The following is a 115343-nucleotide window of genomic DNA, read 5'->3' on the forward strand; positions in this document are numbered from 1 at the left end:
GGGGCCTTGCACTGCAAAAATCATAAAAGCTAGCATAAAAAGAGTAGTAATTGCAACTATTGACCCAGATAGTAGAGTTTCAGGCAGAGGCATGAAAGCTCTGAAAGAAGCAGGAATTGAAGTTGAGCAAGGTATTATGCAAAAAGAGGCAAAAGAACTGAATGTCGGTTTTTTCACCACTAAAGAATTACATAGACCATTTATAGCTTGCAAAGTCGCAACAACTCTTGACGGAAAAATCGCAACATTTACAGGCGATAGCAAATGGATAACAAGTGAAAATACGAGAAACTGGGTGCATGAGCTCAGAACGAAATATGATGCAATTATGATTGGCAGCAATACTCTTATTAATGATGATCCACTCTTAACTTGCAGATTACCAGGACTCGGAAGTAGATCGCCAATAAGGCTAATTATAGATAGTCAAGGGAGATTAAAGGAAGAGCATAACATTGCAAAGACTGCAGACAAAGTAATAACTTGGGTCATCACAAATAAAGAAGTAGAGAAAAAAATAAAAAACATTAACTACTTAGTAGTTAATTCAAGCAACGCAGGTAAGGTTTGCCTAAAGGACATGGCATTAAAACTTGTTTCAGAAATTGGTATAACAAGATTATTAGTTGAAGGTGGAGGAGTGTTAATCACAGAACTATTAAAGTGTAATTTAATCGACAGGTTGATAATATGCCGCAGTGGTAAAATTTTAGGCAATGATGCCACTCCTTTTGTAGGAGATTTAGGGATTCAATTCATTAACAACTGTTATCAGTTTAAAAAAACAAAGATAATAGAGTTTAGTGAGGATATAGTTGAGGTTTGGGATAGGTCGTCATAATCCTTACATACTCAAACAGTAAAAAAAAGGTATCCGTTCAGCGGAGCGGTAAAATAAAAAGTAGACAAGGAGTGCTAAAAACATAATATCACAAGTAGTATGTGTGGTAAATATGTCTGATCTACTAGCTAGTCTTCTCAAGCTCTGTGAAAGCTTTAAAATAGAGATAGAGCAACTAAAAGCAGAGATAAAGAGGTTAGAGATAGAAAACGAAAATTTTAGATCTGAGAATAAGGCGCTAAGAATCGAAAATGCTGAATTGAAAGAAAGACTAGGTCTGAATTCACAAAATTCATCGATACCGAGCTCAAAAGAGTTATACAAGCTAAAGAAGAAAAAGAAAAAAAGTGACAGGAAAATAGGGGCACAGATTGGGCATGAAGGAAAGTATCGCCCTAAAATGGAAGCAGATGAAGTGGTGAAAATAGAGTTCTTGCGAGTGCGGAGGAGAAATTGCGATATCGAAAGAGCCATACATTCATCAAAAAGTTGATTTGCCAGCTTATGTTGTGGAATACCAATGGCCGCTGTTGCAAGTGTGGAAAAAGAAAAAGTAGCAGGCTACCAGAAGGTGTTACTGCGGATACATTTGGTCCAAAAGTTAAGTCAACAATTGCGGCGCTGAGCGGATTTTACAAGAACTCGAAAAGAGAAGTAGCAAATATTATAAAAAATATTTTCAACCTGGACATCAGTGTTGGTAGCGTGTCAAATAGCGAGGCTAGAGTTGCAGAAAAATGCCAAGAAGCATATGAGCAAATCGAGCAAGAAGTAAGTAAAAGTGAAGTTCTGCATATCGATGAAACGAGCCATTATAACAAAGGTAAACTTGGTTGGTGCTGGATGTTTGCCAGTAATACAGCAAGTTTTATAAAATTGACAGAGTCAAGAGGAATGAAGGTTTTACAAAATAGTAAGTTCTGCAATCGCAATAGCTTACGACAGGTACGCAGCATACAACTATAGCCTTTCTTATAATAGTCCGAATGCGATAAGATATGTGTTTATGGCTATAGCAGGCCAGTAGCATATTACGGTCTGTTCGGATTATTGTAAAAAGAGCTATACTTTGCCGATAAGAACAGGCAAATCTGTTGGGCACATTTATCAAGAGATTTTGAAAGATTAGCACATAGTTGAAGTTAAAGTTCTGGGCTGTTACTTAAGAAACGTAGCCACTGAATTATTTGCACTAAAAAAGGCCTTGCTAAAAAATGAGATAGATGTTTTTAGATTTACCAGACGTGCCAGAAAATTGCGAAAACGTACAAGGTATTACTTGAAGCCGTTTACCTGAAGCAATTGGAGCTTCTCGAGTTGCAAAAAATATTTTGAAATCTGAAAGAATGATGTGGAAATTTTTAGATGACCCAGAAAATATTCCGCTGACAAATAACCATGCTGAACGGCAAATACGGCATTATGTCGTTTATCGCAAAAATTCATATTTTACCCAATCGAAGCGGGGAACTTGAACGGATAATTTCATTATACTTGACATGGAAACAAATGGGCTTTCCAAAACCTCTTATCTATCATCTCTCACACCGCTTAGCTGAACGGATACAACCCAAGAAAGGTTTTTCTACGTCATACCGCCGCGGTATCTCAGCATAGATTCCGCTAACGAGTAGCGGAATGACGCATTTGTTGTTTTTCAAATTGTAGGTAAACCTAAGCCACTTTAGCTATATAGGGTCACAACAATAGATTTTTAAGATCGTTTACGGCCTTCTTAATATCTTCAGCCTTGAATATCGCCGATCCCGCAACTAAAATATCAGCACCTGCTTTTATTATATCAGCTGCGTTAGAAAAGTTAATTCCACCATCTACTGAAATTTGTGTTTTAAGATTACGCTCCTGTATCATTTTTTTTATAGTAGATATCTTGTTCAACTGTGAATGAATAAATTCCTGCCCTCCAAAGCCAGGGTTGACTGTCATAATCAGCACAATATCTAGCTCATGTATTATATATTCAAGCACACTTGGGGAAGTTGAAGGAACAATTGAAACTCCAACTTGAATCGGTTTTTTTTCGTCGTTTACATTTTTGTATGACTTTATCTTTCTTATCAACCTCTCAAGGTGTATCTCTGCTTCTGCATGTACAGTGATAATATCAGCACCAGCATTTATAAAGCTTTCAATGTGGTTACCAGGAGATTTGACCATTAAATGCACATCAAAAGGAAGATTGCTATATTTACGTATTGCAGAAACAACGCTAGGACCAATTGTAATATTTGGAACGAAATTCCCATCCATAACGTCTATGTGTATGTAATCTACACCTAAATCGCTAATTTTTCTTACTTCTTCCCCTAATTTTGCAAAATCTGCTGAAAGTATAGAAGGTGCAATTTTAATACTCATGAGCTGCCTTTTTTGCTAAAAAATAACTTATTTTTAAAACTCTGTCACCCTAAGCACCATCTGAGTAGCTAGAGACCGATATCGGTATGCCTATTTAACTAGATCTTAAATTAGATAAAAAAAGGTAGTCTTGATAAAACTTATTTACAGCAAGTTTTTTTACATTTGGACTTTCTGTTTGTTCTTTTTTGTACCCTAATTTATAGCTTATTGAATCCTTGTATAAACTGATCGTTTTGTATGCTTTGTTCATCTCTCTAGGAAAGATGCCGTTAGCAATTACGACGCATAACCCTGTAGCTGTTGCAAAAGCTAGAGTGGTAAATGCTAGATTTTGTAAAAAATTCCTTCCACTAACTTTTTTTTCCTGTATATTAGCAGAGTGCGATTTGTTTGACACTTCTTCTAGATATTCATGCCATATGTGATTGCAGTTCGTACATTTTACCTTTCTTCCAGATGCACCTATTTGCTTAGGAGATACTAAGTAAGTTTTAGTACAACTATTACATTGTATTTTCATAGCACTTACATATAAGTAGTAACAAGCCCAAATGATACGAGCTACAAATTTAACATCAATATATATATAACAAATGGAAGGTTTGCAACTAAAAAAAACACAGAGTGAGATAAAAGATATTTGGAAAAATAGAGAAAAATTTAATGACTGTAATCTAAAGAAAACAGCAAGAATAGCAATTAAAGAGGTAATTGAGCTCCTTGATAGTGGCAAAATTAGAGTAGCAGAAAAGCTATCAAGTGGAGAATGGGTAGTACATAAGTGGATAAAGCAAGCAATATTATTACATTTTCTCACTGAAGAAAGCAAAATAATAGACAATACCAATTGCTGGTTTGATAAGATCGGTAACAAGTTTAGTGAATGGAATGAGGAGAAATTTCGCCGGTTAAAAATTAGAGCAGTTCCTGGGTGTTTTGTTCGCCGATCTGCTTATATAGGTACAAATGTTGTTCTAATGCCAAGTTTTATCAACGTTGGTGCATATGTTGATTCAGGAACAATGATAGATACCTGGTCAACGATTGGTAGCTGTGCGCAAATAGGAAAAAACTGTCATATTTCCGGTGGAGTGGGAATAGGTGGAGTTCTTGAGCCTATTCAAGCTTCACCTGTCATTATAGAAGATAATTGCTTTATTGGAGCACGTAGCGAAGTGGCCGAGGGTGTGGTAGTGAGAGAAGGATCAGTCCTTGGCATAGGCGTGTTTATTGGGGCATCAACAAAGATTATTGATAGAGAAACTAGCAAGGTATTTTACGGCGAAGTGCCACCTTATTCTGTAGTGGTACCAGGGTCTATTCCATCTAAAAATAATATTTCAACCTATTGTGCAGTCATAGTAAAAAAAGTGGATGAAAAGACGAGATCGAAAATCTCTATAAATGAAATATTGAGGGATTAAACTATCTTACTCCTTGTCGTCACTTTTTTTATCATTATTACTAACCACAGTAATGGCATACGCGCATAACTCTGAGAAAGAGACTCCATTTTCTTGAGATAGTTTATATAATTTTTGTAGACTTTCTTTTACTTTATTAGGAATATTCCCTCCACGTTCTTTTACAAGCCAGGAATCTTGATGATGAATTGGATGAGCATCACTTTTTGGATTTCCTATATATATTGCAAAAGGTGAACTTTGCCCTTTGAAGTCACATTGTACAGTAAATTTTTTTATAGATTCAGCCATCTAAAGACCTCTACTTTTCTTTTTGGTCGATTTTATAGCAGGTGGAAGAGGTGGTTTCTTTATAAAATCTTGTCTATTGACAACACTTTCTCTACCTTCCAAAGCTCGGCGAACATCAGCTCTGCTTAATTGCGACTCTTTTGCTACCTTCATTCCATGCTTTGCCATAATATTAGCACATGCTAGTACTTTTTTTACCAATTCTAGATCACCATTTAGCATTTGAACTAGCACTTGAAACACTTCCGCTAAAGTTAGCCCATCAGCATTTATAACCTTGTTTTCTATAAAATTGACAGCTTCTTCAAATTTGTATTCAATACTATCATCTTGAGCTATAAGGGCAACATAATCGGTGTTTTTGTCGTCCATAACTGAAGCACTATTACTCACAAACTTAAGTGTATACTATATATATAAATACTCTACTATTTTATATTATGGCACGCTATAGTTAAACATTTATTAATAACATGCTCACTTATATACACGAATTAATTGACAAAAGTCAAGGATCAATATCCATCAGTGATTTCATGAATGCCGTTTTGTACCATGAAAAATACGGCTATTATACAAGTAAATTACCGCTTGGTAAGGATGGTGATTTTACTACCGCACCTGAGATCAGCCAATTATTTGGTGAAGTAATTGCAGTTTGGATAATGCATACATGGGAAAAATTAGGAAAGCCATCAAAATTTTCTCTAGTTGAACTTGGGCCAGGCAAAGGAACACTCATTCACGATATAATAAGAGTCACTAAAAAATACAGCAGCTTTTTTAATTCAATGTTGATCCACTTAGTTGAAATAAGCCCTACTTTACGGAAGATACAAAAGGAAAAATTAAAAAGCTTAGATGTTAATTGGCACAAAAATATTGACAACCTACCAGAACAACCAACCATTTTTTTAGCAAATGAGTTCTTTGACGCTCTTCCGATAGATCAGTTTGTATATCATGATGAGGGGTGGTATGAAAATATGGTGACAAAACAAGATGATGGCAGTCTCTTGGTGTCATGCCAGTGCGTGACACTGGAATCCAGAAAAAAAGAATCATGGATTCCAGTGTCAGCTACTCAGATGACAAATGGAAAATTTTTTAATGGTGCAGTGGTGGAAATATGTTCAGTTGGGGTTGAAATATTAAAAAAACTTGAGAAGAAGATATATAATAATAAAGGAGCTGCTTTGATTGTAGATTACGGTTATGTATACCCCGCATATAAGAGCACTTTGCAATCGATAAAACAACATAAGTATGCTAATTTTCTTGAGAATGTTGGTAGTAGTGATATTACCGCACTTGTAAACTTTCAAGCATTAAAAGATTCATTAAAACACGTAGATTGCGAGATTTTAACTCAAAGGGAATTTTTATATCTTTTTGGCATAAAAGAAAGAACCCAGGCTTTAATGAAAAGCGCAAGTGATGAACAAAAGAATAGGATCTTTAGTGAATTCTTAAGGTTGACTGAAAATATGGGCACTCTTTTTAAAGCAATGCTATTGATATAGCTAACCCAAGAAAGGTTTCCCTACGTCATACCGCCGCGATATCTCAGCATAGATTCCGCTAACGAGTAGCGGAATGACGAGCTTATCGTCATGCTGCCGCGAACCGTCATACCGCCACGAACTGTCATACCACCACGAACCGTCATACCGCGATTCATTCGCGGTATCTCTAGATCCCGCTAATAAGTAGCGGGATAACGGTTGTCTCCTAGCTGTCATCCCAGTACTGGTAGACTCAAATCACAATGCTCGTATAGCTGCAACCCTGGAGGTACTGTTTCTCACCCACTGGAGATATTGCACGGTACTATCTACTTGATCATCGTGTCGAGTTTCAGGAAACATTAAAATCTCATACTCAAAATCGTTCAGCCATACTGCTTGATGTGGCAGAAAAACCTTGCCAGACTCTATAGTCGGAACAATTTGATAAAATCGAGTGAGTTTGTCATCATGTGGCACTATTTCAATAATCGGTAAATCACTGTTTGTCTTTAGCTCTTGTACTAATTGCTGACCACTTGTTTTGGCTTCGATCAAAATCGCGTGTGGTGACCATCTTGCAGCTAGTGATAAAACTTGTTCTTTAAGCTTTGGATACTCAAGCTTTGCGCGATATACATCAAGTAAATAGAATTTATTATCTATTTTTGCCCAGGTGATGCAGACACTAAAGTTGCTCATGTTACTTGTTGAAACCGCAGTATCCCAACTTTGTGTTATATGCGAGAGATTATCAGGAAATTTTTTATAGCGTTTCAACCACTCTGGTTTAATTATACCACTTGAAAGCGGCAGAGGGTTTTGTTGATATTGAGCAGCAAAAGCGTAACTCCCAAGTTCAGCTTTTATTATCTCAACTTCTTCTTTTCCTCCATCGAGGGGATATAACAACTGACCTTCTTCTCTTGAATATAATATCCTTACAGGTGACGCTGGTTTATTATATAATCGCCTGGTCGCACAGTGCTGAGCTACTCGGATGATAGGAACGGGAGGTATTGGCTTTTTGATTGAATAAATAACCTGCTTATTTTCAGAAATCATTGGCAAACAAATATGATGCCATATGTTTTTTGGCTTGGAGAGAAGGTGTCCAGTTAAGTCCTCCTGGTGTAGCCTGTGCATTACAAGAACGATGACTCCTTTTTTTCTATCGTTCAGCCTGGTTACTAAAGTCTGATCAAACCAGTTTGTGGCACGCTTTCTAAGCGTTTCACTCAAAGCTTGAGCAGAACTGAGCGGATCGTCCACAATGATAAAATCACCACCTTCACCAGTTAGTGTTCCACCAACTGATGTTGCGATTCTGTATCCTCTCTGCACTGTTTGAAATTTATATTTTGTATTCTGGTCTTTGGATAGTTCTATCTCTGGAAATAGCGCTCTATACCAACTAGACTGCATCACGCACCTGGTGTCGAGCGAGTGCTTTTCGCTGAGCCGCTGAGAATAACTTGCAACTATTATTCTCGCAGTTGGTTGGTTTCCCAGTATCCATGCGGGCCACGCAACGCTTATGCACATGGACTTCATCGAGCGCGGAGGCATATTGAATATTATTCGTTTCACTTCACCAGCGCTCGCCGCTTCCAGCCTATCTGCTATGACTTTTATATACTGATAATCGTTATACTCACACCCCGGCACTACCGTTTGAAAGCACAGTTCAATGAATTTTAGAAAGTTCATGATATAATGTTGAAACCAACGCGTGACGCTGGGATGACAAAAAAAGGAGCACTGAAGGCTATAGGTGAGACGTCGCGGTATCTCTAGATCCCGCTAACAAGCAGCGGGATGACGAATTACTTAACCATCATTACACCGTCATACCGCGATTCATTCGCGGTATCTCTTAACATAGATCCCCTACTATACCTTAACATAGATCCCGCTAACAAGCAGCGGGATGACGAGCTTATCTTCATGCCGCCACGAACCGTCATGCCGCCGCTAACCGTCATACCGCTGCGGTATCTCAGCCGCTAACAAGTAGCGGAATGACAACAATCCTACGTCATACCACCGCGGCGCTAACAAGAGATCCCGCTAACAAGCAGCGGGATACTTAGGGATGACGGTTGTTGTTTAGCTATAAATATTAAGAAATTTACCAAATGAAAAAAAAGGCAAAAGAAGCCCTGGGGTTATTATCCGCTTTAAAATATTGGCGTTTTTTATGTTTTAAACGCTTGACAAGCAAGATTAAGCTGCTTTTAATTGCAACTAACTTACGCTGCAAATGTTTAAGAAGTTTACTAAGCAGAAAAAAAGACAAAGAATCCCCGAGTTAGCTAGTCTTTTACTATCTCTGTCGAGTATTGGCATTTTTTGATGTCTTGTAACGCTTTATAAGCGCGTTCAGCTTATTTAGATAAAAATCTAGATGTAGATGAAGTTTTGTAAAGACATACAGTATCTATGTACTGCAAAAAATTAAACATAAGACGCCGATACATTAAGTAATCCTTACCTTTTAATCTGCAGATTGGCGAAAGCAAATACAATAGCTTCAGTTTTATGATAAGGGGGCTGGCGAAGGGTGTCAAGTAAGTTTTTTCGTTTCTATTCCCAATAAAAGTTTGTTATATGGTTATGCAAGAAGTTTAATACTCATAGTTTCAAGCATATACTGAAATATCTCATTAGCAATTGCAACATCTTGGCGTGGGGCTTTGCCGTGTTCTATAAACACAGAGATTGCATAGCGCGGGTTATGGTAAGGGCCATAGGCGATAAATAACTTATGACTTTCGCCCTTAGAGTTTATTTCTGGTGTACCGGTTTTGCCAGCAATTTGTATACCGCTTAGCCCTTTCTTATAGGTTCCAGTTTTAGAATTCACCACATCAAACATAGCTTTTCGAACTATGCTAAGATGCTCACAATCCACATCAATATCGGGAAAATCTTGTATCGTTTCATTCATCTTAATGCGGGGAATTACCTCTTTTCCTGTTGCAATCCTCGCTGCAAGAACTGCAAGCTGTAGTGGTGTTGTAAGCATATACCCTTGTCCTATAACTAAGTTGATAGTGTCACCTAAATACCACTGCGAATATAGCTTTCGTGTACGCCAATCTCTATCTGGCAACAACCCTGGAGCTTCTTCTTTAAACGTTCCAATCAGTGGCCCACTTCCAATACCAAATTTTCTGGCCATTTCTACTAGAGAGTCTACACTTATTTTTTTCCCTATATTATAAAAGTAAGTGTTGCATGATAATGCCATTGCTTCATTTAAAGATACATATCCATGGACTTTGCTTTTCAGGCAACGAAATTTCCGCTCACCTATTTTCATATAGCCCTTACACGAGAATTTTTCTTCTGGTGTGATTATTCCGTCTTTTAAACCCGCAAGCGCAACTATTACTTTAAATATTGAACCAGGTGGAATTTGATATGATAACGCACGATTCACGAGCGGCAATGAAGGAGCATTCAAGCTCTCCCAAGTCTCATTTGATAGCCTGCTAGCAAAAAGATTATTATCGTAAGAAGGTGAATTATATAATGCTAAAATTTCTCCATTATTTACATCAATTACCACTGCGGAGCCTTGGTGATCTTTAAATACCTCTGCGGTTTTCTCTTGCAGATTAATATCAATTGTCAGTTGTACATCTTGTCCGTCTTGTTGTGGTATGCTTGATAATTCTTTTATGACGCGTTTTTTAGAATTTATTTCCTGCTCAGATTTTCCTGACTTGCCTTTCAATATATGATCATATGTATATTCAATACCGCTGATTCCTACTTCGCTTATGCCTTGCTGTCTTTTTGTATATCCGATTACATGAGAACACATTGAACCAAACGGGTAATAACGTTTATAAAGAGCAGTTATTTTTTCTGACGATTTTGCTATTTTAGACTCGACTTCTGATAATGTCTGCAAATCAACTTCCTTACCAGAACCATCAAACAAAACAACATACGAAATTTTGTTTACCGCAAGTTCAATGCTATTCCTATCTAAAATTTTGCCCCGCTTAGGCATAATAGTAGCAACTCTTATTCTATTACTATTAGATAGTGCTTCGTACTTTTGTCTGTTTCGTATTTGTAAATTATATAACCTGCAACTAAAAACCGCAGAAATGGTAAGCTGAATACCACCTAATATGAATGCTCTGCGGTTAAAGACTTTGTTTTTTGTCCACATAACATTCCTTCAAAACACACTTTTTTCCCCTCTTTTATTGTTACACTTCTGGCTTTTACCGTATTACAAACCCTTTTTTCCCACTTACTTAAGGTCACAAACTTATAACCTGATTTTTTTAGTATTTTAATAATATGAGGTAAAGCTTCAATTGTGTTTGACCTGTTATTGTGATCATGAAACAGTATAACTGCTCCATTATGTACATTACTTAAAACTCTTTCAACTAAAGTTTCTGGCTTATCACCTTGCCAATCTAGCGAATCAACTGTCCATAATATTGAATACATATTTAATTGATCAGTATTTTCAATCAGATTATCGTCATAACATCCATATGGCGGACGAAACCATTTTACATCTTGTTTTATTGCATTTTTAATTGCTGTATTTGTCTTTTCCAATTCTTGCAATTGTTCCTCACTTGAAAGTGATGTCAACTTCCTATGCGACCAAGAGTGATTGCCTAACTCATGACCTGATTCATGAATTTTCTTTACTATTTCAGACGTTTTTTCATTTATACGTTCACCAAGCACAAAAAATGTTGCTTTTGCTTCATAGCTTTCCAGAACATTAATAATATCGTTTACTCTATTGTTAGACGGTCCATCATCAAACGTAAGCGCAACAAACTTATCGTCGTTATTCAATAATTTTTTTATATTACTTAAATTTCTATATGATAGATCTAGATTACAACTGAGCCCACAGTATGGTAAATTAAAATTACAATCACTACAAAAAGCCGTACTTGAATATAGTAAGAAAAAAGTGATTATCCTTATAAACATTTGTAATCAGCAAAGTGATAGAATACTACACTTTTTTGCTAAGTTAAGCCATCTTTAATTGCTGTAGCCTTTACTTCATCGCTTCTTTAATATATTGTATTAACAATTTTATATAATATATTATGATTGCAAATATAAATACCGTTGCGCTTCAGGGAATTAGCACAGTAAATGTCAATGCACAAATTCATATGGCAAATGGTATTCCAGCTTTTAAAGCAACAAGGACAACATTGCAAATTTAGAGTTCAAAAGGGTTATTCCTCGAGAACTATTGCGTCAGAAAGCTGGCGCTGAATTTGTATATAATGTTGACCTTGGAGGTTTTTATGAATAATAGTGAGAGAAAAGAAAAATTGGAAACTCGTATTCTATCAAGCAGAGGCAGGTCTTTATTGGATCACGAGCTACTAGAACGTACCATACGCGTCAAGTTAAGAGATTGTGAGCAAATTTAGAGAGGTTAAAGTGGATACTCTAGCCCTTCTACGTTTGTCTTTTAATGAAAATCGCGACCAAGTTATAGTGAGTTTTTTAAGAAATGCTTTTAAACTATTAATTTTGGTTAATACTAAAAATAACTCTCTAACCCGCCTTTTTAGCTCAATAAATGCCTTTGTTAAGCTAAGTTCTGTATTCTTTTTCACTTCTGTGCAACCAACTATGCCGTGAAATATAAGAATTGCGCACAATTTAGCATATAGTTCACATAATACTCTGCATGGCTTTCCTTTTAGCTTATCAAGCCTGATATGGCTTTTATACAATTTAAATAATAACTCAATTTGCCACCTTACTCTGTAAATCGTTAATACTTGCTCAGCACTAATTTTATTTTCTGGAACATTAGTTATAAATATTGACCAGTTCAACAATTTTTGATTTCTTTTAGAGGATGTATATCCCTGCGATCTTGCTAATCTATTAGCTTTCCTTCTTCTGGCCATAGACTGTTCTTCAGTTAGTTTCTGACATATAATTCTTACTCTAATTTTTGCTTCTTTTCCTAACAATACCTCGTTTTCTAAAAATAACTTATCCTCTAAACATTCTAATAACTCCATTTTTTGATTTGTTTCTACATCATATATGTTGGTATCGGATTTATAACGACTTATGAAATAAGCTCCTATTTCATTGATTTGTTTAAAAGAACTTGGCACAAAATAACCGAGATCAGATATTAGCAAATCATTGCTTAATATATTACTTAAATGTTTCCTATATCCCTGGTCTGATCTTACCCCCTCCGTTAAATTAAGTTGGTCTATTATCTGATTCATGTAGTCGAAAACTAATTGTAACTTTATTCCAGACTTAGTATTGCTTTCATAGCCACTGTAGCTAGTACCATAACCTTTATACATCTCTTCCATACTGTTAGGTAGAGTAATATAGCTACTGTCCAATAATTTAACACTATTAAATTGCTGTAAGATTTTGCAATCAACTTGCAAGATATTTTTAAAGAGAATCACAGATTCATTATACATCCTTTTCATAAATTCCACTGCTTCTTCAGTAAATCTAAAATCCAAACCTTGTTTTGTTATATCTATCGAGTCCTCGTTTAGTAATTGACACATTGTTTCTACGCTACAATTATCAACTCCTATATTACCCAAGACCATGGCTTTTACGAATGATGAACCTTTTAGCTTTCTCTTTCTTTTTATAAACCTTGTTGTAATTGAGATTTTCTCTGCTTTTTCATTAAAAAATTCTTTGAGCTTTTTTGATAAGCAAGTTATTTTATTCATTGGTTCTCTCACTAAAAGTATATCTGGGAGAACTTATACCTTATTATTCTATCTCTTTCATACCTTTATTTCCTTAACTTGACGCGTATGGTTTTTTACAAAAAAAGACAGTATCAATAAAAAGGATTTTATTCTATTTGAAATATAAAATTATCATGTATTTTTCTGTTATTCCCAAGTGAATTATTATTAACTTAGCAGTATATATTATTAAAAACACAAGCAATACAATCATTTTTAGCAACCAAAACCAGCAAGCGTGAGAAGATTTTTTTTTGGAATGAGTTGGTCATGATGTTTGTAAAACTTAATTTGTACACTTTACTTACCCCCAGTAATTCTGATATAGTTACTTTAGTTAAAGTCTATAAAAGTTTATAAATGGCAACCTTAAGTGTAAGAGAAGCTTTATGCACAGCAATTAGAGAAGAAATGCAAAACGACTCTGATGTGCTTATCATGGGTGAAGAAGTTGCAGAGTATGATGGTGCTTATAAAGTAACGAAAGGATTACTGAAAGAGTTTGGAGAAAACAGAGTAGTTGATACGCCTATTACCGAACATGGATTTGCTGGCCTTGCTGTTGGAGCGGCATTTGCTGGATTAAAGCCAATCGTTGAGTTTATGACTTTTAATTTTTCTATGCAAGCTATTGACCAAATTGTGAATTCCGCAGCAAAAACAAATTATATGTCAGGCGGACAACTTGGATGCCCTATAGTATTTCGTGGACCAAATGGCGCTGCAGCAAGAGTTGCTGCACAACATTCTCAATGCTTTGCAGCTTGGTATTCGCATATACCGGGGTTAAAAGTAATAGCACCCTATTTTGCCTCCGATTGCAGAGGTCTGCTTAAAGCTGCAATTCGTGACCCTAATCCGGTAATATTTCTAGAAAACGAAATAGCTTATGGACATGAGCATGAAGTTTCTGACTCTGAGCTATCAAACAAAGATTATCTACTTGAGATAGGCAAAGCTGCTGTTATACGGGAAGGAAAGGATGTAACTATCACTGCTTTTTCATTAAAATTAATGGATGCCTTAAATGCAGCAGATTTACTTTCGAGTGAAGGTATAGAAGCTGAAGTTATTGACCTCAGAACCTTAAGACCACTTGACACTCAAACTGTTATTAACTCTATTCAGAAGACTAATAGGTTAGTTAGTGTAGAAGAAGGATGGCCATTTGCAGGAATAGGAGCAGAGCTGTCAGCCGTTGTTATGGAACAAGGATTTGACTACCTTGATGCTCCAGTTGTACGTGTAACTGGCAAGGACATCCCCTTACCTTACGCTGCAAATCTAGAAAAAAAAGCATTACCGCAAGTGGAAGATATAGTTGAAGCCGTGCATCAGGTCTGTTTTAGAAAAAAATAGTTCTTTTTTGTGTCTCCTGTTCCGCATTGGTCCATCAAAGAAGTATTTCCAGTGCCGCCTATACCACCCATTACTTTTATGACGATAGTTTTAGCACCGAAAAATACAGCACAAAATATACCGAGTGCAAAAAGAGCTGGCCATGGCATTCTACCAAATATCGCAAGCAAAGCTGCACCTATTATCACTACGGTCATAAGCGGTCCGCCTATTCCCCAAACGTAGCCAATAATGTTACATATTATAGCATTTCTCATAATAGTCCGAACAGGTCATAGGAAGGCAGAATCAACAGCACGACGAAAGGATTCGAATAGAGGAATGTTTTTCCTGGCTCTGTTTTTTATAGCAAACCAATGATGCTCAATTTTGTTGAAATCTGGAGAATAAGGCGGCAGATACAAAATTTCTGCACCAACCCCTTTAGCAAGCTCGATAATCTTATCAGACTTATGAAAAGTAGCATTGTCAAGAATGACCATACGCGTCAAGTTAAGGAAATAAAGGTATGAAAGAGATAGAATAATAAGGTATAAGTTCTCCCAGATATACTTTTAGTGAGAGAACCAATGAATAAAATAACTTGCTTATCAAAAAAGCTCAAAGAATTTTTTAATGAAAAAGCAGAGAAAATCTCAATTACAACAAGGTTTATAAAAAGAAAGAGAAAGCTAAAAGGTTCATCATTCGTAAAAGCCATGGTCTTGGGTAATATAGGAGTTGATAATTGTAGCGTAGAAACAATGTGTCAATTACTAAACGAGGACTCGATAGATATAACAAAACAAGGTTTGGATTTTAGATTTACTGAAGAAGCAGTGGAATTTATGAAAAGGATGTATAATGAATCTGTGATTCTCTTTAAAAATATCTTGCAAGTTGATTGCAAAATCTTACAGCAATTTAATAGTGTTAAATTATTGGACAGTAGCTATATTACTCTACCTAACAGTATGGAAGAGATGTATAAAGGTTATGGTACTAGCTACAGTGGCTATGAAAGCAATACTAAGTCTGGAATAAAGTTACAATTAGTTTTCGACTACATGAATCAGATAATAGACCAACTTAATTTAACGGAGGGGGTAAGATCAGACCAGGGATATAGGAAACATTTAAGTAATATATTAAGCAATGATTTGCTAATATCTGATCTCGGTTATTTTGTGCCAAGTTCTTTTAAACAAATCAATGAAATAGGAGCTTATTTCATAAGTCGTTATAAATCCGATACCAACATATATGATGTAGAAACAAATCAAAAAATGGAGTTATTAGAATGTTTAGAGGATAAGTTATTTTTAGAAAACGAGGTATTGTTAGGAAAAGAAGCAAAAATTAGAGTAAGAATTATATGTCAGAAACTAACTGAAGAACAGTCTATGGCCAGAAGAAGGAAAGCTAATAGATTAGCAAGATCGCAGGGATATACATCCTCTAAAAGAAATCAAAAATTGTTGAACTGGTCAATATTTATAACTAATGTTCCAGAAAATAAAATTAGTGCTGAGCAAGTATTAACGATTTACAGAGTAAGGTGGCAAATTGAGTTATTATTTAAATTGTATAAAAGCCATATCAGGCTTGATAAGCTAAAAGGAAAGCCATGCAGAGTATTATGTGAACTATATGCTAAATTGTGCGCAATTCTTATATTTCACGGCATAGTTGGTTGCACAGAAGTGAAAAAGAATACAGAACTTAGCTTAACAAAGGCATTTATTGAGCTAAAAAGGCGGGTTAGAGAGTTATTTTTAGTATTAACCAAAATTAATAGTTTAAAAGCATTTCTTAAAAAACTCACTATAACTTGGTCGCGATTTTCATTAAAAGACAAACGTAGAAGGGCTAGAGTATCCACTTTAACCTCTCTAAATTTGCTCACAATCTCTTAACTTGACGCGTATGGTCAAGAATGACAGTCTGTCCAGGTTCCAAGATCGGTGTCAAAAATTGCTCAAACCATCCATTAAAAACATCCATATTACAGTGGCCTTCAAAGGTTAACGGAACAACTATCTTTCTTCCACTTAAGGCTGCAACCATACTGATTCGTTGAGTTTTCTTTCCAGATTTTAAGGCATAAAACCGCTGTCCTTTCTGGCAATATCCGTAGGGGTAGTCTTCGGTGTTATCAATGCCAGACTCATCTATATACACTAAGTTTTTAGGTTCTTTTGTCGCTATAATTTTCAAAAATTCAGCACGTTTTTCTTCGTTTCTTTCCTTGTATCCATATGTCTTTTTTTGCGCGTAAATCCAATTTTTTTAAGGGCTCGATAGATCGTTTGGATACTAACGTTGTTCCAAAGTTTAGCCATTTCCGATAGAGTCTTTCCTCCGTGTTCTCTGGCAAATTTGGCAAAGGTATCCCAGTCGGTAATTTTGTGATTGTAACCCCCATTTCCAAGTTTTTTTGATTGAAAGTCTCCTGTTTCTTTTCTTCTTTGCTGCCACTCCCATAAAGTAGTTCTTCCAATCTTAAATCTTGCTGCCACTGTTTCTCTGCTTTCTCCTTCGTCTAGCGCTTCCATTGCTTTTTTTCTTAAATCATAACTATATGCTGCTGGCATTCAACCTCCTTATCATCATCTACCCTTATCCTATCACATCCGGACTTTTATGGAAAGAGCTATACTTGAGCAGTTGTATCAGTATTAGTGCCAGCGGCAGCACTCCCAACATGAGAAAAAGAAATAAATAATACTATAAAAAGAATATTAAAAACTTTCCTAGGGTTCATCTCTATACCTTAAATTTAGATATTGCAATTATACCTAAAATACTATAATTTTTAGTAAAACTAGCATAAAGATTGAATAACAAACAGTGCCACAAAAGTAGTTGACGCACAACTGCACAAATATTGTAATATAGACATAGTAAACGATATTATTCCAGTGCTTGACGCTGGAATCCAGACTTTAATTGTTATATTTATAAATAAGTCTGGTAAGAATAAACGTTCATCTCAAATGCAGTATTTTTGTTGAAATAGCTCAACTGGATCCCAGTGGGCTTTGTTGCATAGCAACTGAAAAAATCTGGTGGCTACTGACAAAATTCATTATAAAATAGCCATTTAACCTTGAAAGAAAAAATATGCCACAAAAAATGAGGGTCAGTAACCATAGCGAATATAACAAATTTCTAGAAAAAAGAGGAAATATTTTTCATTATATCAACGAAGCCATAGAAAAGTGGTACGAGAATGGTCCAAAAATACCAGGTGGCAACAATATTTATAGCGATAAAGTTGTAATTTTGGTGCACATAATAACTTGTTTATTTAGAATAGGCCTGAGGCAAACAGTTGGGTTTATAGCAGGATACCTTGAGCAAATTGGGAAAAATTTGCAAGTTATCAGCTATTCACAATCATCAAGAAGGTTTAAGAAACTCAATATTAAGATCAATGATTGCAGAAAATAATATGGAAGATATCGAAATTGCTATAGACAGTACAGGAATTAGTATATACAACAACACTCCTGGTCATAGCAAAGAAAATAGCGAAGATAGAAAGTATCGCAGCTATGAGCAGACAAGAAAATTGCATGTAATGTTGAATACAAACAGCAAAAAAGCCATAGCTGTAAAATACAGTAACGGCTGATCACTATGGAGCTTGTGATTTGCTAAAAGAAGTCGATTTTCAGTATGTCATAAAAGTACTATATGCAGATAGGGCATATGACAGAGAAAAGCTCTATAAGCTGTGTAATCAATATGGTATAAAAACGAAAATTCCTCCGAAAAACAACGCAGCAGAGCATCCAAAGTTAGACTATATGGCTGAGAGAAATTCTGCAGTCAAGCTCATAAAGTCATATGATGAAGATGGTATAAAGAAGTGGAAAAAAGAGATGAGTTATGGAAAAAGATCTTATATAGAAAGTTTTTTCTCGCGACTGAAACAAACATTCGGGTTTAGTTTTAGGAATAAATCTGAGACAAATAGAGAGAAGGAACTACTTGTTAAATGCTATTTGCTCAATAAGTTCACTGATATTGGTATGGCTAAATTTGAGATAGCTTCATAAATTTATTGTGCGTTACCTACTATCCGAAGAGCGATGCAACAAAGCCATCCCAGTGTCAAGCACTGGGATGACAGCAGTCCTACGTCATACCGCCGCGGTATCTCAGCCGCTAACAAGTAGCGGGATGACGGTTGTCGTTTAGCCATAAACATTAAGAAATTTACCAAATGAAAAAAAGGCAAAAGAAGCCCCGTGGTGGTTGGCTATTTACTATGTACTAAAATATCGGCGTTTTTTTATTCTAAAACGCTTGATTAAGAGCGATTTAGCTGCTTTTAACTTGCAACTAACCTACACCGCAAGTGTTTAAGAAATTTACTAAGCAGGAAAAAAGGCAAAGAAACCCCGTAGTAGCTAGCATTCAAATTCTCCCTTGTCAATTTGACGTTTTTTGCTGTCTTAAACGCTTTGTAAGCGCGTTTCGGCTTATATAGGTAAAAACCTAAAAATTTTTAAAGACATGCGATGCACGTAGTGCGAAAAATTAAACATGAGACGCCAAATACCCTAAGTTTTTTGTCATTAACCTGCACAGATTGCGAAGATAAATAAATAGCTTCAGTTTCATGATAAGGGAGCTGGCGGAGTTTGTCAAGTAAGTTTTTTCGTTTCTAACGGTTGTTGCCAAAAACTATACAAGAAGTCTTTTAAGATCAATCACTTATCTTCAAGGCTTGAATAAAAGCATTCTGTGGAATATTTACGTTCCCTATAGAATGTAACCTTTTTTTACCCTTCTTTTGCTTTTCAAGTAGTTTCATTCTTCGCGTTACATCTCCACCATAGAGTTTAGCTGTTACATCTTTTCTGTATGGGTTAATCGTTTCTCTGGCAATAATTTTTCCGCCCACTGCCGCTTGAATCGCGATTTTATATTGCTGACGTGGTATTAGATCCTTCAAGCGTGCGCATATTTCACGCCCTCTTTTTTCTGCCCTACTTTTGTGAACGATACAAGCCAGTGCATCTACGGGCTCTCCATTAATTAAAAAGCTTAATTTATCTATTTGGCTTACCAGATAGCTGGAAATTTCCCAATCCAAACTTGCATATCCTTTGGAAATTGATTTTAATCGATCATAAAAGTCAAAAACAACTTCAGACAGTGGTAATTTATATCTTAACAATGCTGTTGTTGTGTTACCAATGTAAGATAAATCCTCCTGTTCTCCCCTCCTTTCTTCACATAGAGATAGAATCTCTCCCAAGTATTGGTCAGGGACCATTATGGTTGCGGTAATCCATGGTTCTTCCACAATTTCAATTTTCGTTGGATCTGGCATATCACTTGGGTTATGAATATTCAAAATTTCACCACTTCGTGTTGTAACCCTATATATAACACTCGGTGCAGTTGCTGTTAGGTCTAAATCAAATTCTCTCTCGAGCCTTTCTTGAATAACTTCAAGATGCAACATTCCCAAAAAACCACAACGAAATCCATAGCCTAGTGCATTTGAAGTTTCAGCTTCGAAGGTAAAACTTGCATCATTTAAATGTAACTTCTCTAGAGCTTCCCTTAGATATTTAAAATCATCCGTTTTGTGAGGGAAAATGCTACAAAATACCACAGGATGCACTTCTTTAAATCCAGGAAGTGCTTCACTACAAGGTCTCTTTTCCTCAGTGATAGTGTCTCCTACCTTGCAGTCTGCTACTTCCTTCATTGAAGCAGTTATAAAACCAACTTCACCCGCTGAAAGCTCACTCGTCATAACTTTTTTAGGGGTGAAAATACCAATATTGTCCACTTGATATGTAGCATTATTAGACATCATAACAATTCTCATGCCTTTTTTTAGCACTCCATTTTTAACTCGCACTAAAATTACTACTCCTAAGTAAGTGTCATACCAACTATCAACCAAAATTGCTTGCAATGGAGCATTTACATCACCTTGAGGAGCTGGAAGTTTTGCTACTATTGCTTCCAGTACATCTTTTATTCCAAGTCCAGTTTTTGCTGATATTAAAACTGACTCACTTGCATCAATACCGATTATTTCCTCAACCTGGAGTTTTACCCCTTCTGGATCTGCAGCAGGAAGATCAACTTTATTGAGCACAACTATTATTTCATGGTTGTTGTCAATAGCTTTATATACATTTGCAAGGGTTTGTGCTTCAACGCCCTGGCTACTATCTACCACTAAAAGTGAACCTTCACATGCGGCTAAGCTTCGGCTTACCTCGTAAGAAAAGTCAACGTGACCTGGGGTGTCCATGAGATTTAGGCAATATTGATTACCGTCGTTTGCCGTATAATTGAGTTTTACCGTCTGTGCCTTAATTGTAATCCCACGTTCGCGTTCTATATCCATTGAATCGAGTATTTGATTGGTCATTTCTCTTGCTTCAAGGCCGTTACATTCCTCTATTAAACGGTCAGCAAGCGTTGACTTACCGTGGTCTATATGCGCTATTATTGCAAAATTTCTTATGTTGTTCATTTATGGCTATTTTACTTAAGTAGAACCATTTTACATTTTAAGTGTTGTGAGGGCAATCCTTTATTAAGAGACTATTTACTCCTTCAACATAGACGACACTTTTTTCGAGCAGGAAATCACTTTATTAACCATATAGTTTTCATGATTATTATCTATTTTAGGCAACTCATATAGATAATTTACCATCATCCCGGCTGACTGACTAATACCCTTTTCAGAAGTATCCGCCATCCAGTTTAATTGTTTTATTGATGCGCCATTGCTTAAATGAAAATGCGCCACCGGGTCATAAGTATTTCCATTACTATTATTCACTTTTAGTAAATAATATGCACATAGTTTAAGCATGTATTGTTTAGTTTCATTTGTACATTCAACATTAGTTTTTAATTGCTCTGCACTTTCTAAAATTTCTGCACTAGATTGTTTTATATTTAGTTTGCCCAATAAAGTGACATCTTGGTTTAGATTGTTTTTTAGCCATTTCGTAAAGCCAGGTATTGGAGAAAGAGTTGCATATGTTTTTATACTTTTAAACTCCTGTGATAGCTTTTCTACAACCCTTTTGATCAAAAAATTACCAAGGCTGATTCCAGATAACCCTGCTTGAGTATTTGATATTGAATAGAATATAGCAGTGCTCGCATTACTCGGATCATTTGAAGGTACTGACTCATCTAAAAGGTGTTGAATGCTATCTGCAATCTTATCCACCAATGCAACCTCTACAAAAATTAGAGGTTCGTTTGGTATCTTGTAATGAAAAAAAGCAAAACAGAGACGATCAGAATCTAGTCTGTTTTTTAGGTCGCCCCAAGAGGAAATTTTATGCACAGCTTCATATTTTATAAGTTTTTCTAGCAATGATGCAGGTGAATCCCAAGTGATTTGACGAAGATCGAGTAGATCGACATCAACCCAAGTATAGAGTATATTTTTTAATTCGTTCTCTAGTGGATTCAAGCTTCTATGTTGGTTTTTTAGCTTAAGCACATCAGAACGCATATCAACAATAAACTTAAGGCCTTCTGGTAAAGAAATAAATTGCTTTAATATTTTAGAACGCGGTGATTCAAGAATTTTTATTAAATCCTGTTCAAATTTATAGTTTAACTCGGGATCTTGGTTTTTCTTATACTCTCTAATTTTCTCATCTATTTCCGCTTTATTCGGATTAAATTTTTCTGCCAGGGTTTGTAGAAATTTTATTTTACCTTTCTCTGATAAGCTTAAGTACAAGTTACCAAGAGATACAGCGTTTTTACGTGCTGAAACCTCCCCTCCCTTTGGATTTAAGCACTCGTTCATCTTCAAGACTAAACTATCGATATCGCGACTGTTGCTTAAATCAGGACTGATGTTACCAATCCACGATCTTACAGCATCTGCCACTCCACCTAGTATTTTAAAAAAGCTTCTTACCGCCTTTTTGTCTTCAACTTTCACTATATCAGTTTTTACCAATGATTCTTTTGTCATAGATTCCCTTTATTATACATAGCTAATGCAAGTCAGGGTCATACCGCCGCGATATCTCTAGATCCCGCTAACAAGCAGCGGGATGACGGTTGTCGGTAAACCCAAGTTATTTTAGCTACATATAGCTTAAGTTAAAGGAAAATTTTAGCTACATAGCAGGCACTATTACTAGATTATTAATAATTCAGTAATACAATAGACTTCTTGCACTACCTCCCAAGCCACAACTGTCATTCAGTAGAAACGAAAAAACTTGCTTGACAAACTCCGCCAGCCCCCCTATCATGAAACTGAAGCTATTGTATTTGCTTTCGCCAATCTGCAGATTAAAAGGTAAGGATTACTTAATGTATCGGCGTCTTATGTTCAATTTTTTGCAGTATATAGATACTGTATGTCTTTACAAAACTTCATCTACATCTAGATTTTTATCTAAATAAGCTGAACGCGCTTATAAAGCGTTACAAGACATCAAAAAATGCCAATACTCGACAGAGATAGTAAAAGACTAGCTAACTCGGGGATTCTTTGTCTTTTTTTCTGCTTAGTAAATTTCTTAAACATTTGCAGCGTAGGTTAGTTGCAATTAAAAGTGGCTGAATCTCGCTTGTCAAGCGTTTAAAACATAAAAAACGCCAATATTTTAAAGCGGATAATAACCTCAGGGCTTCTTTTGCCTTTTTTTCATTTGGTAAATTTCTTAATGTTTATGGCTAAACGACAACCGTCATCCCGCTACTTGTTAGCGGCTGAGATACCGCGGCGGTATGACGTAGGACTGCTGTCATCCCAGTGCTTGACACTGGGATGGCTTTGTTGCATCGCTCTTCGGATAGTAGGTAACGCACAATAAATTTATGAAGCTATCTCAAATTTAGCCATACCAATATCAGTGAACTTATTGAGCAAATAGCATTTAACAAGTAGTTCCTTCTCTCTATTTGTCTCAGATTTATTCCTAAAACTAAACCCGAATGTTTGTTTCAGTCGCGAGAAAAAACTTTCTATATAAGATCTTTTTCCATAACTCATCTCTTTTTTCCACTTCTTTATACCATCTTCATCATATGACTTTATGAGCTTGACTGCAGAATTTCTCTCAGCCATATAGTCTAACTTTGGATGCTCTGCTGCGTTGTTTTTCGGAGGAATTTTCGTTTTTATACCATATTGATTACACAGCTTATAGAGCTTTTCTCTGTCATATGCCCTATCTGCATATAGTACTTTTATGACATACTGAAAATCGACTTCTTTTAGCAAATCACAAGCTCCATAGTGATCAGCCGTTACTGTATTTTACAGCTATGGCTTTTTTGCTGTTTGTATTCAACATTACATGCAATTTTCTTGTCTGTTCATAGCTGCGATACTTTCTATCTTCGCTATTTTCTTTGCTATGACCAGGAGTGTTGTTGTATATACTAATTCCTGTACTGTCTATAGCAATTTCGATATCTTCCATATTATTTTCTGCAATCATTGATCTTAATATTGAGTTTCTTAAACCTTCTTGATGATTGTGAATAGCTGATAACTTGCAAATTTTTCCCAATTTGCTCAAGGTATCCTGCTATAAACCCAACTGTTTGCCTCAGGCCTATTCTAAATAAACAAGTTATTATGTGCACCAAAATTACAACTTTATCGCTATAAATATTGTTGCCACCTGGTATTTTTGGACCATTCTCGTACCACTTTTCTATGGCTTCGTTGATATAATGAAAAATATTTCCTCTTTTTTCTAGAAATTTGTTATATTCGCTATGGTTACTGACCCTCATTTTTTGTGGCATATTTTTTCTTTCAAGGTTAAATGGCTATTTTATAATGAATTTTGTCAGTAGCCACCAGATTTTTTCAGTTGCTATGCAACAAAGCCCACTGGGATCCAGCCTTTCACGCAATCCCATCAAGAACGTTATATTTTACATAACACTTTTATGCTTACCAACTTAATAAAATTCCTGGATCCCAGTGTCTGGGCACTGGGATGACAGGCTAGCCTGACAACCGTCATTCCTGTAAAGATCAAGTATCCCACTACGTGTTAGCGGATGAGATACCGCGGCGGTATGACGGTTCGTGGCGGTATGACGGTTAAGCAATTCGTCATACCGCTGCTTGTTAGCGGCTAAGAGATACCGCGGCGGTATGACGTAGGACTGCTGTCATTCAAGTAGCTGAAACTGGAATGACACGTCATAAAGGAACCAGTGTCAGCTACTTGGATGATACCTTTTTTCTACTTAGTTTGGGTTATGCAAGAAGTCTATTTACTTCTTAACTTGACGCACATGATGTCTTGCAGCATCATCTACTGTCTCTAAATAAATCATTGCTAGACATATACCACTGTGTACTTCTACGGATACCTTATTGCCTAAACTTCGATTAAAGCAAGAATTTTTTCCCGGAAAAGCAAGATTACTAAGGTGCAGTTCCCATTTTAATCCTTTGGTTGATATTTGAGCTCTCGGTATGCCAAGTAAAGATATTTTAGTATTTTTTGGCAAAGAAAAAAAATGGGTAATACCTTTTTGTAAAGTGTAACCTACCATGGGAGGTGAAGGTGTGTAAAAGATACTATCTGTACTTAGAAAAACGTTAATATTTTGTAGTATATGATCAATTGCTCCTCCAGTAATACCTGTTATTATCGATGGCAGTAACTTCATTGTCTTTAAATGGGCTATGGCTTTAGAAAAGTCACAATAATCTTGATCAGGTAGATATATCGTATTCAAATTAGCACGTAAATCCAGATTTACGCTATCCAAATCTCCTACTACAAGATCAGGTTTTACGCCAATTGATAGAAGCTTGTTTGCTCCTCCATCTACAGCAATAATAGGTATATCTCGTTTAAAAAACGATGAATCAGGTATTTCCCCATTTAGCACAACAATAGAACGATATTGTTGTTGTATGCTACAATGTAGTACATGATTATGAAATGCTTCACGCAGCTTTTGCATCGTAATAACATTTTTGAATAACCGATATTAGCAATTATACTAATTATTATCCAAACTAATCGTTGGTTGTGCATCTTGCTCAGAGATTAGGGCAACCAACAAATTATTTATCAATTGAACCTTTTGCTTGCCATCTAATTGTAAGCTTTTGTTTTTTTCAAAATGAGCTATTACTTCCTCGACAATTCCTATTGCATTTTGCACTATAAGCTTTCTTGCAGAAGTGATAGCATGTGCTTGTTGACGCCTTAACATTGCTTGTGCAATCTCGGACGAATACGCCAAATGCGATATTCTCGCTTCTGTAATCTCAATTCCTGCAATATCTAATCTTTGTTGTAACATTGACTGCAATTCACTCGAAATTTTATCAGAATTTTTACGTAAAGATTCCTCATCGCTTTCGCTGTCATACGGATAGTTACTAGCTAATTCTCTTATTACTGAGTCACTTTGTACAAAAACAAATTCGTGATAGTTGTTAACATTATAATACGCCTTTGCAGGACTGCTCACTCTCCAAACAATTACTGCTGAAATCTCTATTGGACTTCCATTGGCATCATTAACTTTTATTTTTTCTGTGTTAATATTCTGAAATTTTAGGGAAACTATATATTTGCTTGAAAAGGGAAGCGTTACACATATTCCAGACTTAAAATAAGTTCCAATATAATGACCAAAAAATTCTATCACTCTTGCTTCATTAGGGTCATTAATAAAAAATCCTTGAAGAAAAGTCAAAATTGAAACGGCAGCAACTCCAAGTGCAATTGTGCTGTCATATGCCAAAAAAAGCAGCGATAAAATTAATCCTAGCGCTATTAGTACAGGAAAAGCCCGAATTTGACTCAAATTTCTATCGTTTATCGTATTCTTATCCATATTGTCTTTAAACTTCTTTTTCACTTGAACTCTCTCTGTTGATCGTTTTGTTTATCTTATTTACAAATAGTTTAAACTCTCTTAATTCATGATCAGGCAATTTTACTTCAGTTTTATGTGCTATCGTAAGCGGATCAATGTGTTTGCCATTATATATAACTTCGTAATGTAAATGGGGTCCTGTTGCAACACCAGTGCTACCAACATAAGCGATGATCTGCCCCTGCTTTACTTTAGAGCCTAACTTTATATCGCCACTAAATCTACTTATATGCGCGTAACAGGTTGAATATTCATTTTTGTGTTTTATTTTGATGTAATTTCCATAGCCACCATTCTTTCCTATATATTCTATCACACCCTCTGCAGCAGCGTATATGGGAGTGCCAAGTTTAGCTGCATAATCCACTCCTTTGTGAAAAGCAATTTTACCGCGAACAGGATGCTTTCTATTGCCAAATTTTGAGGATATGCGATAATCTCCATTTAAAGGATTTGCAAAAATTTCGCCATTTTTTAAGCTTATTCCTTCTTTATTAAAATACCTTTCTTTGCCGTCTTGCGATTTATAATGATATAAACTAATAGCTTTCTTGTTTATTGTCAGTGAAGCATATAAAATTTTTTCTTCAGTCTTCTGATTATTAGGCAATCTCTCAAAAAGAACCTCCAATTTACTCTTCGGCACAATGTCTTTTTTAAAATCAACACCGAAATCTTTATATATGTTGATCAATTTCACCACTGTATTTGGCGCCAACCCTTCCGTGGCAAAAAAGGAAGATTTTATGGTACTGGATATGAATAACAACTTTCTATCACTTTCTGTCGTCAAAGTAGCTTTTTTTTTTCTGATTCCATGCTGGAATGGCTGTGCAAGATCTGTTGATGTTTCAGTAGCATATGCTGGTAAAATACAAAGCAATACAAATATTACCAGCCTCATAGCTTATCAACAAAAGTAAAATTACCTTCCACATACTGTACATCATCATTATCTTCCAGCTCTTCAACCAATGCAGATAATTTATCAATCAACTCTTTATCGCTAATTTCAATCAGATCTTTTGGCTGCCATGAAAGACGAGCAAGTTCTGGTTCTCCGAATTTTGCATAAAAGGCATCGCGTACTTTACCAAAATCTTTTATTTCACAAGTTATAACGTGTAATCCTTCTTTGTCATTTTCCTCAACATTCAATACTTCTAATTCGATTCCATGACTGAATAAATCGTCAAAATTCATACCTTCTGCTTTATAGACGATTAAGCCTACATGATCGAAAAGGTAACTAACACTTCCTGTTTCTCCTAAATTTCCACCTTTACGAGAAAAGATATAACGTACCTCAGAAGCAGTACGGTTGCGGTTATTAGTCAAGGCATGGACAATGAGTGCAGTGCCAGAAGGCCCATGACCTTCATATTGTATTTCCTCGTAATTTTCTCCAGCAACGTTACCAGTTGCATTTTTTATTGCTGTTTCTATTTTATCTTTTGGTAGATTTTCCTTGCGTGCAGCAAATATAGCAGAGCGAAGGCGCGGGTTGAGTTCGGGTAGCCCTTGCTTTGCAGCAACTGCTATTTCTCTAATCAGCTTCGTAAATTTTTGAGAGCGCTTTGCATCCTGAGCACCTTTCCGGTGTTTTATATTTGAAAATTGTGAATGACCAGCCATATTCAAATAGTTAAAAACCTAATTATATATCAAAGCATAGAAAAAGCTAAAGCAAATTTTCAAGCCTCTGGCTTGGCATCTTGCAGGTTTTCTGCTAATAACATACTTTCATACTGCTCAGCTTCTAAGTCAAGGCCAAGGGCTGAATGGGCTGCTACTAAATAGTTAATAGACTTAGAAAAATATTTAGAATCCTTATAGCTTGCCATATTCTGGAAACGCTTAATTGCTGCTAAATATTCACCACGCCTCAGGTAAAATTTACCGATAGAATACTCTTTTGTTGATATATGTTCTGTGATTAATTTTGCTCTTTCCTTTATCTCGTCTACATATTCGCTGCCTGGAAAGAGATTAATGTACTCAGTGGCTAGCTCTAAAGTTTTATATGCAGTTTGCTGTCCAAGTTGCACTTTATTAATTTGCATGTAATAAGATAATACCCTTAAGTAGTATACATATGGTAAATCTTCACCATTTGAATAAACATATATATAATCAGCCATATCACTTGCAGCACTGCTATAGTTACCCATATTATAGTGAGAGACCCCAGATAATAATTTTGCTTTCATTGCCCAATAAGAAAAAGGATACAAATCCTCTATCTTATGAAATGCCCTAATAGCTTGTTTATATTTTTTCTGGTCAAAAAGTTCAACTGCTTCTTCATATAGTTCAGTTTCAGTTTTTTCAAGATCATCCGCATACGATTGTGTAAAGGAGCAAATTAGGAAAATAAAGCACGTGATTAAAGTCTTATACATAAGATTTTTTTCGATCAAAATAAAGTATAGACCTAAATATTACTTAAATAAATAAATTTCTTAGGCAATAGCCGGTCCTTCTTCTTTATAACTACGGTCAGAACTACCTGCATTTCTTGATTCACCTCGTCCTTCCACTTTTGGATCTTTCAGCGTCTTACTGTAGGAATGTATAGTTAAGACCTGTACAGCCATAAAAATTGCAATACCTATCAAGCCTAAAGTAGGTCCAACAGCAGGATTTAAGGACGATGCTAATGCTATTAACATTATCCTTCTTATTAAAAATACAGAAGAACCAGCAAGCGCCAATCCGGCTACAGATATATTGCTAGTTTTCTTGCTAGATTTCTCATCAAGATCAGACTTTTCTGTTTACTTTTTCTTATTTTTTTCATGCTTATCAATATAAGAAACAAGAGTTGCAAGAAAAGCAATTGCATTGGCAAGAAATAAAATTGCATCCTCTGCTGCTTCAAGTGAAGATGTTTCACCCATTATCATACCTACAATAACCAGTGCAGTTGTTATAGCCTCAATATAGATCAAACACTGACCTATATCAGAAATATTGTGCTCTTTTTCCTTTACTTCCTCTCCATTTTCAATAATCTCCAACTCTCGTTCTTTTTGTGCTATCTTCCTATTATTGTAAATTAAATATAGCGTACAAATAAGAGATAAGACTGTAAAAGGTAATATAGTGTGGCTTAGCGCGCCACTTATCACGCCAAGTAATACCTGATCGCTATATGTTTTTTCCAGTTCAATCGCCATCAGCAATGTAAATGGGACCATTGTTGCCAATGATGCACATTTTCTATATAGCTCTCTTTTTTTTAGTGCTAATAGTTCTTGTTCTAGCCTTTCTCTTTTGACTTCTTTATCAACTGTTGGCCAAAAATCCCAAAAAAACTCTTCTAATGGTTCAAAATCTCTTTTTTTCTTATTCTTTCCTGGAACCTTTTTAGTAGAAGAAAATTTGCCACTAGGTATTTTCATAATATTAACCTAATTAGTTGTAAGTTAATACAATTATACACCTTTTTGCTTTCTGAGTCAATATCACTAAGATATTAACTACTCTTGTCTATTAACTATTTCCTAGGAGATTTAATCAATCTGTTTGATGCCGGCTAGGATATAATTATAGCCTGACCACATAGTTATAATAGCTGCAACCCATAAACAAATCGCACCTGTATATTGAATCATATAATAATCGTTCATTATTAGCGCTACTACAGCAACCATCTGTAGAAATGTTTTAATTTTTCCAGCTTTGCTTACAGGTAGACTAACATTTGTAGCTATCAAAAACTCCCGCAAACCCGAGACTAATATCTCCCTACAGATGATGATAATCGATGGTACTATTGTAAAATCATTTATCTTCTGCTTATAAACTAGCATAATTATCGTTGAAACCACTATTAATTTATCAGCAATTGGATCAAATAGCTTGCCAAATTTTGATTGGACTTTCCACGCACGCGCCAAGTAACCATCAAAAAAATCCGTAATGCACGCAAACACAAAGATTGATATTGTTATCAGGCCTGCATATTTATTTTCTATATAAAAACTTAATATTATTGCTGGTACTGCAAGCGCACGAGAAATTGTAAGCAAATTAGGCACGTTTTTCTTAAGCATGTAATACCATTCTACGTAGTAGGTAAACTTATACAGAAGTACACCAGAGTTCACAAGCTAATAGTTTACAATTGAACATTTATAAAAACTCCATATACTTAAAAAATACAAGCTTAAAATATAAGGATGTAATGATGAACGATGATTTAGATAGTACCACAAAACAAGAGGCACTTAATTATCACAGTAGAGGTGGTAAACCTGGTAAAATTTCAATCATGCCAACAAAACCTTTATCTACCCAGTATGATTTGTCACTTGCTTATTCCCCTGGCGTTGCAGCTCCGTGCCTTGAAATAGCTAAAAATCCTGAGGTTGTTTATGATTATACGGCAAAAAGCAACTGTGTTGCTGTCATTTCAAATGGCACTGCAGTGCTTGGACTTGGTAATATCGGTCCTCTTGCTGCAAAACCTGTCATGGAAGGCAAAGCTGTTTTATTTAAGCGTTTTGCTGATATTGATGCAGTTGATATAGAAGTTGGTACAGAAAATATAGAAGATTTTATCAATGCAGTAAGGTACCTTGGGCCAAGTTGGGGGGGGATAAATTTAGAGGATATAAGATCTCCCGATTGTTTTATAATAGAGAAACGTCTGAATGAACTGATGGATATTCCAGTGTTCCATGATGACCAGCATGGAACTGCAGTGGTTGTTGCAGCTGGTATAGAAAATGCTCTTGATATTGTCGGAAAGAAATTAGAGGACGTTAAGATCATTATGAATGGTGCTGGAGCAGCCGGTATTGCATGTTTAGAAATACTAAAGTCCATGGGCGCTAAAAATATAGTGCTGTGTGATAAGCAAGGAGTAATATACAAAGGTAGAAACGAGGACATGAATGAGTGGAAGGAAAAATATGCAATTGATACTTCCGAACGTTCTCTACTTGATACAATAAAAGGCGCTGATGTATTCATCGGACTATCTGCAAAAGATGTGTTAAATGAAGAGATGTTAAAGAGTATGGGCAAAGACCCGATTATTTTTGCTCTTGCCAATCCCGATCCAGAAGTAAGGCCTGAGTTTGCAAAATCTGTGAGGCCAGATGCAATAATTGCAACTGGTAGGTCAGATTACAACAACCAAGTCAACAACGTAATGGGTTTTCCTTATATATTTAGAGGGGCACTTGATGTACATGCAACAACAATAAATGATGAAATGAAAATTGCAGCTGCAGATGCAATAGCAAAGCTTGCCCGTGAGCCAGTACCAGGTGAGATATCTGCAGTCTATGGCGGTCGTAAAATGGGCTATGGACGTGAATATATAATACCTACTCCATTTGACCCAAGATTAATTTCTATAGTAGCTCCTGCTGTTGCAAAAGCCGCAGTTGATTCAGGTGTTGCAAGAAAGGCAATACAAGATTGGAGTAAATATGAAAATCAATTAAAATCTCGTCTTTCTAATGTTCTCAGCACGCTGAATTTACTATCTTCACATATGTAATTTATTGGATAAAGTTAAAAGTGATAAACCAACCCAAACTCTAAGCCATATATGCCAAACCTATTGGTAATGGTTGCAGTTGTTGATTCAACACGTGCAGTTTCATCAACCTTACTTCCTCCACCGGCAGGAATATATCCTTCACCAGCTAGTATCTTTATTCCTGGTACAATATCTTTAAATTGGTTATCAAGGATACCAAAATAGCGTAAACCAGCAAATGCTTGAGTTTGTGCTGTAAGTTGGTGATTGATACCAAGTTTTGCTTGGTAAGCCAAGGCATATCTGGTTTTTCCTAGAAATTTAACCCTAGTTACACCTGCACCAATACCAACATATGGGGTGAATGGCATTTTTGCTATATTAAAATCACGATATACATTGACCATTCCAGCTAAGTTATTAAAACCTTCATTTTTCATCTTAAATGCAGCTCTGAACTCTGCTTCAACACTACAATTTTCTTGAATGTGAATATCAACCTTTCCACTTCTCCAAGGTGAATTGCATTCCGCTCCAGTAGACGCATCATTGTGACGACGAAGTTCAATATATCTTGCTTTTTTCTTATCTGAATAATCTTCATCATACAAGTTAGTCTGAGAATATAAGCCTTCAAACTCAACTCTCATATTTTTGAATAAATACCCTATTGCAGCACTACCGGCAAACCCTGGAACATATTTAGGACTGTATCCAGCTTCAATTCGCTCCTTCTTATTAAAACTAAAAACCCCCTCTGTTATATTGTCACCTGCATCTTCTTTTCCTTCTAGAGAACCTATTGCATTGAAGAATGCTCCAAAATAGTTAGCTTTGATGTAAACATTCTCTAAGTTATTTATTTTATCATCGTAAGATAAGCACCTAAATGAAAAAGTTAGCAAAACCAAAGATATGTGAATTTAAATCTTTCGCCCACCACAAAGCCTCCCTGCATAACTTGTCATTCCATTATTATAGTATGCTTCTATTTTTTATGATAGCAACTTTTTATTGCGCTCAATCGTTTTAGATTTATAATGAAAGTATTGTAATTTAAAGCAAATCAATGACTATTGCAATTCACGAATTAGAGAGGATCATCAAACAATCGTTCCCCGACGCTGATATAAAGATTCATGATCTTGCTGGAGATGATGACCATTATCATTTAAAAATAAACTCCAAGTGTTTTCTTGGAAAGACAAAAATAGAACAGCATAAAATGGTATATAAAGCTCTGGAAGGTCAGTCTATACACGCCTTGCAACTGGAAACTAATACTTAAAAATAAGGTGAATTTATGAGCAATTTTGAACAAATAAAAAAAGATATAACAGAAAATGATGTGGTATTGTATATGAAAGGCACTTCTGATTTTCCTCAATGCGGATTCTCTGGACTCGTCGTGTCAATCCTAAAAAAATTGAACGTGAAGTTTAAGTATATTAACGTGTTGGAGAATGATGAAATACGTGAATCTATAAAAAAGTTTTCTGATTGGCCAACAATTCCACAATTATATATAAAGGAAGAGTTTATTGGTGGTTGCGACATCACTCGCGAGATGTACGAAAAAGGCGAACTGCAAAGTTTATTGAAGGAAAAAAAAATTATTGCGGAATAAGTACCAAGAAACCAGTGCCCAGACGCTGGATAACGTAGTATTGCTATGAAAAAGGATCTTATGTCTTAAACCGTATCCGTTCAGGGGAGCGGCAAAATAAGGTAGACAAAGCAAGATAATAATGTTGATGTTAACACTATTGTCAAGTTTACTGGCCTTTCTATTAGTGAGATTGAAGAATTAAGTGTGAGCGGTTACAAATAATTTACCATTTCTTCTGGTTTCACTATCCTTTCAAACTCTTCCTCAGTGAGCAGTTGAAGTTTTGCTGCTGCTTCTTTTAGAGTGATATTTTCTTTATAAGCAAGCTTCGCTATTTTTGCTGCATTGTCGTACCCTATATGCGTATTTAATATAGTGACCAACATCAACGACTGATTCAGTAAATCTTTTATCCTCTCTTCATTTGCTTTAATACCAACTACACATTTTTCTGTAAAATTTAAACTTGCGTCAGCTAAAAGTCTTATAGACTGCAAAACATTGTAAATTATCACTGGCTTAAACACATTCAATTCAAAATGACCGTTTGAACCACTAATGGTTACAGCAACATGATTTCCCATAACTTGAGTGCATACCATAGTCACCGCTTCACACTGAGTTGGATTCACTTTACCTGGCATAATTGAAGAACCAGGCTCATTTTCCGGTAGCATTATTTCCCCAATTCCGCATCTTGGACCAGAACCAAGCAACCTTATATCATTTGCAATTTTCATTAAACTGACTGCTACTGTATTGAGTGTTCCACTGAGCTCAACTAAAGCATCATTTGCTGCTAGCGCTTCAAATTTATTGCCTGCTGAAGTAAATGGAAGGTTAGTAATTTCTGCAACTTGGCTTGAAAAATCTTCAGCAAAACCCTTTTTAGTATTGAGTCCCGTGCCAACTGCAGTGCCACCTTGTGCAAGCTCATATATATCACTTAAAGTTGATTTTACTCTCTCTATCCCCTTTTTAATCTGGACTGCATAGCCAGAGAACTCCTGTCCTAGTGTTAGGGGCGTTGCATCTTGCAGATGAGTACGTCCTACTTTTATTATATCTTTAAATTCCTGAACCTTATTATCCAGCACCTTATGCAATTTTTCAAGATTTGGAATAAGCAAGCAGTTTATTTGCTCTGCTGCTGCTATATGCATTGCTGTTGGAAAGGTGTCATTTGACGACTGACCATAATTCACATGATCATTTGGATGTATCGGAGATTTACTACCCAAATTACCACCTAAAATCTCTATTGCGCGATTGCTGATCACTTCATTCATATTCATATTAGTCTGCGTTCCGGATCCGGTTTGCCAAACAACAAGCGGAAATTCATTATTAAATTTGCCATCTATTACTTCTTTTGCGGCTGCGCAGATTGCGTCCCCTACCTTATTATCTATGCTACCCTGCTTCATGTTAACATGTGCTGCTGCAAGTTTTACTATTGCTAATGCTTTAATCAGAGGCTCTGGCATTTTTTCTGTGCCAATCTTAAAATTTTCTAAAGAACGCTGAGTCTGCGCTCCCCAGTAATGTTCACTTGGTACTTTTACTTCCCCTAAGCTGTCTGATTCTATTCTCGTCTTTCTATCCATATTTTCCTCCTGGTGTTATGCAAACTGGTTCACTACATAATTTTTTCATGCCTACTTCTTGGTTAATTAAATCATACTAGATCCAAGTAGTCAAGTGTACGAACATTGCAATTTTCAGGTAACTTGCATGGTAGATGTACAACTGTACGAACATTGTCTAGCAGGAGGGTGTCATCCCAGCGCCCCTATGATGTCATCACAGTGCTTGACACTTGGATCCAGAAATTTTATTAAGTTGGTAAGCATAAAAGTAGCCGTTTTATGTTAAAATACAACGTTTTGATGATTATGAAAAGGCTGGATCCCAGTGTCTGGGCACTGGGATGACACCATCTGCCACGCAAATTGCCTGCAAATTGCAATGTTCGTACAGTTGTGTGGTAGATGCAAGTAGCTGACACTGGGATTTGTTGTGTTTAACAAAAACAAATGTTCGTACAAATATATTCTAGTTATATGATAAAATAAATGAAATTCACATCTTAAAAGGATCATATACATCGATTTCCTTAGAATTACTCTTTTTCAATTTTTCACTTAATAATCTTAAAATAGGCTGTAAATCACCATTAATTGATAAGCACAGCACTTCTTTATTGAGATAATTAGCTAGGTGATTCTTCTTTTCCAGAATTTCTGCTTCCCTCAATAAGTCGCATTTGTTTAATACTACAATCTCTTCTTTTTCAACAAGATCACTATTGTAAAGTTCCAATTCATTATGGATACAACTATAAGCCGAAACAACGTCATCGTGAGTTACATCGATTAAATGAAGTAAAATTTGACACCTTTCTATGTGCTTTAAAAATTTATGCCCGAGCCCAACTCCAAGGTGAGCATCAGTAATTATTCCAGGAATATCTGCTATTACAACTTCGCTATCATCCACTTTTACCATGCCTAAATGAGGTCTTACGGTGGTAAATGGATAATCGCCTACTTTTGTATCGGAATTTGAGCAGCGAGTCAAAAATTTTGATTTACCTGCGTTTGGCATGCCAATAATTCCAACATCTGATAAAACTTTTAGTTTTAATAATACATGTTTTTCTTCGCCAGGCTGACCGTAAGTAAAATGTCTTGGTGCCTTATTAGTAGAAGATTTAAAATTAGTATTTCCAAGTCCACCTTTTCCACCCTGTGCTACTTGAAATTCCATACCAGGCTTGTCAAGGTCTACTATTATCTCTTCACTTTCTTCATCAATTATTTGTGCACCGACTGGAACTTTAAGTATAACGTCTTTCCCTGCTGTGCCAGATCTATCCCTGCCTGCACCATTTTTTCCACTATCTGCTTTAATGTGTCTTCTATAACGAAAATGAAGCAAAGTGTTGAGATTAGCGTCGCTGATGAAAACTATGTTTCCACCCTTTCCTCCATTACCACCATTTGGACCACCAAATTCAACGAACTTTTCTCGACGAAAACTTGCACAGCCATCACCACCGTCACCGGCTTTTAAACACAATTTTACTTCGTCTATAAAACCCATGCTAACCCACGATAATATTTAGCATCCTTTCCTAACGTGCTTTCTATTCTCATTAGCTCATTATACTTCGCGAGTCTATCAGAACGCGATAGCGACCCGGTTTTTATTTGCCCGCAATTTGACGCAACTGCTATATGAGATATTGTTGTGTCTTCTGTTTCACCTGAGCGATGAGAAACAACAGCTTTATAGCCATTTGATTTTGCCATTTCAATAGCAGCAAAAGTTTCTGTTAACGTCCCTATTTGATTTGGCTTGATCAGTACAGCATTTGCCATTTTTTCCTCTATTCCTTTGCATATCAGTTCACAATTTGTAACAAACAAATCATCCCCAACCAATTGAATTTTACTCCCCAATTTTGCAGTAAGTAATTTCCAACCTTCATAGTCGTCTTCACTCATTGCATCTTCTATAGAAATTATTGGATATCTTTTCACAAGATTACAATAATATTCAGTCAACTCTTCTGAAGTAAGCCCCTTACTTTCAAATTCGTAAATTCCATCTTCATAAAAAGTAGATGAAGCAACATCAAGGCCCAGTGCAAAATCACTTTGCGCTGAATAACCTGCTGATTCTATAGCGTATATGATCAAGTCAAGTGCTTCTTCAGTGCTTTCAATATTTGGTGCAAAACCACCTTCATCTCCTACGTTTGTGCTATAACCTTTTTTCTTAAGAATGCTACGTAAGTTGTGGAACACCTCCGCAGATATTCTGATAGCTTCACTGAAAGTCTCAGCACCGACCGGAAGAATCATGAATTCTTGGAAATCGAGCTTATTGTCTGCATGTACTCCACCATTAATTATGTTAATGAGTGGAACCGGCATAACACTCATCTGCTCTCCTCCCAAATATCTGTAGAGCGGCATATTGAAGCTGTTTGCTGCTGCTTTTGCAACCGCAAGAGACACACCCAAAGTTGCATTTGCTCCAAGTTTAGATTTATTTTTTGTTCCATCCAGTTCAATTAATGCTTTATCAATTGCATTTTGGTCCGCTGCATTCATTCCAATGATTTCATCTGCTATTATCCCATTTACAGCTTGAACAGCTTTCAGCACTCCCTTACCACAATACCTTTTCTCATCTTGGTCCCTGAGTTCCAAGGCTTCTAATTTACCGGTTGAAGCTCCAGAAGGTACAGATGCCCTGCCTATTGCACCATCACAGAGCTCAATTTCTACCTCAATAGTGGGGTAACCCCTGCTATCTAAAATTTCTCTTGCAAATACGTTATTGATTATCTTATTCATTACATTAAACCTTAACTTCCGCAATAAGTGCTGCAGTTTCCTTTGCCAATTTAGCTATATTACTACCAGCACCAATAAATAATACTATATCACTTGGACTTGTCGAATCACTAATAAAATGTGAAATGAGCAAAGCATCATTCATAATTTTTGTGTTATTAAATCCATTACTGATTAAAGCTTTTTGTATATCATCAATCCCACAACCAGGAATAGGCTTGTCTTCTGGGGGATGAACAGGAGTGAGGATGACATAATCAAACATCATGAAAATTCGTATGAATTCATCAAAAAAATTACGAATGCGGGCAAAACGAAGTGGTTCGATAATTCCTATTACTTTTCCTTTAGTAATCGAACGTGCAGCCGTTAAAGTTGCATATATTTCATTTGGATGATGGGCATAATCCTCAATTAACTTAACACCTTTAATATCGGCAATCAAAGAGAATCTTCTTGCTACTCCTTGAAATTCCAAAAGGCCTTTTTTAATATCTGCATCGCTAATTCCGAGCTTTATCGCAACTGATATTGCAGCTAGGGCGTTGCTTACTTTGTGAATTCCAATTGCATTTGATAGTACTATGTTTTTTAAAGGGCTGGATCCCAGTGTCACGCACTGGGATGACATCTCTGTACACTTTCCTTTTGTCATTCCAGCACGTAATGCTGGAATCCAGTTGTTCAACACATCAAATTCTATGCTGTTAGCATGCTGTTTAATGTTGCTGGCTCTTATGCTACCATTCTCAAACCCAAACGTTATAGAATTACCCGCATCATAATCGATGTCTACAGAATCAGGTAAAACTGCAGAACCTGCATTATTCACGAATTGGGAAAATGCATTTTTGATATTATCAAATGTGCCGTAATAATCTATGTGGTCATTGTTAATACTTGTTATGACAGCAATCTTTGCAGGGATTTTTAGCATAGTTCCATCAGACTCATCAGCCTCGATCAGAAAAGTGTCACTCCCTCCAAGTTTGAAGTTGCTCTTATAGGAATTTAATATCCCTCCTACAGTTACAGTCGCATCAATGCCAGAATGATCAAAAATGGAAGCAATCATAGCGGTTGTTGTTGTCTTTCCGCTCGAACCTGAAACCGCTATCACATATTTATCTCTTAAAAGTTCAGCAAGTATGTCTGATCTATGCAAAATGGTTTTATTGTTATTTTTTGCCGCAATTAACTCCACATTATCAGATTCTATCGCAGAAGAATGTACAACTATTTGAGCTTGGCTTATATTATCAGCATTGTGACCAATATAAACCTCTATACCCAGCTTTTGTAACCTATTTATATTGTCGTTTGATTGTGCATCACTACCTTGAACTTTGTAATTGGAATTGTGAAGAATTTCAGCAATGGCACTCATTCCAATTCCACCTATACCAATAATATGTATTATTCCTTTTTGAGTTTTGTTAATATTTAGCAGTAGATGTTTACTCATTACTAAATTTATTATAGTATAATTTAAAATCCTCATAGTATCGAACCCTCTTACCGAATACAATGATAAAAAACCTAACCTTTCTATGTCTAATATTTGTTTTGATAAGTAGCTGCAGTTTTAGCAACAGGTTTAACTGCACTGCAGGTCATTATAAAATTGGCAGCAGCTACACAATAAATGGTATAACTTATTATCCAAAAAACTGTAAACACTATGAAGAGATAGGGATAGCATCGTGGTATGGAATAGAAGATCATGGCACACTTACAGCAAATGGTGAAGCGTTTAACCGTCACTTGATCTCTGCAGCGCATAAGACTTTGCCCTTACCCTGCTTTGTTCTTGTCACTAATTTAGAAAATGGAAGAAAGCTTGTTACAAGGGTTAACGATAGAGGGCCTTTTATTGAAGGCAGAATAATAGACTTATCAGAAAAAGCAGCTCAAGTCTTAGGATTTCATAAATCTGGGCTTGCAAAAGTAAAAGTTCAATACCTAAGAAAGATGTCAGAACAATTGATACAAAATACTCCTCATTACAGAAAGCAATATGAAAAAGAAATGCAGAAACGTCATCCGAAACAAGACAGTGCAGAAAGTAAGGGATATGTTGCATTTTTTAAAAGTGCTCAGGCTGCTAAATCAGCTGCATCAAAGCTTCGCAATCAAGGAATAAAAAATGTTAGATTGCTTTTTAAGAACGATCAATATTGCGTGAAAGTGAGTTATAGGTAGTGGTGAGTGCAGAATTTGAAAGATTTGGTTAATGTAAGGAACGCTGGCTAACTATTGTAAGTTAAAAATGTGATATAAAAAAGATATCAACAATTTATAGCTATACCACCGCGATATCTCTTAGCCGCTAACACGTAGCGGAATGACGAGCTTATCGTCACGCCACCGCTAACCGTCATACCGCGATTTATTCGCGGTATCTCAGCCGCTAACAAGTAGCGGGATGACGAGCTTATCGTCATGCCACCGCGAACCGTCATGCCGCGATTCATTCGCGGTATCTCAGCCGCTAACAAGTAGCAGAATGACAGCAATCCTACGTCATACCGTCACGGTATCTCTAGATCCCGCTAACAAGTAGCGGGATACTTGACCTTCACAGGAATGACAGTTGTCGTTTAGCTATAAATGTTAAGAAATTTACCAAATAAAAAAAAAGGCAAAGAAACCCTAGGGTAGCTAGTATTCAAATTCTCCCTTGTCTATTTGACGTCTTTTACTGTCTTAAACACTTTATAAGCGCGTTTCGGCTTGTATAGGTAGAAACCTAAAAGTTTTATAAAGACATGAGGTGCACATAGTGCAAAAAATTAAGCATGATTTACGCCAAATACATTAAGTTTTTTGTCATTAATCCACTGCAGAGATTGCGAAGATAAATAAATAGCTTCAGTTTCATGATAAGAGGGCTGGCGGAGTTTGTCAAGTAAGTTTTTCGTTTCATCCAATGCGCTGCCAAAAGTTTGTTATGCAAGAATGCACTAGCCATTTCTCACAGATTCATTTAAACTTAATCAAGTAGGAGTATTATTAACGCGAAAAGAGTTTAATTAGAGATTTAAGTGATATGGCGCGTGAGGAAGATATAAACCAATTAGTAGAAAATGGATTTGATATTAACTCAAAAGATGCAAGTGGAATCACTCTCTTGCATAAGTTCACAAAAGAAGGCGATTTAGTTGGAGTAAAGTCATTACTAGAGCACGAAGCTGATTTCAATGTCCTAGACAACGAAAATAGAAACCCTCTGCATTACGCCATTATGCATGGACACAAGAAAGTTGCTAAACTTTTTGTTAACCAACTGACAATTAATTCCAAGGATAAAAATGGATTCACTCCACTGCACCTTGCTGCACTACAAGATGACACGGAATTAATAGATTTTTTGATAACAAAAGGCGCAAAAATTAATGAAAAAGATGCCAAAGAGGGCTATACTCCTCTTCATATAGCTTCACTATACGGTTCTAAAAAAAGCGTCCAAATTTTAATTGATAGCGGAGCAAATCTCGAATGTGAAGATAACAATTTTCGTACTCCTTTGTTTTTAACCATTTATCAATGCACCGCACATTATGACAGCAGAGCAGAAATTATAGAATATCTGATAAAGAAAGGTGCAAATATAGAAGCCAAAGATGCAGAAAATAACACTACGCTTTTCCTAGCAGCGTATAACAACAAAATGCAAATAGTAAAACTTATTGCAAAAAAACAGCAAGCAAGTAACGATAAAATTAAACTTAAAGAGTTTTTTTGCACAAAAAACAACCATGGTTTTGATGCGTTAGATTGCGCTATTGAGCATAATAATAGAAAAATGGTAACATTTCTTGTTTCAAAGGGAATAGAAGCAAACGATCAAGATTTTAATGGTAACGCTAGGCTGCATAAAGCTAGCCATAATGGTAACACTAAAACAGTTAAGCTCTTATTGAAGCTTAAGGTAAACGTTAATGCTGTTACTAAATGTAACAGAACTCCCTTGCTACTCGCAGTTAAAAAAGGCCATACACAAATTGTGAAAATGTTATTGGAAGTTAGAGCCAATATGAACATTTGTGAGCAACAAGGTTTTGCACCTCTACATCTTGCTGTTCAAAAGGATTATTTTGATATAGCTCAGTTGTTAACAGAAAAAGGTGCAGACCTTAACATTAAGTGCAATAACGGTCATACCGCAATAGATATGTTCATTAGCAAGGCTCATAGCAAAAAAAACATCGAAGAAAATTACAAAAAATTTTGTAGATTTTTGATGCTTTACCTGAAAGAGCTACATAGTAAACACAAAGCCTGTTATATACTTTCAACCCTAGCTCTAAGCTTAACAATTATAGGCTTACCATTTATTTTCAAGCCTATTATTAAATACAGAGAAAGAAGTAAAATATATAAAAAAATTAGGGCTATGCTGGTCTACATTTAAGTACAAGAAGAGTATACAAAAAATACATAGCCAAAGCTAATACACGACAATTATCTGCTCGATGAAAATGAGATTAAATACATTTTTAATATTTTTATAGAAATCTATTAGTATAGATTTTGTATGCTGTTCTAATGGCTATTTTTAAATGCTTAATACTCCTCTTCATTATTTCTTGCACACATCTACCTACCAAGCAATATCCTATTAACATAGACAATTATAAGCACGATTATCCGTTGCAACAATATAACACCTCTTTGGAGATTAATGAACCGGCAATACCAGAAATTATGCCTTTACCAATAGAGTTTCCCGATCTCACAATCAGTAATCAGCTTATTTCTATTAATGTTAGTGAAGAAGTATCAGTAAAGGATTTGCTGATTGAGATAGGAAAACTTTCTGACGTTAACTTGGATATGGACCCAAAAATATCAGGTAATATTATTTTAAAGCTAAAAGATAAGGATATAAACGAAGTAATTCAGAGTATAGCAAATAGCGCCAAACTGCGTTACTCAACAAGTAATGGTGTAATTAGAATTGAGCAGGACTTGCCATACGCACAAAATTATTACGTAGACTTCATCAATATTCAACATTCTGCTCAAAGCAGTTTCGTCATTAATAACAATATTACTAACAATGATGGAAGTAACGTTGATAGGGACTATAACAATGTTATGAAGTCTCAATACAGTAGTGACTTATGGAATTCATTAGAAAAAGGCTTGAATGCAATAATGGATGTTAACGGGGTGGATGATGGCGAATTCCTTTCATCCAACAGAGAAGCTGGTGTTATTATTTTGAATGCTAGAAAAGATATCCACAAAGCTGTTGAAGAATATATTAATAAGGTTAAGAAGTTAGCGTCTTCTCAAGTAATGATAGAGGCAAAAATAGTTGAAGTTGTGCTAGATGACAAATACCTTTCTGGTATGAACTTAAATGACTTACAAGATGGAACTAAGTCTATAATAAATCAAGATAACTCCATTATTAACCTAGCAATGAACTTTGGTGCAAATGATCTAGGAGATTTAGTAAAAAATTTAGACAAATTTGGCACTTCAACTGTAATTTCAAGCCCCAGAGTACATGCTATAAATAATCAGCAAGCGATGATTTCATTTACTAAAAACCATATTTATTTTACCTCCGATATACAAAAAGATACTAGAAACTCTAATCAGACCTTAATTACCAAGATGAATAGCGTCCCAATAGGTGTTGTGCTAATAATCCACCCAAGCATTAACATTGATACTAGTGAAATATTCATGGATATACATCCAACTTTATCAAGAATTAACGGCTACACTAAAGATCCAGATATAGAGTACGTCGCACAGCAGAGTAAAATGAAATTAAATAGCGACATTCCAATTGTTGAAATCAGAGAAATGAACTCTATGTTAAAAATTAAGAGCGGTGAAATTATGGTAATCGGCGGGCTTATAGAACATAGAGAAGATAAGCAAAGCTTATTGCATCAGAAATCAAAAAGGCTAGCGAATAATATTAGAACAGTAGAAACTGTCATTTTTTTAAAAGCAACAATCGTACCAACATTTGGTTTGTTAGATAGAAAAGATAAGAATTTATATATATATTAAATTATCACTAAAAATTAAATATCAAACCAACTTCAATATTGTGAGTAGATATGTCATCTGCAACAGGTATCGGAACGCTAAAGTAACGATAGCCGAGAAAGGTTTTGATTTCTGGGATTATTGAATAATCAACACCAAGTTTTATTTGATAAGCAAACCAAGGAACATTCAGTGGCATTGAATTTTGGGGTGACCCATTAATCCTTTTTAATCTAAAAACTGTTGGTCCTATACCAAGACCGATGTACGGAGCAAATTGTGTATCCTGAACGCTGGGATTATAATAGAAGTTTAACAAAAACGCAAATATACTTGCTGATTTATCAAATACCGGAGGAGAATTACTATCTTCAATATTGGCTATAGAATACGCGGCTTCAAAATCAATTTTACCATTTTCTCCAGCATAGTAACCTAAAGACATGCTGCTAAACCACTGGAAATCAATTTTACCATCAAATTGCTGTATACTTTTAATTTCATCTGCCACTATATTTTTTATTATAAAACCATAATGACTTTCAACTAAAGTTAGGACTCTTTTTCCTATTTCTTGTATACCCTTTACAAATATTTCTGAATTATCATGGTATACCTTACCACCGTTAGCGCTAACATAAAAATCAAGTTTTTTTGATTTTTCTTTTGTAGGCTCAGCTTGATCTGCAATACGTGACCACATATTTTTCTGATCAGCTACTTGGAAAACAGAAGGTGGACTACTTTCAAGTTCTTGATATTTTATTGGTATTTCTTTTGCAGTAACCTCCTCAGAACGTATCACACTTTTATTATTGTCTGTTTCTAATTTTAAGGGTTGTACTTGCTCAATGTGTGTATCATTACTAATATAAGTAATAAAAAAATAGACACATGAAATGAAAATCAAAAATAAAGTAATAGATATTCTAGTTATCATAAATGAATTCACAATTATCATTTACAGTATAATTACTATATCGTATATTTCTTCAATGTACAAAAATTAAGAAAAAATATTTCCAATTAGATAATTATTTTCCACTCCTTTAACATTAACTTTCACAATACTCTTGGCTTGAGCTTTTGATTCAAGCTTTATTAATGCAAAATTTTCTGCTCTACCGACATTATTTTGCTCAACCAGAACACTTTGCTTAGTTTTGATCAAGGATTGACAAAAACTGCTCATAATTTCTTTATTTACTTCTCTTAAATTTTTTACTCGTTCTTTACGCACATTCTCTGGTACTTGTGGCATTCGTGCAGCAGGTGTATTTTTCCGCTCTGAATATGGAAAAGCATGTAGGTAAACTATATTTGTTTTTTTCAGTAAATCAACTGTATCCTGAAACATTTCATCAGTTTCTGTTGGAAATCCAGCAATAATATCAGCGCCAAATGCTATATTAGGCCTCAAGCTCTTCATTTTATGACAAAATTCTATCACTTGTTCTCTGTTGTGACGACGCTTCATTCTCTTTAGTATTAAATTATTACCAGATTGTAGACTCAAATGTAAATGAGGCATAAGTCTTGACTCATTAGCTATTAAATCCATTAATTCGTCGTCAACTTCAGCAACATCGATAGAGGAAAGTCTTAGCCTCTTCAACTCTGGTATATCCTTTAAAACTCTCCTAATCATTGAACCAAGTGATGGCTTACCCAACAAATCTGTACCAAAGTCAGTAATATCAACCCCTGTAAACACTACTTCTTGATATCCATTTTCTACAAAGATCCTGATTTGCTCTATAATACTGTTTATTGGCACAGATCGATTATTCCCTCTTGCCTCAGTAATTGAACAAAATGTGCAGCTATGATTACAACCATTTTGAATTTCAATAAATGCCCTTGACTTATCTTCAAATCCATTAATTAGAACAGGTTCTACTTGGTTATCACTGACCAAGATTTTATCGTCATTTAGTAAGTAATTTTCAGCTTTTAGCTTATCTTGATTACCGAGCACTTTACTTACACCAGGAATGCTACTGTAAACTTCTGGATCCAACTGAACAGCACAACCAACTACGATAATTTCTTTATTTGGATCATTTTTGTAAATCTTACGTATCTTTTGCTTTACCTGACGTTCTGCTTCGTTTGTCACTGCACAGCTATGCACCACAACAACATTTTCTCTCTTTGCTTTTTTTAATGCTTCTTTGATTAACTCGCTCTCGTAAAAATTTAGACGACAACCAAATGTTATCACTTCATTCATGTTAGTATTTTTTGCTTTAATAGACCTAAATTATATCAAATATCCAAGCAAAGTCTCTTGCATGACTATTTTTTTGTAAATAAATGCTATGCAAGCAGCAGACACTGGGATCTCAACGATTTTCACTCAGACACAGTATCACTCCTTCGCTTATTATAGTCTTTTGACCTTTTTAAGATACAATCCGGATTGGATACTGAGTTGGTGAGTATAAAAGTATAGCTTCTACGTCATACCGCTGCGGTATCTCTTAGCCGCTAACAAGTAGCGGGATGACGATTGTCGGTGAATCTAAGTTACCTTAGCTACATTTCTAGCTGTAACTATAAATGTATGGATTTTTTATCGTGCCATGTTATAATTAACGTCTTGCTAAAAATTAAATATTGATGAATGAACTAAGAAAGTTAAGTATTACACAAATGCATGACGGGCTCAAAAAAAAGAGTTTTTCTGCCGTTGAACTCGTAGAGGCGCACATCAGTGCGGTTGAAAATGAGAAATTAAATGCATTTATAACAAAAACCCCAGAGATAGCAATGAAAGCTGCTAAAGCTGCAGATGAACATTTCTCTAGGCAAAAGGATGATTTAATCTCGCCGCTCATGGGTGTACCAGTTGGCATCAAAGATCTATTCTGTACAAAAGGAATAAAAACAACAGCATGCTCAAAAATGCTGGAAAATTTCGTTCCGACTTACGAATCTACGGTGTCTGACTTGCTTTTAAAAAGTGGAGCAGCCATGCTCGGTAAGCTTAATATGGATGAATTTGCTATGGGTTCTGCGAACACAAATAGCTATTTTGGCCCTGTTGAAAATGTGTGGATTAGAAAAAGCGATGGGGAAAAAGTTGTTCCTGGTGGATCATCTGGTGGATCTGCAGCATCGGTGGCTGGATTTTTATGCGCTGGAGCACTAGGGAGTGACACCGGTGGATCTGTGCGCCAACCAGCAGCTTATTGTGGAGTGGTTGGAATAAAGCCAACTTATGGAAGATGCTCGCGTTTTGGTATGATTGCATTTGCGAGTTCTCTAGATCAAGCAGGAGTCATTACTCGTTCTGTCTCTGATTCAGCATTAATGCTGGAAGCAATCTGTGGCTATGATACAAAAGATTCAATATCAAGCGAAAAGCCAGTGCCTAAATTTTCTAGCTTTATAAATGGTGATGTCAAGGGTAAGCGTATTGGTATACCAAAAGAATATAGGATGGATGGAATTTCAGAGGAAATAGTCCATAATTGGGAGAAAGTTGCTTCCTATTTAAAAGAAAATGGCGCTGAAGTTGTTGACGTTACTCTGCCACATACTAAATATGCAATACCAGTCTATTATTTAATTTGTTCTGCTGAAACTTCATCCAATCTTGCTCGTTATGACGGTGTGCGTTATGGGTTCAGGGTTGATGCTGATACCCTTGAAGAAATGTATTCACTAACAAGAGCAGAAGGTTTCGGTAAAGAGGTGAAAAGAAGAATTTTAATTGGCGCTTATGCGCTTTCCTCAGGTCATTACAATGAATATTACGAAAAAGCACAGTGTATCAGGGCATTAATCAGAAATGATTTTATAAAAGCGTTTGAAAAAATAGATTACATACTTGTGCCATCTGCTCCAACAGAAGCTTTTGGCTTAAATGAAAAGCCAGATCCGCTAATTATGTGCATCAATGATGTGTTTACTGTGCCGGCAAGTCTGGCAGGATTGCCTGCTATTTCTGTTCCTGTTGGGCTCTCCAATGAGGGTTTACCACTTGCCTTGCAAGTGATTGGAAATTATTATGATGAAGCTGGAATATTAAATGTGGCAAGTGTGATAGAGCAAAATTGCGGCAGAATAATTAGACCTCTTGCATAATCTATTTTTTGATAGTAATTTTTGCATTAAAATTTGCTTACGCTCCTCAACGTACTCTATGGTTCCATTTTTAGATGAATAGCAAAAACAGGGTATATTAATCTGTTTACAAAATTTTCGTGTAACAGTTCACACTTAATTAAACCATACGCGTCAAGTTAAGGAAATAAAGGTATGAAAGAGATAGAATAATAAGGTATAAGTTCTCCCAGATATACTTTTAGTGAGAGAACCAATGAATAAAATAACTTGCTTATCAAAAAAGCTCAAAGAATTTTTTAATGAAAAAGCAGAGAAAATCTCAATTACAACAAGGTTTATAAAAAGAAAGAGAAAGCTAAAAGGTTCATCATTCGTAAAAGCCATGGTCTTGGGTAATATAGGAGTTGATAATTGTAGCGTAGAAACAATGTGTCAATTACTAAACGAGGACTCGATAGATATAACAAAACAAGGTTTGGATTTTAGATTTACTGAAGAAGCAGTGGAATTTATGAAAAGGATGTATAATGAATCTGTGATTCTCTTTAAAAATATCTTGCAAGTTGATTGCAAAATCTTACAGCAATTTAATAGTGTTAAATTATTGGACAGTAGCTATATTACTCTACCTAACAGTATGGAAGAGATGTATAAAGGTTATGGTACTAGCTACAGTGGCTATGAAAGCAATACTAAGTCTGGAATAAAGTTACAATTAGTTTTCGACTACATGAATCAGATAATAGACCAACTTAATTTAACGGAGGGGGTAAGATCAGACCAGGGATATAGGAAACATTTAAGTAATATATTAAGCAATGATTTGCTAATATCTGATCTCGGTTATTTTGTACCAAGTTCTTTTAAACAAATCAATGAAATAGGAGCTTATTTCATAAGTCGTTATAAATCCGATACCAACATATATGATGTAGAAACAAATCAAAAAATGGAGTTATTAGAATGTTTAGAGGATAAGTTATTTTTAGAAAACGAGGTATTGTTAGGAAAAGAAGCAAAAATTAGAGTAAGAATTATATGTCAGAAACTAACTGAAGAACAGTCTATGGCCAGAAGAAGGAAAGCTAATAGATTAGCAAGATCGCAGGGATATACATCCTCTAAAAGAAATCAAAAATTGTTGAACTGGTCAATATTTATAACTAATGTTCCAGAAAATAAAATTAGTGCTGAGCAAGTATTAACGATTTACAGAGTAAGGTGGCAAATTGAGTTATTATTTAAATTGTATAAAAGCCATATCAGGCTTGATAAGCTAAAAGGAAAGCCATGCAGAGTATTATGTGAACTATATGCTAAATTGTGCGCAATTCTTATATTTCACGGCATAGTTGGTTGCACAGAAGTGAAAAAGAATACAGAACTTAGCTTAACAAAGGCATTTATTGAGCTAAAAAGGCGGGTTAGAGAGTTATTTTTAGTATTAACCAAAATTAATAGTTTAAAAGCATTTCTTAAAAAACTCACTATAACTTGGTCGCGATTTTCATTAAAAGACAAACGTAGAAGGGCTAGAGTATCCACTTTAACCTCTCTAAATTTGCTCACAATCTCTTAACTTGACGCGTATGCTTAATTAAACAGACTGAATTCTGTAATTTTGGGATGTTGAAAAATTTACCTCACGTTGTCATTCCAGCGCATAACGCTGAAATCCAGATTTATAGAAACGAAAAAACTTGCTTGACACATTTTGCCAACCCCCTTATTACGATGTGTAGTACAATGATACAAATTAAGAATTCCCCCATCCTGTGCTGGTTCTTCGATCTGAAATCCTACTTCTACCTGATCACAACCAATGTTAATTTGTCCTATTAATGCTTTAATAATGCCGCGCTTAGTTTGCCAATCTAGCTGTTCCAGGTTCGATTTTACACTAGAATAAAAATTCTTTATGCTATTTATAATAAGACTTATTCCTTTTTCTACTGCCTTCTGATCAACTACCTTTTTTTTCTCTTCTTCTATCCCTTGTAAGCGTTCTTTCATTTTTCTCATTGTCTGTTTAAATTCTTCCTCGCTTATATATCCTTTCTCTCCTGCATTTTCTTGACTATAATAATCTTCCATTAATTTTTCGATACCTTCTTTTATTTGATTTTCTCTTCTTGCAAACTTTTTCTCTGATGATTCATCATTTTTATTTTCTAATACTCTACGTTGGTATTCCTTTTTTATCATCTCTGGGTTTTTTAGTACATCTTTCACCTTTTCCCATACTGACCTTACCCAGAAAAAGTGGAGAGAAAGAAAGGAGTTTTTTCGGGTAAAATAAAATTTTGGAGGATTAGAAATGGCAAGAGAATATACGGCAGAATTCAAATTGGAAGCTGTTAAGCTGGCAAATGAACAAAGAAAGGTAGGTCAACCAGTTGCAAAAGTAGCAAGAGATCTAGGAATAAGGGATAGTGTATTAGGAAAATGGATGAAGAAATATAACGAAAAAAAGTCAGCGGCAAATGCATTTCCAGGTAGAGGTAACATGGCTCCTTACGACAAAGAGAGGTTTGATTTACAAAGCAAGAGTAACAAGGGAAAGAGACATTTAAAAAAAAGCCCTGGCCAGTCAAAAAGAGTAAAATATTTTTTTATATAGTAACTGCTATAAAGTACAGGAATTATGTAGGATTTTCTGCTAGTGGCTACTATAAGTGGACCACAAGAAAAATAAGCAGTAGAGAATCAGCAAATAAAGAGCTACTCGCAGCTATTCAAAAAATATATCAAGTTTCTAAATGTAGATATGGAGCTCCTAAAATTCATGCTGAATTGAAGGCTTTGGGTAAAAGTTGCAACTTAAAAACAGTGCAAAGTATTATGCAGAAAAATGGTATTCAGGCTATATTGAGAAGAAAATTTAAAATTAAGAAACAACAAACGGACAGTAGCTCCCAATATATTAGACCAAAACTTTATTGTCGATCAACCAAATAAAGTATGGGATTACTTATATAAAAACCAAAGAAGGATGGCTATATTTGGCAACAATAATCGATCTATATTCACGCATGGTAGTTAATGAGCAGTTCAATAAATAAACAATTGGTTATGGACTCTTTATTAATGGCCGTTAACAAGCGTAAACCTGCCAAAAATCTACTATTACATAGTGATCAAGGTTCACAATATACTTCGCAAGGTTATCAATATCTCTTATCCATAAAAAACATAGATGAGTCATAAAGGTTGTTGTTACGACAATTCTGTTGTGGAAAGCTTCTTTAGCTCATTGAAAAGAGAAATACTTATTGATACTTCACAACACTCTGCTCAACAAACTAGAACTGCAATATTTGAATACATAGAAATTTTTTATAACAAACAACGTCACTATTAACTATTGCATTCCTGAGCATTTTGATTCATCATTCTCTTTGTGAAAAACATTCCAAACTTTCTCTCCACTTTTTCTGGGTAAGGTCAGTTTCCATTTGGTTCAAACTCGGATACAATTTCTCCAGAGCTGGGTAATCTCATACCAGAACCATCTGCTGCAATAAGTCTATAGCCTCTCCAACTCAGGTTCATCCTGATAGGCTGTTTGGATGCTTAAATTCTTGAAAGCCTGTATGGCAAATCTTATACCTTGCTTTAGAAAAAGCTTGCTTTGAGGGTACATGTCAATGGCTCCATAAGTTTACATTCTATTCCCAAACTTTTTTTAACTAACTTTAAAATCATAGAAAATACTGTCGAAAAAGCTTGTTCGTGTAAAACTCAACACAATGGATTTTCTGAAAAGTTTTCGAGTATATTGCATTTTTAATTTGTAAGATAAGATCTTTTCCTTTTTGCATGCCTCACCTAAAAAAGACACATTTTAAACTTTTTTGTTGCAATAAAATAGAAACAAAAGTGCTGTCCCTTGCACTCTTTGGATAATTTAATGATAAAAAATTTGGAGAGAAATTTTATACACTATCGCTGATATTTTTCCTTAAGTTGACGCCATTGCCTGAACGGATACATGACAAATCTATCGTTTATCAAATCGTCGGTAAGCCTAAAGCTATAGCCATTAAGCACGATAAAGAAAATCATTCATAATCGCTATAGCAACTAGTGTAGACACTTGACGTTCCTTGTGATTTGATAAATAGAGGTTTTTATCTGACTTCACAACAAGGGCTTCTGGATGACTTTGAAAGTGAACATTACCATGCTTATCTTCAATAGCCTCTATTACCCCCTCACTGGAAAATGCTGCAACTTTATATCCAAGTGACTCCAATTTTCTTCTATTTTCTGGTGTATTACCTACTGCTCCTGAATGAGCATCTGGAAAATATGTTGAAAACCAGCCATTTTCATTAGGTATTAGGAATTTGGCTACTACTTCTGCTAAACGACTATTTGGAACGATCTTTATCTGCTGGAGAGGTACATCCTCTTTCTGTGGATTAGGTGCTGATTTTAAATGAGATCTTTGCTTCTCTTCATCACTCACAACACTCACTACTTCAATTCCCTTTGCATTCATTATGCCTTCACATATGCCAAGTAAATGAATTGCAGGGTTATCATCAACTATTTTTACAATTGCTTCAGTAACAAGCTGGCGATAAGGAGTGGGTGCTGAATGTAAATTATCCGGAATAAATATCCTATTTATTTTGTGCTCTTTAATGAATTGTGCAACTTCAACTTTTATTCGGTCTAATGTTAGCTTTTTTGCCAATGTTTTATCTTGTTTTGCGAGATTAAGTGACTCTGTCTGAATTTTTTTAAGGCTAATTATCTTATTATAATCAATCAGTACAGTCTTAACCACAAAGTTATTAAACATCTCATAGATATTTTGAGATAGCCCAAGTTCATGTGCTTCTTCCGTTTTCAACAAACCAACAACTACGTCATTATTTACTGTATTTTCTGCCGTCAAGACAGTTGACGCTGGTTCTTCTTTTCTGGTTACATGTTGAGATGCCGGTTTTTCACTAACGCCAGCATAAGTAATATTGCTTAATAATAGAACTATAATTAATAAGATATTAAATATTCTGCTATAATATCTATACATATAGTTTACCCTCTCAACACTTATATCAATATCATAACATATTATAGAACGTTTTACAACAAAAAGGTAAATTTGGTAAGAAAGAGAAGGTGGCCTGAGCAGGAATCGAACCAGCGACACAAGGATTTTCAGTCCTTTGCTCTACCAACTGAGCTATCAGGCCAACTGTATACTTTTATTTTTAGATAAAAAATGTTATTATGTCTATCAAAAGTTTTTAAAGTAGTTTATAAAAATAAAGGATGAACATTAATGACAAAATAGGAATCTACCCTGGCACATTTGACCCTATAACTTTTGGGCATATTGACATAATCAAAAGAGCGTGTAAACTAGTCGATAAATTAATAATAGGAGTTGCAGAAAACGTTAATAAGCATACTGCCTTTGACACAAAGCTACGCACAAGCATGGCTGAAAATGAAATCAAAGGACTAGGAATTGATGCAGATGTTATATCTTTTAATGGGTTGCTAGTGAAGTTTGCCAAAGAGCAGAATGCTTCTGTTATTATTAGAGGATTAAGAGCAGTGTCGGATTTTGATTACGAGTTTCAAATGAGTTGGGTAAATTATAAACTTCTTCCTGAAATCGAAACCATATTTCTTCCCGCTTCTGAAGATACTCAATTTATCTCATCAAGCTTTGTAAAGGAAATAGCAAGATTAGGAGAAGATGTTAGCAAATTTGTATCAAAAGGTGTTCAAAACGAATTGATTAACCTGAATAGGATAAAAAATGGAGAATAGTGCTTGTTGTTTTTTATTTCTGAATGGGTATATTCAATATATAAAATGTTATAAGCTAAAGGAGCAGCATGTCAAAAGTGAGGGTTAATAATAGAAAAGTTTGTTGTCATGGTGATGAGAATGATGAGGGTTCCGGCCATCCATTAATATATTTAGATATGGGAGAAGAAGAGGAAATAGCCTGCCCTTATTGTGAAAAGACGTTTGTCCATGACTGCACTGTAGAAGCGGTTGGGGAGCTGACTAGGGATGAGCTCTAATGGCACTTCTGCAGACTTAGCTTATGTAAATAGCAATAAGAGGGGCAGTAAAAATGAAACTGTCCATACGGTCGAGCACTCCCCCATGGCCAGGTATCATATTTCCACTATCTTTAACACCGTAAGCTCTTTTAACAAGCGACTCAGTGAAATCGCCAAGTTGTGCTAGAATAGCAATTGCAAGGCCAATGATTGGAGAATAAAAAATTGAAAATAGACCAAAAAATATTGATCCAAAAATTGTGCACACTACTCCAGCTAAAATCGCACCAAGAAGTCCTGTCCAAGTTTTTCCAGGGCTAAGAATTGGGCAAATTTTAGCTCCACCAAAATTCTTGCCAAATAGGTAGGCAGTAACGTCAATTCCCCAAATGGTTAAGACGAACCATACTAATGCGTATTTTCCCTGTGGTAGATTATATAAATATATTAATGAGGCGCTTGGTAGTGCAATCAATAATAATGCAAAAACGTATAAAATTTTATTTCCTTGGGTTAGATTATACCATTCAAAAGAAGATAAAACTGCTATTGAAAAAATCAATAGGTAAAACGATAAATCACTAAAATATGTAGCAAAGGAAAATATGAATAATATTACTATTGAGGACAACATTCTAATTATAAAATTATTATCTACCATATTTTTTCTCTCTTTTTATATAATCTTCTAATGCTTTACTCAAATCTTGACAAGAAAAATCAGGCCATAAAGTATCACAAAAATACAATTCAGCATAAGCTGCTTGCCATAATAAAAAGTTGCTTAACCTTTTTTCGCCGCCAGTGCGAATTAATAAATCCAATTTTGGCAAATCTTTAGTATACAGAAATTTTTCAAATTCCTCTTCTGATACATAAGCAATATTTTCTTTTATAATATTGCTTATAGCTTGTGTAATTTCTTGCTTTGCTCCGTAACTGACTGCCACAGTGAGTAATAAACCATCGTTCTTATGTGTCATTTCTTCTGCTTTTTTAATTTGATCCAATATTTTACTGGATAACAGACTTAAATTGCCAATAAAATTCAACTTAATGTTACAGTTGCAAATGAAATTGACTTTATCTTCATTAGTTAAAACGGAGTAAAATAAATCAAATAGACAGTCAGTTTCGTTTTTGGGTCTAAGCCAATTCTCCATAGAGAATGCATACAAAGTTAAGTAGGGTATGGTTAGGTCCGTACAATACTTGGCAATATCGTATGCAACTTCACTGCCCTTTTTATAACCATCAATTTTTACTCTTCCTTGATTGTTTGCCCATCTACCATTACCATCCATAATAATTGCTAAATGTTTCGGTAAAGATTCTTGATTCAACATTTAAATTTAACCTAATTTTGACTTGAGTGAAATTTTTTGGATTTCAATGGACACCTGGAAGGTGTCAGCTACTTGCATGACAGGAAGAGAGTTACTGTAGTGACACCAATAGTTGATACTTGAATGCAAAATTGGTGTCATCCCAGTGCTCCGACACTGGGATCCAGGAAATTTGATTTCAAACAAGTGCATCAGATAGTTGTATAGTAAAGACTGGATTCCAGTGTCAAGCACTGGAATGACATCATTTGCTATGTAAGCTTTCTCCATATCATTTAGTGATTCAGTATATCCTTTTCTTTGATGGACAATTCACCATCAATTTTTTTTATATTATTATCAGTAATATTTTGTATTTCCTTTTTAGCACCATGAAAATCATCTTTTGAGATTTCTTTATTTTCCTTCATTTTTTCTGTTTCTTCCATAATATCTCTACGTATATTTCTAATGGCAATCCGTGCATTTTCAGCAAACTGATGCAATAATTTCACTAATTTTTCACGGGTTTCTTGTGTCAAGTCCGGAAGAGCTATACGTATGGTGCTACCCTCGACAACAGGATTTAAATTCAGGTTAGCATTTAATATAGCGTTTTTCACTTCACCTACAACACTAATGTCCCAAACTTTAATTGATAGGGTTTTGTTATCTATAACCGAAACACCTGCAACCTGATTTAACTTTTGATGTCCACCATAGATATTTACAACTATACCATCAAGCAACGATGCGCTAGCTCTACCAGTGCGTACGCCTTTAATATCATCATGAAAGGACTGAATAGTTTTTAGCATTCTTTCTTTTGTTTTAGCTTTTATTTCATTTAACATAAATTACCTAATGTTTACAATCTGAAACTATAGTATAAGTACCTTGACCCTTAATAATATTGACTATTTTTTCTCCCTTCAAAGAAAAAACTATAATTGGAATAGAATTCTCACGAGCAAGTGAAATTGCTGATGCATCCATAACTTTTAAATCACGAGTCAATAAATCCGTGTAAGAAAGCCTATCATACATTACAGCATCCTCATTTTTTTTCGGATCAGCGGAGTATACACCATTTACTTGCGTACCCTTTAGAATAACATCACAATTCATTTCAACAGCACGTAAGGCTGCAGCTGTATCTGTAGTAAAAAATGGGTTGCCTGTGCCTGCTGCAAAAATTACCACTCTACCTTTTTCTAAATGACGAATAGCTTTCCTTCTGATGTAAGGTTCGCATACAGTGGCCATGGGTATTGCAGATAATACCCTAGAAGCTACTAAATTTTTTTCTAAAAAGTTTTGTAAAATTAAAGCATTGATTATAGTTGCAAGCATTCCAATATAATCACTGCTTGCTCTTTCACAACCACTTAAAGACGCAGATGTGCCACGAAAGATATTACCACCACCAACAACAATACATACCTGAACTCCAAGATTACAAACTTCAACTATGCCTTTAGATAACTCACCTATAGTCTCCATATCGTGACCAAATTGCTTTGATCCCATCAAAGCCTCACCAGAGATTTTAAATAACACCCTGGAATATTTTATTTCGCTTTTTTCATTTGTTGAAATAAACATTTTTTGCTATTTAATCTGCATCACCCAAAACAAGTAACTTGTAATTAGAGAGTTTAACAGCACTCAACTCGCTTGATTTTATAAAATCAGAAATCTTCATCTTATCATCCTTTATAAATTTTTGCTCCAGTAAAACAACTTCTTCATAGTACTTAGCCATTCGTCCATCTACTATTTTTTTTGCTACTTCTTCAGGTTTATTTAAGCTCCTCACTTGCTCTTCAATTATAGAACGTTCGTTGTTCAACTTCATTTGATCTAAATCATCTATAGACAAGGCTTCAGGCTTCATAGCAACTACATGCATAGCTATTTGTTTCCCAATCTCTTGTAGCTTCGCCTTATCACCAGATGATTGCAATGCAATTAAAGCACCAATCTTACCTAAGCCATGCGCATCACCATGTACGTAGCCAGCAATAACTCCATCCTTAGCTTCTAAGTAACAAAGCTTGCTTAACTCTAGCTTCTCACCAAGAACTGACGTACCATTCATAATAGCTTCCTGCACTGTGCCAATGCTTTCATACTTGGCATTTTTTAACTCATCAACGCTAGTACAGCGTTCTTGATGAGCAATTGATGCTAAATTTAAAACTAACTCTATAAATTTCTCATTCCTTGCGACAAAATCGGTTTCGCAATTGAGTTCAATCAATACACCACAATTTTCAGTCAAACACATAGCAACGAGCCCATCTGAAGCTACTCTATCAGATTTTTTGTCAGCTTTAGCAAGACCTATTGTACGTAACTTATCAACGGCTTTCTTAATGTCACCATTACATTCTTCTAATGCTTTTTTACAGTCACTTAAGCCAAGCCCTGTTCTATCACGTAATTCTCTTATATCATCTGGATTCATCTTCATTTGTTACTACCTCCCTTTCTTCTTCTTTGTAAACTTTACTACGTCTCCTTTTAGTTTGCACAATACCATCTTCTTTTTCTTGAATAAACTCATCACCCCTTATATCATCAACCTTAACTCCAGATTTTGCTAGACTAGACTCTATTCCAGCTAATATAGAGTCGGTAGCTAATTTACAATAGAGCTCTATTGATTTTCTTGAGTCATCATTTCCAGGTATTAGATAAGTAATACCATCTGGATCAGAATTAGTATCAAGTATTGCAACTATTGGAATTCCTAACTTCTTAGCCTCCTTAACCGCTATATGCTCTTTATTAGTATCAATGATGAATAAGATATCAGGAATTGCTCCCATTTCTCTAATACCGCCAAGCGCCTTATCAAGCTTTTGCTTTTTCTTTTCAATGTTTCCCAATTCTTTCTTTGTTAAAATGCTATCCTCGTCATTTAATATTTTCTCATATTGCACCAAGGTTTTTATCGAAGAAGAAACAGTGCCCCAATTAGTAAGCATACCACCAAGCCAACGATGATTCACATAATATTGACCACAACGAATCGCTTCACTTGCAATAATATCAAAAGCTTGAAACTTTGTACCAACAAATAGAATGCGACCACCTTGAAATGCAACGTCATATAAAGCCTTCATGGCCACCTGTAGCAATGGTAGTGTTTTTCGCAAATCAATTATATGTATACGATTTTCTTGATGCACTCCATATATGTATGGAGCCATTTTTGCGTTCCAGCGACTAATTTTGTGACCAAAATGTACACCAGATTCAGCTAAATCACGCACAGTGACTTTAGGCAAATTTGTCATATATCATTCCTCCAAATAGTTTATCTTCCATGGCATAACCCTAATGGGACTACTTGTACAAGCCATGTGTGAAATTAAATTATTTACATAGTAATAGAAAAGACAGCAAAGCGCAAACAAAAAATATTGACAAAGGGCAACATGTTTATTAGCTTTAAAGTTGAAGCCCGAAAACGCTAAAAAGAAATTAGGGGGGTGTAGCTCAGTTGGTTAGAGCGCATGCCTGTCACGCATGAGGTCGTGAGTTCAAGTCTCATCACTCCCGCCATATTAGTTTTAGCATAACTTAGAATTCGCAGTATTATTGCCGGTATTGAGAAACGCCTTCACCAAACTTGACATGGCATGGTATTGTAATTAATACTTAAATAGGTTTGTTTTTATCATTAACAATTAGGATTAAATATGCTCATTTCTGAAGTTTTTGCAGCAGATGCAACTAGCAATACATCAAGTATCGGCGCATCTTTTGCTAGTTTTACTCCATTGATTTTAATATTTGTGGTATTTTATTTTCTCATTATTCGCCCGCAACAAAAAAAACTAAAAGAACATAGAAAGATGATAGATCAAATAAAACGTGGTGATACAGTCATTACTTCTGGTGGAATAATAGGTGAAGTTAATAAAGTTGATGAGGCAAATGCACAATTTATAATAGAAATAGCACCAAAAGTTGAGATAAAAGTTCTAAAGTCCGCTATATCTGAGGTTTTAAGCAAAGAAACTCAAAAAGTAGCAGCTAAACCAATTAAAAAGGTAAAATCGAAAGAATGATAAAAAGAATATAAATCAACCAGTAATAAAGGCAAAAATGCTTAACATGTTTAGAAAAAAGTTTGTTTGGTGATCCATTTGTGTGCGGAATATTTGGTGTAGTAAGTAGCGGTGATTCAGTAATACCAACTTTACTAACTGGGTTGCAAAAATTGGAATATAGGGGATATGACTCTTCAGGTATAGCAATCATAAATAATGAAGGCGAGATAGAAGTCAAAAAATCAGAAGGTAAAGTCAAAAGGTTATGTGAAGTTGTTGATGACAGCAAGATGTCTCACAGTACAGTTGGTATAGCACATACTCGCTGGGCTACACATGGAGTCCCAGGCCTTAAAAATGCTCACCCCATTCGTACAAATAACGTTGTTGTTGCTCATAACGGCATAATTGAGAATTACAATCTGCTAAAAAAGGGCCTAGAAGAAAGGGGCATGTCATTCCATACTGACACTGACACAGAGATCATACCAAACATGCTAAACTTATATCTTGATGAAGGATTGTCGCCAGTTGATTCTCTATTTAAGTGTTTAAACAACCTACACGGCTCATTTGCCTTGGTCTTATTATTTGCAGAATATCCAGACGCCTTATTTGTTGCGAAGAGAAATTTGCCTTTAGCAATAGGCTATAACTGTAACACAGTGTTTGCTGCATCTGACTCTAATGCTTTAAGTGCATTTGTGGAAAGAATATCGCATTTGGAAGATGATGACATTGCAGTGATAAAATCTAGTGGAGTTAGTATATACAACAATGGTACACAAGTTAAACGCAGTATAGAAAATAGTAGTCCAAGTGATTTTCTAATTAGCAAAAATGGTTACCCTAGCTTCATGTTAAAAGAGATTTTTGAGCAACCTTGTGCATTAAACAAAACAATAAACCAATTTTACAAGCAACATAAAGAGGTCAACAAAAAATTATTCTCTGAACTGAATCACATTACTATAGTTGGATGCGGATCATCTTATTTTGCTGGGCTAATAGCGAAGTATTGGCTGGAAAGTGTCGCTCAAGTTCGAGTATATCTAGAAATCTCGTCAGAATTTAGGTATAGCAACGTCAAGCTAGAAGAAGGCAGCATTGGGTTATTCATCTCTCAATCTGGCGAAACTGCAGATACCATAGAAGCGCTGCGTTATGCGAAATCACAGAAGCAAACAATCATTAGTATAACTAATACATTTAGCAGCAGCATTGAAAAGATCTCAGATATTGTGTTACATACTCTTGCTGGGCCAGAAATTGGTGTTGCTTCAACAAAAACCTTTTCTGCGCAACTTGCAACTTTAGCATGCTTTGCCGTGGAGCTTGGAAAAATAAAAGGTATACTGGGTGGAGAGAGAATAAAACAGCTAAGCAACGCTATTAACTCTATTCCCGAGTATGTTGAGCACGTTTTGAATGTGATGAAAATACAACATATATCGGGCAGTATATTAGAACACAATAACGTTATTTTAATCGGCAGAGGAAGTTCATACGGAGTTGCAATGGAAGGCGCATTGAAAATAAAAGAGCTTTCATATATCAATACAACTGGTATTGCAGCGGGAGAAATGAAGCATGGTTCTATTGCTTTAATAGACTCTACTGTGCTTGTTATAGCAATTATCCCTTATGATGATTTATTCTTTAAAACGCTATCTAATATACAAGAGATTATTGCAAGAAAAGGCAAAGTAATTGCCTTCAGTGATAAACAAGGAGCGCCATTCCTAAGGGGAGTTTGCGCAGATGTGGTGCAACTTCCAGACACTGATAATTTTATCTCTCCAATCATCTACAGTGTTGCTATGCAATTCCTTGCTTACTTTACTGCAGCAAAAAAAGGGTTAGATGCAGATTGTCCAAGAAATTTAGCTAAGTCTGTCACGGTTGAGTAGTCCATTTAAAGTTAAAGCTAAACTTCTAATAAGGTAACCAGACTGCATTCTGTGATTTTTAGCAAAACACGATACACAATCGTCATTCCGCTACTAATTAGCGGAATCTATGCCGAGATACCGCGGCGGTATGACGGTTCGCGGTGGTATGACGGTTAAGTAATTCGTCATCCCGCTGCTTGTTAGCGGGATCTAGAGATACCGCGGCGGTATGACGGTTCGCGGCGGCATAGCTATCTTCAAAAATATGGTTGAATAATTGTTAATAATAGTGTATAACTATTAATATTTTTAAGCACTTTGGCTATGGCTTTATCTAAGTTTCTCGACCCTAAGCTGGATTTAACCTTTAAAAGAATCTTTGGCACTGAAAAAAATAAGAATATTCTCATACATTTTTTGAATGATATTTTAGGGTTTACCGAGATAAATACTATACAAGAAGTGGAATTCCTCAGTACTATAATGGATCCTGAAATTGCCTCTGATAAGCAAAGTATAGTTGATGTTCTTTGCAGGGACTCTAGTGGGGCTAGGTATGTGATTGAAATGCAGCTCACTCGCGATAAAGGCTTCGAAAAACGAGCTCAACTATATGCTGCTAAGGCTTACTCAAGGCAAGCTGATAAATCTGGTAAGTACATTGATTTAAAGAAGGTTTTCTTTATTGCTATCTCTAATTGTAATTTATTTCCTGATAAGCTTGATTATATATCCAGCCACACTATAAGAGATGAGAAAACCAATGAGCATGACTTAAAAGATTTTCAATTTGTATTTATTGAACTACCTAAATTTCCTAAGAATAAGGAAGAACAGCTAGAAAGCATAGTGGATCGTTGGTTATTTTTCTTCAAATATGCAGATGAAACTACGGAAGAAGACTTAAGGAAAATAGCAGAAAAAGCACCAATAATAAAGTTAGCCTACGATGAATTAGACAGGTTTAGCTGGAATGAAAAAGATTTAGTAGCTTATGAAGAAAGAATAATGGATCTACGGAAAGAAGAAGCCATTCTTGAATACAGACTTGACCTTGCTACTGAAAAAGGCATCCAAATTGGCGAAGAAAGAGGCATCAAAATCGGTAAAGAGGAAGGGAAAATTGAAGGAAAAATCGAAGGAAAAATCGAAGTCGCAAAAGCAATGCTGGCTAACAATGTTGATGTCAACACTATTGTCAAATTTACTGGCCTTTCTATTAGTGAGATTGAAGAATTAAGTGTGAACGGTTACTAATTAAGAACTTTAATTATCAATCATAAATCACTGAATTTCGCTAGTAAATTTGTTGCCATTGTCCATATTGCACAATTGTATATAAGATATAGTATAACAATAGTGTCCGTTCAGCTAATACCAATTCCCACTGCACAATAAACGGATAGATAACAATGGAAAAAAAGCCATACTATTGCCTTTCTTTCTCACTCCACAATTAAATATAGCATTTCTCATAATAGTCCGAACAGGTCATAGGAAGGCAGAATCAACAGCACGACGAAAGGATTCGAATAGAGGAATGTTTTTCCTGGCTCTGTTTTTTATAGCAAACCAATGATGCTCAATTTTGTTGAAATCTGGAGAATAAGGCGGCAGATACAAAATTTCTGCACCAACCCCTTTAGCAAGCTCGATAATCTTATCAGACTTATGAAAAGTAGCATTGTCAAGAATGACAGTCTGTCCAGGTTCCAAGATCGGTGTCAAAAATTGCTCAAACCATCCATTAAAAACATCCATATTACAGTGGCCTTCAAAGGTTAACGGAACAACTATCTTTCTTCCACTTAAGGCTGCAACCATACTGATTCGTTGAGTTTTCTTTCCAGATTTTAAGGCATAAAACCGCTGTCCTTTCTGGCAATATCCGTAGGGGTAGTCTTCGGTGTTATCAATGCCAGACTCATCTATATACACTAAGTTTTTAGGTTCTTTTGTCGCTATAATTTTCAAAAATTCAGCACGTTTTTCTTCGTTTCTTTCCTTGTATCCATATGTCTTTTTTTGCGCGTAAATCCAATTTTTTTAAGGGCTCGATAGATCGTTTGGATACTAACGTTGTTCCAAAGTTTAGCCATTTCCGATAGAGTCTTTCCTCCGTGTTCTCTGGCAAATTTGGCAAAGGTATCCCAGTCGGTAATTTTGTGATTGTAACCCCCATTTCCAAGTTTTTTTGATTGAAAGTCTCCTGTTTCTTTTCTTCTTTGCTGCCACTCCCATAAAGTAGTTCTTCCAATCTTAAATCTTGCTGCCACTGTTTCTCTGCTTTCTCCTTCGTCTAGCGCTTCCATTGCTTTTTTTCTTAAATCATAACTATATGCTGCTGGCATTCAACCTCCTTATCATCATCTACCCTTATCCTATCACATCCGGACTTTTATGGAAAGAGCTATAACTCTACAATATCGCTTATTTGATTCACTAATAATGAGAATTGGTATAACTTTGCTATTTTTCTCTCTAGATTCTTGCAAAGTTCTACAAGATTAACCACATTACCTCACGGTTTCTCTATGATTATTTTTTTAGATTACTTGTTTACCTTATTTGCCGTTCTCCTGAACGAATATACATAAGCTATAAAAACTATCTAATAGCTACCCAAAACCCTTATTTCCCACTCAAGTTCAACATTAAATTTATCCTTTACTGCATCTTTTACTTTGTTGCCAAGGTTTTCCAAGTCAGATGCAGTTGCATTATCGTAATTGAGCAAGAAGTTACAATGTTTCTGAGAGATTCTAGCTCCACCAATATTTAACCCTAGGCAGCCAGATTTATCAATTAACTCCCATGCTCGGTAGTTTTTTGGATTTTTGAATATGCACCCAGCAGTTTTTCCTCTTATTGGCTGGCTTTTATTTTTCCTCTCAATAACTTCCTTTAACCTTTGCAGTATAAGCTCATACTCTGAGTTTACTCCTTTAAACTCAGCTTCAACAAAAATCCAATTTCCTTTTAGGCTATGTCCACGGTAAAAATACCCCATTTCTTCGCTGGAGAACTCATATAGGTTTCCATCCTCTAGATTCACTGCTTTTATGGATTGTACAACACTTGCGATATCACTACCATATGCACCTGCATTCATTTCTATTCCGCCACCAACTGTTCCTGGAATTCCAACTAGAAACTCCAACCCACTAATCTGCTGATTTCCCGCAAAGTGAGCAAGGTTGCTGAGCAGCACAGCTCCCCCAGCTACAATAGAGTTGTTACCCTTACTTTTAATATATGCAAACTCCTTACCTAATTTTACTGTTATTCCTCGAATGCCACTATCTCGCACTATTATGTTGGATGTTGCACCAATAACGCTAACTGGCAGTTCAGTATTTTTAATCAAGTATGTTAAATCTTCAATATCACATGGTTTAAATAATACATCAGCTCGTCCACCAACATTTAACCACGTCGCTTTAGACATTAAGACATCATAACGATAGATTCCACGTACTTTAGGTAAGCTTATAAGCATTTTGATTTCAACTCTAATCCTGCATCCATACCCATTTTCTCCGCATCTTCTATAAATGAAGTGCGCTCAGTGAAGTATATATTTTTTCCACTTGCTAACATACAACGAAGGTGTAGCATATTTTCGCTCACATATTCAGCCAAAGCTGCAAGTGGTGTAAAACATGAACCATTCACTGTCTTCATAAAACTGCGCTCTGATTTCACTCCTATAAAAGACATATTATTATTAATTTTCTCTAAAAGATCGATAATTTTTACATCATTCCTTCTACATTGAATACAAACCGCCCCCTGCCCCACTGCACTTAACATAACTTTTGGTGGCAATACCTCTGTAATCAAGTGATGTTTTTCTAATCTTATGAGTCCTGCTTCAGCTAGAATTATTCCATCAAAACTTTGATTTTGCAATCTGGTTGTTACATTTCCACGTAGCGGTACTATATTTAAATCTGGTCTAACATTTAACAACTGAACTTTTCTTCTTATTGAAGAAGTGGCAATAGTAGCCTGCTGTGGCAAAGACTCAAGGCTATTGTGTTTATGAGAAATAAACGCATCGCATGAACTTAGCCTTTCTAAAACACAAGGAATTGTTAAACCCCCTGAGAAAAACGCAGGCATATCTTTTAGCGAATGAACTGCCATGTCTATATTATTTTCGAGCAATTCAGTCTCAATTTCTTTAATGAATAATCCTTTGCCTCCTATTTCAGCAAGATTTGCGTTTGCATACTTATCTCCAGAAGTTTTTATTTTAACAATTTCAATAGATAAGTTAGGAAAAGAATCCAGCAACTTTTGTTTTGCTTCCAAAGCCTGGGCAACTGCAAGCTTGCTTCCTCTGGTACCTATTTTGACTAGCATGTGTACGATTGTTTGTCTGATGTCATTCAAGTAGCTGACTACTTGGATCCAGTTTATATAAACCTTTGCATTTATTGTACTTTAACTTAAAACCAAAAGCAACTTTGACTTTACAAAATAATAACCTTTTATATGCATAAATAAGCTTACTGTATTCTAGTACTTGCATGACAAGGTATAAACCTTATCGTCATACCACCGCGAACCGTCATACCGTCACGGTATCTCTAGATCCCGCTAACACGTAGCGGGATGACGAATTATTTAACCGTCATACCGCGATTCATTCGCGGTATCTCTAGATCCCGCTAACAAGCAGCGGGATGACGGTTGTCGTTTAGCTATAAATATTAAAAAATTTACCAAGCGAAAAAAAAGGCAAAAGAAGCCCCGTGGTGGTTGGCTATTTACTATGTACTAAAATATCGGCGTTTTTTTTATTCTAAAACGCTTGATTAAGAGCGATTTAGCTGCTTTTAACTTGCAACTAACCTACACCGCAAGTGTTTAAGAAATTTACTAAGCAGGAAAAAAGGCAAAGAAACCCCGTAGTAGCTAGCATTCAAATTCTCCCTTGTCAATTTGACGTTTTTTGCTGTCTTAAACGCTTTGTAAGCGCGTTTCGGCTTATATAGGTAAAAACCTAAAAATTTTTAAAGACATGCGATGCACGTAGTGCGAAAAATTAAACATGAGACGCCAAATACCCTAAGTTTTTTGTCATTAACCTGCACAGATTGCGAAGATAAATAAATAGCTTCAGTACCATGATAGGGGGGCTGACAAAGCTTGTCAAGGAATTTTTATGGCCTAGCGTCACGTGCTGGAATGACATTTGGGAATATGTTATCCGTTTGTCACTTCTAAATGATAAGAGCCTCAATGAATTTATTAGTTTATTACATGTCTCTTTTCATGTATAAATCTATAGAAAGTTTTATACGGAAGTTGTTTTATGAGCAAAATTATAGAAATCAGAGCACCAAAAACTCTTGGTGGTGAATCAGTTACAGAAGGTATAGTAAAAATAAAGAAGGGTATTGGAGAAGCAGTAAAAGTAGATGACTTGATCTTTGAAATTGAAACTGACAAAACAGCACTCGAATTAACTGCAGAAGCTTCAGGGCAAATAACTGAATTTCTTATAAAAGAAGATGATGTAATAAGTCCTGATCAATTGTTAGCGAAGCTTTCCATGGGAGAAGTAAAAGAGGAAGCGAGAAAAGAAGATAAAAGCGAAAGTGCTGCTAAAAAAGATGCTCCATCAGCTCGTAAAATTATGGAAGAAAATGCAATCAGTGCAGAAAGCGTCAAAGGAACTGGCATGGGAGGCAGAATAACAAAAGCAGATGTAATAGGCCATATAAACAAAACAGAACAGCCTGCAATAAAACAATACGAATTGCCAAAAAGTGTAGTAAATGGAGAGCAAAGAGAGGAACGAGTAAAAATGAGCAAAATAAGGCAAGTAATTGCCGCTCGTTTGAAAGCATCGCAAAATACTGCTGCAATACTGACCACGTTCAATGAAATTGACATGAAGAATGTCATGGATCTAAGAGCAAAATATAAGGACGCCTTTGAAAAAAAATATGGAATAAAACTTGGTTTTATGTCGTTTTTTATAAAGGCAGCGGTGGAAGCATTGAAAGAAATTGCTGAAATTAACGCTGAAATCTCAGGCGATGAAATCATATATAAACATTACTATGACGTAGGTGTTGCTGTTGGCACCGATAAAGGTCTTGTTGTACCAGTTATTCGGGGTGCCGATCAGATGTCATTTGCAGAAATTGAGTTGACTTTAGTTGCTCTTGGCAAAAAAGCTCGTGAGGGTAAATTACAAGTATCAGAAATGGAAGGTGCAACATTTACCATCTCAAACGGTGGAGTATACGGTTCACTTCTTTCCACTCCGATAATAAACCCTCCGCAATCTGGAATACTTGGAATGCATTCAATACAAAACAGGCCAGTTGCTGTTGGTAATGCAGTAGAAATCAGACCTATGATGTACATTGCTCTCTCTTACGATCACAGAATAGTTGACGGCAAAGGAGCAGTAACTTTCCTCGTTAAAATAAAAAATTATATAGAAGATCCAAACAGGTTAGTTTTGGAAGTGTGATTATAAAATAAGTGATTATTAATCTAGTGTTGCTAAAAGCCTAAATGTCATCTAGCTCTGCCAGCAGTTTAGCAACTTCCGGATGATCAGGGCCATAATGTTTCTTAAAGATGGATGAAGCCCGTGCAAACAACTCCTTTTGTTTCTTATGGTTACCTAGAGCACCATAGGCGTCGCTTAGGTTTATCAGTAGTGTAGCAACTTCCGGGTGATCAGGGCCATAATGTTTTTCAAGAATAGGCAAGGCCTGTTCAAACAGCTCCTTTTGTTTCTCGTGGTCACCTAAGTCCCCATGAGAGATGCCGAGGCTTATTAGTATAATAGCAATTTCTGGATGATCAGGGCCATAATGTTTCTTAAAAACAGGTAAAGCCCGTTTAAGCAACTCTTGATTTTTCTTATGTTTACCTAAAATGCCATAAGTAATGCCAAGGGTTACCAGTAGTTTAGCAACTTCCGGGTGATCAGGGCCATAGTGTTTTTCAAAAATAGGTAAAGCACGTTCAAGCAACTCTCTTGCTTTCTGAGAACTACCTAAAGCATTATGAGCAATACCAAGATTTACCAGCAGTATAGCAACTTCGAAATGGTCAGACCTGTAATGTTTCCTTTTGATTGCTAAAGCCCGTTCAAGTAACCTCTTTCTTTTCTTATGATAACCTAGACCCCCATAAATGACACCTAAGTTTGACAACAGTTTAGCAAATTCAAGATGGTCAGGACCGTAATGTTTCTCAAAAATAGGTAAAGCCCGTTCAGACAGCTCCTTTGCTTTCTGAAGATCACCCAAAGCATAACAAACAAGACCGAGGTTTGCCCGTAGTTTAGCAACTTCGAAATGATCAAGTCCATAATGTTTCTCTTGAATTGCTAAAGCTTGCTCAAACAACTTTTTTGCTCTCCGGGGATTATCTAAATTCTCATAAGCGTGGCCAAGGTTTGTCAGTATGACAGCAACTTTAGGATGATCAGAGCCATAATGTTTCTCAAAAATAGGTAAAGCCCATTCAAACAACTTTTTTGCTTTATGAGGATTACCCGAATCCTCATAAGCGTTACCAAGGTTTGTCAGTGCAACAGCAACTTTAGGACAATCAGAACCATAATATTTCTCAAGAATAGGTAAAGCCCATTCAAACAACTCTTTTGCGTTCCGAGGATTGTCTAAAGCATTATAAGCAATACCAAGACTTACCAGCAGTGTAGCAATTTCATAATCAGGGATAAAATGCCTCTGAAGAATAGGTAAAATCCATTCGATCAACTCCTTTTGTCTTTTAGGGTTACCTAAATCAGAGTATCCATCATTAATCCACATTAACAAATCTAAAAGATAATCCTTTTCTATTGTTTGCTTTTCTGAAGAATTTTTTTCTAGCAAATTATCCATGTGTGATAAAAATGCTTCTAAATGTGGTAATAATTGTCGTTTCTTAGCATAATCTTCTAGTTTATCACTGTGGTAAGGAAAACCCTTTTGTAATAGTTGAAAAACAGTCTTTATGTCTTCTTTAGTTTTTCCACTTTTCTCTGACTTTAGCCTTATAACTTCTTGAACCAAGCTGTGTATTAACATACTATGATCTTTTTTGGTAGTTAACATGGAGTAACTTATTAATATTCCAAACGCTTCATGGAAAGTTTCTAAGGAAGGATTATTTTCTTGATTATCAGCAAAGATTTCTAGTAAAGATTGAGGAATAGGACTACCATCTAAGTAAGCACAAGCAGTAAGCCAGTTAGCTGCCAATAAGGATTCTTTTTTTATTGCTTCTACTGTGATGTCCCATGTAACATACACTATTGCTGCAGTCTCTCTATTAGCGTCGGCTGGAAATGTTTCAAGCAATGTTTCATCAGATAATAAAGCTCGTTTTCTATCGTTATATAATTTCAAATAGTCTGAAATATTTATACCTGTTTTCTTTATATAAGCGCTTGCTTGGGCTAAAGCTAAAGGTAAATGACCTAATGTCTTTGCTAATGCATCCACTTGAATTATATCTAGCTTTGTTCCTTCCACTTCTAGTATCTTACAAATGTAGCTCCTTGATTCTCCAGGTTCAAAAACATCAACAGAAATAGTGTTCTGTGGTTGTGGCCAGCCAAATGTATAACGAGAAGTTAATAATATCTTTCCTCCTTCTATAGGAAGTAAATCTGCTATATCTTTGTAGTTAGGAGCGTTATCGCATATCAGTAGCCACCCAGCACGTTCAGGGTGTTCTAGCCAATACTTAACATGCTTGGCGTGATCTTCTTCACGAACGTTTTCTCTGTAACCATGAATAACGTTTAGTCCACGTCCTAACTTGATGTACTCGTTAATTAAAGTATTTCTATCTCGTGTATCAAGCCAAATTATCCATCTATATTTTTGGAGCTTACTCCAAATAAATTCTAATGCTAATTGTGTTTTACCTATTCCACCTATTCCATGATAAGCAACTAGTGTTGCTGTATCATTAGCTTTCAGGCATTCTTCTATTTTATCTAGCAGCGCTTCTCTGCCGACAAAGTTATAATTTCGAAGAGGGACTTGCCAAAATTCAGGTAGATCTTCCTTAAGTTTGAGACTATAAAGATGTTCTATGGCTTCCTTAAAATAATTGTCTTTTCTTGTTAGATAAGAAACTTCGCTACCCTGTTGTTCCCACCATTTTTCTACCTTCCCGCGTGCAAAGTCAAAAACCATGTCAATGTTTTTCTTGCCTGATATTTTGTATATACTCCCTATTTCTTTCTTAATAATATCATCTAATTTTGAATGATTAGGTTGATTAACTACAAACCTTATTCTAAGTAAAAAATCTTCTATTTCATCTTCACTGCCGCAACTGAAGTATTTTTTCAGTTCAATATGATTTTTTATTTTGTAGCACGTTCCTCTGTGACCTTCATAAATACTTAAAATGTTATCATCTGTTAACTTTGACTCTTCCAGATACTCCTCTAATGTTTCTACTTTGCCTTGCTTTTCTGTACCTTTTTTTAAGTTCACATTAACATTAGCATGAATGACAAGTGTAATATCACTGTTCTTATACTCAGGGTTTTGCTTAATCTCAGGATGAGATTCAAAATATTTGTTTAACCCGAAATCCTCTTTCTGTCGCTTTCTATTGTTTCCATCAATAAACAAATCTTCAAAAGTAATATTCGCTGATGAACTAGGGTCGTTACGGTGTTTAGCTTGAACCAAGATAATTCTCGATTTGTTCTTCTGATCTTTATACTCAAAAAAATATCATCAAAGGCTCCAAAACCTTCTATGTTTGATGCTAACCAAAAGTCAATTTTACTACTTAACCCATAAAGTAGATACAGCATTAATAATTTTACTTCATACTTGCAACCATGATCACCTGTTGATGTGCCATCTCTCTTCTTAAATATACGATTACTAAGTATTTCAGACTGTTTATTTTCTACATTCATACCCTACTAAACCTACGAATAACTTCTTTCTATAAAAAATTAAAGTCACCAAGTGCCTAAGATAATGCAACAGATTCTTTAATATTTCAATAACAGTGCCTGCAAGAACAGGGTTGGAAGTGTTCCTTTGTTTATTACCTTAGTATATGAATAAGGATTCCCCGAATCTAATATGTAATTGCTGTAGGCTGCATTTAGTAATATAATCTCATATTAAATAAGACGTTACTTAAGTTTATGCTAGATTCTCCGCTAATTTTGACAGCCATTCTTATATTTTTCATTTTTACGTTGTCATTCTTTTTTATAAGAAAGATATTTGGTTCCACAAACAAGAAGATAATAAAATCCTTTAGGAAAATTGTTCAGCAAATAAATGCATTAGAAACAGAAATGCAGAGTTTATCTGATGAGGAGCTTGCTGGTAAAACTGAAGAATTCAAACAAGAATTGAAAAATGGGAAAACGTTAAATGATCTTCTCGTACCTGCATTTGCAGTTGTGCGTGAAGCCTCTCGAAGGTTTCTTAACATGAGGCACTTTGATGTTCAACTGATTGGTGGAATGGTGCTCCACAATGGTATGATATCAGAAATGAAAACAGGAGAGGGAAAGACACTCGTTGCAACTTTAGCAGCATATCTAAATTCCTTAGAAGGGAAAGGCGTACACGTCGTAACTGTTAATGACTACCTTGCAAAACGAGACACAGAGTGGATGAGCAAATTATATAATTCTCTTGGGGTTTCTGTTGCGTTTATTACGAATAACTTGACAGACGAAGAGAGGAAAGAGGCTTACAGTGCAGATATCGTGTATTCCACAAATAACGAGCTTGCCTTTGATTACCTGCGAGACAATATGAAATTTTCTCAAGAAGACATGGTTCAGAGAGGCTTTCACTACGGAATAGTTGATGAAGTGGACTCAATACTCATTGATGAAGCTCGCACTCCGCTTATTATTTCTGGCCCGGTTGAGGAAAACAATCAGATATATAAGCATATCAATAAAATAGTAACCAAATTAGTTGACTCTGATTATGAAGTAGATGAAAAAGGTAGAACGGTATTCTTGACTGAAGATGGTATTTCACGAGTGGAGGAACTACTAAGATCATACAATCTCATTCCTGAAAATTCCTCGCTCTATGATACTGACAGCATGATAATGACTCATTATATGGACCAAGCATTACGTGCACATAAGCTGTTCACTGCTGATAAAGATTATATAGTGAAAGATGGAAAGGTAGTGATTATTGATGAATTTACTGGGCGTATGATGGAGGGCAGGAGATATTCCGATGGTCTTCATCAGGCACTTGAAGCGAAGGAGAATCTTGAAATTCAGCATGAAAACCAAACTTTAGCATCGGTCACATTTCAGAATTACTTTCGTATGTACAATAAACTTTCCGGAATGACTGGAACAGCAGCAACAGAGGCAGAAGAGTTTCGTGATATATACAGATTAAATGTAGTAAAAATTCCAACCAATGTATCTGTAAAAAGAGTTGATATTGATGATGAAATTTACGGTACAGAAAAGGAAAAATTTAATGCTGTATTGAAGTTTATAGAAGAATGCCACAAACGCCTTCAACCGGTCCTTGTTGGCACGGTGAGCATCGAAAACTCTGAGAAGCTTTCTGCGCTTTTGCAAAGCCATTCTCTTAAGCATTCAGTATTGAATGCTCGTTATCATGAACAAGAGGCGTACATAATAGCGCAAGCTGGGGTGCCAGGTAGTGTCACTATAGCAACTAACATGGCAGGACGTGGAACTGATATTCAGCTTGGTGGAAATGCTGAAATGATCGCAAAGGTGGAGCTAAAGAAGATAAAAAATGCTGATGAAAGAGAAAAAAAATATCAAGAAATAGTTGAAAGAGTAAAAAAAGATAAGGAAATTGCTATAAAAGCTGGTGGTTTATGTGTGGTTGGAACCGAAAGACATGAAAGCAGGAGAATAGATGATCAATTACGTGGCCGTTCTGGCCGTCAGGGTGATCCTGGACTTTCTAAGTTCTTTTTATCGCTCGAAGATGACCTAATGAGAATATTTGGTTCTGATAGAATGAGAAGCTTTTTACAAAAAGTAGGGTTAAAGAATAACGAAGCTATTCATCATCCATGGATCAATAAGGCACTTGAGAAAGCGCAAAAGAAAGTTGAAGCTAGAAACTATGACGTGCGGAAATCTCTACTTAAGTTTGATGACGTAATCAATAACCAACGTAAAGTTATTTTTAAGCAGAGAAACAATATCTTAGGCAACGAAATTAATGATTTACTTGAAGTATATAGCGAAGTAAATGAGAGCGTAATAGAAGGTATAGTCCAAAGTGGCTATTATGAGGATTATATTGAAGATATAGTCAAAGAATTCCATACAAGGTATGGAATAACGCTTGATAAAGAAGATTTAGCAAAGTTTTTAAACAAACAAGAAGCTTTGGATTATATAAATGATAAGATACAAGAATTTTTTACTGAGAAAGAAAAATATTTCAACAGTCAGCACACTACAGATTTGTGGAATACGATCGTGAAGCAAATGATGATAATGACACTTGATCATTTATGGAGGGAACACCTTTCAGTTCTAGAGAGCCTAAGACAAAGCATAAGCCTACGTGCCATGGGGCAGAAAGATCCACTGAATGAATTTAAACGCGAAGCTTTCTTGATGTTTGAGTCAATGCTTGAAAAATGGAAGGAACTCACCATTCACCGCCTAGCGCACTTTAAGTTGGCAGATAACCAAGAGATAGGCAATAGGTTACATTCTGCTAGAAATAGCAGACTTCCCAAAGTCTCAAGAAACGACAAGTGCCCTTGTAATTCTGGAAAGAAGTACAAACACTGCCACGGCGCGGTTACTGTGGTGAATTAATAATTATGGTTGTACAGTTTGTTTATTTCCATCAACATTACTGCAGCTAACCTCACTTAGCTTACTGTTTAATGAATGCTCTGATGACTTATATGCAACCCCATAGGAAATTCCACCAACGATCAGTGCAGATGCCACAGTAATTACAACTATTGCTAGTGCAGGTAATGCAGTAGCATAAATGAGTGCTAATGGAGCAACAATGGCAGCTAATATACCTACAGTAATTCCTGCTGTTATAGCTTTAGGTCTATGAATAAATGATGGATCTGCACCATAATTTAGCAGAAGTTTCGCTACTTTTGGATGTTGATAATTTAGTCTTGGATGTTCACCATGAGTGTAATAAACAGCATAATATAAAGGAGTTCTTCCGTCTTTATCTTGTGCATTAACGTCTGCTCCCTCTTCTAGCAAAACTTCTACTACTTGTGTGTATCCATTCTCAGCAGCATAATGTAAAGGACTTCTTCCATATCTGTCCACTACATTAACATCTGCCTCTTTTTTTATAAGATGTTTTACTACTTCTATATGACCACTATAAGCAGCATAATGCAAAGGAGTCCCTTTATCTTCATTTTGTGCATTAACGTCTGCTCCTTCTTCTAGCAAAACTTCTACTACTTGTGCATGCCCATGCTGAGCAGAATAATGTAAGGAGGTTTTTTCCCATTCATCTTGTACATTAACATTAGCTCCGTTTTTTGTTAAGTATCTTACTACTTTTTCATAGCCATTTTCAGCTGCTATAAGTAATAAATTGCACTTGAGCACTATAAACGTGTAATTTATATCAAATTCGTTTTTTTTCCACTCATCATATATAAGTTGATTTTCCTGCTGCAGCTTATCTTTAATTCTATCAATTAAATTTTCCTTACTCAGATCTGGACTACTGTTGACTTCTTGTAGTATTAACCTTAATGTCATTTCCTTCTCCAAGATATAAAATTTTATTATGGCATATGGAGTGGATTATGTCAATGAAAAACTAAGAAACTGGTTCTTCTTTTTTTCTATAGCTTTAGGTTTACCTACAATTTGAAAAACAACAAATTCGTCATTCCGCTACTCGTTAGCGCCTCGGCGGTATGATGTAGGGAAACCTTTCTTGGGTTAGCTATAAAGTTAAAATTCGACCAGGGCAGCCGCAATAAGGTAGCAAACGCCATCATGTCTTTAGGAGAGTTTGCTAATGAAGGCTCTTAAGTTGACGCCATTGCCTGAACGGATACGCCAATTTTTATGTTCATTTGTAACCGTTTATTATTTTACACCCCAGTCTTTTTCAAATATTGCTAGTCCTTGGTCAGTAAGTGGGTGATTAATTAATTGTCTAAGTACTTTTGCTGGCACAGTAATTGAATCAGCACCAAGCCTTGCAGCTTCTATTACATGCGCTGGGCTTCTCACTGATGCAACAAGAACTTTAGTATCAAAACCGTAATTAGAATATATAGTACATATATCTTCTATTAGCGATAAGCCATCATAGCTTATATCATCAAGGCGACCAACAAAGGGGGAAATAAAACAAGCACCGACCTTAGCGGCAAGCAGTGCTTGTCCAGGAGAAAAACATAATGTGATGTTAACAGGTATTTTATGCTCTGTCCATAACTTTTTACAAGAAATTAATCCTTCATGTGTAAGAGGTAATTTTATCACAACATTATCAGCAATTTTTGCTAAATTCAGACCTTCTGTGATCATCTCTTCATGGCTATCTGCAACAACTTCAACACTAACAGGCCCTTTTATAATAGAGCATATTTCACGCACTAAATCCTCGTATTTATCTTTACGCCCGGACTTTGCTATTAAAGAAGGATTAGTTGTTATGCCGTCAATGAACTCCTTTAGTCCTTTAATTTCATTTAAATCAACGCTATCAAGAAAAATTTCCATATTAATCTCCTATAAAAAAAATACCCTTGCAAAATCTTGTCATCCTACCGCTTGACTTACAACCGTATGAACTTCCTGCGTTGTAAACATCAAACAGCCGATAACACAACTGTACAAATATTGAGACATAAGAGTAATTTGTACCAAGAAAAAAGATGTCATCCCAGTGCCCAGACCCCTTAGACAATGTACCATCTTTTGATTTTGTCCATTCTGGGCGGGGTTTTCAAGTTCTTTGATCTTAAATACTACATCTACTTTATCAAGATCAATGTTGACTTCTTTTACTAATGTTCTAATAAGACTACGTTTGGCTTGCCAATCTAGGTCCGATTTAACACTAGAATAAAAGCCCTTTATGCTATTTGTAATAAGATTCATTTTCTGCCGTATTCCCTTTTACCTTTTTCTTCTCTCCTTCAATCTCTTTTAAACGTTACTTCATTTTTTTTATTGCCTGCTTAAAGTCTTCCTTACTTATAGTTAGTGCATACTTTGTTGCCGTAAAAACTTCTGGTACCCAAACAATTGTAATAAGTATACACAATCTTTGTCAACTATTTTCGGCACTGGTATATTGACCTTACCCAGAAAAAGTGGAGAGAAAGAAAGGAGTTTTTTCGGGTAAAATAAAATTTTGGAGGATTAGAAATGGTAAGAGAATATACGGCAGAATTCAAATTGGAAGCTGTTAAGCTGGCAAATGAACAAAGAAAGGTAGGTCAACCAGTTGCAAAAGTAGCAAGAGATCTAGGAATAAGGGATAGTGTATTAGGAAAATGGATGAAGAAATATAACGAAAAAAAGTCAGCGGCAAATGCATTTCCAGGTAGAGGTAACATGGCTCCTTACGACAAAGAGAGGTTTGATTTACAAAGCAAGAGTAACAAGGGAAAGAGACATTTAAAAAAAAGCCCTGGCCAGTCAAAAAGAGTAAAATATTTTTTTATATAGTAACTGCTATAAAGTACAGGAATTATGTAGGATTTTCTGCTAGTGGCTACTATAAGTGGACCACAAGAAAAATAAGCAGTAGAGAATCAGCAAATAAAGAGCTACTCGCAGCTATTCAAAAAATATATCAAGTTTCTAAATGTAGATATGGAACTCCTAAAATTCATGCTGAATTGAAGGCTTTGGGTAAAAGTTGCAACTTAAAAACAGTGCAAAGTATTATGCAGAAAAATGGTATTCAGGCTATATTGAGAAGAAAATTTAAAATTAAGAAACAACAAACGGACAGTAGCTCCCAATATATTAGACCAAAACTTTATTGTCGATCAACCAAATAAAGTATGGGATTACTTATATAAAAACCAAAGAAGGATGGCTATATTTGGCAACAATAATCGATCTATATTCACGCATGGTAGTTAATGAGCAGTTCAATAAATAAACAATTGGTTATGGACTCTTTATTAATGGCCGTTAACAAGCGTAAACCTGCCAAAAATCTACTATTACATAGTGATCAAGGTTCACAATATACTTCGCAAGGTTATCAATATCTCTTATCCATAAAAAACATAGATGAGTTATAAAGGTTGTTGTTACGACAATTCTGTTGTGGAAAGCTTCTTCAGTTCTCTAAAAAGGGAGTTACCAATAGACACCTCTCGGCACTCTAAACAGCATATCAAAACTGCTATATTTGAATATATAGAAATTTTTTATAACAAACAACGTCACTATTAACTATTGCATTCCTGAGCATTTTGATTCATCATTCTCTTTGTGAAAAACATTCCAAACTTTCTCTCCACTTTTTCTGGGTAAGGTCAGATACTATAAACTATAAAAAAATTTCTCCGATAGTTCATATAGCAAGTAAATTCACAAAATGAAGACTATTATTTTTATTACAGGTGTATCTACGGTTGGAAAATCAAGTTTGGCTCATATATTAGGTTCAAAGCTTTTTATGCCTAGAAACTTTGCAATTCCACTAACTATAGCTAACCCAAGAAAGGTTTCCCTACGTCATATCGCCGCGGTATCTCAGCATAGATTCCGCTAACGAGTAGCGGAATGACGAATTTGTTGTTTTTCAAATTGTAGGTAAACCTAAGCCACTTTAGCTATACTTGTAGAGAAAAAAGAATAGATGATGATCCTAAATATTTAATAAATTTGACTACTGAGGAATTTCAAAAATCTCAATTTTTTATTAATTGTGATATGGTACATTCTATCTTCATATAGCTTTCCTCTTCATACCTCAACTAATGAAATCAGAAGCATCAACTCCCTTTTGCAAGCAAGCAGCAATAACAGTGTTCATCATTAGAAATGCAATGGTCATTGGGCCAACGCCCCCGGGTACTGGGGTCATAGCTTTGGCTTTCCCTTTTATTCCTTCAAAGTCAACATCACCTACAAGCTTTCCTACGTTAACGCTATTTATGCCAACATCGATCACTATTGCACCTTTCTTTATCCAGTCTGCTTGAACAAAATTTGGCTTTCCGACTGCTGCAACTACTATATCCGCTTTAGAGCAATATTCAGCTAAATCCTTGCTTTGTGAATGCAAGATGGTGACAGTGCAGTTTTCTTGCAATAGCAGGTAAAACATTGGCTTGCCCACGATATTTGACCTACCAATTACCACTGCGTTTTTACCGGAAAGGTTCTCTTCAATTGACTTAATTAAATGCAAAGAACCTTTAGGAGTGCAAGGTATAAGGCAGTTTTTTTCACCTTTAACTAATTTGCCAACGTTTTCATCATGAAAGCCATCTACATCTTTTTCAACACTTACTGTGTTAATTACTCTGCTTGCACTAATATGATTTGGTAAAGGCAATTGCACTAAAATGCCATGCACAGATGGATCTTCATTTAATTCATTGATTTTTTCAATTAATTCATCTTCTGAAATATTATCAGGCAAAACAATGGTCTCAGAACTTATGCCTATTGATTCTGCTTTTTTCTGTTTGTTGCGAACATAAACCTGACTTGCTGGATTGCTGCCCACGAGAATTACTTTCAGGCAAGGAAAAATGTTATACTCTCTCTTTAAAATATCAATTTTTTGTGATAGCCTCTCACATAGGTCGTTTGCTATTTTTTTACCATCAATAATAATTGTCACTTCCTTGCCACTCCTTAAAGTCGGGTAATTTGATATCAAATAAATCCAATACTTTGCCAACAGAATGATTAATAATATCATCCAACGATTTCGGTTTAATATAAAAAGCAGGCACTGGTGGAGCAATAATTGCTCCCATCTCCGTTAATTTTAACATATTTTGTAAATGCCCAAGATGCAGTGGTGACTCTCGCACCATAAGAACTAACTTTCTTCTTTCTTTTAGCGTTACATCTGCAGCCCTTGTCAATAGATTGGAAGTAACACCTGATGCGATTTCAGACATTGTCTTCATAGAGCATGGTGCTACAATCATCCCTGAGGTTTTAAATGAGCCGCTTGCTATTTTTTCTCCAATCTTTTCTTCAGAATAGTAAAAATCTGCAAGTGATGTAATATCTTCAAGTTTTTCTTTAATCTCGTGAGCTAAAGTTATTTTCCCAGCACGACTTATCACTAAATGAGTTTCATAATCGACGTCTTTCAACGCTTCTAAAATACGCACACCGTAAATAGAACCAGATGCTCCACTTATTCCAATTACAATTCTGCTATTCACTTAACTCTTCTTCGTAGCTCATTCCCAATGCACGTTTATAGGTATCAAGCAATATTTCTTGTTCCTCTCTGTCATCATCATCCATCTTCCTCAGCCTAATAATTTGTTTCATCACTTTTATATCCCAACCTTCATCTGCGGCTTTTGCATATACATCACGAATGTGATCTTGCACATCCCTCTTTTCTTGTTCAAGTTTTTCGATTCTCTCTATGTAACCCTTCAACTCTTCAGCCGTTATTTTTACTGTATCTTCCATGAAACTCCACTAATTAATTGCTGCCACTAATATTACCAGTTTTTACTTGCACTTCAACAACAGTAATAATATTTTTATCTTTTTTTAAAATCTTAAAGCGAAAACCATACATGGAAAACTCCTCGCCTTCGTCAGGAATGCGCTCTATTTCATTCACAATCATACCTGCTAGAGTTGTAGCTTCTTCATCAGGGAGATTCCAGTATAACTGCCTGTTAATGTCCCTAATAGTAGATTTTCCTTCTATGTGATACATATTATCAGATATTTTCTTTATAAAATTCTCCGTAATCAAATCATGTTCATCCGAAATTTCTCCAACTATTTCTTCCAGTATATCCTCAAGAGTTACAATTCCCTGCAGTGCTCCATACTCATCAATAACAAATGCAAGGTGTTTCCTGTTCTTACGGAAGTTGTGAAGTTGCACGCTGAGCGGTGTACTTTCTGGTATGAACCAAGGCCTTGACATAACTTGGGTAATGTCAACTTCTTCCGCTTTATTATTCTTTTCACGCAAAGCATTTATTAGAGCTTTCACGTGAATTACACCTACAATGTTATCTGGTTCCTTCTGCCATAAAGGTACTCTACTGTGACTGCTGGTTAAAATCTCTCTTATTAACTCTTCTTTATTCCGATCTATATCAAGAGAAAATAGGTTTCTTCTATGGGTCATAATTTGTGATATCTCTGTCTCAGCCAAATCAAGTATGCTGCTTAGCATATCTAAATCCTGTTGCAACATAGTTCCTTCACTGCGGTGAAGAGTAATCATATTACGCATTGCATCCGCTGCAGATATCACTTCCTTATCTTTATGCAGCCCACATAATTTTAGGATGAGGTTAACAATAAATTGAATACCTAGTGTCAATGGAGAAAAAATCTTTACAAAAAACAATACAAAATAAGCAGAAAATGATGCAAATTTTTCAGGATTTTGAATAGCATAAGTTTTTGGTAGAACTTCGCAGAACAATAAAATACAAAATGTCATTATAATTGTTGATAGGAGAATGCCCTCATTTCCAAAAAGATTGATAAATATTGCTGTAAATAAAGCAGAGCAAGTAATATTAATAATTGTATTGCCGAGCAATACCGTTCCTATTGTCAATTCTTTCCTATTTAATAAGCGATCTATTACCCTGGCTTTTTTGTTACCGTCTAGCTTTAGCTTATTAACTCGAGAACGGCTAATTGAGGTTAAGCCTATTTCTGCTCCTGAGAACAAAAACGATAAAACTAACAAAACAAAAATTGCTGATGATACTAAAACCAATAACCAATCCATTAAAGTACGATGTTATTGTGATAAAAAATGAAATTAATTTTACATGTTATGAGAGGCATTTGCAAGCCTGAATTTATATTGCCGAATTTTATATACCTTTAATCTTAAAAAACAAATCATAAAGCATATTACACGCTGCGTTCACATGCTCATCCTCAATGATAAGTGGTGGGGTTACCCTTACTACTTTGTTGTTTAAAACCCTAGTTATTATTAAACCTTTATCAAGAGATCGACTAATAATTTTATCAGCTACAAGAGTTGCTAGTTCTATTCCCATTAGTAACCCTTCTCCACGAACTTCTAAAATCATCTCAGGAAATTCTTTAGCTAAAAGCAACAGCTTTTCTTTTAAATATTTACTAATTCTTTTAACATGATCAAAAAAGTCTTCTTTTAGCATTATATCGAGCACTGCATTACCAACAGTCATGGCAAGTGGATTGCCACCATAGGTTGATCCATGAGTTCCTGGAGTAATTGCTTCTGCTATATAATCTTTCACTAAACATGCAGCTACAGGAAAACCGTTACCCATAGCCTTCGCACAGGTTAGCATATCAGGTTCAATGCCGACATTTTGATAATGAAATAAAGAACCGATGCGTCCATATCCGCACTGCACTTCATCAAAGCACAAAATTATTCCTTGAGCTTTTGTTATTTCCCTTACTTTTTGAAGATATTCTACGTCTAGTGGATATACTCCACCTTCGCTTTGTATGGGCTCTAAAAATACAGCAGCTATTTCATTGTTGATTTTTTCTTCTAATGCTTTAATGTCATTTCTTGGCACTTTATCAAAACCAGAAAGGAGCGGAGCAAAACCTTCGCGTGATTTTTCATTGCCTCCAGCAGAAATTGCAGCAATACTGCGGCCATGAAAGCCTCCTTCAATTGTAATAATACGATTACGTTTTGCTTGCCCTTTTGAATAAAAGTAACGACGAATAAACTTAATTGCAGCTTCTGTTGCTTCAAGCCCACTTGAGCAGAAAAAAACTTTATCTGCAAAAGTCAGGGTTGTTAAACGCTCGGCAAGCCTTTCTTGCTCGGGAATAGTGAAAATGTTAGAGCAGTGCCATAATGAGCTCGATTGCTCTTTCAGCTTATCTGTAATGTATGGATGACAATGCCCTAAAGAAGTTGTAGAAATACCTGCAGCAAAATCTAAATATTTTTTACCATCTTTATCAAAAAGATATGCCCCTTCTCCCCTGACTATAGGAGTGTCAAGTCTATTATACGCATTAACAACATGATCCATTTTATAAGTATTGTGGTATTATCTATACTATACCTGAAATGAATCCATTAACACAAAGCTTTTCCTTTAACCTCTTATGCTACTTCAACTAAAAATTTGGCTAATGCAAACCTTTTTTGTCATTCTATAGCTAAAGTGACTTGGTTTTACCAACACTTATTAGCCATTGTAAAAGTTTTTGTTTCTATTGAATGATAGTTGTAGCCTATGCAAGAAGTTTATTGACTTTGAGCGCACTTTAGCCTATACAATTTTAATATCTTAAACTACTGGACATGCCCGATCTAAAGACAATGATGTTAAATTTTGGACCTCAGCACCCAGCTGCACATGGAGTGTTGCGTCTTGTTTTAGAGATGGATGGTGAAGTGATCGAGAGGGCAGATCCCCATATTGGGCTTTTGCACCGCGGTACTGAAAAATTAATAGAACATAAAACGTATCTTCAAGCTTTGCCTTATTTTGATCGCCTTGATTACGTATCACCAATGTCACAAGAGCATGCATATTCACTTTGTGTGGAGAAATTGTTGCAATGTGAAGTGCCAATTAGGGCAAAGTATTTACGTGTCTTGTTTTGTGAACTGACGAGAATACTAAATCATTTACTGAACGTTTCTTCTCAAGCACTTGATGTTGGAGCAATGACCCCTCTTTTATGGCTCTTTGAAGAAAGAGAAAAAATACTGGAATTTTACGAAAGAGCTTCAGGTGCAAGGTTTCACGCAGCTTACATCAGGCCAGGTGGAATTGCAGCAGATGTTCCAGAAGATTTGATTGAGGATATTGCAAAGTTTATAGAGCAATTTCCAAAATATATAGACGATGTTGATGAACTTTTAACAGAAAATAGGATATGGAAGCAACGCACTGTAGGAATTAGTGAAATATCAATTAAACAGGCACTTGATTGGGGCTTTAGTGGCCCAATGTTGCGCGCTGCTGGGCTTGCTTGGGATTTGCGAAAAAGCCAGCCATATGAGATATATGATCAACTAGATTTTGATATACCGATCGGCCAAAATGGCGACTGTTATGACCGTTATCTAGTTAGAATGGCAGAGATTAGGCAATCTATCAGTTTGGTGAAGCAGTGCATAGAGAAAATGCCTGAAGGGCAAATAAAAACTGAAGATAGAAAAATTTCTCCACCGTCAAGAGTAGAGATGAAAAAATCTATGGAAGCTCTGATTCACCATTTTAAGCTCTATTCAGAAGGATATCACGTACCAGAAGGTGAGGCTTACGCAGTTGTTGAGGCACCAAAAGGTGAGTTTGGAGTGTATATAGTTTCAGATGGTACCAATAGACCTTATAGGTGCCGAATAAGAGCACCTGGCTTTGCGCATTTACAAGCCTTAGACTTTATGGCAAAAGGACACATGCTTGCTGACGTTGCAGCAATTATTGGCTCACTCGATATAGTTTTTGGTGAGATTGATAGGTAATCATTGGTACCCGTTCAGGCAATGGCGTCATGCAAGTAGCTGACACATAACTGTACGAACATTTGTTTGCAAAGGCAGTATGTTAAGTGTTATAGCCGATTTTGCCTCAAACACAAAGGCAGTGCCTTGACTACTTGGATCCAGAAAAATTGATTGTGTACTATATAACATTTTTGATCAAAAGCGTAACCGTTCACTGTTAGACTGCATTCTGTGATTTTTAGCAAAACATGATCTTTCATTTGAGCTTCCTTCAATTTAAAATAAATACAGAAAATTGCTGCCTATAGCTAAACTGACTTAGATTTACCAACAATCGTCATCCCGCTACTTGTTAGCGGCTAAGAGATACCGCGGCGGCATAGCTATCTTCAAAAATATGGTTGAATAATTGTGTGTATAATTATTAATATTTTTAAACACTTTGGCTATGGCTTTATCTAAGTTTCTCGACCCTAAGCTGGATTTAACCTTCAAAAAAATATGTAGGGTCAAGAACTGGCGCGCCTACTTCAGGGTTTGGTGGCTGATCCATTGTTTTCACAATAGGCCTCAATCCAAATTCCCATGTTAACGTTTCCAGCTCCCGCCTCGTCAAACGCAGCATCCGCACTACGCTTTCCTAGCAGATTCTTTACCAAAGTTTATAACATATTGTGCTGGTGATGCTTTCGGTTTGTAATACCTTATTCTGTAGTCTGAATATAGACCCAGCGTTTTGTATATCCATTCGCTACTCCACTTCTTCCAACCAAACCCTCTCTTCACTTTCAGCTAATAAGTGATTTTCTATTTCACCTTCCAAACTTGCCTCCAGCAGCTTTTTTATAAATGGTGTAAATGCTCCATCCCTTCCTGTTAATGGTCTGCCTTCCCTTATTGATGACAGTATATTTGCTTCCAGTTCTTTGTAATCTACCAAACCGGTAGTTCTGTTTACTACTTTCTGACTCATTGTCAAACCTCCATTTTTTTTATATCAATTTATTACTTTTTTTTTGGTTTGACACACTTTTTTGAACCATACGCGTCAAGTTAAGGAAAAGTGTAAGTAAAGTTGATAGAGTGAAGGAAAATAATAAGGTATAAATTCTCTTGGATATATGAATGAGAGAACTTACAATGGACAGAATAGCTTGCTTATCAAAAGACCTCAATGAATTCTTTAATGAAAAAGCAGACGAAATATCAATTGCAGTAGGTTTTATAAAAAGAAAGAGAAAACTTAATGGCTCATCATTCATAAAAGCTATGGTTTTTGGTAACATAGGAGTTGATGATTGCAGCATAGAAACAATGTGCCAATTGCTAAATGAAGACTCGATAGAAATTACAAAACAGGGTTTAGATTTTAGGTTTAGTGAAGAAGCAGTTGAGTTCATGAAAAAAATGTATAACGAAGCTTTGTGTTTATTTAAAAAAAGTCTACAGATTGATTGCAAAATTTTACAGCAATTTGGAAGCGTTAAATTATTGGATAGCAGCTACATTAGCCTGCCCAGTAGCATGGAAGATATGTACAAAGGATATGGCAGTAGCTATAGAGATTGTGAGAATAATACCAAATCAGGAATAAAGCTACAGTTAGTCTTTGATTACCTGAATCAAGCGCTAGATAAGTTAAATTTTATGGAAGGAATAAGGTCGGATCAAGGTTATAGGGATTATCTGAACGGTTTATCAGCCAATGATTTGCTAATATTTGACTTGGGCTACTTTGTGCCTAGTTCTTTTAAACAGATTGATGAAGCAGGTGCATATTTTGTTAGTCGTTATAAGTCTGATACCAATATATATGATATAGAAACAAATCAAAAAATAGAGCTATTGGAGTATTTAGAAGGTCAATTATCTTCAGAAAAAGAAGTATTATTAGGAAAGGAAGTAAAAATTAAGGTAAGAATTATATGTCAAAAGCTAACTGAAGAACAGTCTATGGCTAGAAGAAGAAAGGCTAATAAATTAGCAAAGTCACATGGATATACATCTTCTCAAAAGAATCAAAAGTTATTAGATTGGTCAATATTTATAACTAATGTTCCAGAGAGTAAAATTAATGCTGAACAAATATTGACGGTTTATAGAGTAAGATGGCAAATCGAATTACTATTTAAACTATATAAAAGTCATATCAATCTTGATAAACTAAAAGGAAAGACAAATCCATTTAGAGTATTGTGCGAGCTATACGCAAAATTATGTGCTATTCTCGTATTTCACGAAATGGTTGGCTGTGTAAAACTAAAAAAGAACACGGAGCTCAGTTTAACAAAGGCATTTATTGAATTGAAAAGGCGGGTTAGAGAGCTCTTTTTGATATTAAACAATATTGTCAATAATTTAAAAATTTTTCTAAAAAAGCTTACTATAATCTGGTCAAAGTTTTCTTTGAAAGACAGATATAGGAAGACCAGGGTATCTACTTTAAGCTCTCTACATTCCTTAACTTGACGCGTATGGTTTATTTAACACTCCCTGTTAAGATGCCTAATCTACTTTCAGCTCCTCAGTATGTAAACTGCGTGGTAAAGACTCTAATTCCTTTGCAGCACTTAAACTTTTATTTTTTGCATGTATACCAAGCTTATTGAATTCTCGAGCAGCAGGAAACACCCTTGCTTCAAGAGAGCCAGCAGTTTTATTATAATGATCAACAGCACTTTTTAAGCTCCTGCGCAAATTATCAAAGTTTTCACCCATTGTGCAAATGCGCTCATATAAAATATGACCTAGTTCACTGATTTTCTTTGCGTTTTCAGCTATCATCTCTTGCTTCCATCCATACGCTATTGCTCTCAGCAACGCAATTAGAGTGATCGGTGTTGCAATGATCACTTTTTTTTCCACTCCAATCTCTATCAAAGCAGGCTCATATTCCAGTGCTGCGCTAAAAACCCCCTCCCCTGTTAAGAAAAGCACCACAAGTTCTGGCGTATTTTCAAATTGATTCCAATACTCTTTTTTACCCAAATCATTTATGTGTTTTTTTATTGCCAGGGAATGGTTCTTTAATTTCTCCTTTTGTATTTGCAAATCATTTTGTGATATAGCATCCATGTAAGAATCAAGCGGCACTTTAGCATCTATTATTATTTGCTTTCCAGATGGCATTTTGATTATTAAATCAGGACGCAATAAATTATCCTCGTTTTTATCAATCACTGACGGCTGAGTAAAAAAATCGCAATACTCAATCATTCCTGCCATTTCTACCACTCTTTTGAGTTGCATTTCACCCCATTTGCCCCTAATGTGAGGTTTCCTCAGGGCATTAGCAAGGTTGGAAGTTTGGTTCATCAGCGCTCCAATTTGCTCCTTTAAACCTTCATAGGCCCCTACCCTCTCCTTTTCTAGCTCACGTATTTCATTATCGAATTTTTCTAATTTTTCTTTTATTGGAGTTACAACTTCGTTGATCGTTGCTTGTCTTTTTTTGAAATCGCTTTCCGTTTCTTTTAATTTACTATCGATTACTTCCTTTGCTAAGTTCAGAAAATTATTGTTATTTGTTTGCAAAGCATCAAGAGAGAGCGCTTTAAAAGTGTTTGTTAATCTCTCCTCTGCTTTTGTTAGTAATTCTATTTCCTTTTTCTTTTCCTCACGTTCTTTTTGCAGAGTTACTTCAAGTTCTGCTTTTTTGACCCTTAAATCAACTATTTCTTCATTCTTCGTAAGCAAAGTTTGCTTTGTTTCTTGAAGTTCTTGCTCTAATTTACATAAATTACCCTCAAGGTTTGCTTTCTTTTCGCTCAGTTTTTTTACGATAATGTAGAAAAATAGTAATAGAGAGACAACCAGAGCTATAGAATTGAAAAGCATCAGAATAAAAAAGCTGTATTTACAATTCTATATGATTTTTGTGTGTATAAGAAAGAAAAAAGGAGCACCTAAAGAGGTGACCTTACCCAGAAAAAGTAGAGAGAAAGTTAAGACGTTTTTATCATGAGAATAAATTGTGCAGGAATGCAATAGTTAATAGTAGAATGTCTACGTTATTTGTTATAAAAGATTTCTATGTATTCAAATATGGCAGTTCTGGTTTGTTGAGCGAGAAGTATCAATAAGCAGCTCCCTTTTAAGTGAACTTTTCTGCAACAGAGTTATCGTAACAACAGCCCTTATGGCTCATGCTGGAAATGATGTTTTTTGTATTCAATAGAAATTGGTAATTTTGAGAGGTATACTGTGACCCTTGATCGCTATGTAACAGCAGATTTTTATCGGGTTTGCGTTTATCAACGGCCATCAATAAAGAATCTATAACTAATTATCATGTTACTCATTAACCACCATGCGTGAATATAGGTCAATTATTGCCGCCAACAACCTTCTTTAGTTTTTATGTAGGTAATCCCAAACTTTATTTGGCTGATCAGTAGTAAAATTTTGATCCAATGTGTTCGGAGCCACAACTCGGTTGCTTATTTGCTGTTTTTTATTTTTGAACCTTCGTCTAAGCTTGGCTTTAATGCCATTTTCTTGCATAACACTTTGTACTGTTTTAATTTTTGCCTAAAGCTTTTAATTCAGCGTGAATTTTAGGGGCTCCATATCTGCATTTAGAAGCTTGATGTATTTTTTGAATATCTGCTAGAAGCCCTTCTTTTGCTAATTCTTTACTGCTTTTTTCCTTAGCAACCAATACCACCAGTACAAAACCCTACATAGTTCCTGTGTTTTATAGCAATTTCTATATAAAAGAATACTTTACTCTTTTTCTTTGCCCAGGGCTTTTTTTAAAATGTCTCTTTCTCTTGTTAGTTCTTTTTTTAGATCAAATCTTTCTTTGTCATAAGGAGCCTTTGCCTGGAAATGCGTATGCTCCAGACATTTTTCCATCATATTTTCTTACTTAACATACTGCCATCTATACCTAGATCTTTTGCTATTTTTGTACTTGCTTGACCTGTTTCTTTAACCAGCTTAACAGCTTCTAATTTGAATTCTGCTGTATATTCTCTTCTATTTGTCATATTTTGAAAAAACGTTTTATTTTACTCCAAAAACGTTTTAACTTTCTCTCTACTTTTTCTGGGTAAGGTCAATTTACCGCCGCGGCGCTAACTAGTAGCGGGATGACGGGTTACCAAATTGTAGAAGTTGCTTTAGCTATAAATTCAAGTTTTATCAATGTCTTGTGTTGTTACCCAAATAATGGTTGTGCAAGCGCTTAATTTTTTGATCAAAAAGGAACAAGTTTAGTAAAAAATAATGATATTATTAGTGGAACATAAAACAGTCCCACTGCAGTACTGATTAGAAGCAACAGAGTAGCTTTATCTGGTTGATAATTCAAAATATTAGCAAGTATTATACTGGACCCAGAAACTGGAATAATAGCCAGCAACATCAGTGCTTTATATATGCTCTCATCGTATATACCTATAACATGCTTGTCTAAAAGGACAATTCCTAAAACAAACAGTGGCCAGAATACGTACTTTGCTGTAATAGTGATCAAAGCAAGCTTCCAATCTATTTTAAAGCTTGCAATATTCGCAATGCTCACTCCAAGTAGCACCATTCCTAATGTGACAAAAGTACTTCTAATGTTCATCATAACATCTGTTAAAAAAGTAGGTATTTGTATATCGTATATACTTAAAAAGAAGCCCAGAACCATCGCATAAAGCGAAGGAAGTTTGAACAACTTTAATATGCATTCTTTTGCGGTATAAATACCATTTGCAGCTATGTAAAATCCTAAGCTGTTTTCAAATAGCGCCATTCCTATATAACAAACAACATATACAGATACTGAATCTTCATCAAATAAAGCCATGGCAATCGGCAGGCCAAAATAACCCATACTTGTGCTACCCGAGCTAAATGCTAATATGTTTCTCGTGTTATCCTTAAATAAAAAAGAAGAAAGATAATACACTGATAAGGACATAGTGCTACCTATAAACCATATCAAAATCGGCAGAGAAATTACTTTTAAATTAACTTCTGTATGAGAAACTCCATATAAAATCACTATTGGATTAGCTATATAAAAGAGTATTTGAGATATAGTGTTTCTATCAATTTTAAGACATTTTCCTGCTAAATAACCAATAAATATCGTAATATAAATAGGTAATATTTTTAGGAAAAGAGTAAAGAACATACTAGCCTATTGTGATACTTTTGACTGATAAAGTAATATTAGATCTTAAGGTATTGTAAAAGTAAACAAAATTTATTTTCCAATTTATCCAGCTCATAGTTAATTAAATTAGTGCCAAAATTTGTTTTTACATAGGACTTAAGAATGACATTTTTATGATAAAATTATGTTAAGTTTCTATAAAGCTTCTTGCATATTTTTAAATAATGACATATTTACTAAAAATTAAACTGCTTGTAGTAATTTAGACGAACTGTTGAAAAAGTAAGAGGAAATAAGTAAAGTTAGGACAGAGAGTAAGAGCTTTAACATAGTTGTCATATTTTTCTCAATTAACTCTGGTGTCCAATTTATCCACCACCTCTTTACGTGAGGTGTTTCTAACCATTTTAATAACAGTAAAAAATGTTCTTCTTTCAACGCTTTAAATGTGATATTTTTATTCATTAATTGAAAATCTCAAATGTTACTACCATTTCTATTAATCCTGTCTCTAATTGCCAAGTTCATTGAAATTGACATTTCCGTACCTAGTTTTCCTGATATGGTGCGCTATTTTAACGTATCAGAAGGAACAATTCAATTAACTATTGCTTATAATTTTTTAGGCTTTTGCATAGGAGGGTTGTTTTTCGGTCCATTGTCTGAATGCTACGGCAGAAGGAGAATTATGATCATAGGTAACACTTTGTTATTAATCGGCGCTGTTGGTTGTGTTTTTGCACCGTCGATTTTTTGGCTTTTAATCTCTCGCTTTGTTCAGGGCATTGGTGTCAGCACATCTGTAGTTGTGTTTGCAATCGTTGCAGACAGCTATAAAGGTGACGAAGCGGTGAAATTTATTGGAATCATGAATTCTGTTCTTACAGTTGTCATGGCAATTGCGCCAGTGTTAGGCAGTTTCATCAATGAAATTGTAGGATGGCGTGGTAATTATGCAACTGTTGCAATACTTTGTTTGATCTCTTGGGTTTTGCTGCTTTTAGCGTTACCAGAAACAAAAAAGGACCGCGATATTTTCAGTTTGAAAAAAACGATGAAAGATTACAGAAAACTACTATCTAATCCGAGGTTTGTTACGTTGTCTTTGATGTCAAGCCTCTTTTCTGCTGCTTATATGTCATTCATCACTTGTGGACCTTTTCTGTATATGAAGACTTTTGGTTTATCTAGCACTATTTATGCACTACATCAAGGTGCAATAGTTGGGTGCTTCTCACTCATCAGTCTATTTGCTGGCAAAATCTTGCAGAAACTTGGAGCAATAAAGTGTGTAATTTCTGGTACGAGCGTGGGTGCTATTGGGTCTCTATTGCTTGTAATATTCAGTATAATTGTACCCCACTCTTTCTACTTAGTAACACTGTCTATGATTATTTTTTCTATCGGTTGTGCAATTTTCCAGCCAGTGATTTTTAATGCATCAATAAATGTTTTCCCTGAAATTAAAGGCACAGCTTCTTCTGCAGTCTCGTTCATTAGAGCTTTTATCATGGCTATTTTTATCGGCTTAACAAGCTACATTTACAATGGTCAAACAATTAGTGTAGCTGTTCTTGTTTTATCCGCGATAGTACTAGAACTTGTTTTTACTGTCTATCTATTGCGTTTAAAAGATCCTATGTAATTAATAAAGATATTCCATTGTAGGCTGCTAACTTTCCCCTGCCAATCTTTCTGCTTCATTACGTGAGATTAATGCCTCAATAAATTCATCTAGTTCGCCTTCTTTGATAATCTGCTCTAGCCGATGTGAAGTTAGATTAATTCTGTGGTCTGTTATTCTTGATTGTGGGAAATTATATGTTCTTATGCGCTCGGAACGATCACCAGAGCCAATCTGACTTTTCCTCATTGTTGACCTTTCCATTTCTTTTTTTTGTCTTTCAATTTCGTATAGCCTTGCCCTCAATACTTTGAGCGCTTTAGCTTTATTTTTATGCTGCGATTTTTCATCTTGCTGTATCACAACTATCCCTGTTGGCAAGTGGGTGACCCTTACTGCGCTGTCAGTTGTATTCACTGATTGCCCTCCAGGACCACTGGATCTATAAACATCTATTCGTAAGTCTTTTTCTTCTATTTTAAAGTCAACTTCTTCTACTTCAGGTAATATCGCAACAGTAGCGGCAGAGGTATGCAACCTTCCTGAGGATTCAGTTTCTGGCACTCTCTGTACTCTGTGCACCCCTGATTCAAATTTCAACCTTGCAAAAACTTCTGTTCCATTAATGAGTGCAGAAGCTTCCTTATAGCCACCTATACCTGTATTAGAAATGCTTATTGGCTCGAACTTCCAATTTCTTCTTTCTGCATATTTTTGATACATACGAAATAACATTGCTGCAAATAATGCTGCTTCTTCTCCGCCTGTACCTGCTCTAATTTCTAATATTGCATTTCTTGAGTCATCTTCATCTTTGGGCAATAATGCTAACTTTAATTTTGCTTTTATTTTTGGTAATAATACCTTGTGCTTTTCGAAAAATTCTTCTTTTGCTAACTCTTTTATATCACCTTCGCTGTTTTCATCTTTCATTATTTCTTCTAAGTCTGAAATTTCCTCTTTCAGCGTGTTATATTCATCAATTATCTTGATTATTGGCCTGAGCTCAGAGTATTCCTTTGAAAGGGTAATGAATTCTTTTTGACTTAAATTGGTAGGATTTTCCAAATTCCTCTCTATATCATTAAATTTTTTCTTTAAGTCTTGTAAATTATTTTCCATATCCATATAGCACAGATCTAGCTAAGTAATATATACTGAAATAAAAAATTTCTTATATCAAGCAATAACACTATAATATACCTACTACCTTCTAGTTGAATATAATGGCAAAACAGATAACATCAAACTGCAATTTCATATTTGGAGCTTCGGACATAAAATCATTACCAAATGAGTCGGCTCCAGAGATTGCGTTTGCTGGTAGATCAAATGTAGGAAAATCCAGTCTGATTAACTTACTGATAAACAGCAAAAAAGCTGCCAGAGTTTCCTCTAAACCTGGATGCACTAGACAAATAAATTTTTACTCTATGTACAATGATAAGTTCAGGCTTGTTGACCTACCAGGGTATGGTTATTCTCATGCAGGTAAGGAGGAAATTATACAATATTTAAACTTAATTGAGTATTATCTAATTCAAAGAAGAAATCTAAGAAGAGTGTTTGTGTTGATAGATAGCAAGGTAGGATTAAAAGAAATAGACAAAGACTTCATTTATTGGTTAATATATAATAACATTAACTTTAACGTTGTGCTAACAAAAATAGATAAAGTAAGTCAAAAAAGCTTAGGTGCTATTATAGAAGATATTCAAAGATGGATTAATAATGAGAATGTGTCAATTCATCAAATGAGCATCCGTGTTAAGCATAAAATAACCAAGGTAAGAGATGAGTTTTTCAAGTTTACAAGATAAAAAAATGAAGAGTAGTGAATTCTTAAAGGGTGAGGTATCATTTGAACAAAAAGCAGAAATATTATTTGAAGTGCTATCTAATATACCTAGCTTTGTAGGCGAGACTTTTGTCATTAAATGCGGTGGTACAATAATCTTAGATGAAACACTATTTAACACTTTTGTGCATAATGTTGTCTTGTTGAAGCAGCTTGGTATAAATCCGGTAATAATTCATGACGGAGAATATGAAATTAACTCGGTGTTAAAAGTGCTGGGTATGGACAGTAAATTTGTGAATGGTATCAGACTTACAGACAGAGACACTATGAAAATCATTGAAATGGCACTGTGTGGCTCAGTTAATAAAAAAATTGTTCAGCATATAAATTCTGCTGGTGGTTCAGCTATTGGATTATGTGGAAAAGATGGTAACTTAATTAAAGCCGAAAAAATAACCGCTACGCTTAGAGAAGATAGATCAAATAATATCGAAAAGATATTAGACATGGGGTTCATCGGTAGACCCACTGAAATCAATCCTGATATATTATTTTTTATTGAAGAATCAGATTTTATACCAGTTATTGCACCAATTGGTCATGGAAAAGATGGGGAAACATATCATATTGATGCCGATAGCACTGCAAGCGCAATCGCAATCGCAGTTTCTGCATCTAAAATGATAATCTTGAGTGACACAGATGAAGAAATAAATAAAATTGGTGGCAGGAAGATATCTGTTAAAAATTTAAATGCATCGATTGATTGTGGGAAAATTAAAGGGGAAAAATTTATTGAAAGGCTTATGGCATACGTTAAAATGGCGGAGGAATGTGCTGGAGTTGTTCACGTAGTTGATGGTAGAATACCTAACATTATGCTTGATTTATTTACTGAGAGTAATTCAAGCATATCGATTGTGAGTGATTTATAGCTATACTGCTTGCAACTACACGAATACCAAGAGGGTGTCATTCAAGTAGCTGACACTGGAATGACAGCAATCTACGTCATACCGCGATTCATTCGCGGTATCTCTAGATCCCGCTAACAAGTAGCGGGATGACGGTTGTCAGGGTGTCATCCCAGCGCCCTTATGATGTCATCCCAGTGCCCAGACACTGGGATCCAGAAGACTTAATTTCAACCAAGTGGCTGCATAATAAGGACTAGATTCCAGACTGGAATGACATCATAGAGGCACTGGGATGACAAAAAAAGGAGCACTGAACTTGTCAAGGAATTTTATGGCCTAGCGTCACGCGCTGGAATGACATCATTTACATTTATCACTTTTGCAGATACAATTTACATGCTATAATTGAGTCTTCATAGATGGTAAATTGGAGTGCAAAGAAGTAAAATTAAAGTAGAAATAAAAAGATTATCACACGGAGAAGACTTGTCTCTTCCATGTTATGCAACTACGCAGAGTGCTGGCATGGATCTTTATGCTGCATTGAATGATTCTGCTGTTTTAAATCCACTTGAAAGATTACTTGTTCCAACTGGAATTGTGATTGCAATACCAAACGGTTTTGAGGGGCAAATCCGCCCACGTTCTGGTCTTGCTGCAAAACATGGAATCACTGTCTTAAATTCTCCGGGTACTATAGACTCTGATTATCGAGGTGAAGTTAAAATTTGTCTAATTAATCTAAGTAATCAGCCATACGAAATAAAAAGAGGAGATAGAATCGCACAAATCCTTATTTCTCCTGTATCTCAGGTAATTTGGGATGACAGAGAAGAATTCTGCGCAGAAGAAACCGGTCGCAATGCAGGGGGCTTTGGCTCAAGCGGCAGGTAGCTTACGAAAAAGCTTAACTATGACAGTTCTTTTATACACAATTTAAGCATATTAATATTTTATTAAATGAAGTCGTTTATGCTAACTTTCAAAAATCATTGTGGCCAGCTCCACAAAGCAAACACTGTATTTGTTGCATTTACTGCTATATACGTTATAGGTGGATTAGCAATACTTTCAACACCGCTTTGGAGGCCTTCAACTTGCAAGCTAGCAGCTTTTGCAGCTACACCACTTGGAATGGGCGTTTTAGCATTTGTTGCTGCTGCGCTGACTTATTTAGCAATATATGCTATCAGCAAAAATAACGAAATATCTGAGTTGAAAGCTCTGAAGGTTATTAAGGATGGGTTGCTAGTAACAAAAGACGCATTTAGGGAAATTGCAAGGAATAACCAAGTTAAAGATGAAGAAGGTAAGGTAGAAAAGGATAAATATTATATAGACTTCAGCTTAGAAGGCAAGAACTACCGTATTATTGTTGATATTAATCAGCTTACCAGTATACTAGGCAATACTTTACTCTTCAAGATAGGTTCACTAAAAGAGAAAAACGATGAAGGTAAGTTCGAGGCAGTAAATGAAACAAAGTGGAATAAAACATTAGGTTTAGACAAAGATGGTGCTAAAGAGGTTAACACTTATTTAGGCTCACCTATTGTTGAACAAGCTGCTAAAGGAAAAGTACCAGACTAGACAGCTAAGTATAAAAGAGGTAGATTAAGTCTGCCTCTTTGTTTTTTTGATTTTCAGTGTTACGCGCATAACTGCATGGATGTTGCGATTCTCAAGGCAACGTATCTGTTTAGATGCATGGCTAATGCTGAAACAAAAATTCCAGTGTTCCCTTTCTTGTCATCCAAGTAGCTGACACTGGGATGGCTTTGTTGCATCACACTTTATGAGATGGTGATTTATGGTAAATTCATGTAACTATCTCAAATTTAGCCATACCAATATCAGTGAATTTATTAAGCAAATAGCATTTAGTTCTTTTTCTCGATTTATCTCAGATTTATTCCTAAAACTAAATCCGAATATTTGCTTTAATCTTGAGAAAAACCCTTCAATATAAGATCTTTTCCCATAATTTACTTCTTTTTTCCATTCTTTCATGCCATCTTCACCGTATAATTTTATTAACCTAATAGCAGCATTCCTGTTAGACATATAATCTATTTCTGGATGTTCTGCCGCATTGTTTATTGGTGGAATTTTTGTCTTTATATCATATTCGTTACACAACTTATAAAACTTGTGCCTATCACATGCTCTATCTGCATATAGTGCTTTTATGGCATGCTGAAAATCAACTTCTTTTAGCAAATCACAAGCTCCATAGTGATCAGCCGTTACTGTATTTTACAGCTATGGCTTTTTTGTTGTTTATATTCAACATTACGTGCAATTTTCTCGTTTGCTCATAGCCACGATATTTTCTGTCAGTGCTATTTTCCTTGCTGTGTGTTGTTGTATATACTAATTCCTGTACTGTCTATAGCAATTTCGATATCTTCCATATTATTTTCTGCAATCATTTATCTTAATATTAAGTTTCTTAAACCTTCTTGATGCTTGTGAATAGCTGATAACTGCCAAATCTCTTCCTATTTGTTACAAATACCCTTTTATAAACCCGACTGTTTGTCTTAAACCAATTCTAAAGAAACTGACGATTATATGCACCAAAATCACAACTTTATCACTATAAATATAGTTGCCGCCCTGCATTTTTGGACAATTCTCGTACCAATTTTCTATGGCGTCATTGATATAACAAAAAATGCTTCCTCTTTCTTGGAGAAATTTGTTATATTCATGGCAGTTACTGACTCTCATTTTTTGTGGCATATTTTTTCTTCAACAGTTAAATGGCTATTTATAATGAATTTTGTCAGTAACTGCCAGTTCTTTTCACTTGAGCGATGCAACAAAGCCCACTGGGATCCAGTTTCACCTTGTGATGGTGTCATGAAAGTAGCTGACACTGGTTTCCATCCAAGACGGTGTCATTCCTTACTATTACCCACAAATATAAATGGACTAAAAAGTAAAATATTACAATATTAAAGTTTGCAAATATTGAGGGTGTAAAATGGCAAGTAAAAGTAGTGAATGGGCTAAAAATGAATTTGGAGATAAAAGATTAACTGACCGATTAGTAAAGATTGCTGATAGTTTGATAAGTTTACCTGAAAGCTCAATTAATGAGGCATGCGGAAGTTGGTCAGAAGCAAAAGCAGCATACCGTTTTTTTCAAAATGAGAATGTAAAAGAAAGTGATATTTTAGCTACACATATTAATAAGACGGTTGAGAGAACAAAAGCTCACAAGAGGGTTCTTGTCATTCAAGATACCAGTTACATTGTATATAATAACCATAAAAAAACAAGCGGATTAGCAAATTTGTCCAGTTATGATACTGCAAAAGGTATTATAATGCATACAGCTCTTGCCGTTAGTATAGAAGGTTTGGTACTAGGGATACTAGATCAAAAAGTTTATTCAAGACCTGAAGAAACTGAGAACCTTAAAAAAAAGAGCGATCGCATTGAAGATAAAGAAAGCGTAAAGTGGTTGGAAACTTTAAGAAAAACAAATAATATTATTGATCCAACTCAAACTGAGACTATAACTGTATGCGATAGAGAAGCAGATATATATGACTTTTTTGAGCTTGCACATAATCTTAATTCGGCAGTGCTAGTTAGAGCATGCAGAGATAGAGCAGTAAATAGAAAATCTCGATATCCTGAAAAAGGTGAGCAGAAGTTATGGGCATTTATTAAATCCTCTCATTGTACAGGTACGGTAGAAGTTGAAGTTCCTGTAAAAGATAATAAGCCAAAAAGAACAGCACGTTTGGAAGTTAGATTTGGAAAGTTTATGATGAATCCATCTAAGAATAATATTAGGCATAAGACGGAAGAACTACCTAAATTACCACTTTATGCAGTTTATGTTGTTGAGAAAACTCCCCTTCCCTTAAAAAAAAACCGCTAGAATGGATGCTATTAACGAATCTTTCAGTTAATACTTTCGATGAAGCTGTTGAAAAAATTAGTTGGTATCAACTATGTTTTTTAAAAATTTTTTTATTTGTGTAATTTTGCAAATTATATGGGCAATAAAAACCCGTTTGTCATAGAAATAGAATTTTATATCAAACAGCTACCACAGCAATTTCTGCTTAAGCTAATGAATATGTGCTTTAAGTCTGTGTGGACGCACATATTCATTAGCCAATTTCAGTTACCGTTGTGAAGATTTTTAAGTATGCAAATTAATTGCTTCTTTAAGTCTTGTATTAGCAATTACTATAATTTTACGCATTAGGGCTGTTATAGCCACCATCTTCTTCTTACCACTTTCAACAAGCTTAGAATAAAAGGCGCCAAGTATAGATTTTGACCTTGTAGCAGCCATAGCGGCTGTAAAGAGCTTTGAACGAACGTTACTTCTACCACCTGTAATCCTTCGGTAACCAACAGCTTTACCACTTTCTTTTGGATGCGGTGCAACTCCGGCAAGACTTGCTACTTCTTTTCTATTTAAGTAACCAAGCTCTGGCATTAAACACAAAAAATCTTGTGATAACTTTTTACCTATTCCAGGAACTGTTTTAAGAATTTTTTGGCGTTGTTGTAATTCGCGGCTTTCATCAATAATCTTTTGTATAGTATCATTGAGTTCGTTTATTTGACTATCGAAAAACTCAATGGTCTTTTGACAGCTTTCTTTTATATGATCATTTTCCGGTGCTTCAAGTCTGCATTTTTCTTGAGTTCTCATTTGCGTAATATCATCACGACGTTGACAAAGTGCAGCCAAAGTTGATTGTTCTGTAGAGGTAGGTACAAATAGAGAGATAGTTCTATGGCGTTCAAATCCATATTGAGCAAGAGCTCTTGCATCTGATCTATCAGACTTTGCTAAAGTTCCGTGAGATAAAATAAAGCTTTTTACTTTACGAGTATTAGCTCGATGCACGGCAATATTTTTGTCGGTAAGAAAATGTGATAAGCCAAGCTCATATTTCCCTGTATTTTCTAAAGTCACTAAAGCATTAGGTAGAATATCTGAAAACTCTTGAAATAATTGTTGCCAACCAGAAGCATTATTATCAAATTCGACAGCATTCTTCTGTTTGTGAATTGCAACGACATTTTTAAATTTTCCGATGTCAATGCCAATAAAATTTTGATAAGATGTAACCATAATAAACCTCGATAGTTTTAGTTAATTTAAGATTGTAAACGGGTGCATATATATGTCCCAAGCAACTATTCAAACGTATCGAGAGATAGGGCTAGCGTACCTTGATACCAACGGTTGTAATACCAATTTCCTTTCGGTCGCGCACGCCCGCTATTCCTAGTGAACAGGGTTATCTTTCTCTCTTATCTCTTTTATATCACGTTTTTAACTTACAATTGCCTTAGATGGAAAATAGAGATATTACATAAAATTTTAAATTCGGTCTCAAAGTTGAAGAATGTAGGCTTGGAATAGCAGAAAGACTAATGAGATATCTAACAGTTATGAGTATTATTGCTTGGAGGATCTTCTTTATTACATCAATTGCAAGAGCTAACCCAACATTACCATGTACTACCTTATTAGCTGAAGAGGAATGGAAAGTTTTATACGTTAAAATACACAGAAAACCATGTCCAAGTGTAGTTCCCAACATAAAAGAAGCTGTTTCATGAACTTGGAGGCCATTTAGCAAGAAAAAATGACCCAGAACCAGGACCTTATGTTCTTTGGAAAGGATATAAACGTCTCTTTGATTTAGCAGAAGGATGGCGACTTGCTCACGAACCTCATATTTGTGGGTAATAGTAAGTTGTTAGCGGGATCTGGAGATACCGCGGCGGTATGACGTAGGGAATCTTACTTATTATAGCTATAGTTCTACATGAATTACAAAAGTAATATTTACTAGATCTTAATATTTTAGATCTATATTTTAATAAATAATGAGCTGTAATTAGTATGAATAATCCATTTAAAAGTGAGAACTATAAAAAAAATCTCGATTCTCTGATCAAAGCTGTAAAGCTAGGAAATGCAGAGAAACAATATAACAAAACGTTAAGGGATTTATCTCATGCATTAGAAGGTTTTACAGGTGAGGCAAAAGGTATAGCTGAGTTTGTTATATATACTGACTTGAACAATTATGTAGAACAGCCATTAGGTCTTTTTAAAACATTAATGAATAGAATTTTGGGAAAAAATTTTCCAACCAAGAACAGTAGTATAAGTAATTTTGTAAATGATGAGTTGTCAAGTTTCACTTTAGAAACAGCAGCTAAGTATACAAGAATTTTAAAAAAAATTGATCTCTTGGAACAATTAGAAAAAGATTTCAGAAAAAAATAATATTTTAAAAGATTCTTTAAATTTAGAACAAAGTGAAAAGAGTCAAGGAAAAGATAGATCACACGAAGTGAGTTTGGAAGGTAGAAAGCAAAAGGAAGGTACTTTTGAGCTGCGAAAAGAAGAACAGCCGAAAGAAAAATTAGGTGGTAATCGCATGAGGCAAATAAAGCGACCAACAACAGCACCTCCGGCTGCTCCAGATTCGAGGAAGGTACGCTTTAAATCAGAAATATCCTCAGATGGAGAAAGCAAGGCAAAGTCTACATCTTCTTTACTAAAAGGAGCTAATAGTTTTAGTATGCCTGATGCTAAGGAAAATCCTTCTGAGGATTCAGGCTATGAAAGTTCATTAGATCAGGGGTCTGAATATGAAGACATATCAAATTATCAAGAGAAAAAGCAAAAGGAAAATCCTTTATAGCATTTCTCATAATAGTCCGAACAGGTCATAGGAAGGCAGAATCAACAGCACGACGAAAGGATTCGAATAGAGGAATGTTTTTCCTGGCTCTGTTTTTTATAGCAAACCAATGATGCTCAATTTTGTTGAAATCTGGAGAATAAGGCGGCAGATACAAAATTTCTGCACCAACCCCTTTAGCAAGCTCGATAATCTTATCAGACTTATGAAAAGTAGCATTGTCAAGAATGACAGTCTGTCCAGGTTCCAAGATCGGTGTCAAAAATTGCTCAAACCATCCATTAAAAACATCCATATTACAGTGGCCTTCAAAGGTTAACGGAACAACTATCTTTCTTCCACTTAAGGCTGCAACCATACTGATTCGTTGAGTTTTCTTTCCAGATTTTAAGGCATAAAACCGCTGTCCTTTCTGGCAATATCCGTAGGGGTAGTCTTCGGTGTTATCAATGCCAGACTCATCTATATACACTAAGTTTTTAGGTTCTTTTGTCGCTATAATTTTCAAAAATTCAGCACGTTTTTCTTCGTTTCTTTCCTTGTATCCATATGTCTTTTTTTGCGCGTAAATCCAATTTTTTTAAGGGCTCGATAGATCGTTTGGATACTAACGTTGTTCCAAAGTTTAGCCATTTCCGATAGAGTCTTTCCTCCGTGTTCTCTGGCAAATTTGGCAAAGGTATCCCAGTCGGTAATTTTGTGATTGTAACCCCCATTTCCAAGTTTTTTTGATTGAAAGTCTCCTGTTTCTTTTCTTCTTTGCTGCCACTCCCATAAAGTAGTTCTTCCAATCTTAAATCTTGCTGCCACTGTTTCTCTGCTTTCTCCTTCGTCTAGCGCTTCCATTGCTTTTTTTCTTAAATCATAACTATATGCTGCTGGCATTCAACCTCCTTATCATCATCTACCCTTATCCTATCACATCCGGACTTTTATGGAAAGAGCTATATATGAGCAGAGAGAAGATTCAGGCTATGGAAGTTCATTAAATGAAGAGTCTGTATACAAAGAGATATCAAATTATCAAGAGAAGAAGAGTAAAATTTTAATAGAAAATTCGCAGAGTTCAAAATCGCCCAAAGAAGAGCCAATTTATGCAACCATACGCGTCAAGTTAAGAGATTGTGAGCAAATTTAGAGAGGTTAAAGTGGATACTCTAGCCCTTCTACGTTTGTCTTTTAATGAAAATCGCGACCAAGTTATAGTGAGTTTTTTAAGAAATGCTTTTAAACTATTAATTTTGGTTAATACTAAAAATAACTCTCTAACCCGCCTTTTTAGCTCAATAAATGCCTTTGTTAAGCTAAGTTCTGTATTCTTTTTCACTTCTGTGCAACCAACTATGCCGTGAAATATAAGAATTGCGCACAATTTAGCATATAGTTCACATAATACTCTGCATGGCTTTCCTTTTAGCTTATCAAGCCTGATATGGCTTTTATACAATTTAAATAATAACTCAATTTGCCACCTTACTCTGTAAATCGTTAATACTTGCTCAGCACTAATTTTATTTTCTGGAACATTAGTTATAAATATTGACCAGTTCAACAATTTTTGATTTCTTTTAGAGGATGTATATCCCTGCGATCTTGCTAATCTATTAGCTTTCCTTCTTCTGGCCATAGACTGTTCTTCAGTTAGTTTCTGACATATAATTCTTACTCTAATTTTTGCTTCTTTTCCTAACAATACCTCGTTTTCTAAAAATAACTTATCCTCTAAACATTCTAATAACTCCATTTTTTGATTTGTTTCTACATCATATATGTTGGTATCGGATTTATAACGACTTATGAAATAAGCTCCTATTTCATTGATTTGTTTAAAAGAACTTGGCACAAAATAACCGAGATCAGATATTAGCAAATCATTGCTTAATATATTACTTAAATGTTTCCTATATCCCTGGTCTGATCTTACCCCCTCCGTTAAATTAAGTTGGTCTATTATCTGATTCATGTAGTCGAAAACTAATTGTAACTTTATTCCAGACTTAGTATTGCTTTCATAGCCACTGTAGCTAGTACCATAACCTTTATACATCTCTTCCATACTGTTAGGTAGAGTAATATAGCTACTGTCCAATAATTTAACACTATTAAATTGCTGTAAGATTTTGCAATCAACTTGCAAGATATTTTTAAAGAGAATCACAGATTCATTATACATCCTTTTCATAAATTCCACTGCTTCTTCAGTAAATCTAAAATCCAAACCTTGTTTTGTTATATCTATCGAGTCCTCGTTTAGTAATTGACACATTGTTTCTACGCTACAATTATCAACTCCTATATTACCCAAGACCATGGCTTTTACGAATGATGAACCTTTTAGCTTTCTCTTTCTTTTTATAAACCTTGTTGTAATTGAGATTTTCTCTGCTTTTTCATTAAAAAATTCTTTGAGCTTTTTTGATAAGCAAGTTATTTTATTCATTGGTTCTCTCACTAAAAGTATATCTGGGAGAACTTATACCTTATTATTCTATCTCTTTCATACCTTTATTTCCTTAACTTGACGCGTATGGTAATATAAACGAACCAAGAAAAGTATTCTAAATGAAATAAAGGATACTTTTAAGCAAAAAAATCCTCACCATTTACTTAAATTTAATCAAAATGGTAGCTAATCCAGCATTAAATAGAAATTATCGGAGGCATAATGAAAAATTTTCTTCTACTTGTGGCATTAATTCTCTCCTTTGCATTTGATGCAAATGCTCCTCCTACTACTTTTGTTGATACAAATGATACAACATCATCGGTGATATGCAAGATAATAGGCTATACTCACGGCATAGGTGGCCCAATGATCACAATAGTGATAATTGGTGCAGCGTTGCTTGCAATATTCGGCAGAATGCCGTGGCCAGCGCTTTTTGCACTCGGTGCATTTACTGCTGTGTTTTTTGGCGCTCCTGTAGTCGTTTCAAAAATAACACCAGGAGGTGTGATTTGTAAAGACGGTGCAGTAGCGAAGAATCCATAGAAATTATAGGAGGCATAATGAAAAATTTTCTTCTACTAGTGGCGTTATAGCTCTTTTTACAATAATCCGAACAGACCGTAATATGCTACTGGCCTGCTATAGCCATAAACACATATCTTATCGCATTCGGACTATTATAAGAAAGGCTATAATTCTCTTCTTTGCATTTGATAATGTTTTTGCTAGCAGTGTTACTGATGACGCAACGTCAAACACAATATGCAAAATAGTAGGCTATACTCACGGCATAGGTGGACCGATGATCACAATAGTAATAATTGGTGCAGCATTGCTTGCAATATTTGGCAGAATGCCGTGGCCAGCGCTTTTTGCACTCGGTGCATTTACTGCTGTGTTTTTTGGTGCACCTGTAGTTGTTTCAAAAATAGTACCAGGCGGTGTGATTTGTAAAAATGGTGCAACTGCTTGCCCTGATGGTACCAACTGGGATACAAGTACAGGAGCGTGTAAAAAATAGGCGCTGCAGATTTAGAAAAGCATTAGCTAAACGGTGCTTCTTAAAGGAGCACCATTATTCCACAATTGTATAAATGTTGTCCAAGTGAATAACACTGAGATCCGGGAATTTTTATAAACTGATAGGATGACAAATTTACTAGAACCCTCACCATTTACTTAAATTTAATCAAAGCGATAGATAATCAAACATGAAACAGAAATTATAGGAGGCGTAATGAAAAATTTTCTTCTACTTGTGGCGTTAATTCTCTCCTTTGCGTTTGATGCAAATGCTAATACTAGTGGTGGCACCACCAACACCGTTTTTGTTGATGAAAGTGATACAACATCATCAGTGATATGCAAGATAATAGGCTATACTCACGGCATAGGTGGGCCAATGATCACAATAGTGATAATTGGTGCAGCGTTGCTTGCAATATTCGGTAGAATGCCGTGGCCAGCGCTTTTTGCACTCGGTGCATTTACTGCTGTGTTTTTTGGCGCTCCTGTAGTCGTTTCAAAAATAACACCAGGAGGTGTGATTTGTGAAGACGGTGCAGTAAAGAATCATCCATAGAAATTATTGGAGGCATAAACGTAGTTTTCTTTACTTGAAAGTGGTCAAGCTGACCACTTTCAGTGTCTATGAATACCTAATAAATTCTCTTTCTGTAATCATATCAGTTAAAGTCTGGATTCCAGCGCCACGCGCTAGAATGACAAGGCTTATCGTCATGTCACCGCGAACCGTCATACCGCGATTCATTCGCGGTATCTCAGCCGCTAACAAGTAGCGGAATAACGGTTGTCGTTTAGCTATGAATATTAAGAAATTTACCAAATGAAAAAAAAGGCAAAAGAAGCCCTGGTCATTGTCTATTTTCAGTATTGGCGTTTTTTAAGTCTTAAACACTGCAATTTAGCTGCTTTTGAATGCAACTCACCTTAGTTTGAATGTTTAAGAAATTTACTAAGCAGAAAAAAAGGCAAAAGAAACCCCGTGTTAGCTAGTTGTCACTCTCTAATCCTGCAAAATCGGCGTACTATACTGTCTTAAACGACTTATAAGCGCGTTTCAGCTTATATAGGCAAAAACCCAGAAATGTTGTGAAGACATAAGGCGCACATAGTGTAAAAAATTAAAAATAAGACGCCAACTACGTTGTTTTCTTGCTGTTTAATCTGCACAGATGAAGATAACTGAATACCTTCAGTATCATGATAAGGGGGCTGGCGAGGTTTGTCAAGGAAGTTTTGCATTTAATTCATTTGATAATTCAAAAAACTTGAAAGAATAAAGATAGTTATTAAAATTATCTTGATTTACATCAGTTATCCAAGTTTGACATTGAATACTTAACATTTCCTCTATTAACGCCTTTCTGTAATGTTTATCCAGATGAGACATTATATCGTCAAGCAGAAGAAGTGGTGCCTTATTGTAATGAATACACCTTGCTTTTACACTGGATAAAATAATAGAAAGCAGTAATAACTTTTGTTCTCCAGTGGAGCACAGATTTATTGGTACGTTTCTTTTTTGACAAAAAACCCGAAAATTATCGTTATGCACACCAAAGGTTACTCTACCAGTCAATGAATCTTTTTCTCTGTTTTCCTTTAGACGATTCTGAAAATATTCTGCAGTATCGTCCAAAGTTAGCTGGCTGCTGAATTTCAAACTTGCCTTCGGAAAAAACTCACTGGAATGGTTATCAATTGTGTCTTGTAGTGTCTTTAAAACAGACGATCGCATACGTAAAATACTAACTGCATTAACGGCCATTATGTTTTCAAGACTAGAGAGCCAATTTTCGTCCAAGGTGTTCTCTCTCAACAGTTTACTTCGCTCACGTTTAGCTTTTCTGTGTTTCATGTAGCAGCAAGTGTAATTTTCCTCAAACAGTGAGACTATACGGTCTAAAAATTTTAATCTGTCACTTGGAGAATTAAGAAGAACATAGTCCATTTGTGGAATCAGCCATATTACATTGGATATCTTATACAGAGATGAATAACTTGATTGCGTTTTTCCATCAATTTGTATTAGTTTCTTATCAAAACTCTTTGCGATACCAATTGAATTAAAATCCATTCCATTAAAAAAATCATAGTGCACTGCCCAATCTTCATTACTGAATCTATTTTGTATCTCACTGGCTTTTGCTTTTTTCATTCCATTGCCTTTAGCAAGCAACGAGATTGCTTCAAGTATATTAGTTTTACCAATACCGTTTTTCCCAGTTATTACAACTGAGCTATCATCTGAATCCAGTTCAAAGTTTGAGTGGCTACGAAAATTATGTAATTTCAGCTTTTTTATGTAGCAATGGGTAGCCATTAACCTATTCTTTAGTTTATATTCTCTTTACTTCTTCCAGAACCTCATCAACATGTCCACTAACTTTTACATTTTTCCAGATCTTCACTATTTTACCTTTTTTATCTATTAAAAAAGTAGTGCGTTCTATTCCCATATACTTTTTGCCAAACATACTTTTCTCTACCCAAACACCATATTTTCCCAACATTTCAGCATTCTCATCAGAAACTAAAGAAAACGGCAGAGAATATTTTGCTTTGAAGTTAGTGTGACATCTAACACTATCTTTTGATACACCAATTATCACTGTGTCAAGGAAAGAAAAATCATCTATTTTATCTCTAAAGCCTTTTGCCTCCATTGTACAACCCGGAGTATCGTCTTTAGGATAAAAATAAAGAACTACATTTTTTTTATCAAAAAATTCACTCAGTGATAAATTTTCACCAGAATCTGTTAGTAAGCTAAAATCGGGTGCATTATTTCCTACTGCTAATTCCATACCTTGCTCCATTAATAACACTTCTATCTATAGTAGTATATTGTAGCCAGAGTATCAAATTTTATATATAGCTAACAGATAAGATTCTTGATGGGGGCTTATTGATGAATTTCTGCCTACCTTCTCGGCTTGCCGCTTTTGATAAAGTGTGGTTTTCGTCTGATGTAAGGCCATATCAAATAGATCCTATTAAAAATCAATCGAATCTTCACATGTTTGTTCTTCATAAAAGAAGTTCAATGTTATCGTAGTACCAAGTTTTGCTTCACTTTTAATGTCAAAAGTTCCACCCATTAACTCTACTAATTTCTTGCTTAGCGGCAATCCGATGCCCGTACCTTCGTTTCTATACCCCGAATCTGCTTGGCCAAAAACAGACATAACTTTATATATGTCCTGCTGCATTATTCCTATTCCATTGTCATGAAACTCAATAGTTAATAAGTTTTTTTCTATATTTTCTTTTATCACCATTCTTATTAAACCATCTTTGGGAGTAAACTTGATTGAGTTTGATAATAAATTTATTATAACTTGTTTCATTCTCTTGGGATCTGCAATGACTAATAATTGTTTATTAGTCATCTCTTTTTTTAAATTAATCCCGGCTTCTTTTAATTTAGGTAATAGCATATTTACGCATGAATCCATTATTTTGTTCAGGTTAAACTTCACTTTTTCTACTGTTAAACTACTTGATTCAGCTTTAGAAAAATCGAGCACATCATTAATTAAGGTAAGTAAGTGTGTTCCTGCATTATATATATCGTCTGCATACTCCTTGTATTGAGAATTATCCATTGAACCTAAAGTTTTATTTTTGATCAACTCCGCAAATCCAATAATAGCATTAAGAGGTGTGCGTAATTCATGTGTAACGCTTGCAAAAAACTTTAGCTTGTTTGCATTTTCTTGCTCTAATGTCTCTTTTATCTGCTGTAATTCAATGTTAGTTTTATGTTGCTTGGCTAGCATTTGGGTATTAGAAAAGTGCAAATAGAACATTATTAATATTAAGATTATTAATAATAGGCCCAAAAATGTTAAAAACAGGCCATATGCTATAACATAAGAATTATTGTAGTTTCGAAGAATCTTCAAAAAAAACGACGGTTTAACGCTATTTTCATGGAATATAGGGAAAATAGAAGTTAATGTATTTCCTGTAGTATAAAATATTTCTTGGTTACTTAATAGTTTATCAATTTCATCGTTTGTAAGTAACTGTTCATAATCATAATCTTGAGTGTTAAAATTACTGAATATTATTCTGCCGTTTTGATCATACAGTATTAAGCTGAAATCCTTTACTTTGCTCACTGATTGTAATAATTCAGCACGTAGTTTTACTAGTTGGTTTATGTAGTCAAAATTTTTGTATTTAATGTGATGCTTTTCTATTAGTAAATAATGGTATTTTTTTATTATGCCATTTTCCAGTACGCTTTTTAAGTTTACACTTGAATCACGGTAAGAAGAAAGGAAATTACTCCTTAGTAAATAATTACAATATATCACACTGAATAAAATCATAAAAATTGATGAGAATAATGCGATAACTTTTGTGTATTTGTTTTTCCCCAGTGCAGAAAACATTAATTTACCTATCTTATACATATCCTTACTCATTGCGAAACAACGGCTTTTATGTTATTAATAATAAAATTTAGCATATAATATTTTATGACAATTTCTCCTATTTTGCCAGTTTATTCTCCTGTTAATATAAATTTTTCTCATGGCAAAGGTATCTACCTATATGATGTTGATGGTGAGCGCTACGTAGATTTTCACTCCGGAATAGCCGTTAGTAGCTTAGGTCACACCAATTCACGATTAATTAGTGCTCTTAAATTGCAAGGAGAAAAATTATGGCATATATCAAATACCTATAATATACCTGCTGCCAATAATTTTGCAGAAAAATTAATAAACAATAGTTTCGCTGACACTGTATTTTTCTCAAATTCTGGATCAGAGGCAGTAGAATGTGGACTTAAGATTGCTAGGATCTATCAAAATGGAAAAGACAATAAAAATCGTCACAGAATTTTAACATTTCATGGTGCATTTCATGGAAGAACCTTTTTAACTTGTGCTACAAACGATAAACAGAAATTTTCTGAATTACTAAATCCCTACATTGATTGGTGTGATAACATCGAGCCCAATATTGAGAGCGTAAAGAAAGCAATTTCAAGTGGTATAGGCGTTATATTAATAGAACCAATACAAGGGCAAGGTGGTATCAAAGTAATGAATGAAGTCTTTATGAAAGAACTAAGAAGGCTGTGTGATGAAAATGACATATTGTTATTTTTTGATTGCGTACAATGCGGTGCTGGTAGGACAGGAAAATTATTCGCATACGAACATATAGGAGTGGAACCTGATATATGTGCTCTTGCAAAGGGAATAGGCGGGGGGTTTCCGCTGGGGGCTTGTCTTGCAACTGAAAAGGCTGCTAAATATATGGCAGTTGGTATGCACGGTTCCACTTTTGGTGGCAATCCGCTTGCAACCTCAGTAGGTAATGCTGTGCTCGAAGAATTGCTCAGCCCCGGCTTTTTGAAAAATGTTGAAATTAGAGGTAAATACTTAAAAAATAAACTAGAAAACTTAGCAAGTAAATTTTCAATAATAGAAGAAGTGAGAGGGAAAGGGTTAATGCTTGGAATAAAAGTGAAAGCAGACAATCAAAAGTTTGCAGAAGAGTTAAGTCATCGTGGTTTACTCACTGTTGGAGTAACATCAGATAACGTTGTGAGAATTTTACCTCCACTAATTATCACTGAAAAAGAGATTGATGAAGGAATTGAGATTCTGGCTCAATATTTATCTGAGAAATCTTCTGATTAGATGCTTGATATTAATATGAACGACAATCTGGTATGCTTAGGAATTATTACCTCTCCTCACGGAATTAAAGGAGCTGTTAAATTAAAAACTTTTACCGAAAAACCTGAAAATATATCCTTATATGGTGAGCTAATAAATGGTGATGAGAATTATAAAATAGACTCAGTATCTGTCATAGGTGATAATTTAGTAATAGCTACAATGAGCGGAGTAAATTCCCGTAATGAAGCAGAGCTTTTAAGGAATAAGAAGCTATATATAGAAAGAAGCAAGTTACCAGAGCTAAATGATGAGGATGAATTTTATCAAAGTGACCTTGTAGATATGGAAGTAAGGCTGAAAAGTAATGAATTATATGGCTATGTAAAATCTGTGTATAATTTCGGCTCAGGGGATATATTAGAAATTTTAGTTATCAGCACAAAAAAACGTATTATGCTATCTTTCACTAAAGAGATATTTTCACATATAAATATAAAGGGGAAGTATATAGTATTAAATATGCCAGAATTTATTGACTAATAAAGACTTTGATATTTATATAAAGCTATTTATAATTGTAAGATCAAACTGAAAATGTAATTATGGCAGAAAGAGCTAACGATATCAGACCAGGTCAGGTGTTGGAACATAACGGCGGATTATTTTTGGTTGTAGGTATTATGCATACTCAACCTGGTAAAGGTGGTGCATACATACAAGCTGAAATGAAAAATATCAAGACCGGAGCAAAACACTATGAAAGATTTCGCTCTGATGCAACAATCAGAAGGGCAATTTTAGATGAAGAGGAGTATGTTTACCTTTTCACTGAAGGAAACATTGTAAATCTTATGCATCCAAGTAATTACGAGCAAATCACTATAAATTTGGATTTATTGGGAGAAAAAAAGATTTATCTACAGGATAACATGAAAATTAAAGTTGTAGCTTATCAAGACAAAATAATTTCTGCGCATGTGCCTGATTATGTTACACTTGCTGTGAAAGAAACAGAGTCTGTTATTAAAGGACAAACTGCTACTGCTTCTTATAAGCCTGCAATTTTGGAAAACGGAATGCGCGTTAACGTGCCTCAGTTTATAAAAGAAGAGGATAAAATTGTAGTATATACTCCAGATGACAGCTATTATGAAAGAGTGAAAGAGTAAAAAGAAGAATGTCCATCTCATCACCACGAATTAATGTGATGCTTGATTCTGTGCGTAGTGCTTCCAGGCAGCTTATGCGCGATTTTAATGAATTACAAATCTCTAATGTTAAATCAGCAGACTTTATCAATAAAACTTATTCAAAATCCAAGCAAACCATATACGATTGCTTGCACGATTACAAACGAGACTATGATTTTATTTTTGAAGATGATACTGATCAAGAAGTAAAAGATGACACTTATACCTGGTTTATTATGCCTATAGAGGGCAGGGAGAATTTTTCTAGTTGCATGGTTTATTTTGCAGTATCAGTCTGTCTCATTCATAAAAATAAAGTTGTGGCAGCTGTAATTGATGCTCCGGCTCTTAGAGAAACTTTTTGGGCAGAAGAAAAGAAAGGTGCTTTTCTTGAGGATTTTAGATCTCGTCATATAAAAATGCGGGTGAAAAGCCGTGAAGGGGGTCTAATAGATGTAAGTGGTAATTTGTTAAATAAATTGCTGCCTGGCAATAGTAGTGTACGCTCCATCGGTTCAACAATTTTAGGCTTTGCATACCTTGCGGCAGGAAGGCACAGAGGAACAGTTTATTCTGGAGTTAACAAATATAAAACCTTGCTCGGTAGACTTTTTCTGCAAGAAAGCGGTGGAAGGCTAACAGAAGACAACGGATTGATTATTGCTGGAGATATAAAACTATAGCTAAAGTAATTTATGTTTACCTACAATTTGATAAGCGTAAAACTCGTCATTCCGCTACTTGTTAGCGGAATCCATGCTGAGATACCGCGAATAAATCGCGGTATGACGTAGGGCTGTACTAGCTATAGCATAAACAGGCTAAAGAGATAGACAACTTCTCAAAAACTTTTACAAGAGATTCTGTTAAATGCTCTATCATTTCATCTGTATGATAAGGTGTAGGGGTAATACGGAAACGCTCAGTTCCTCTTGGAACTGTCGGGTAATTTATATGTTGAACGTATATTCCATACTCATCAAATAATAATTTTGATGCTTTTTTGGATAACTCTGGGTCGCCAATTATTATTGGAATTATATGAGTTTCTGTTAAAATGAAGTTAATTCCTGCATTTCTCAGTGAGTTTTTTACTTTTTCAACGACTTGCTTTTGCTTTTCCCTTTCAATGTTGCTTGATTTTAGGTGTTCAACGCTTGCCTTTGCTGCCGCTGCTAAAACAGGCGACATAGCAGTGGTAAAAATAAATCCTGGAGCGGAACTTCTTATTACATCTACCAAGCTCTTTGAAGACGCTATATACCCACCCATCACTCCAAAAGCCTTTGATAGTGTACCTTGAATAACGGTTATTCTATCCATCAGGCCTTCTCTTTCTGCAATTCCGCCACCATGTGAACCATACATGCCAACTGCGTGCACCTCATCCAAATAGGTAATTGCATTATGTTGATCTGCAAGATCGCATATTGCTTTAAGCGGCGCTATATCGCCATCCATTGAATATACGGATTCAAGTGCTATTATCTTTGGTGTTTTTGTGTCTACGGACTTTAACAACTGCTCTAAGCGATCAACATCATTATGTCTAAATATATGTTTTGGCCTTTTTCCTGATTTTATGCCTTCTATCATCGAAGAATGGTTCTTCTCGTCTGAAAAAATTACTACGCCAGGAATAACAGACGATAAAGTGCTAAGTGTTGTCTGGTTAGCGAGGTAGCCACAAGCAAAAGTTAAAGCAGCCTCTTTTTTATGCAAACAAGCTAAGGATTTTTCCAGTTCGACAACCTCTTTTGTTGTACCAGATATATTTCTTGTTCCCCCCGCACCAATTGATGAATTTTGAATAGCAGCAATAACTTTCTCGTTCTGCGACATTCCCAGATAATTATTACTGCACCAGACGATTACTTCCCTATTTCTTTCATAGTCCATAATGTGGGGGAGCCTACCTGGCAATGACGCAAAGTGCGTAAATTCACGGTAGCGCCCCTCATCTTTTATATCTTTGATTTTGTTTAAGAATATTTCTTCGTAGTTTACCAAGTTTTTATTCACTAATAATTAATACAATTATAATAAATTATTAAACGATAGACTACTATATTTATTCATCGTCAGCTACAGCAAGGTGTAATTTTTTGCATATCATCATTAACCCTTTCGACCTTATCGTTTTCAATTAAGGTTTTAGGCCTATAGCAGTAGGTAACTATAGCTACAATAAGACAACAAGCTCCAACTGCTATCCCCACTGCTAACATTTCTAAGTAAACAGAGATAGCTATCGAAGCTACTGCAGCCACGACTAGTGTTGAAACAACTATAGTAGACAATGTGCTTTTTTTGATATTCTGTGGAGAATCATTATCTTCTTCACTTGGATCATTATCATTTTCTATATCTTTCATGAGAGGCTTGTGATCATCCAGAGTTATAGTGGAAGCACTATTAGATTGACTTATCACCATACCTATAGACTGCACAGATACACTACTATCATCCACCCCTTTGCTATTCTGCTCTAGATTATCGGCAGGTAGTTGATCACTACCATTCTTTGACACTACACCTACACTACTATCACCTGCACTTTGCAAATTAGTATTACCTTTTTCACTTGAATCATAACTCTGTACCATAGGTTGAGCTTCCAGCAAAAGTACACCATTTTGATTACTTGCAACTTCATCAGTATCTTCACTAATAGTTTCAACCAGACAACTCACATCCCCTGAAACCTGCGCATCAACATGAATAACACGCTCTCTATCCACAAAGGATAATACTGTGCTATTGTCCACATAGCCGCTGCTTTGTAAACTCACACCACTTTTTTCCACTTTATTGTTTTCAGTATCACTACTCACAGGAGTTACCTGATCACTTATAGTAGCGCTAACATCTTGTATATCTTTATTGTTTTGATTATCAGACTGTCTACCATTACTTTGAACATTATTCACTTGTCCAGAATTTTCTTTAGCTACTAAAGGTGTTGGCACTGATTTTGGTTGTGGCTCTTGTTTATCACTATCACCTTCAAGCGTAGAACCATCCTTACTATTTGTTGTACCTAACATAGATTCTTCTGCATCATAAAAAACTTCATCACTTAGAGAAGCTTGTTTTTCCTCATCGCTATCAACTGATAACACGGTAGCACTTTTACTTTGAGGAACAAGAGCGTCCTGTGTACTTAAACTTTCAATATCATCCGTTTGTTCTGGAACTGGAGTCTCAGAAACTTCTTGTTGCTCTTGAGTATTAGAAGGCTGTGCCTTAAGTTTTGCACTTTCTTCTGGTACATGTTCAGCAGGTTGAGCATGAGCTTGTTTTTTCTCATCATCAATATTAACAGGAGCTTCGTGACTACTTGTAGTAGCGCTAACATCAGTTACTGATGATACAGCAGCCTTAGCATCAGTTCCAATGCTTTTGATCTTTTTTTCAAGAAAATCTCTAGTTTTTAAGAGTGTGTTTCTCTGATCAATGCATCTTTGCTTCTTAGTAGGACCTGGATTGATAATGTTCTTCTCCTCCTCCTTCTTCTTTTGAATTTCAGCATTTACTTTGTCTATGATACTCTTCAAAATAGGTTCATCTTTTATATTATTCCTTTTTAAGTAACTCTCCATCGTCTTAGGAATGTAGATAGCATTCAACAATTTCTGCTCTGTGCTGTTTTTATTTCTAGACATTTTCTGCTTTGTACTTTTTTTATCTCTAGGCATTTTACCCCCCCTATAATCATTATCTATAGCTTCTTCTATTGAAGCCTCTTCATTGTTCATAATATTTTCTCGTCTGTCCACATTTTCTTGTGGTTGTTGACTGCCAGTACTTTCAAGTCCTGGATTTTCTGATAGAATGTCACTTGTTATAACTGGAATTTCTAATTCATCTGCAACGTTATTACTTCTTTTTCGTATTATAAA

96 protein-coding genes, 2 tRNA genes and 17 pseudogenes (2 of these 115 cut by a window edge) are annotated in these 115343 nt (G+C 35.4%); 48 read left to right on the forward strand and 67 right to left on the reverse strand.

Annotation, left to right across the window (positions count from 1 at the left end; genetic code table 11):
- The 3 genes and pseudogenes from ribD to ACQH2Q_RS02365 form a co-directional block, all read left to right on the forward strand.
- Nucleotides 1-841: the 3' portion of a bifunctional diaminohydroxyphosphoribosylaminopyrimidine deaminase/5-amino-6-(5-phosphoribosylamino)uracil reductase RibD gene (gene ribD, locus ACQH2Q_RS02355; protein WP_007550419.1), read on the forward strand. 242 nt of this gene lie to the left of the window's left edge; the window shows 841 of its 1083 coding nt (coding positions 243-1083); its start codon lies beyond the left edge, outside the window; it ends in the stop codon at nucleotides 839-841.
- Nucleotides 842-953: 112 nt separating this feature from the next.
- Nucleotides 954-1802: pseudogene (locus tag ACQH2Q_RS02360) on the forward strand (IS66 family transposase); the annotation flags it as partial.
- Nucleotides 1803-1906: 104 nt separating this feature from the next.
- Nucleotides 1907-2396 (forward strand): annotated as a pseudogene (locus ACQH2Q_RS02365) (IS66 family transposase); the annotation flags it as partial.
- Nucleotides 2397-2539: 143 nt separating this feature from the next.
- Here ACQH2Q_RS02365 and rpe read toward each other — a convergent pair.
- Nucleotides 2540-3220, reverse strand: coding sequence for a ribulose-phosphate 3-epimerase (gene rpe / locus ACQH2Q_RS02370; protein WP_182309494.1), 681 nt, complete (start codon nucleotides 3218-3220; stop codon nucleotides 2540-2542).
- 94 nt (nucleotides 3221-3314) lie between these two features.
- Nucleotides 3315-3743 carry a zinc-ribbon domain-containing protein gene (locus tag ACQH2Q_RS02375; protein WP_010962781.1) on the reverse strand — a complete coding sequence of 143 codons (429 nt, stop codon included), beginning with the start codon at nucleotides 3741-3743 and terminating at the stop codon, nucleotides 3315-3317.
- Nucleotides 3744-3816: 73 nt separating this feature from the next.
- Between ACQH2Q_RS02375 and dapD the strand changes: the two genes are divergently transcribed.
- A complete protein-coding gene (dapD, locus tag ACQH2Q_RS02380; RefSeq protein ID WP_264339475.1) occupies nucleotides 3817-4647 on the forward strand; it encodes a 2,3,4,5-tetrahydropyridine-2,6-dicarboxylate N-succinyltransferase in 831 nt (276 codons plus the stop codon).
- Nucleotides 4648-4653: 6 nt separating this feature from the next.
- On the opposite strand, the gene ACQH2Q_RS02385 is transcribed toward dapD, so the two are convergent.
- Both ACQH2Q_RS02385 and ACQH2Q_RS02390 read right to left on the reverse strand, forming a co-directional pair.
- Nucleotides 4654-4938 (reverse strand): DUF2610 domain-containing protein, encoded by a 285-nt coding sequence (locus tag ACQH2Q_RS02385; RefSeq protein ID WP_010962783.1) that lies wholly within the window; start codon nucleotides 4936-4938, stop codon nucleotides 4654-4656.
- The gene (locus ACQH2Q_RS02390; RefSeq protein ID WP_405196811.1) at nucleotides 4939-5310 is read right to left on the reverse strand and encodes a hypothetical protein; all 372 of its coding nucleotides are present in this window, start codon (nucleotides 5308-5310) and stop codon (nucleotides 4939-4941) included.
- A 101-nt stretch (nucleotides 5311-5411) separates the two neighbouring features.
- On the opposite strand from ACQH2Q_RS02390, the gene ACQH2Q_RS02395 reads away from it, so the two are divergent.
- Nucleotides 5412-6461 carry a class I SAM-dependent methyltransferase gene (locus ACQH2Q_RS02395; protein ID WP_425383571.1) on the forward strand — a complete coding sequence of 350 codons (1050 nt, stop codon included), beginning with the start codon at nucleotides 5412-5414 and terminating at the stop codon, nucleotides 6459-6461.
- 240 nt (nucleotides 6462-6701) lie between these two features.
- On the opposite strand, the gene terL is transcribed toward ACQH2Q_RS02395, so the two are convergent.
- Nucleotides 6702-8153: a phage terminase large subunit gene (gene terL, locus ACQH2Q_RS02400; RefSeq protein WP_425383572.1), complete on the reverse strand. Its 1452-nt coding sequence runs from the start codon at nucleotides 8151-8153 to the stop codon at nucleotides 6702-6704.
- A gap of 428 nt (nucleotides 8154-8581) precedes the next feature.
- On the opposite strand from terL, the gene ACQH2Q_RS02405 reads away from it, so the two are divergent.
- Nucleotides 8582-8758 (forward strand): hypothetical protein, encoded by a 177-nt coding sequence (locus tag ACQH2Q_RS02405; protein WP_155968924.1) that lies wholly within the window; start codon nucleotides 8582-8584, stop codon nucleotides 8756-8758.
- A 299-nt stretch (nucleotides 8759-9057) separates the two neighbouring features.
- Here ACQH2Q_RS02405 and ACQH2Q_RS02410 read toward each other — a convergent pair whose 3' ends face one another.
- Together ACQH2Q_RS02410 and ACQH2Q_RS02415 are read right to left on the reverse strand one after the other, a co-directional pair.
- Nucleotides 9058-10632, reverse strand: coding sequence for a penicillin-binding transpeptidase domain-containing protein (locus ACQH2Q_RS02410; protein WP_006280388.1), 1575 nt, complete (start codon nucleotides 10630-10632; stop codon nucleotides 9058-9060).
- Complete coding sequence (locus ACQH2Q_RS02415; RefSeq protein ID WP_264339479.1) at nucleotides 10587-11426, reverse strand: polysaccharide deacetylase family protein; 840 nt, start codon at nucleotides 11424-11426, stop codon at nucleotides 10587-10589. The genes ACQH2Q_RS02410 and ACQH2Q_RS02415 overlap by 46 nt, the downstream gene beginning before the upstream one ends.
- 122 nt (nucleotides 11427-11548) lie before the next feature.
- On the opposite strand from ACQH2Q_RS02415, the gene ACQH2Q_RS02420 reads away from it, so the two are divergent.
- Entirely contained in the window at nucleotides 11549-11671 is a 123-nt protein-coding gene (locus ACQH2Q_RS02420; protein ID WP_255317433.1) for a hypothetical protein, read from the forward strand.
- An 84-nt stretch (nucleotides 11672-11755) separates the two neighbouring features.
- Entirely contained in the window at nucleotides 11756-11884 is a 129-nt protein-coding gene (locus tag ACQH2Q_RS02425) for a hypothetical protein (RefSeq protein WP_264339480.1), read from the forward strand.
- On the opposite strand, the gene ACQH2Q_RS02430 is transcribed toward ACQH2Q_RS02425, so the two are convergent.
- Nucleotides 11861-13186, reverse strand: coding sequence for an IS4 family transposase (locus tag ACQH2Q_RS02430; protein WP_264339118.1), 1326 nt, complete (start codon nucleotides 13184-13186; stop codon nucleotides 11861-11863). The two genes, ACQH2Q_RS02425 and ACQH2Q_RS02430, sit on opposite strands and share 24 nt — an antisense overlap.
- 381 nt (nucleotides 13187-13567) lie before the next feature.
- Between ACQH2Q_RS02430 and ACQH2Q_RS02435 the strand changes: the two genes are divergently transcribed.
- Nucleotides 13568-14566 carry a pyruvate dehydrogenase complex E1 component subunit beta gene (locus ACQH2Q_RS02435; RefSeq protein ID WP_012673123.1) on the forward strand — a complete coding sequence of 333 codons (999 nt, stop codon included), beginning with the start codon at nucleotides 13568-13570 and terminating at the stop codon, nucleotides 14564-14566.
- Here the strand turns inward: ACQH2Q_RS02435 and ACQH2Q_RS02440 are convergent.
- Together ACQH2Q_RS02440 and ACQH2Q_RS02445 are read right to left on the reverse strand one after the other, a co-directional pair.
- A pseudogene (locus ACQH2Q_RS02440) lies at nucleotides 14542-14811 on the reverse strand (TrbC/VirB2 family protein); the annotation flags it as partial. The gene ACQH2Q_RS02435 and the pseudogene ACQH2Q_RS02440 overlap by 25 nt on opposite strands.
- 27 nt (nucleotides 14812-14838) lie before the next feature.
- Nucleotides 14839-15045: pseudogene (locus tag ACQH2Q_RS02445) on the reverse strand (transposase); the annotation flags it as partial.
- Nucleotides 15046-15135: 90 nt separating this feature from the next.
- Between ACQH2Q_RS02445 and ACQH2Q_RS02450 the strand changes: the two are divergent.
- Nucleotides 15136-16461: an IS4 family transposase gene (locus tag ACQH2Q_RS02450; RefSeq protein ID WP_264339118.1), complete on the forward strand. Its 1326-nt coding sequence runs from the start codon at nucleotides 15136-15138 to the stop codon at nucleotides 16459-16461.
- 10 nt (nucleotides 16462-16471) lie between these two features.
- Here the strand turns inward: ACQH2Q_RS02450 and ACQH2Q_RS02455 are convergent.
- Nucleotides 16472-17139 (reverse strand): annotated as a pseudogene (locus ACQH2Q_RS02455) (IS630 family transposase); the annotation flags it as partial.
- 62 nt (nucleotides 17140-17201) lie between these two features.
- Nucleotides 17202-17309: pseudogene (locus tag ACQH2Q_RS02460) on the reverse strand (TrbC/VirB2 family protein); the annotation flags it as partial.
- 359 nt (nucleotides 17310-17668) lie between these two features.
- On the opposite strand from ACQH2Q_RS02460, the pseudogene ACQH2Q_RS02465 reads away from it, so the two are divergent.
- A pseudogene (locus tag ACQH2Q_RS02465) lies at nucleotides 17669-18609 on the forward strand (IS5 family transposase).
- 653 nt (nucleotides 18610-19262) lie between these two features.
- Here ACQH2Q_RS02465 and lepA read toward each other — a convergent pair.
- From lepA to pgsA, 11 genes and pseudogenes are all read right to left on the reverse strand, one after another.
- Nucleotides 19263-21059, reverse strand: a complete 1797-nt coding sequence (gene lepA / locus ACQH2Q_RS02470) for a translation elongation factor 4 (protein WP_264339418.1) — start codon at nucleotides 21057-21059, stop codon at nucleotides 19263-19265.
- Between the two features lie 75 nt (nucleotides 21060-21134).
- Nucleotides 21135-22538 carry a malonyl-CoA decarboxylase gene (locus ACQH2Q_RS02475; RefSeq protein ID WP_264339419.1) on the reverse strand — a complete coding sequence of 468 codons (1404 nt, stop codon included), beginning with the start codon at nucleotides 22536-22538 and terminating at the stop codon, nucleotides 21135-21137.
- An 855-nt stretch (nucleotides 22539-23393) separates the two neighbouring features.
- A pseudogene (locus ACQH2Q_RS02480) lies at nucleotides 23394-24334 on the reverse strand (IS5 family transposase).
- Nucleotides 24335-24814: 480 nt separating this feature from the next.
- Nucleotides 24815-25516: a thiamine diphosphokinase gene (locus tag ACQH2Q_RS02485; RefSeq protein ID WP_264339420.1), complete on the reverse strand. Its 702-nt coding sequence runs from the start codon at nucleotides 25514-25516 to the stop codon at nucleotides 24815-24817.
- Between the two features lie 39 nt (nucleotides 25517-25555).
- A complete protein-coding gene (locus ACQH2Q_RS02490) occupies nucleotides 25556-26401 on the reverse strand; it encodes an SPFH domain-containing protein (RefSeq protein ID WP_338482109.1) in 846 nt (281 codons plus the stop codon).
- A gap of 7 nt (nucleotides 26402-26408) precedes the next feature.
- A complete protein-coding gene (locus tag ACQH2Q_RS02495; protein WP_264339421.1) occupies nucleotides 26409-27347 on the reverse strand; it encodes a M23 family metallopeptidase in 939 nt (312 codons plus the stop codon).
- Nucleotides 27344-28078 carry a YebC/PmpR family DNA-binding transcriptional regulator gene (locus ACQH2Q_RS02500; protein WP_155968523.1) on the reverse strand — a complete coding sequence of 245 codons (735 nt, stop codon included), beginning with the start codon at nucleotides 28076-28078 and terminating at the stop codon, nucleotides 27344-27346. The genes ACQH2Q_RS02495 and ACQH2Q_RS02500 overlap by 4 nt, the downstream gene beginning before the upstream one ends.
- A gap of 59 nt (nucleotides 28079-28137) precedes the next feature.
- Nucleotides 28138-28845, reverse strand: a complete 708-nt coding sequence (locus tag ACQH2Q_RS02505) for an outer membrane protein assembly factor BamD (protein WP_155968525.1) — start codon at nucleotides 28843-28845, stop codon at nucleotides 28138-28140.
- Between the two features lie 60 nt (nucleotides 28846-28905).
- The gene (locus ACQH2Q_RS02510) at nucleotides 28906-29157 is read right to left on the reverse strand and encodes a hypothetical protein (protein ID WP_425383573.1); all 252 of its coding nucleotides are present in this window, start codon (nucleotides 29155-29157) and stop codon (nucleotides 28906-28908) included.
- Nucleotides 29158-29220: 63 nt separating this feature from the next.
- The gene (locus ACQH2Q_RS02515) at nucleotides 29221-29847 is read right to left on the reverse strand and encodes a hypothetical protein (protein ID WP_425383574.1); all 627 of its coding nucleotides are present in this window, start codon (nucleotides 29845-29847) and stop codon (nucleotides 29221-29223) included.
- Between the two features lie 111 nt (nucleotides 29848-29958).
- Nucleotides 29959-30501 (reverse strand): CDP-diacylglycerol--glycerol-3-phosphate 3-phosphatidyltransferase, encoded by a 543-nt coding sequence (gene pgsA / locus ACQH2Q_RS02520; protein WP_012673109.1) that lies wholly within the window; start codon nucleotides 30499-30501, stop codon nucleotides 29959-29961.
- 134 nt (nucleotides 30502-30635) lie between these two features.
- On the opposite strand from pgsA, the gene ACQH2Q_RS02525 reads away from it, so the two are divergent.
- Nucleotides 30636-31958, forward strand: a complete 1323-nt coding sequence (locus ACQH2Q_RS02525; RefSeq protein WP_155969552.1) for a malic enzyme-like NAD(P)-binding protein — start codon at nucleotides 30636-30638, stop codon at nucleotides 31956-31958.
- 14 nt (nucleotides 31959-31972) lie between these two features.
- Here ACQH2Q_RS02525 and ACQH2Q_RS02530 read toward each other — a convergent pair whose 3' ends face one another.
- Entirely contained in the window at nucleotides 31973-32845 is an 873-nt protein-coding gene (locus ACQH2Q_RS02530) for a P44/Msp2 family outer membrane protein (RefSeq protein ID WP_080717615.1), read from the reverse strand.
- Nucleotides 32846-33009: 164 nt separating this feature from the next.
- Between ACQH2Q_RS02530 and ACQH2Q_RS02535 the strand changes: the two genes are divergently transcribed.
- Together ACQH2Q_RS02535 and grxD are read left to right on the forward strand one after the other, a co-directional pair.
- Nucleotides 33010-33228 (forward strand): BolA/IbaG family iron-sulfur metabolism protein, encoded by a 219-nt coding sequence (locus tag ACQH2Q_RS02535; RefSeq protein WP_006280012.1) that lies wholly within the window; start codon nucleotides 33010-33012, stop codon nucleotides 33226-33228.
- 15 nt (nucleotides 33229-33243) lie between these two features.
- On the forward strand, nucleotides 33244-33567 hold the full coding sequence (gene grxD, locus ACQH2Q_RS02540; RefSeq protein WP_006280013.1) for a Grx4 family monothiol glutaredoxin: 324 nt from the start codon (nucleotides 33244-33246) through the stop codon (nucleotides 33565-33567).
- A 194-nt stretch (nucleotides 33568-33761) separates the two neighbouring features.
- On the opposite strand, the gene fumC is transcribed toward grxD, so the two are convergent.
- The 4 genes from fumC to murC all read right to left on the reverse strand — a co-directional run bounded on the left by fumC (nucleotide 33762) and on the right by murC (nucleotide 39417).
- Nucleotides 33762-35156: a class II fumarate hydratase gene (gene fumC, locus ACQH2Q_RS02545; protein ID WP_264339423.1), complete on the reverse strand. Its 1395-nt coding sequence runs from the start codon at nucleotides 35154-35156 to the stop codon at nucleotides 33762-33764.
- A 475-nt stretch (nucleotides 35157-35631) separates the two neighbouring features.
- Entirely contained in the window at nucleotides 35632-36654 is a 1023-nt protein-coding gene (cgtA, locus tag ACQH2Q_RS02550; protein WP_174515741.1) for an Obg family GTPase CgtA, read from the reverse strand.
- Nucleotides 36642-37916: a phosphopyruvate hydratase gene (eno, locus tag ACQH2Q_RS02555; RefSeq protein ID WP_182309408.1), complete on the reverse strand. Its 1275-nt coding sequence runs from the start codon at nucleotides 37914-37916 to the stop codon at nucleotides 36642-36644. Before eno ends, cgtA begins: the two co-directional genes overlap by 13 nt.
- 4 nt (nucleotides 37917-37920) lie before the next feature.
- Nucleotides 37921-39417, reverse strand: a complete 1497-nt coding sequence (gene murC, locus ACQH2Q_RS02560; protein WP_265023884.1) for a UDP-N-acetylmuramate--L-alanine ligase — start codon at nucleotides 39415-39417, stop codon at nucleotides 37921-37923.
- Nucleotides 39418-39443: 26 nt separating this feature from the next.
- Here murC and ACQH2Q_RS02565 point away from each other — a divergent pair, with 26 nt between their 5' ends.
- From ACQH2Q_RS02565 to ACQH2Q_RS02575, 3 genes are all read left to right on the forward strand, one after another.
- Nucleotides 39444-40118, forward strand: a complete 675-nt coding sequence (locus tag ACQH2Q_RS02565; RefSeq protein ID WP_010082236.1) for a septal ring lytic transglycosylase RlpA family protein — start codon at nucleotides 39444-39446, stop codon at nucleotides 40116-40118.
- Nucleotides 40119-40965: 847 nt separating this feature from the next.
- Nucleotides 40966-42330: an ankyrin repeat domain-containing protein gene (locus tag ACQH2Q_RS02570; RefSeq protein WP_425383575.1), complete on the forward strand. Its 1365-nt coding sequence runs from the start codon at nucleotides 40966-40968 to the stop codon at nucleotides 42328-42330.
- Nucleotides 42331-42464: 134 nt separating this feature from the next.
- Nucleotides 42465-43952: a type II secretion system protein GspD gene (locus ACQH2Q_RS02575; protein WP_265023882.1), complete on the forward strand. Its 1488-nt coding sequence runs from the start codon at nucleotides 42465-42467 to the stop codon at nucleotides 43950-43952.
- A 7-nt stretch (nucleotides 43953-43959) separates the two neighbouring features.
- On the opposite strand, the gene ACQH2Q_RS02580 is transcribed toward ACQH2Q_RS02575, so the two are convergent.
- Both ACQH2Q_RS02580 and mtaB read right to left on the reverse strand, forming a co-directional pair.
- Nucleotides 43960-44871: an outer membrane protein gene (locus tag ACQH2Q_RS02580; RefSeq protein WP_070357048.1), complete on the reverse strand. Its 912-nt coding sequence runs from the start codon at nucleotides 44869-44871 to the stop codon at nucleotides 43960-43962.
- 66 nt (nucleotides 44872-44937) lie between these two features.
- Nucleotides 44938-46164 carry a tRNA (N(6)-L-threonylcarbamoyladenosine(37)-C(2))-methylthiotransferase MtaB gene (mtaB, locus tag ACQH2Q_RS02585; protein WP_425383576.1) on the reverse strand — a complete coding sequence of 409 codons (1227 nt, stop codon included), beginning with the start codon at nucleotides 46162-46164 and terminating at the stop codon, nucleotides 44938-44940.
- 389 nt (nucleotides 46165-46553) lie between these two features.
- On the opposite strand from mtaB, the gene gatA reads away from it, so the two are divergent.
- Both gatA and ACQH2Q_RS02595 read left to right on the forward strand, forming a co-directional pair.
- A complete protein-coding gene (gene gatA / locus ACQH2Q_RS02590) occupies nucleotides 46554-48023 on the forward strand; it encodes an Asp-tRNA(Asn)/Glu-tRNA(Gln) amidotransferase subunit GatA (protein ID WP_010962643.1) in 1470 nt (489 codons plus the stop codon).
- A 235-nt stretch (nucleotides 48024-48258) separates the two neighbouring features.
- Nucleotides 48259-49584, forward strand: coding sequence for an IS4 family transposase (locus ACQH2Q_RS02595; RefSeq protein WP_264339118.1), 1326 nt, complete (start codon nucleotides 48259-48261; stop codon nucleotides 49582-49584).
- 59 nt (nucleotides 49585-49643) lie between these two features.
- Here the strand turns inward: ACQH2Q_RS02595 and ACQH2Q_RS02600 are convergent, their stop codons facing one another.
- Nucleotides 49644-50237: a hypothetical protein gene (locus ACQH2Q_RS02600; RefSeq protein ID WP_231115873.1), complete on the reverse strand. Its 594-nt coding sequence runs from the start codon at nucleotides 50235-50237 to the stop codon at nucleotides 49644-49646.
- An 85-nt stretch (nucleotides 50238-50322) separates the two neighbouring features.
- Between ACQH2Q_RS02600 and ACQH2Q_RS02605 the strand changes: the two are divergent.
- A pseudogene (locus ACQH2Q_RS02605) lies at nucleotides 50323-51409 on the forward strand (IS3 family transposase).
- A 46-nt stretch (nucleotides 51410-51455) separates the two neighbouring features.
- On the opposite strand, the pseudogene ACQH2Q_RS02610 reads toward ACQH2Q_RS02605, so the two are convergent.
- From ACQH2Q_RS02610 to ACQH2Q_RS02620, 3 genes and pseudogenes are all read right to left on the reverse strand, one after another.
- A pseudogene (locus ACQH2Q_RS02610) lies at nucleotides 51456-51826 on the reverse strand (IS4-like element ISWosp8 family transposase); the annotation flags it as partial.
- Between the two features lie 221 nt (nucleotides 51827-52047).
- The gene (locus ACQH2Q_RS02615) at nucleotides 52048-53049 is read right to left on the reverse strand and encodes a gamma-glutamyl-gamma-aminobutyrate hydrolase family protein (protein ID WP_264339431.1); all 1002 of its coding nucleotides are present in this window, start codon (nucleotides 53047-53049) and stop codon (nucleotides 52048-52050) included.
- Nucleotides 53050-53139: 90 nt separating this feature from the next.
- Nucleotides 53140-53212, reverse strand: a tRNA-Phe gene (locus tag ACQH2Q_RS02620).
- A 79-nt stretch (nucleotides 53213-53291) separates the two neighbouring features.
- Between ACQH2Q_RS02620 and coaD the strand changes: the two genes are divergently transcribed.
- Together coaD and ACQH2Q_RS02630 are read left to right on the forward strand one after the other, a co-directional pair.
- Complete coding sequence (gene coaD, locus ACQH2Q_RS02625; RefSeq protein WP_015589048.1) at nucleotides 53292-53798, forward strand: pantetheine-phosphate adenylyltransferase; 507 nt, start codon at nucleotides 53292-53294, stop codon at nucleotides 53796-53798.
- Nucleotides 53799-53866: 68 nt separating this feature from the next.
- Nucleotides 53867-54058, forward strand: coding sequence for a zinc-finger domain-containing protein (locus ACQH2Q_RS02630; protein WP_006279326.1), 192 nt, complete (start codon nucleotides 53867-53869; stop codon nucleotides 54056-54058).
- A 16-nt stretch (nucleotides 54059-54074) separates the two neighbouring features.
- Here the strand turns inward: ACQH2Q_RS02630 and ACQH2Q_RS02635 are convergent, their stop codons facing one another.
- From ACQH2Q_RS02635 to rpsB, 6 genes are all read right to left on the reverse strand, one after another.
- The gene (locus tag ACQH2Q_RS02635) at nucleotides 54075-54701 is read right to left on the reverse strand and encodes a phosphatidate cytidylyltransferase (protein WP_015589049.1); all 627 of its coding nucleotides are present in this window, start codon (nucleotides 54699-54701) and stop codon (nucleotides 54075-54077) included.
- Nucleotides 54691-55386 carry a polyprenyl diphosphate synthase gene (gene uppS / locus ACQH2Q_RS02640; protein WP_182309382.1) on the reverse strand — a complete coding sequence of 232 codons (696 nt, stop codon included), beginning with the start codon at nucleotides 55384-55386 and terminating at the stop codon, nucleotides 54691-54693. The genes ACQH2Q_RS02635 and uppS overlap by 11 nt, the downstream gene beginning before the upstream one ends.
- 275 nt (nucleotides 55387-55661) lie before the next feature.
- Complete coding sequence (gene frr, locus ACQH2Q_RS02645) at nucleotides 55662-56219, reverse strand: ribosome recycling factor (protein WP_425383577.1); 558 nt, start codon at nucleotides 56217-56219, stop codon at nucleotides 55662-55664.
- Between the two features lie 7 nt (nucleotides 56220-56226).
- On the reverse strand, nucleotides 56227-56964 hold the full coding sequence (pyrH, locus tag ACQH2Q_RS02650) for a UMP kinase (RefSeq protein ID WP_405196809.1): 738 nt from the start codon (nucleotides 56962-56964) through the stop codon (nucleotides 56227-56229).
- A 16-nt stretch (nucleotides 56965-56980) separates the two neighbouring features.
- A complete protein-coding gene (gene tsf / locus ACQH2Q_RS02655; protein WP_264339432.1) occupies nucleotides 56981-57841 on the reverse strand; it encodes a translation elongation factor Ts in 861 nt (286 codons plus the stop codon).
- Nucleotides 57822-58670, reverse strand: coding sequence for a 30S ribosomal protein S2 (gene rpsB, locus ACQH2Q_RS02660; protein ID WP_425383578.1), 849 nt, complete (start codon nucleotides 58668-58670; stop codon nucleotides 57822-57824). The genes tsf and rpsB overlap by 20 nt, the downstream gene beginning before the upstream one ends.
- A gap of 191 nt (nucleotides 58671-58861) precedes the next feature.
- Between rpsB and ACQH2Q_RS02665 the strand changes: the two genes are divergently transcribed.
- From ACQH2Q_RS02665 to ACQH2Q_RS02680, 4 genes are all read left to right on the forward strand, one after another.
- Nucleotides 58862-58938 (forward strand) — tRNA-Asp (locus ACQH2Q_RS02665).
- 137 nt (nucleotides 58939-59075) lie between these two features.
- Nucleotides 59076-59447 carry a preprotein translocase subunit YajC gene (yajC, locus tag ACQH2Q_RS02670; RefSeq protein WP_015589055.1) on the forward strand — a complete coding sequence of 124 codons (372 nt, stop codon included), beginning with the start codon at nucleotides 59076-59078 and terminating at the stop codon, nucleotides 59445-59447.
- 80 nt (nucleotides 59448-59527) lie between these two features.
- The gene (gene glmS / locus ACQH2Q_RS02675; RefSeq protein ID WP_425383613.1) at nucleotides 59528-61339 is read left to right on the forward strand and encodes a glutamine--fructose-6-phosphate transaminase (isomerizing); all 1812 of its coding nucleotides are present in this window, start codon (nucleotides 59528-59530) and stop codon (nucleotides 61337-61339) included.
- A gap of 306 nt (nucleotides 61340-61645) precedes the next feature.
- Entirely contained in the window at nucleotides 61646-62578 is a 933-nt protein-coding gene (locus ACQH2Q_RS02680; protein ID WP_141457147.1) for an Rpn family recombination-promoting nuclease/putative transposase, read from the forward strand.
- A gap of 234 nt (nucleotides 62579-62812) precedes the next feature.
- Here the strand turns inward: ACQH2Q_RS02680 and ACQH2Q_RS02685 are convergent.
- From ACQH2Q_RS02685 to hemC, 3 genes are all read right to left on the reverse strand, one after another.
- Nucleotides 62813-63672 (reverse strand): IS630 family transposase gene (locus tag ACQH2Q_RS02685; RefSeq protein ID WP_264705388.1). Its coding sequence is split into 2 segments (ribosomal slippage): nucleotides 62813-63348 and nucleotides 63348-63672, totalling 861 coding nucleotides; the frame shifts between segments, so codons are not numbered across the junction.
- A 260-nt stretch (nucleotides 63673-63932) separates the two neighbouring features.
- The gene (murB, locus tag ACQH2Q_RS02690) at nucleotides 63933-64820 is read right to left on the reverse strand and encodes a UDP-N-acetylmuramate dehydrogenase (protein WP_174516061.1); all 888 of its coding nucleotides are present in this window, start codon (nucleotides 64818-64820) and stop codon (nucleotides 63933-63935) included.
- The gene (gene hemC, locus ACQH2Q_RS02695) at nucleotides 64811-65689 is read right to left on the reverse strand and encodes a hydroxymethylbilane synthase (protein ID WP_010962666.1); all 879 of its coding nucleotides are present in this window, start codon (nucleotides 65687-65689) and stop codon (nucleotides 64811-64813) included. Before hemC ends, murB begins: the two co-directional genes overlap by 10 nt.
- Nucleotides 65690-66644: 955 nt before the next feature.
- Here hemC and odhB point away from each other — a divergent pair.
- The gene (gene odhB / locus ACQH2Q_RS02700) at nucleotides 66645-67817 is read left to right on the forward strand and encodes a 2-oxoglutarate dehydrogenase complex dihydrolipoyllysine-residue succinyltransferase (RefSeq protein ID WP_425383579.1); all 1173 of its coding nucleotides are present in this window, start codon (nucleotides 66645-66647) and stop codon (nucleotides 67815-67817) included.
- Between the two features lie 40 nt (nucleotides 67818-67857).
- Here the strand turns inward: odhB and ACQH2Q_RS02705 are convergent, their stop codons facing one another.
- Nucleotides 67858-71019: a tetratricopeptide repeat protein gene (locus ACQH2Q_RS02705; protein ID WP_425383580.1), complete on the reverse strand. Its 3162-nt coding sequence runs from the start codon at nucleotides 71017-71019 to the stop codon at nucleotides 67858-67860.
- Nucleotides 71020-71492: 473 nt separating this feature from the next.
- Here ACQH2Q_RS02705 and secA point away from each other — a divergent pair, with 473 nt between their 5' ends.
- Complete coding sequence (gene secA / locus ACQH2Q_RS02710) at nucleotides 71493-74153, forward strand: preprotein translocase subunit SecA (protein ID WP_155968456.1); 2661 nt, start codon at nucleotides 71493-71495, stop codon at nucleotides 74151-74153.
- Between the two features lie 3 nt (nucleotides 74154-74156).
- Here the strand turns inward: secA and ACQH2Q_RS02715 are convergent, their stop codons facing one another.
- Nucleotides 74157-75086, reverse strand: a complete 930-nt coding sequence (locus ACQH2Q_RS02715; RefSeq protein WP_174516903.1) for an ankyrin repeat domain-containing protein — start codon at nucleotides 75084-75086, stop codon at nucleotides 74157-74159.
- A 336-nt stretch (nucleotides 75087-75422) separates the two neighbouring features.
- The gene (fsa, locus tag ACQH2Q_RS02720) at nucleotides 75423-76064 is read right to left on the reverse strand and encodes a fructose-6-phosphate aldolase (protein ID WP_007552982.1); all 642 of its coding nucleotides are present in this window, start codon (nucleotides 76062-76064) and stop codon (nucleotides 75423-75425) included.
- A gap of 651 nt (nucleotides 76065-76715) precedes the next feature.
- Here fsa and ACQH2Q_RS02725 point away from each other — a divergent pair.
- A pseudogene (locus ACQH2Q_RS02725) lies at nucleotides 76716-77802 on the forward strand (IS3 family transposase).
- A gap of 480 nt (nucleotides 77803-78282) precedes the next feature.
- On the opposite strand, the gene folD reads toward ACQH2Q_RS02725, so the two are convergent.
- From folD to ACQH2Q_RS02750, 5 genes are all read right to left on the reverse strand, one after another.
- Nucleotides 78283-79161 (reverse strand): bifunctional methylenetetrahydrofolate dehydrogenase/methenyltetrahydrofolate cyclohydrolase FolD, encoded by an 879-nt coding sequence (gene folD / locus ACQH2Q_RS02730; RefSeq protein ID WP_155968464.1) that lies wholly within the window; start codon nucleotides 79159-79161, stop codon nucleotides 78283-78285.
- Entirely contained in the window at nucleotides 79145-79720 is a 576-nt protein-coding gene (locus ACQH2Q_RS02735) for a UbiX family flavin prenyltransferase (RefSeq protein WP_006280027.1), read from the reverse strand. Before ACQH2Q_RS02735 ends, folD begins: the two co-directional genes overlap by 17 nt.
- Nucleotides 79713-79979 carry a DUF2312 domain-containing protein gene (locus tag ACQH2Q_RS02740; protein ID WP_010082293.1) on the reverse strand — a complete coding sequence of 89 codons (267 nt, stop codon included), beginning with the start codon at nucleotides 79977-79979 and terminating at the stop codon, nucleotides 79713-79715. Before ACQH2Q_RS02740 ends, ACQH2Q_RS02735 begins: the two co-directional genes overlap by 8 nt.
- Nucleotides 79980-79992: 13 nt before the next feature.
- Nucleotides 79993-81276 carry an HlyC/CorC family transporter gene (locus ACQH2Q_RS02745; protein ID WP_007549013.1) on the reverse strand — a complete coding sequence of 428 codons (1284 nt, stop codon included), beginning with the start codon at nucleotides 81274-81276 and terminating at the stop codon, nucleotides 79993-79995.
- Nucleotides 81277-81364: 88 nt separating this feature from the next.
- A complete protein-coding gene (locus ACQH2Q_RS02750) occupies nucleotides 81365-82543 on the reverse strand; it encodes an aspartate aminotransferase family protein (RefSeq protein ID WP_155968466.1) in 1179 nt (392 codons plus the stop codon).
- A gap of 275 nt (nucleotides 82544-82818) precedes the next feature.
- Between ACQH2Q_RS02750 and ACQH2Q_RS02755 the strand changes: the two genes are divergently transcribed.
- Nucleotides 82819-83991 carry an NADH-quinone oxidoreductase subunit D gene (locus ACQH2Q_RS02755; RefSeq protein ID WP_264339441.1) on the forward strand — a complete coding sequence of 391 codons (1173 nt, stop codon included), beginning with the start codon at nucleotides 82819-82821 and terminating at the stop codon, nucleotides 83989-83991.
- A 27-nt stretch (nucleotides 83992-84018) separates the two neighbouring features.
- Here ACQH2Q_RS02755 and ACQH2Q_RS02760 read toward each other — a convergent pair whose 3' ends face one another.
- Entirely contained in the window at nucleotides 84019-84162 is a 144-nt protein-coding gene (locus tag ACQH2Q_RS02760; RefSeq protein WP_153296793.1) for a hypothetical protein, read from the reverse strand.
- A gap of 589 nt (nucleotides 84163-84751) precedes the next feature.
- A pseudogene (locus ACQH2Q_RS02765) lies at nucleotides 84752-84946 on the reverse strand (IS256 family transposase); the annotation flags it as partial.
- Between the two features lie 167 nt (nucleotides 84947-85113).
- On the opposite strand from ACQH2Q_RS02765, the gene ACQH2Q_RS02770 reads away from it, so the two are divergent.
- The gene (locus tag ACQH2Q_RS02770) at nucleotides 85114-86442 is read left to right on the forward strand and encodes an IS4-like element ISWosp9 family transposase (RefSeq protein ID WP_155969615.1); all 1329 of its coding nucleotides are present in this window, start codon (nucleotides 85114-85116) and stop codon (nucleotides 86440-86442) included.
- Between the two features lie 36 nt (nucleotides 86443-86478).
- Here ACQH2Q_RS02770 and rmuC read toward each other — a convergent pair whose 3' ends face one another.
- The 4 genes and pseudogenes from rmuC to ACQH2Q_RS02790 form a co-directional block, all read right to left on the reverse strand.
- Entirely contained in the window at nucleotides 86479-87810 is a 1332-nt protein-coding gene (gene rmuC, locus ACQH2Q_RS02775; protein ID WP_151807714.1) for a DNA recombination protein RmuC, read from the reverse strand.
- Nucleotides 87811-87983: 173 nt separating this feature from the next.
- Nucleotides 87984-88964 (reverse strand): annotated as a pseudogene (locus tag ACQH2Q_RS02780) (IS3 family transposase).
- Between the two features lie 209 nt (nucleotides 88965-89173).
- On the reverse strand, nucleotides 89174-90103 hold the full coding sequence (locus tag ACQH2Q_RS02785; protein ID WP_141456821.1) for an AEC family transporter: 930 nt from the start codon (nucleotides 90101-90103) through the stop codon (nucleotides 89174-89176).
- Nucleotides 90104-90407: 304 nt separating this feature from the next.
- Nucleotides 90408-90550, reverse strand: a pseudogene (locus ACQH2Q_RS02790) (N-acetyltransferase); the annotation flags it as partial.
- A gap of 16 nt (nucleotides 90551-90566) precedes the next feature.
- Between ACQH2Q_RS02790 and ACQH2Q_RS02795 the strand changes: the two are divergent.
- Nucleotides 90567-91730: a multidrug effflux MFS transporter gene (locus tag ACQH2Q_RS02795; RefSeq protein WP_264339185.1), complete on the forward strand. Its 1164-nt coding sequence runs from the start codon at nucleotides 90567-90569 to the stop codon at nucleotides 91728-91730.
- Between the two features lie 27 nt (nucleotides 91731-91757).
- On the opposite strand, the gene prfA is transcribed toward ACQH2Q_RS02795, so the two are convergent.
- Entirely contained in the window at nucleotides 91758-92837 is a 1080-nt protein-coding gene (gene prfA, locus ACQH2Q_RS02800) for a peptide chain release factor 1 (RefSeq protein WP_007548640.1), read from the reverse strand.
- 98 nt (nucleotides 92838-92935) lie between these two features.
- On the opposite strand from prfA, the gene yihA reads away from it, so the two are divergent.
- From yihA to ACQH2Q_RS02820, 4 genes are all read left to right on the forward strand, one after another.
- Complete coding sequence (gene yihA, locus ACQH2Q_RS02805) at nucleotides 92936-93529, forward strand: ribosome biogenesis GTP-binding protein YihA/YsxC (protein ID WP_425383581.1); 594 nt, start codon at nucleotides 92936-92938, stop codon at nucleotides 93527-93529.
- A gap of 4 nt (nucleotides 93530-93533) precedes the next feature.
- Nucleotides 93534-94445: an acetylglutamate kinase gene (argB, locus tag ACQH2Q_RS02810; protein WP_425383582.1), complete on the forward strand. Its 912-nt coding sequence runs from the start codon at nucleotides 93534-93536 to the stop codon at nucleotides 94443-94445.
- Between the two features lie 414 nt (nucleotides 94446-94859).
- Nucleotides 94860-95321 (forward strand): dUTP diphosphatase, encoded by a 462-nt coding sequence (gene dut, locus ACQH2Q_RS02815; protein ID WP_006279458.1) that lies wholly within the window; start codon nucleotides 94860-94862, stop codon nucleotides 95319-95321.
- 78 nt (nucleotides 95322-95399) lie between these two features.
- Nucleotides 95400-96017, forward strand: a complete 618-nt coding sequence (locus tag ACQH2Q_RS02820) for a hypothetical protein (protein ID WP_231115830.1) — start codon at nucleotides 95400-95402, stop codon at nucleotides 96015-96017.
- 229 nt (nucleotides 96018-96246) lie between these two features.
- Here ACQH2Q_RS02820 and ACQH2Q_RS02825 read toward each other — a convergent pair.
- Nucleotides 96247-97172 (reverse strand): annotated as a pseudogene (locus ACQH2Q_RS02825) (IS5 family transposase).
- 244 nt (nucleotides 97173-97416) lie between these two features.
- On the opposite strand from ACQH2Q_RS02825, the pseudogene ACQH2Q_RS02830 reads away from it, so the two are divergent.
- Nucleotides 97417-98399: pseudogene (locus tag ACQH2Q_RS02830) on the forward strand (IS4 family transposase); the annotation flags it as partial.
- 193 nt (nucleotides 98400-98592) lie between these two features.
- Here the strand turns inward: ACQH2Q_RS02830 and ACQH2Q_RS02835 are convergent.
- Complete coding sequence (locus tag ACQH2Q_RS02835) at nucleotides 98593-99540, reverse strand: IS110 family transposase (protein WP_209472550.1); 948 nt, start codon at nucleotides 99538-99540, stop codon at nucleotides 98593-98595.
- Between the two features lie 216 nt (nucleotides 99541-99756).
- On the opposite strand from ACQH2Q_RS02835, the pseudogene ACQH2Q_RS02840 reads away from it, so the two are divergent.
- The 3 genes and pseudogenes from ACQH2Q_RS02840 to ACQH2Q_RS02850 all read left to right on the forward strand — a co-directional run.
- Nucleotides 99757-100164: pseudogene (locus ACQH2Q_RS02840) on the forward strand (IS4 family transposase); the annotation flags it as partial.
- 156 nt (nucleotides 100165-100320) lie between these two features.
- Nucleotides 100321-100710, forward strand: a complete 390-nt coding sequence (locus tag ACQH2Q_RS02845) for a hypothetical protein (protein WP_425383583.1) — start codon at nucleotides 100321-100323, stop codon at nucleotides 100708-100710.
- 73 nt (nucleotides 100711-100783) lie between these two features.
- Nucleotides 100784-101131, forward strand: coding sequence for a hypothetical protein (locus tag ACQH2Q_RS02850; RefSeq protein ID WP_425383584.1), 348 nt, complete (start codon nucleotides 100784-100786; stop codon nucleotides 101129-101131).
- A gap of 25 nt (nucleotides 101132-101156) precedes the next feature.
- Here ACQH2Q_RS02850 and ACQH2Q_RS02855 read toward each other — a convergent pair.
- A protein-coding gene (locus tag ACQH2Q_RS02855) for an IS630 family transposase (RefSeq protein WP_264705388.1) occupies nucleotides 101157-102016 on the reverse strand; the annotation gives its coding sequence in 2 pieces (ribosomal slippage) (nucleotides 101157-101692 and nucleotides 101692-102016; 861 coding nt in all).
- Nucleotides 102017-102065: 49 nt separating this feature from the next.
- On the opposite strand from ACQH2Q_RS02855, the gene ACQH2Q_RS02860 reads away from it, so the two are divergent.
- Nucleotides 102066-102269: a hypothetical protein gene (locus tag ACQH2Q_RS02860; protein WP_425383585.1), complete on the forward strand. Its 204-nt coding sequence runs from the start codon at nucleotides 102066-102068 to the stop codon at nucleotides 102267-102269.
- Here ACQH2Q_RS02860 and ACQH2Q_RS02865 read toward each other — a convergent pair.
- The gene (locus tag ACQH2Q_RS02865) at nucleotides 102246-103571 is read right to left on the reverse strand and encodes an IS4 family transposase (protein WP_264339118.1); all 1326 of its coding nucleotides are present in this window, start codon (nucleotides 103569-103571) and stop codon (nucleotides 102246-102248) included. The two genes, ACQH2Q_RS02860 and ACQH2Q_RS02865, sit on opposite strands and share 24 nt — an antisense overlap.
- 225 nt (nucleotides 103572-103796) lie before the next feature.
- On the opposite strand from ACQH2Q_RS02865, the gene ACQH2Q_RS02870 reads away from it, so the two are divergent.
- From ACQH2Q_RS02870 to ACQH2Q_RS02880, 3 genes are all read left to right on the forward strand, one after another.
- Nucleotides 103797-104123, forward strand: a complete 327-nt coding sequence (locus ACQH2Q_RS02870) for a TrbC/VirB2 family protein (protein WP_264339217.1) — start codon at nucleotides 103797-103799, stop codon at nucleotides 104121-104123.
- Nucleotides 104124-104205: 82 nt separating this feature from the next.
- On the forward strand, nucleotides 104206-104601 hold the full coding sequence (locus ACQH2Q_RS02875) for a TrbC/VirB2 family protein (protein WP_425383586.1): 396 nt from the start codon (nucleotides 104206-104208) through the stop codon (nucleotides 104599-104601).
- 216 nt (nucleotides 104602-104817) lie between these two features.
- Nucleotides 104818-105162, forward strand: a complete 345-nt coding sequence (locus tag ACQH2Q_RS02880) for a TrbC/VirB2 family protein (protein ID WP_264339216.1) — start codon at nucleotides 104818-104820, stop codon at nucleotides 105160-105162.
- 666 nt (nucleotides 105163-105828) lie between these two features.
- Here the strand turns inward: ACQH2Q_RS02880 and recF are convergent.
- The 3 genes from recF to ACQH2Q_RS02895 all read right to left on the reverse strand — a co-directional run bounded on the left by recF (nucleotide 105829) and on the right by ACQH2Q_RS02895 (nucleotide 109027).
- The gene (gene recF / locus ACQH2Q_RS02885; protein ID WP_425383587.1) at nucleotides 105829-106926 is read right to left on the reverse strand and encodes a DNA replication/repair protein RecF; all 1098 of its coding nucleotides are present in this window, start codon (nucleotides 106924-106926) and stop codon (nucleotides 105829-105831) included.
- Nucleotides 106927-106942: 16 nt separating this feature from the next.
- Nucleotides 106943-107410, reverse strand: a complete 468-nt coding sequence (gene bcp, locus ACQH2Q_RS02890; protein ID WP_264339215.1) for a thioredoxin-dependent thiol peroxidase — start codon at nucleotides 107408-107410, stop codon at nucleotides 106943-106945.
- A 189-nt stretch (nucleotides 107411-107599) separates the two neighbouring features.
- Nucleotides 107600-109027: a sensor histidine kinase gene (locus ACQH2Q_RS02895; protein ID WP_265044050.1), complete on the reverse strand. Its 1428-nt coding sequence runs from the start codon at nucleotides 109025-109027 to the stop codon at nucleotides 107600-107602.
- 66 nt (nucleotides 109028-109093) lie between these two features.
- On the opposite strand from ACQH2Q_RS02895, the gene ACQH2Q_RS02900 reads away from it, so the two are divergent.
- From ACQH2Q_RS02900 to ACQH2Q_RS02915, 4 genes are all read left to right on the forward strand, one after another.
- Complete coding sequence (locus ACQH2Q_RS02900; RefSeq protein WP_425383588.1) at nucleotides 109094-110269, forward strand: aspartate aminotransferase family protein; 1176 nt, start codon at nucleotides 109094-109096, stop codon at nucleotides 110267-110269.
- 15 nt (nucleotides 110270-110284) lie between these two features.
- On the forward strand, nucleotides 110285-110791 hold the full coding sequence (rimM, locus tag ACQH2Q_RS02905; RefSeq protein WP_182309759.1) for a ribosome maturation factor RimM: 507 nt from the start codon (nucleotides 110285-110287) through the stop codon (nucleotides 110789-110791).
- Between the two features lie 62 nt (nucleotides 110792-110853).
- The gene (efp, locus tag ACQH2Q_RS02910) at nucleotides 110854-111420 is read left to right on the forward strand and encodes an elongation factor P (RefSeq protein ID WP_012673415.1); all 567 of its coding nucleotides are present in this window, start codon (nucleotides 110854-110856) and stop codon (nucleotides 111418-111420) included.
- 8 nt (nucleotides 111421-111428) lie between these two features.
- On the forward strand, nucleotides 111429-112124 hold the full coding sequence (locus ACQH2Q_RS02915) for an inositol monophosphatase family protein (RefSeq protein ID WP_012673414.1): 696 nt from the start codon (nucleotides 111429-111431) through the stop codon (nucleotides 112122-112124).
- Between the two features lie 118 nt (nucleotides 112125-112242).
- On the opposite strand, the gene hemA is transcribed toward ACQH2Q_RS02915, so the two are convergent.
- Nucleotides 112243-113451: a 5-aminolevulinate synthase gene (hemA, locus tag ACQH2Q_RS02920; RefSeq protein WP_264339582.1), complete on the reverse strand. Its 1209-nt coding sequence runs from the start codon at nucleotides 113449-113451 to the stop codon at nucleotides 112243-112245.
- Nucleotides 113452-113522: 71 nt separating this feature from the next.
- Nucleotides 113523-115343, reverse strand: partial view of a host RNA manipulator TomO gene (locus tag ACQH2Q_RS02925; protein WP_425383589.1) — the final stretch only. 1926 nt of this gene lie beyond the right edge of the window; the window shows 1821 of its 3747 coding nt (coding positions 1927-3747); the start codon falls outside the window, past its right edge; it ends in the stop codon at nucleotides 113523-113525.

The organism is Wolbachia endosymbiont (group A) of Melieria omissa (assembly GCF_964031125.1).
Lineage (GTDB): Bacteria > Pseudomonadota > Alphaproteobacteria > Rickettsiales > Anaplasmataceae > Wolbachia > Wolbachia pipientis.

What these genes read in the sequence shown, in the direction of transcription:
- rpe (WP_182309494.1), bottom strand. Translation starts at nt 3,220, where the DNA reads ATGAGTATTAAAATTGCACCTTCTATACTTTCAGCAGATTTTGCAAAA.
- ACQH2Q_RS02375 (WP_010962781.1), bottom strand. Translation starts at nt 3,743, where the DNA reads ATGAAAATACAATGTAATAGTTGTACTAAAACTTACTTAGTATCTCCT.
- dapD (WP_264339475.1), top strand. Translation starts at nt 3,817, where the DNA reads ATGGAAGGTTTGCAACTAAAAAAAACACAGAGTGAGATAAAAGATATT.
- ACQH2Q_RS02385 (WP_010962783.1), bottom strand. Translation starts at nt 4,938, where the DNA reads ATGGCTGAATCTATAAAAAAATTTACTGTACAATGTGACTTCAAAGGG.
- ACQH2Q_RS02390 (WP_405196811.1), bottom strand. Translation starts at nt 5,310, where the DNA reads ATGGACGACAAAAACACCGATTATGTTGCCCTTATAGCTCAAGATGAT.
- ACQH2Q_RS02395 (WP_425383571.1), top strand. Translation starts at nt 5,412, where the DNA reads ATGCTCACTTATATACACGAATTAATTGACAAAAGTCAAGGATCAATA.
- terL (WP_425383572.1), bottom strand. Translation starts at nt 8,153, where the DNA reads ATGAACTTTCTAAAATTCATTGAACTGTGCTTTCAAACGGTAGTGCCG.
- ACQH2Q_RS02405 (WP_155968924.1), top strand. Translation starts at nt 8,582, where the DNA reads ATGAAAAAAAAGGCAAAAGAAGCCCTGGGGTTATTATCCGCTTTAAAA.
- ACQH2Q_RS02410 (WP_006280388.1), bottom strand. Translation starts at nt 10,632, where the DNA reads ATGTGGACAAAAAACAAAGTCTTTAACCGCAGAGCATTCATATTAGGT.
- ACQH2Q_RS02415 (WP_264339479.1), bottom strand. Translation starts at nt 11,426, where the DNA reads ATGTTTATAAGGATAATCACTTTTTTCTTACTATATTCAAGTACGGCT.
- ACQH2Q_RS02420 (WP_255317433.1), top strand. Translation starts at nt 11,549, where the DNA reads ATGATTGCAAATATAAATACCGTTGCGCTTCAGGGAATTAGCACAGTA.
- ACQH2Q_RS02425 (WP_264339480.1), top strand. Translation starts at nt 11,756, where the DNA reads ATGAATAATAGTGAGAGAAAAGAAAAATTGGAAACTCGTATTCTATCA.
- ACQH2Q_RS02430 (WP_264339118.1), bottom strand. Translation starts at nt 13,186, where the DNA reads ATGAATAAAATAACTTGCTTATCAAAAAAGCTCAAAGAATTTTTTAAT.
- ACQH2Q_RS02435 (WP_012673123.1), top strand. Translation starts at nt 13,568, where the DNA reads ATGGCAACCTTAAGTGTAAGAGAAGCTTTATGCACAGCAATTAGAGAA.
- ACQH2Q_RS02450 (WP_264339118.1), top strand. Translation starts at nt 15,136, where the DNA reads ATGAATAAAATAACTTGCTTATCAAAAAAGCTCAAAGAATTTTTTAAT.
- lepA (WP_264339418.1), bottom strand. Translation starts at nt 21,059, where the DNA reads ATGAACAACATAAGAAATTTTGCAATAATAGCGCATATAGACCACGGT.
- ACQH2Q_RS02475 (WP_264339419.1), bottom strand. Translation starts at nt 22,538, where the DNA reads ATGACAAAAGAATCATTGGTAAAAACTGATATAGTGAAAGTTGAAGAC.
- ACQH2Q_RS02485 (WP_264339420.1), bottom strand. Translation starts at nt 25,516, where the DNA reads ATGCAAAAGCTGCGTGAAGCATTTCATAATCATGTACTACATTGTAGC.
- ACQH2Q_RS02490 (WP_338482109.1), bottom strand. Translation starts at nt 26,401, where the DNA reads ATGGATAAGAATACGATAAACGATAGAAATTTGAGTCAAATTCGGGCT.
- ACQH2Q_RS02495 (WP_264339421.1), bottom strand. Translation starts at nt 27,347, where the DNA reads ATGAGGCTGGTAATATTTGTATTGCTTTGTATTTTACCAGCATATGCT.
- ACQH2Q_RS02500 (WP_155968523.1), bottom strand. Translation starts at nt 28,078, where the DNA reads ATGGCTGGTCATTCACAATTTTCAAATATAAAACACCGGAAAGGTGCT.
- ACQH2Q_RS02505 (WP_155968525.1), bottom strand. Translation starts at nt 28,845, where the DNA reads ATGTATAAGACTTTAATCACGTGCTTTATTTTCCTAATTTGCTCCTTT.
- ACQH2Q_RS02515 (WP_425383574.1), bottom strand. Translation starts at nt 29,847, where the DNA reads ATGAAAATACCTAGTGGCAAATTTTCTTCTACTAAAAAGGTTCCAGGA.
- pgsA (WP_012673109.1), bottom strand. Translation starts at nt 30,501, where the DNA reads ATGCTTAAGAAAAACGTGCCTAATTTGCTTACAATTTCTCGTGCGCTT.
- ACQH2Q_RS02525 (WP_155969552.1), top strand. Translation starts at nt 30,636, where the DNA reads ATGAACGATGATTTAGATAGTACCACAAAACAAGAGGCACTTAATTAT.
- ACQH2Q_RS02535 (WP_006280012.1), top strand. Translation starts at nt 33,010, where the DNA reads ATGACTATTGCAATTCACGAATTAGAGAGGATCATCAAACAATCGTTC.
- grxD (WP_006280013.1), top strand. Translation starts at nt 33,244, where the DNA reads ATGAGCAATTTTGAACAAATAAAAAAAGATATAACAGAAAATGATGTG.
- fumC (WP_264339423.1), bottom strand. Translation starts at nt 35,156, where the DNA reads ATGGATAGAAAGACGAGAATAGAATCAGACAGCTTAGGGGAAGTAAAA.
- cgtA (WP_174515741.1), bottom strand. Translation starts at nt 36,654, where the DNA reads ATGGGTTTTATAGACGAAGTAAAATTGTGTTTAAAAGCCGGTGACGGT.
- eno (WP_182309408.1), bottom strand. Translation starts at nt 37,916, where the DNA reads ATGAATAAGATAATCAATAACGTATTTGCAAGAGAAATTTTAGATAGC.
- murC (WP_265023884.1), bottom strand. Translation starts at nt 39,417, where the DNA reads ATGAGGATTTTAAATTATACTATAATAAATTTAGTAATGAGTAAACAT.
- ACQH2Q_RS02565 (WP_010082236.1), top strand. Translation starts at nt 39,444, where the DNA reads ATGATAAAAAACCTAACCTTTCTATGTCTAATATTTGTTTTGATAAGT.
- ACQH2Q_RS02570 (WP_425383575.1), top strand. Translation starts at nt 40,966, where the DNA reads ATGGCGCGTGAGGAAGATATAAACCAATTAGTAGAAAATGGATTTGAT.
- ACQH2Q_RS02575 (WP_265023882.1), top strand. Translation starts at nt 42,465, where the DNA reads ATGGCTATTTTTAAATGCTTAATACTCCTCTTCATTATTTCTTGCACA.
- ACQH2Q_RS02580 (WP_070357048.1), bottom strand. Translation starts at nt 44,871, where the DNA reads ATGATAACTAGAATATCTATTACTTTATTTTTGATTTTCATTTCATGT.
- mtaB (WP_425383576.1), bottom strand. Translation starts at nt 46,164, where the DNA reads ATGAATGAAGTGATAACATTTGGTTGTCGTCTAAATTTTTACGAGAGC.
- gatA (WP_010962643.1), top strand. Translation starts at nt 46,554, where the DNA reads ATGAATGAACTAAGAAAGTTAAGTATTACACAAATGCATGACGGGCTC.
- ACQH2Q_RS02595 (WP_264339118.1), top strand. Translation starts at nt 48,259, where the DNA reads ATGAATAAAATAACTTGCTTATCAAAAAAGCTCAAAGAATTTTTTAAT.
- ACQH2Q_RS02615 (WP_264339431.1), bottom strand. Translation starts at nt 53,049, where the DNA reads ATGTATAGATATTATAGCAGAATATTTAATATCTTATTAATTATAGTT.
- coaD (WP_015589048.1), top strand. Translation starts at nt 53,292, where the DNA reads ATGAACATTAATGACAAAATAGGAATCTACCCTGGCACATTTGACCCT.
- ACQH2Q_RS02630 (WP_006279326.1), top strand. Translation starts at nt 53,867, where the DNA reads ATGTCAAAAGTGAGGGTTAATAATAGAAAAGTTTGTTGTCATGGTGAT.
- ACQH2Q_RS02635 (WP_015589049.1), bottom strand. Translation starts at nt 54,701, where the DNA reads ATGGTAGATAATAATTTTATAATTAGAATGTTGTCCTCAATAGTAATA.
- uppS (WP_182309382.1), bottom strand. Translation starts at nt 55,386, where the DNA reads ATGTTGAATCAAGAATCTTTACCGAAACATTTAGCAATTATTATGGAT.
- frr (WP_425383577.1), bottom strand. Translation starts at nt 56,219, where the DNA reads ATGTTAAATGAAATAAAAGCTAAAACAAAAGAAAGAATGCTAAAAACT.
- tsf (WP_264339432.1), bottom strand. Translation starts at nt 57,841, where the DNA reads ATGAAGATGAATCCAGATGATATAAGAGAATTACGTGATAGAACAGGG.
- rpsB (WP_425383578.1), bottom strand. Translation starts at nt 58,670, where the DNA reads ATGACAAATTTGCCTAAAGTCACTGTGCGTGATTTAGCTGAATCTGGT.
- yajC (WP_015589055.1), top strand. Translation starts at nt 59,076, where the DNA reads ATGCTCATTTCTGAAGTTTTTGCAGCAGATGCAACTAGCAATACATCA.
- ACQH2Q_RS02680 (WP_141457147.1), top strand. Translation starts at nt 61,646, where the DNA reads ATGGCTTTATCTAAGTTTCTCGACCCTAAGCTGGATTTAACCTTTAAA.
- murB (WP_174516061.1), bottom strand. Translation starts at nt 64,820, where the DNA reads ATGCTTATAAGCTTACCTAAAGTACGTGGAATCTATCGTTATGATGTC.
- hemC (WP_010962666.1), bottom strand. Translation starts at nt 65,689, where the DNA reads ATGCTAGTCAAAATAGGTACCAGAGGAAGCAAGCTTGCAGTTGCCCAG.
- odhB (WP_425383579.1), top strand. Translation starts at nt 66,645, where the DNA reads ATGAGCAAAATTATAGAAATCAGAGCACCAAAAACTCTTGGTGGTGAA.
- secA (WP_155968456.1), top strand. Translation starts at nt 71,493, where the DNA reads ATGCTAGATTCTCCGCTAATTTTGACAGCCATTCTTATATTTTTCATT.
- ACQH2Q_RS02715 (WP_174516903.1), bottom strand. Translation starts at nt 75,086, where the DNA reads ATGACATTAAGGTTAATACTACAAGAAGTCAACAGTAGTCCAGATCTG.
- fsa (WP_007552982.1), bottom strand. Translation starts at nt 76,064, where the DNA reads ATGGAAATTTTTCTTGATAGCGTTGATTTAAATGAAATTAAAGGACTA.
- ACQH2Q_RS02740 (WP_010082293.1), bottom strand. Translation starts at nt 79,979, where the DNA reads ATGGAAGATACAGTAAAAATAACGGCTGAAGAGTTGAAGGGTTACATA.
- ACQH2Q_RS02745 (WP_007549013.1), bottom strand. Translation starts at nt 81,276, where the DNA reads ATGGATTGGTTATTGGTTTTAGTATCATCAGCAATTTTTGTTTTGTTA.
- ACQH2Q_RS02750 (WP_155968466.1), bottom strand. Translation starts at nt 82,543, where the DNA reads ATGGATCATGTTGTTAATGCGTATAATAGACTTGACACTCCTATAGTC.
- ACQH2Q_RS02755 (WP_264339441.1), top strand. Translation starts at nt 82,819, where the DNA reads ATGCCCGATCTAAAGACAATGATGTTAAATTTTGGACCTCAGCACCCA.
- ACQH2Q_RS02760 (WP_153296793.1), bottom strand. Translation starts at nt 84,162, where the DNA reads ATGTTATATAGTACACAATCAATTTTTCTGGATCCAAGTAGTCAAGGC.
- ACQH2Q_RS02770 (WP_155969615.1), top strand. Translation starts at nt 85,114, where the DNA reads ATGGACAGAATAGCTTGCTTATCAAAAGACCTCAATGAATTCTTTAAT.
- rmuC (WP_151807714.1), bottom strand. Translation starts at nt 87,810, where the DNA reads ATGCTTTTCAATTCTATAGCTCTGGTTGTCTCTCTATTACTATTTTTC.
- ACQH2Q_RS02785 (WP_141456821.1), bottom strand. Translation starts at nt 90,103, where the DNA reads ATGTTCTTTACTCTTTTCCTAAAAATATTACCTATTTATATTACGATA.
- ACQH2Q_RS02795 (WP_264339185.1), top strand. Translation starts at nt 90,567, where the DNA reads ATGTTACTACCATTTCTATTAATCCTGTCTCTAATTGCCAAGTTCATT.
- prfA (WP_007548640.1), bottom strand. Translation starts at nt 92,837, where the DNA reads ATGGATATGGAAAATAATTTACAAGACTTAAAGAAAAAATTTAATGAT.
- yihA (WP_425383581.1), top strand. Translation starts at nt 92,936, where the DNA reads ATGGCAAAACAGATAACATCAAACTGCAATTTCATATTTGGAGCTTCG.
- argB (WP_425383582.1), top strand. Translation starts at nt 93,534, where the DNA reads ATGAAGAGTAGTGAATTCTTAAAGGGTGAGGTATCATTTGAACAAAAA.
- ACQH2Q_RS02820 (WP_231115830.1), top strand. Translation starts at nt 95,400, where the DNA reads ATGCTAACTTTCAAAAATCATTGTGGCCAGCTCCACAAAGCAAACACT.
- ACQH2Q_RS02835 (WP_209472550.1), bottom strand. Translation starts at nt 99,540, where the DNA reads ATGGTTACATCTTATCAAAATTTTATTGGCATTGACATCGGAAAATTT.
- ACQH2Q_RS02845 (WP_425383583.1), top strand. Translation starts at nt 100,321, where the DNA reads ATGAATAATCCATTTAAAAGTGAGAACTATAAAAAAAATCTCGATTCT.
- ACQH2Q_RS02860 (WP_425383585.1), top strand. Translation starts at nt 102,066, where the DNA reads ATGGAAAGAGCTATATATGAGCAGAGAGAAGATTCAGGCTATGGAAGT.
- ACQH2Q_RS02865 (WP_264339118.1), bottom strand. Translation starts at nt 103,571, where the DNA reads ATGAATAAAATAACTTGCTTATCAAAAAAGCTCAAAGAATTTTTTAAT.
- ACQH2Q_RS02870 (WP_264339217.1), top strand. Translation starts at nt 103,797, where the DNA reads ATGAAAAATTTTCTTCTACTTGTGGCATTAATTCTCTCCTTTGCATTT.
- ACQH2Q_RS02875 (WP_425383586.1), top strand. Translation starts at nt 104,206, where the DNA reads ATGCTACTGGCCTGCTATAGCCATAAACACATATCTTATCGCATTCGG.
- ACQH2Q_RS02880 (WP_264339216.1), top strand. Translation starts at nt 104,818, where the DNA reads ATGAAAAATTTTCTTCTACTTGTGGCGTTAATTCTCTCCTTTGCGTTT.
- recF (WP_425383587.1), bottom strand. Translation starts at nt 106,926, where the DNA reads ATGGCTACCCATTGCTACATAAAAAAGCTGAAATTACATAATTTTCGT.
- bcp (WP_264339215.1), bottom strand. Translation starts at nt 107,410, where the DNA reads ATGGAATTAGCAGTAGGAAATAATGCACCCGATTTTAGCTTACTAACA.
- ACQH2Q_RS02895 (WP_265044050.1), bottom strand. Translation starts at nt 109,027, where the DNA reads ATGTATAAGATAGGTAAATTAATGTTTTCTGCACTGGGGAAAAACAAA.
- ACQH2Q_RS02900 (WP_425383588.1), top strand. Translation starts at nt 109,094, where the DNA reads ATGACAATTTCTCCTATTTTGCCAGTTTATTCTCCTGTTAATATAAAT.
- rimM (WP_182309759.1), top strand. Translation starts at nt 110,285, where the DNA reads ATGAACGACAATCTGGTATGCTTAGGAATTATTACCTCTCCTCACGGA.
- efp (WP_012673415.1), top strand. Translation starts at nt 110,854, where the DNA reads ATGGCAGAAAGAGCTAACGATATCAGACCAGGTCAGGTGTTGGAACAT.
- ACQH2Q_RS02915 (WP_012673414.1), top strand. Translation starts at nt 111,429, where the DNA reads ATGTCCATCTCATCACCACGAATTAATGTGATGCTTGATTCTGTGCGT.